Origin of the sequence: Nocardioides sp. IC4_145, from assembly GCF_011250565.1 — a bacterium.
In the GTDB taxonomy this organism is placed as follows: domain Bacteria; phylum Actinomycetota; class Actinomycetes; order Propionibacteriales; family Nocardioidaceae; genus Nocardioides.
In genome coordinates this window covers 1-90155 of sequence record NZ_JAANMS010000011.1, presented here as the reverse complement: position 1 = coordinate 90155, position 90155 = coordinate 1, and the positions used below count along the sequence as shown (strand labels likewise).

At 69.5% G+C, this 90155-nt stretch carries 84 protein-coding genes; 56 read left to right on the top strand and 28 right to left on the bottom strand.

Annotated features, from left to right (window positions below; all coding sequences use genetic code 11):
* Window positions 1-77 precede the first annotated feature (77 nt).
* The 5 genes from G6553_RS07415 to G6553_RS07395 all read right to left on the bottom strand — a co-directional run bounded on the left by G6553_RS07415 (window position 78) and on the right by G6553_RS07395 (window position 4534).
* On the bottom strand, window positions 78-1001 hold the full coding sequence (locus G6553_RS07415; RefSeq protein WP_207619472.1) for a helix-turn-helix domain-containing protein: 924 nt from the start codon (window positions 999-1001) through the stop codon (window positions 78-80).
* A 14-nt stretch (window positions 1002-1015) separates the two neighbouring features.
* A complete protein-coding gene (locus G6553_RS07410; protein ID WP_166190600.1) occupies window positions 1016-1729 on the bottom strand; it encodes a hypothetical protein in 714 nt (237 codons plus the stop codon).
* 297 nt (window positions 1730-2026) lie between these two features.
* Window positions 2027-2434, bottom strand: coding sequence for a hypothetical protein (locus G6553_RS07405; protein ID WP_166190598.1), 408 nt, complete (start codon window positions 2432-2434; stop codon window positions 2027-2029).
* Between the two features lie 398 nt (window positions 2435-2832).
* Window positions 2833-4122, bottom strand: coding sequence for an ATP-binding protein (locus G6553_RS07400; RefSeq protein ID WP_166190596.1), 1290 nt, complete (start codon window positions 4120-4122; stop codon window positions 2833-2835).
* A 67-nt stretch (window positions 4123-4189) separates the two neighbouring features.
* On the bottom strand, window positions 4190-4534 hold the full coding sequence (locus G6553_RS07395; protein ID WP_166190594.1) for a hypothetical protein: 345 nt from the start codon (window positions 4532-4534) through the stop codon (window positions 4190-4192).
* Window positions 4535-4873: 339 nt separating this feature from the next.
* Here G6553_RS07395 and G6553_RS21665 point away from each other — a divergent pair, with 339 nt between their 5' ends.
* The 13 genes from G6553_RS21665 (at window position 4874) to G6553_RS07330 (ending at window position 17315) form a co-directional block, all read left to right on the top strand.
* Complete coding sequence (locus G6553_RS21665) at window positions 4874-5326, top strand: helix-turn-helix transcriptional regulator (RefSeq protein WP_166190592.1); 453 nt, start codon at window positions 4874-4876, stop codon at window positions 5324-5326.
* A 334-nt stretch (window positions 5327-5660) separates the two neighbouring features.
* Entirely contained in the window at window positions 5661-6341 is a 681-nt protein-coding gene (locus tag G6553_RS07385; protein ID WP_242680102.1) for an SAF domain-containing protein, read from the top strand.
* A gap of 3 nt (window positions 6342-6344) precedes the next feature.
* A complete protein-coding gene (locus G6553_RS07380; protein ID WP_166190590.1) occupies window positions 6345-7184 on the top strand; it encodes a ParA family protein in 840 nt (279 codons plus the stop codon).
* Complete coding sequence (locus G6553_RS07375) at window positions 7181-8860, top strand: CpaF/VirB11 family protein (protein ID WP_166190588.1); 1680 nt, start codon at window positions 7181-7183, stop codon at window positions 8858-8860. The genes G6553_RS07380 and G6553_RS07375 overlap by 4 nt, the downstream gene beginning before the upstream one ends.
* 5 nt (window positions 8861-8865) lie before the next feature.
* Window positions 8866-9798, top strand: a complete 933-nt coding sequence (locus tag G6553_RS07370; RefSeq protein ID WP_166190586.1) for a type II secretion system F family protein — start codon at window positions 8866-8868, stop codon at window positions 9796-9798.
* Window positions 9795-10709, top strand: coding sequence for a type II secretion system F family protein (locus tag G6553_RS07365; RefSeq protein WP_166190585.1), 915 nt, complete (start codon window positions 9795-9797; stop codon window positions 10707-10709). The genes G6553_RS07370 and G6553_RS07365 overlap by 4 nt, the downstream gene beginning before the upstream one ends.
* Before the next feature lie 76 nt (window positions 10710-10785).
* Complete coding sequence (locus tag G6553_RS07360; protein ID WP_166190583.1) at window positions 10786-10989, top strand: hypothetical protein; 204 nt, start codon at window positions 10786-10788, stop codon at window positions 10987-10989.
* A gap of 62 nt (window positions 10990-11051) precedes the next feature.
* On the top strand, window positions 11052-11402 hold the full coding sequence (locus tag G6553_RS07355) for a pilus assembly protein (protein WP_307833543.1): 351 nt from the start codon (window positions 11052-11054) through the stop codon (window positions 11400-11402).
* Between the two features lie 47 nt (window positions 11403-11449).
* Window positions 11450-11848: a TadE/TadG family type IV pilus assembly protein gene (locus G6553_RS07350; protein WP_207619471.1), complete on the top strand. Its 399-nt coding sequence runs from the start codon at window positions 11450-11452 to the stop codon at window positions 11846-11848.
* Complete coding sequence (locus G6553_RS07345) at window positions 11845-12297, top strand: pilus assembly protein TadG-related protein (protein ID WP_166190578.1); 453 nt, start codon at window positions 11845-11847, stop codon at window positions 12295-12297. The genes G6553_RS07350 and G6553_RS07345 overlap by 4 nt, the downstream gene beginning before the upstream one ends.
* Complete coding sequence (locus tag G6553_RS07340; protein WP_166190576.1) at window positions 12294-15548, top strand: LysM peptidoglycan-binding domain-containing protein; 3255 nt, start codon at window positions 12294-12296, stop codon at window positions 15546-15548. The genes G6553_RS07345 and G6553_RS07340 overlap by 4 nt, the downstream gene beginning before the upstream one ends.
* A gap of 295 nt (window positions 15549-15843) precedes the next feature.
* Window positions 15844-16416 (top strand): hypothetical protein, encoded by a 573-nt coding sequence (locus G6553_RS20645; protein ID WP_207619470.1) that lies wholly within the window; start codon window positions 15844-15846, stop codon window positions 16414-16416.
* 17 nt (window positions 16417-16433) lie between these two features.
* Entirely contained in the window at window positions 16434-17315 is an 882-nt protein-coding gene (locus G6553_RS07330; protein WP_166190574.1) for a hypothetical protein, read from the top strand.
* 915 nt (window positions 17316-18230) lie between these two features.
* Here G6553_RS07330 and G6553_RS07325 read toward each other — a convergent pair.
* From G6553_RS07325 to G6553_RS07305, 5 genes are all read right to left on the bottom strand, one after another.
* Window positions 18231-18503 carry a hypothetical protein gene (locus tag G6553_RS07325; RefSeq protein WP_166190572.1) on the bottom strand — a complete coding sequence of 91 codons (273 nt, stop codon included), beginning with the start codon at window positions 18501-18503 and terminating at the stop codon, window positions 18231-18233.
* Window positions 18500-18940 carry a MerR family transcriptional regulator gene (locus G6553_RS07320; protein ID WP_166190571.1) on the bottom strand — a complete coding sequence of 147 codons (441 nt, stop codon included), beginning with the start codon at window positions 18938-18940 and terminating at the stop codon, window positions 18500-18502. The genes G6553_RS07325 and G6553_RS07320 overlap by 4 nt, the downstream gene beginning before the upstream one ends.
* Window positions 18937-19302, bottom strand: a complete 366-nt coding sequence (locus G6553_RS07315) for a hypothetical protein (RefSeq protein ID WP_166190569.1) — start codon at window positions 19300-19302, stop codon at window positions 18937-18939. Before G6553_RS07315 ends, G6553_RS07320 begins: the two co-directional genes overlap by 4 nt.
* Before the next feature lie 174 nt (window positions 19303-19476).
* The gene (locus tag G6553_RS07310) at window positions 19477-20340 is read right to left on the bottom strand and encodes a bile acid:sodium symporter (RefSeq protein WP_347565567.1); all 864 of its coding nucleotides are present in this window, start codon (window positions 20338-20340) and stop codon (window positions 19477-19479) included.
* Between the two features lie 68 nt (window positions 20341-20408).
* On the bottom strand, window positions 20409-20840 hold the full coding sequence (locus G6553_RS07305; RefSeq protein WP_166190568.1) for a MerR family transcriptional regulator: 432 nt from the start codon (window positions 20838-20840) through the stop codon (window positions 20409-20411).
* Between the two features lie 368 nt (window positions 20841-21208).
* On the opposite strand from G6553_RS07305, the gene G6553_RS07300 reads away from it, so the two are divergent.
* The 17 genes from G6553_RS07300 (at window position 21209) to G6553_RS07220 (ending at window position 39641) form a co-directional block, all read left to right on the top strand.
* The gene (locus G6553_RS07300) at window positions 21209-22162 is read left to right on the top strand and encodes a hypothetical protein (protein WP_166190566.1); all 954 of its coding nucleotides are present in this window, start codon (window positions 21209-21211) and stop codon (window positions 22160-22162) included.
* Between the two features lie 61 nt (window positions 22163-22223).
* Complete coding sequence (locus tag G6553_RS07295; RefSeq protein ID WP_166190565.1) at window positions 22224-22445, top strand: hypothetical protein; 222 nt, start codon at window positions 22224-22226, stop codon at window positions 22443-22445.
* Window positions 22442-23290: a hypothetical protein gene (locus G6553_RS07290; protein WP_166190564.1), complete on the top strand. Its 849-nt coding sequence runs from the start codon at window positions 22442-22444 to the stop codon at window positions 23288-23290. The genes G6553_RS07295 and G6553_RS07290 overlap by 4 nt, the downstream gene beginning before the upstream one ends.
* A gap of 38 nt (window positions 23291-23328) precedes the next feature.
* The gene (locus G6553_RS07285) at window positions 23329-23622 is read left to right on the top strand and encodes a hypothetical protein (RefSeq protein WP_166190562.1); all 294 of its coding nucleotides are present in this window, start codon (window positions 23329-23331) and stop codon (window positions 23620-23622) included.
* A complete protein-coding gene (locus G6553_RS07280; RefSeq protein ID WP_166190561.1) occupies window positions 23622-24515 on the top strand; it encodes a hypothetical protein in 894 nt (297 codons plus the stop codon). The genes G6553_RS07285 and G6553_RS07280 overlap by 1 nt, the downstream gene beginning before the upstream one ends.
* Window position 24516: 1 nt before the next feature.
* On the top strand, window positions 24517-25314 hold the full coding sequence (locus G6553_RS07275; RefSeq protein WP_166190559.1) for a hypothetical protein: 798 nt from the start codon (window positions 24517-24519) through the stop codon (window positions 25312-25314).
* Complete coding sequence (locus G6553_RS22080) at window positions 25311-27305, top strand: type IV secretion system protein (protein ID WP_166190558.1); 1995 nt, start codon at window positions 25311-25313, stop codon at window positions 27303-27305. The genes G6553_RS07275 and G6553_RS22080 overlap by 4 nt, the downstream gene beginning before the upstream one ends.
* 64 nt (window positions 27306-27369) lie before the next feature.
* Complete coding sequence (locus G6553_RS07265; RefSeq protein WP_166190556.1) at window positions 27370-28875, top strand: SCO6880 family protein; 1506 nt, start codon at window positions 27370-27372, stop codon at window positions 28873-28875.
* Window positions 28875-30413, top strand: a complete 1539-nt coding sequence (locus G6553_RS07260; RefSeq protein WP_166190554.1) for an ATP-binding protein — start codon at window positions 28875-28877, stop codon at window positions 30411-30413. Before G6553_RS07265 ends, G6553_RS07260 begins: the two co-directional genes overlap by 1 nt.
* Window positions 30414-30435: 22 nt before the next feature.
* Window positions 30436-33552 (top strand): peptidoglycan DD-metalloendopeptidase family protein, encoded by a 3117-nt coding sequence (locus G6553_RS07255; protein ID WP_166190552.1) that lies wholly within the window; start codon window positions 30436-30438, stop codon window positions 33550-33552.
* A gap of 76 nt (window positions 33553-33628) precedes the next feature.
* Complete coding sequence (locus tag G6553_RS07250) at window positions 33629-34237, top strand: hypothetical protein (protein ID WP_166190551.1); 609 nt, start codon at window positions 33629-33631, stop codon at window positions 34235-34237.
* Window positions 34238-34239: 2 nt separating this feature from the next.
* Window positions 34240-35730, top strand: a complete 1491-nt coding sequence (locus G6553_RS07245; protein ID WP_166190549.1) for a TraM recognition domain-containing protein — start codon at window positions 34240-34242, stop codon at window positions 35728-35730.
* Window positions 35727-36425: a hypothetical protein gene (locus tag G6553_RS07240; protein ID WP_347565566.1), complete on the top strand. Its 699-nt coding sequence runs from the start codon at window positions 35727-35729 to the stop codon at window positions 36423-36425. Before G6553_RS07245 ends, G6553_RS07240 begins: the two co-directional genes overlap by 4 nt.
* A gap of 17 nt (window positions 36426-36442) precedes the next feature.
* On the top strand, window positions 36443-36790 hold the full coding sequence (locus G6553_RS07235) for a hypothetical protein (protein WP_166190547.1): 348 nt from the start codon (window positions 36443-36445) through the stop codon (window positions 36788-36790).
* A gap of 147 nt (window positions 36791-36937) precedes the next feature.
* Window positions 36938-37762 carry a M48 family metalloprotease gene (locus G6553_RS07230; protein WP_166190545.1) on the top strand — a complete coding sequence of 275 codons (825 nt, stop codon included), beginning with the start codon at window positions 36938-36940 and terminating at the stop codon, window positions 37760-37762.
* A 76-nt stretch (window positions 37763-37838) separates the two neighbouring features.
* Complete coding sequence (locus G6553_RS07225) at window positions 37839-38618, top strand: YfbU family protein (RefSeq protein WP_166190543.1); 780 nt, start codon at window positions 37839-37841, stop codon at window positions 38616-38618.
* Window positions 38619-38738: 120 nt separating this feature from the next.
* Window positions 38739-39641 carry an Abi family protein gene (locus tag G6553_RS07220; protein ID WP_347565565.1) on the top strand — a complete coding sequence of 301 codons (903 nt, stop codon included), beginning with the start codon at window positions 38739-38741 and terminating at the stop codon, window positions 39639-39641.
* Between the two features lie 62 nt (window positions 39642-39703).
* Here the strand turns inward: G6553_RS07220 and G6553_RS07215 are convergent, their stop codons facing one another.
* The 4 genes from G6553_RS07215 to mobF all read right to left on the bottom strand — a co-directional run bounded on the left by G6553_RS07215 (window position 39704) and on the right by mobF (window position 52379).
* Window positions 39704-42934: a type I restriction endonuclease gene (locus G6553_RS07215; protein WP_166190539.1), complete on the bottom strand. Its 3231-nt coding sequence runs from the start codon at window positions 42932-42934 to the stop codon at window positions 39704-39706.
* A 5-nt stretch (window positions 42935-42939) separates the two neighbouring features.
* Window positions 42940-44295 (bottom strand): restriction endonuclease subunit S, encoded by a 1356-nt coding sequence (locus tag G6553_RS07210; RefSeq protein WP_166190537.1) that lies wholly within the window; start codon window positions 44293-44295, stop codon window positions 42940-42942.
* Window positions 44292-46277 (bottom strand): class I SAM-dependent DNA methyltransferase, encoded by a 1986-nt coding sequence (locus G6553_RS07205; protein ID WP_347565568.1) that lies wholly within the window; start codon window positions 46275-46277, stop codon window positions 44292-44294. Before G6553_RS07205 ends, G6553_RS07210 begins: the two co-directional genes overlap by 4 nt.
* Window positions 46278-46481: 204 nt before the next feature.
* A complete protein-coding gene (gene mobF, locus G6553_RS07200; RefSeq protein ID WP_166190533.1) occupies window positions 46482-52379 on the bottom strand; it encodes a MobF family relaxase in 5898 nt (1965 codons plus the stop codon).
* Between the two features lie 369 nt (window positions 52380-52748).
* On the opposite strand from mobF, the gene G6553_RS07195 reads away from it, so the two are divergent.
* The 3 genes from G6553_RS07195 to G6553_RS07185 all read left to right on the top strand — a co-directional run bounded on the left by G6553_RS07195 (window position 52749) and on the right by G6553_RS07185 (window position 54138).
* Complete coding sequence (locus G6553_RS07195; protein ID WP_207619469.1) at window positions 52749-53090, top strand: hypothetical protein; 342 nt, start codon at window positions 52749-52751, stop codon at window positions 53088-53090.
* Entirely contained in the window at window positions 53071-53592 is a 522-nt protein-coding gene (locus G6553_RS07190; RefSeq protein ID WP_166190532.1) for a hypothetical protein, read from the top strand. The genes G6553_RS07195 and G6553_RS07190 overlap by 20 nt, the downstream gene beginning before the upstream one ends.
* A 72-nt stretch (window positions 53593-53664) precedes the next feature.
* Window positions 53665-54138 carry a hypothetical protein gene (locus tag G6553_RS07185; protein WP_166190530.1) on the top strand — a complete coding sequence of 158 codons (474 nt, stop codon included), beginning with the start codon at window positions 53665-53667 and terminating at the stop codon, window positions 54136-54138.
* Here G6553_RS07185 and G6553_RS07180 read toward each other — a convergent pair.
* On the bottom strand, window positions 54131-55258 hold the full coding sequence (locus G6553_RS07180; RefSeq protein WP_166190528.1) for a restriction endonuclease: 1128 nt from the start codon (window positions 55256-55258) through the stop codon (window positions 54131-54133). The genes G6553_RS07185 and G6553_RS07180 overlap by 8 nt on opposite strands.
* Before the next feature lie 174 nt (window positions 55259-55432).
* On the opposite strand from G6553_RS07180, the gene G6553_RS07175 reads away from it, so the two are divergent.
* From G6553_RS07175 to G6553_RS07140, 9 genes are all read left to right on the top strand, one after another.
* Window positions 55433-55822, top strand: a complete 390-nt coding sequence (locus G6553_RS07175) for a single-stranded DNA-binding protein (protein ID WP_166190526.1) — start codon at window positions 55433-55435, stop codon at window positions 55820-55822.
* Between the two features lie 14 nt (window positions 55823-55836).
* Window positions 55837-56865, top strand: coding sequence for a DUF4192 domain-containing protein (locus G6553_RS07170; RefSeq protein WP_166190525.1), 1029 nt, complete (start codon window positions 55837-55839; stop codon window positions 56863-56865).
* Between the two features lie 14 nt (window positions 56866-56879).
* Window positions 56880-57035 (top strand): hypothetical protein, encoded by a 156-nt coding sequence (locus G6553_RS07165; protein ID WP_166190523.1) that lies wholly within the window; start codon window positions 56880-56882, stop codon window positions 57033-57035.
* The gene (locus G6553_RS21040; protein ID WP_242680101.1) at window positions 57032-57385 is read left to right on the top strand and encodes a hypothetical protein; all 354 of its coding nucleotides are present in this window, start codon (window positions 57032-57034) and stop codon (window positions 57383-57385) included. Before G6553_RS07165 ends, G6553_RS21040 begins: the two co-directional genes overlap by 4 nt.
* Complete coding sequence (locus tag G6553_RS21035; protein ID WP_347565564.1) at window positions 57366-57794, top strand: DNA-processing protein DprA; 429 nt, start codon at window positions 57366-57368, stop codon at window positions 57792-57794. The genes G6553_RS21040 and G6553_RS21035 overlap by 20 nt, the downstream gene beginning before the upstream one ends.
* Window positions 57795-58368: 574 nt before the next feature.
* On the top strand, window positions 58369-59028 hold the full coding sequence (locus G6553_RS07155; protein WP_166190521.1) for a thioredoxin domain-containing protein: 660 nt from the start codon (window positions 58369-58371) through the stop codon (window positions 59026-59028).
* A gap of 221 nt (window positions 59029-59249) precedes the next feature.
* Window positions 59250-59804: a vitamin K epoxide reductase family protein gene (locus G6553_RS07150; protein WP_242680100.1), complete on the top strand. Its 555-nt coding sequence runs from the start codon at window positions 59250-59252 to the stop codon at window positions 59802-59804.
* Window positions 59805-59817: 13 nt separating this feature from the next.
* Window positions 59818-60603: a cytochrome c biogenesis protein CcdA gene (locus tag G6553_RS07145; RefSeq protein WP_166190615.1), complete on the top strand. Its 786-nt coding sequence runs from the start codon at window positions 59818-59820 to the stop codon at window positions 60601-60603.
* Between the two features lie 56 nt (window positions 60604-60659).
* Complete coding sequence (locus G6553_RS07140; protein ID WP_166190517.1) at window positions 60660-61193, top strand: TlpA disulfide reductase family protein; 534 nt, start codon at window positions 60660-60662, stop codon at window positions 61191-61193.
* Between the two features lie 301 nt (window positions 61194-61494).
* On the opposite strand, the gene G6553_RS07135 is transcribed toward G6553_RS07140, so the two are convergent.
* The 6 genes from G6553_RS07135 to G6553_RS07110 all read right to left on the bottom strand — a co-directional run bounded on the left by G6553_RS07135 (window position 61495) and on the right by G6553_RS07110 (window position 68611).
* The gene (locus tag G6553_RS07135) at window positions 61495-62478 is read right to left on the bottom strand and encodes a M56 family metallopeptidase (RefSeq protein WP_166190516.1); all 984 of its coding nucleotides are present in this window, start codon (window positions 62476-62478) and stop codon (window positions 61495-61497) included.
* On the bottom strand, window positions 62475-62840 hold the full coding sequence (locus tag G6553_RS07130; RefSeq protein WP_166190514.1) for a BlaI/MecI/CopY family transcriptional regulator: 366 nt from the start codon (window positions 62838-62840) through the stop codon (window positions 62475-62477). Before G6553_RS07130 ends, G6553_RS07135 begins: the two co-directional genes overlap by 4 nt.
* Entirely contained in the window at window positions 62837-64993 is a 2157-nt protein-coding gene (locus G6553_RS07125) for a cytochrome c oxidase assembly protein (RefSeq protein ID WP_166190513.1), read from the bottom strand. The genes G6553_RS07130 and G6553_RS07125 overlap by 4 nt, the downstream gene beginning before the upstream one ends.
* Entirely contained in the window at window positions 64990-65700 is a 711-nt protein-coding gene (locus G6553_RS07120) for a copper resistance CopC family protein (protein WP_166190511.1), read from the bottom strand. Before G6553_RS07120 ends, G6553_RS07125 begins: the two co-directional genes overlap by 4 nt.
* 230 nt (window positions 65701-65930) lie before the next feature.
* The gene (ccsB, locus tag G6553_RS07115) at window positions 65931-66878 is read right to left on the bottom strand and encodes a c-type cytochrome biogenesis protein CcsB (protein WP_166190509.1); all 948 of its coding nucleotides are present in this window, start codon (window positions 66876-66878) and stop codon (window positions 65931-65933) included.
* The gene (locus tag G6553_RS07110; RefSeq protein ID WP_207619468.1) at window positions 66878-68611 is read right to left on the bottom strand and encodes a cytochrome c biogenesis protein ResB; all 1734 of its coding nucleotides are present in this window, start codon (window positions 68609-68611) and stop codon (window positions 66878-66880) included. The genes ccsB and G6553_RS07110 overlap by 1 nt, the downstream gene beginning before the upstream one ends.
* A 29-nt stretch (window positions 68612-68640) precedes the next feature.
* On the opposite strand from G6553_RS07110, the gene lnt reads away from it, so the two are divergent.
* Window positions 68641-70446, top strand: coding sequence for an apolipoprotein N-acyltransferase (lnt, locus tag G6553_RS07105; RefSeq protein ID WP_347565563.1), 1806 nt, complete (start codon window positions 68641-68643; stop codon window positions 70444-70446).
* Window positions 70447-70812: 366 nt separating this feature from the next.
* Here the strand turns inward: lnt and G6553_RS21660 are convergent, their stop codons facing one another.
* Window positions 70813-71286 (bottom strand): DUF3093 domain-containing protein, encoded by a 474-nt coding sequence (locus tag G6553_RS21660; protein ID WP_166190506.1) that lies wholly within the window; start codon window positions 71284-71286, stop codon window positions 70813-70815.
* Window positions 71287-71417: 131 nt separating this feature from the next.
* On the bottom strand, window positions 71418-72320 hold the full coding sequence (locus tag G6553_RS07095) for a hypothetical protein (protein ID WP_166190505.1): 903 nt from the start codon (window positions 72318-72320) through the stop codon (window positions 71418-71420).
* Between the two features lie 451 nt (window positions 72321-72771).
* Here G6553_RS07095 and G6553_RS07090 point away from each other — a divergent pair, with 451 nt between their 5' ends.
* A complete protein-coding gene (locus G6553_RS07090) occupies window positions 72772-73260 on the top strand; it encodes a hypothetical protein (RefSeq protein WP_166190503.1) in 489 nt (162 codons plus the stop codon).
* 113 nt (window positions 73261-73373) lie between these two features.
* Window positions 73374-74741: a hypothetical protein gene (locus G6553_RS07085; RefSeq protein WP_166190501.1), complete on the top strand. Its 1368-nt coding sequence runs from the start codon at window positions 73374-73376 to the stop codon at window positions 74739-74741.
* Window positions 74742-74821: 80 nt separating this feature from the next.
* On the opposite strand, the gene G6553_RS07080 is transcribed toward G6553_RS07085, so the two are convergent.
* The 4 genes from G6553_RS07080 to G6553_RS07065 form a co-directional block, all read right to left on the bottom strand.
* Entirely contained in the window at window positions 74822-75499 is a 678-nt protein-coding gene (locus G6553_RS07080; RefSeq protein WP_166190499.1) for an isoprenylcysteine carboxylmethyltransferase family protein, read from the bottom strand.
* A gap of 164 nt (window positions 75500-75663) precedes the next feature.
* On the bottom strand, window positions 75664-76677 hold the full coding sequence (locus G6553_RS07075; protein ID WP_242680104.1) for a cation diffusion facilitator family transporter: 1014 nt from the start codon (window positions 76675-76677) through the stop codon (window positions 75664-75666).
* Entirely contained in the window at window positions 76674-77528 is an 855-nt protein-coding gene (locus tag G6553_RS07070; RefSeq protein WP_347565561.1) for a cation transporter, read from the bottom strand. The genes G6553_RS07075 and G6553_RS07070 overlap by 4 nt, the downstream gene beginning before the upstream one ends.
* Window positions 77525-77908 carry a metalloregulator ArsR/SmtB family transcription factor gene (locus tag G6553_RS07065; RefSeq protein ID WP_166190497.1) on the bottom strand — a complete coding sequence of 128 codons (384 nt, stop codon included), beginning with the start codon at window positions 77906-77908 and terminating at the stop codon, window positions 77525-77527. The genes G6553_RS07070 and G6553_RS07065 overlap by 4 nt, the downstream gene beginning before the upstream one ends.
* 901 nt (window positions 77909-78809) lie before the next feature.
* Between G6553_RS07065 and G6553_RS07060 the strand changes: the two genes are divergently transcribed.
* The 10 genes from G6553_RS07060 to G6553_RS07015 all read left to right on the top strand — a co-directional run bounded on the left by G6553_RS07060 (window position 78810) and on the right by G6553_RS07015 (window position 88662).
* A complete protein-coding gene (locus tag G6553_RS07060) occupies window positions 78810-80186 on the top strand; it encodes an IS110 family transposase (protein WP_347565560.1) in 1377 nt (458 codons plus the stop codon).
* 268 nt (window positions 80187-80454) lie between these two features.
* Window positions 80455-81108: a hypothetical protein gene (locus G6553_RS07055; RefSeq protein WP_166190495.1), complete on the top strand. Its 654-nt coding sequence runs from the start codon at window positions 80455-80457 to the stop codon at window positions 81106-81108.
* Between the two features lie 107 nt (window positions 81109-81215).
* On the top strand, window positions 81216-81962 hold the full coding sequence (locus tag G6553_RS07050) for a DUF305 domain-containing protein (protein ID WP_166190493.1): 747 nt from the start codon (window positions 81216-81218) through the stop codon (window positions 81960-81962).
* 451 nt (window positions 81963-82413) lie between these two features.
* Window positions 82414-83403 (top strand): hypothetical protein, encoded by a 990-nt coding sequence (locus tag G6553_RS07045; RefSeq protein ID WP_166190483.1) that lies wholly within the window; start codon window positions 82414-82416, stop codon window positions 83401-83403.
* A 668-nt stretch (window positions 83404-84071) separates the two neighbouring features.
* The gene (locus G6553_RS07040; RefSeq protein WP_166190491.1) at window positions 84072-84476 is read left to right on the top strand and encodes a four-helix bundle copper-binding protein; all 405 of its coding nucleotides are present in this window, start codon (window positions 84072-84074) and stop codon (window positions 84474-84476) included.
* 108 nt (window positions 84477-84584) lie between these two features.
* Window positions 84585-85580, top strand: coding sequence for a potassium channel family protein (locus tag G6553_RS07035; RefSeq protein WP_166190490.1), 996 nt, complete (start codon window positions 84585-84587; stop codon window positions 85578-85580).
* A 105-nt stretch (window positions 85581-85685) separates the two neighbouring features.
* A complete protein-coding gene (locus G6553_RS07030) occupies window positions 85686-86507 on the top strand; it encodes a DUF4396 domain-containing protein (RefSeq protein WP_242680096.1) in 822 nt (273 codons plus the stop codon).
* Complete coding sequence (locus tag G6553_RS21655; RefSeq protein WP_166190488.1) at window positions 86456-86881, top strand: metalloregulator ArsR/SmtB family transcription factor; 426 nt, start codon at window positions 86456-86458, stop codon at window positions 86879-86881. The genes G6553_RS07030 and G6553_RS21655 overlap by 52 nt, the downstream gene beginning before the upstream one ends.
* A gap of 128 nt (window positions 86882-87009) precedes the next feature.
* Window positions 87010-87738, top strand: a complete 729-nt coding sequence (locus G6553_RS07020; RefSeq protein ID WP_347565559.1) for a DUF305 domain-containing protein — start codon at window positions 87010-87012, stop codon at window positions 87736-87738.
* A 552-nt stretch (window positions 87739-88290) separates the two neighbouring features.
* Window positions 88291-88662 carry a hypothetical protein gene (locus G6553_RS07015; protein WP_166190486.1) on the top strand — a complete coding sequence of 124 codons (372 nt, stop codon included), beginning with the start codon at window positions 88291-88293 and terminating at the stop codon, window positions 88660-88662.
* A gap of 71 nt (window positions 88663-88733) precedes the next feature.
* On the opposite strand, the gene G6553_RS07010 is transcribed toward G6553_RS07015, so the two are convergent.
* On the bottom strand, window positions 88734-89069 hold the full coding sequence (locus G6553_RS07010) for a hypothetical protein (protein WP_166190485.1): 336 nt from the start codon (window positions 89067-89069) through the stop codon (window positions 88734-88736).
* Between the two features lie 174 nt (window positions 89070-89243).
* On the opposite strand from G6553_RS07010, the gene G6553_RS07005 reads away from it, so the two are divergent.
* Window positions 89244-90155: IS1380 family transposase (locus G6553_RS07005; RefSeq protein ID WP_166190602.1), on the top strand; the 912-nt coding region annotated here is incomplete at its 3' end.

Genomic DNA, 90155 nt, shown 5'->3' with positions numbered 1-90155 from the left:
CTGCGGTGATGCCGCCGGCGGTGAACGCGGCGATGGCAGCGGCGGCCAGGCCGACGAGGGCCTTCAGCGGGCGACCCTCAGCTGCGGACGCTCGCCGGAGACGGGGACCGCGCGTTCCTGGGCCTGGGCGCCGGGGAGCGGTAGCGAGCCTCGGGGATCTGCTCGTCGACGTCGGCCGGGCGGGTGCTGGCAGCGGCCGGCTCCTCGGGGAGTTCGGCTGCGATCTTCGCGGCGAGGTCGCGCAGCGGCGGGGTCTTCTCGATCCGCCGGGTGGCATGGAGCACGGTCGTGTGGTCGCGTTCGAAGTGCCGCGCGATCGTCGGCAGGCTGTGCCCGTGGATGCGGGCCGCGGTCATGGCCACCGCTCGGGCGTCGGCGGCCGTCCGGGTTCGATCGGCGCACAGGAGGACCTCGGGTGTGGTGCCGAAGGCCTCGGCGGCCGCCACGACGGCGTGCTCGACCGGGCCATCGGGCTCGAAGGTCGACGCGGGCTGGTCCTGGTGGAGGCTGACGACGCTGGCCTCGGGGCGGGGGAGTTGGGCGGTGTAGCGGTCGTTGACGTGCTTGGTGACCCGGGCCGCGGCGACGGCCAGCCGGGGGCGTTCGGCGGTGCGGCGCACGGCGTGGATCACCGAGCCGTGGTCCTTGTTGAAGTGCTCGGCGATCGCCGGCAGGGATAGGCCGACCTCGCGGGCGGCGGTCATGGCCACGGCGCGGGCGTCGCTGACCGGGCGGCTGCGCTCGGCGCTCAGGATCGCCTCCGGCGTGGTGCCGAACATCGGCGCGGCGGCGTTGATGGCCAGCTCGCACACCGCTGCCGGGCCGGTTGCCGGCGCCGCCGGCAGGGTCTGGTCGACCTGGACGGCGAGGACGGCCACCAGCGACCGCAGCTGGTCGGCGTCCATCGGCGCGACCAGATCGGCGACCTGGTCATGCTGCCCGCGGCCGGCGGCATCGAGGATGAGGCCAGCCAGCTGGCGGCCGCCCTGATCGAGGTCCATGCCCGTCCTCCTGCCTACCGCGCCGGCGACCCGACGGCCGGGGACGCCTGGCGAGGCACCTGGGCGCGACCCTGTTCGGCCATCCGCCGGCGGGCATTGTCGGTGATGTCACTGGCGATCCCGGCCGACTGCCGGGCGTTGGCCGCGGCGTGGTCGACGACGTTCTCGAGCAGGCGCACGTCCTCGTCCGCGCGGCCGAGCTCCTTGCCGGCGGTCGCGATGCTCCGCTCGAGGGTGACCGGCTCCAGCAGCGATGCCGGCGTTGCCTGGCGCGCCGCGGCGCGGGCGCTCTCGACGTGCCGAACCGCGGCGCGCGCAACTGGCTTGCCGAGGATGACCATCTCGCTGACCACCGCGATTCTCGGTCTAAGGTCAGCCAGATCGGCGACGACCGCGAAATCGAGCCCGTCGGCAGCGGAGAGCAGATCTCCCAGCGCAGCAAGAGCTTGGACGGCAAGGTCCAGATGGCCGTAGACACCGTGGATGAGGTGCTTGGCATCTTCACACCGCGTCTGCAGCCTGTCCAGGTGCTCGCCGGCTGCCTCGAGGTAGTAGTCGCCACGGTCACTGAAGCGGGCCCTGGCCGAGTCGAGCTCAGCGTCATCCAGAACCAGGAGCGCGGAGTTGATCGTGGTATGCAGCTCGTCGACGACCCGGCGGGCGCGTCCCACGGTCTGCTCGGCCATGAAGACTGCGTCTGCGGCTTGTAGAGCGATGTCGGTGGTCATGTCGGCTCACCGCCTCCCGTGTCGGACGGGGGCGTACTGCTCGACGGGAGCAGGACCTCACGGAGGCGGTCGAGCGCTGCCCGGGCCTGCTCGAGGTGGTTGCGGGCCTCCTGAACCGGGTCACCGTCGGCCGCGGCGGAGGGAGAATCGGTGGGCGTGCTCACGGGCAGCTCCTTGGTTGACCGGGGTCATGTCTCAGTCACCAAAGGAAGGCTGACCCGCTCGGGCGATCACCGACGCGAAGAAATCTCGCGGGCCTCAGGCACCGCGGTTCATCGACGGCCGAGGACCATCAGGTCAGGGCTGGTCCCAAGGCATCGACTCCTGCCCCTCGTCGACGCCCTGGCTGATGATGTGCGCGGTGGCGTTGCGGGCGGCGTTCAGTTGCTTGTGGAGGTCGACCGCGAGTCCGCGGGCCTCCTCCAGGTGGAGACGCGCGACGCCGATCGCCATGGCTGGGTCGGATTCGTCGGTCATCGAGTCCATGCTGAGCACCTGGTCGGCCAATGCCTGCTCGAGCGTGCTGGACAGCTGCGAGAACACCTGGGGCAGCGCGGCCGCGAGGTCGGCGAACTCCGCCAGCTCGTCGGAGGTCTGGGCCGGGTTCTGGTCGTGCACCCACATCGTGGCGCGGTTGAAGCTGTAGACGTGTTCGCGGGCTGCCGTCGCGTGCCGGCTCGCCTCGAGCTGGTCGTTGTCGTCCACCAGGTTGCCCCTTCCTGCCGAGAGGTCTCGCTGGCCTGAGTCTCGCGGATCTCGCCGGGGTACGCGCGGCCGCCGGCGGCGGGCTGTGGATAAGTGCAGGGGTGCCCTCCGGGGCCTCCGGGTGGGAGACTGATCAGCCATGGACGACCAGGCGGCCTTGATCGTAAGACGAGTCGCTCTGGCGGTGGCCGTTTGATACAACGCTCCGGCCGACGTCGGGGCCTAGCGCCGACTCGCCGCCGGTGGGGGAGTGGAACGCCTATAGCGCACCGCAGTTGGAGGCCGGCGACGTCGACGAGCTGCTCGATGACCTCGCCGACGTCGCGCCCCCCGATGCCGCTGTGCGAGGGCGTCGCCGAGCTCGAGGCGGTCCTACGTCGGCAGGGTCGCCGCGAGCTCTAACGCCGCGGCGCGTCGTGGCCGCCGTCGGAGGCGGGCGGGAGTTCGCGCCGTCGGCGGCCGGCACCGAGACTGCCGGGTGCCGGGTCGGCGGCCGACGGTGCTCCGGTGGCCAGGATCTCGCGGATGTAGCGGTCGAAGCCGGGCATAGTGAACCGGAGCTCGCCGCGACTGGCGGGCTCGATGATGCCCTTGTCGATCAGGCGCTCACGCGGAACGCCCAGGGCCTGCGTGGGCCGGCCGAGCGCCGCGGCGATCTCTGCCCGCGTCACCGTGGGCGTGCCGGCCTGCGCCATCACGGACATGATCTGCTTCTCCAGCTCGGTCGCGGCCGCCCACCGGGCGGCGTACATGGAGGTCAGCTGGTCGTCGGCCAGCGGCAGGCCGGCCCGCACCTGGTCGACGTCGAGCACGTCACTGGTTCCTGAGGGCTTGGCCACCTCCCACGTCGCGTGGGCGAGGACCTGCAGCAGGTACGGGAATCCTTGGGCCTCGGCCGCGATCGCCTGCAGCGCGGCGGGTGTCCAGGTCACGCCCAGCTCTGAGGCCGGCTCGGCCACGGCGGCGACCGCGGCGGCGGGCTCGAGTCGGGGAAGCGTGAGGAAGGTGCTGCGCTCCCCGAAGGTGGCTGCGTTGACCAGGACTCCCGGAGTCGAGGGCAGGCCGGCGCCGATGATGGCGAGGGGGTTGTCCTCGCGCCGTCCAGCCAGGTTCTGCATCGCGTTGAGCAGGACCGCGAGGTCATCGCGGGTGGCCGCGTGCAGCTCGTCGACGAAGACCACGAGTCCGGCGCCACCGCGTGCGCGGATTTGGGAGCTGGTCTCGTGCAGGAGGTCCTCCATCGCCGAGATCTGGGCACCTCGTGGAGGTGCCTCAGCCCCGGAGCGGTCGGCGGCCGCGGTCGCGCTCACCTTCACCCCGCTCGGCAGCCCGAACTCCAGAGCGATGCTCTCCAGGCGGAGCTTCCAGGTGCCCTTTTCAGCTCGGGGGAGGATGTCCGCGGTCTCGATGGCCTTTCCGACACGGCTCACCAGGTCGGGCAGGAACGGCGCGTTGCGGCGGCAGGCCACCCATCCGGTGATGAATCCGTGGGCCTCGGCGTCGCGCTGGGCCTCGCGCAGCAGGGAGGTCTTGCCGACCCCGCGCGGGCCTAGGAACACCAGGAGCGGGCCGCCCATCTCGCCGTAGGCGCCGATCCGGCTCAGGTAGCCTTTGATCCTGTCCTGCTGCTGTTCCCTCCCGGCCAGGACCCGCGGCAGTTCGCCCGGTGCGTAGGGGTTGGGCAGCATCAGAGGTCTCCCATACATTCTGTTACACAGCGGGCTTGTGTAACGAAGTGTATGCCGTCGATCCGGATCAGCGCCCGACGTCGAAGCTGCGTGGCCCAGGCGTGCTGGCAGCGCCTGGCGTGCGCGCTCCGAGTCGACGACGGGCGGCATCGTCGGGGCTCTCGCCCGCGGATCCGACCTCCTCGACGCCGCGGCCAGGTCGATCGGCGTGCAGCCGGATCGTCTCGCTCAGGCATTCGGCTAGGTCCTCGACATCGGCCTCCAGGACCCACTCGAGGATGTCGGCGATGCCCCCTGACGAGCCGTCACACTCGGCCACCAGGGCCTCGGCGAGACGATCGAGGGCGGCGTCTCCGCGGGCGGTGAAGCTGACGACACCGGGGACCGGGTTCTCGGCTGGGGGAATGTTCATGGTCCACCCCGCTTTCTGGTCACCTAGGTGCGAAGGAGGTTGGTAAGCGATCAGCCTGATCTGCGACCAGGAGAATCCGCCGGCTATCGCGCGGGAGAACTCACGGCCCTGTGCGGGGCTTGCGCCGGGCGGCCAGCGGGGGCAAGGCCACCGAGGGTGACACCGAGGCTGGGCGCGATTTCGTGCCCAAGGTCATTCGCCGAGCGGCGAGGAGTGTCCGCGTGGCCAGCGGCGCACTCACTGAGAGACGGACGGGCTCGGCGGTCCCACGTCGTCGGTCCGGGGCGACCCAGACTGACCGATCCCGCAGGGGAACGGTACCGCTAGTGTTCGTCGGCGATGGCCTCCGGAATCGACCCCAACGCGTTGAGGGCTGCTCGCGAGGAAGCGCGGTTGACTCAGCATGAGTTGGCGCGCTTGGTGGGAGCGGCTGGAGGTGAGCGCATCTCTCGCTGGGAGTTGGGCACGTCATCTCCGCGCCCCGACTTCTTGGTGAGACTCGCCAAGGCCCTCGACATCCCGACGCTTCGGCTGATCCAGATCGACGGTGAGGTCCCCGACCTCAGGGCGTTGCGCCTGCAGGCAGGGCTCACCGCGCAGAAGCTCGCGATGGCCGTGAAGGTAGCCGTCCCGACCTACTACGCCTGGGAGCAGGGGCGCTGGGCCCGACTCCCTGCACCTGAGTCGCTTGAAGCGCTCGCCCGCGCTTACGGGGTGGCCGTCGATGCGGTGGTCGCGGCTTTCCGTGAGTCCCAGCGACAGCGCCAGCGGGGCGGAGACGCTTCGGCCTGAGGAGACCTTCGGCAGCCGCACGGCGTCGCAAGTGCGCAACTGCAGCCGGGTTTGGACGCTATCCCCAGGCGAGAAACTGATTCCGGAAGAAACGGACGATTTGTGGTCCCATGGACTCCGGTCATTCGGAGGCGTTGACGCTAATTCCATCGGGGGAATGAGCTGAACCCTTCCGGTCAGGACTGGGCGATGTCATCTCGGAATCGGTCACCTGTGGAAACCGAGCCGTTCGATAGAAATGCACTAGTGTGTGAGTATCGAGTTGGGCTCGTGGTGATCGCCGAGGGCCCGTCTTGACACGTAGGTGATCGAGACACGAGAGGACTCGGGATCCATGTCGCTGAACACCGCTCAAAGTGCGTCGGGCGAGGCGCCCTCCACCAGTCGCCCTGCGCCTAATCTCAACAACAGTCCACGGCTCAAGCGGCGCCGCAGGCCGTGGGTTTTCGCACTTTGTGCTGCCCTCGTCGCCGCCGGCGCCCTGGGAACCGCGTTCGCGTTCACCTCGGTCAACGACACCCAAGAGGTCCTGGTCGTCAGCCGTGACATCAAGCGCGGCGAGACCATCGAGGCCGGGGACCTCTCGGTGGTGCGGGTGAGCGTCGACCCAGCGCTGACCCCGGTCGCCGGGAGTCAGAAGGGCGAGCTCGAGGGCAGCCGCGCCGCCGTCGACCTGTGGGTCGGCACCCTGCTCACGGAGGAGGCCGTCACCGACAGCTTGGTGCCGGGGGAGGGGGAGTCCCTGGTGGGCATCAGCCTCACCCCGGCGCAGATGCCGTCCGTGCCGCTCTACTCCGGTGACTCGGTCCGGATCGTCACCACGCCCGGCGACCAGGGCGAGATCACCGACAAGGACCCGGTCACCGTCGAGGCAGTCGTCGTTGGTGTTAGCCGGGTCGAGGAGACAGGCGAAACCGTCGCCGACGTCGCGGTGCCCGAGGCCCATGCCGCCGACCTGGCCGCCCGCGCTGCCACCGGACGGGTAGCGCTCGTCCTGGACGCTCGGGAGCGCTGAGGCATGGCGCTGATCGCCCTGGCCTCCGCGAGCGGTTCGCCCGGCGTCTCCACCACGGCGCTCGGGCTCACCCTCAACTGGCACCGACCGGTGCTCCTGGTCGACGCCGACCCGACCGGCTCCTCCTCGTTGTTCGCCGGCTTCTTCCACGGCACCCAGGAGCCGACCGGCGGACTGATCAACCTCGCCCTCTCCCTGCGCGAGGGAACGCTGGCCGAGGCCCTACCGCGCGAGACCCTGCTGCTGGACCCCGAGGCCCCGGCCGAGCGCGCGGCGTGGTTCCTGCCCGGCATCCGGGCCCACGAGCAGGCCCCCAGCCTGCTGCCCCTGTGGGAGCCGCTCACCGAGCAGCTGCGTGCGCTGGAGCGCAACGGCCAGGACGTCATCGTCGACGCCGGCCGGCTCGGCCTCGCCGGCTGGCCCCAGCCGCTCATCGCCGCCTCCGACCTCACCCTGCTCGTCACCCGCAGCTCGCTGCCGGCCCTGGCCGGCGCCGCCAGCTGGGCCAAGACCCTGCGGGCACAGTTCGCCGGCGTCGGTGGCCTGTCTCGGCTCGGGGTCCTCCTCGTCGACGAGGAGCGACGTTGGCCCGCGATCCCCACCGGCGCCCAAGTCCGGCCCTACAGCGCCCGGCACATCGCCAAGGCCCTGCAGATCCCCGTCGTCGCCTCCGTGGAATGGGAGCCCGAGGTGGCCGAGGTCTACTCCCACGGCGCCCGCAAGCGCCGCAAGTTCGAGTCCTCCGGGCTGTTGCGCGGCTACCGGGCCAGCGCCGCGGCCATCCAGTCCATTCTCCGCGCCAACCAGGCCGCCCTCGCTCCCACGAACGGAGGCCACGCATGAACACAAACGGACACCACCCCGACACCAACGGTCGCGACCCGCTGCGCGCCGACGAGTGGCTTGAGGCCCGTCACGCCGCGAACCGGGAGCAGACCTCGCCCTTCGCCCGCGGCCGCAGCACCAACGGCACCCCGCCGCCCCCGCCGCCGGTCGTCGAGGACCACGACCCGACCTCCCTGCCGATCTTCGCCGGCGCCTGGACCAGCGAGCAGGAGCTTCCGGGCCGCGCTCGCTCGGAGTTCAGCCTGCGCCCGCTCGTGGCGCCCGCACCCGAAGAGCACCACCACAACGTCCCCGGCGCGGACGGCCGGGTCGAGCTGGACTGGGAGCTGATCGCGCAGTACCGCGCGGAGATCTCCTCGCGACTGACCGCCCGGCTCGACAAGGAAGGTGGCCGGGTCACCGACGAGGACCGCGAGCAGATGGGCCTCGACGTCATCGAGGAGCTCATCAAGTCCGAGGCCGAGACACTGGTCTCCACCGGCCGGCCCCCATGGACCAAGGACCAGGAGAAGGCGCTCAAGTCCGCCCTCCACGCCGCCCTGTTCGGTCTGGGCCGCCTGCAGCCCCTGGTCGAGCGCGAGGACGTCGAGAACATCATCGTCATCGCCCGCGGCCCCGAATGCGCCGTGTGGCTGGAGCTGGTCGACGGCACCCTGGTCGAGGCCGACCCGATCGCCGACTCCGAGGACGAGCTGCGCGAGTTCCTCGCCGACCTCGGCGCCAGGCAGAACCGGCCTTTCACCGAGGCCCGCCCGCACCTGGACCTCCGGCTGCCCGGGGGAGCGCGGCTCGCTGCCGGCTCCTGGGTGATGGCTTACACCTCGGTCGTGATCCGCCGCCACGGCATGCGGGAGGTGTCGATGGACGAGATGGTCTACGACCGCAAGGCCTGCACCGCGGTCCTGGCCGACTTCCTCGCCGCCTGCGTGCGGGCCGGCAAGAGCATCGTCGTCTCCGGCGTCCAGGGCTCGGGCAAGACCACCTGGGTCCGCGCCCTGTGCTCGTGCATCCCGCCGTGGGAGATGATCGGCACCTTCGAGACCGAGTTCGAGCTGCACCTGCACGAGCTGGTCGACCGGCACAAGATCGTCCACGCGTGGGAGCACCGCCCCGGATCCGGCGAGGTCGGCATCGACGGTCGCCAGGCCGGTGAGTTCAGCCTCGAGGAGGCCATCCACCACTCCTTCCGGTTCAACCTCGCCCGCCAGATCGTCGGTGAGGTCCGCGGCCCGGAGGTCTGGAACATGCTCAAGGCCATGGAGTCCGGCCCGGGCTCGATCAGCACCACCCACGCCCGCAGCGCCGAGCACACCATCGAGAAGCTCGTCTCCTGCGCCATGGAGAAGGGCCCGCAGGTCACCCGCGAGCTGGCGATCAGCAAGCTGGCCGCGGCGATCGACATCGTGATGTACCTGCGCTCCGAGGTCGTCCCCAACGGCGACGGCACCTTCCGCAAGCAGCGCTGGGTCGAGGAGGTCCTGGTCGTGCAGCCGAGCATCGACGCGGCCCGCGGGTACGCCACCACCCCGATCTTCGCGCCCAACCAGCTCGGCCAGGCCGTCGCGACCGGGAAGCTCGACAACTTCCTCGCCCAGGAGCTGGCACGCCACGGATTCGACCTCGAGGCGTACAAGGCCGAGTCCCAGGCCAACCCGGGGGTGGCCACCTCATGAGCCCAATGTCATCGGGGTTCCTGCCCGCCGTGTTCGGCGCCCTCATCGTCATCGGCCTGATCGGCATGGTCTACGCGAAGATCCCGGCGCCGCCCAAGCCGCCGAAGCCAGCCCGGACCACCACCCCGTTCGGACGGCTCGGCAGCTGGTTCGTCCGTCTCGACCGTCGCACCCGAATGCTCATGATCGGCGGCGCCGTGGCCGGCCTCCTGGTCGCGCTGGTGACCGGCTGGGTGATCGCCATCGTCCTCGTCCCGGCCGCGATCGTTGGCATCCCGCTCCTGCTCACACCGCCGCCGGCCGCCGCGAGCATCGAGAAGCTCGAAGCGCTCGAGGAGTGGACCCGATCCCTGTCCGGCAAGCTGACCGCCGGGCAGTCCCTGCGCTCGGCGCTCATCAAGTCGCTGCAGTCGACACCGGAACCCATCGAGCGCGAGGTCGGGCTGATGGTCTCCCGGCTGTGGAACAACACCTCCTCCACCGAGGACGTCCTGCGCGCCTTCGCCGAGGACCTCAACGACTCCACCGGCGACGTCGTGGCCAGCCAACTGATCCTGGCCGCCAGCGGCCGCGGACAGGCCGGACTGTCGAAGGCACTGGACGCCCTCGCCGAGACCGTCGCCGCCGACGTCCGCGCCCGACGCCAGATCGCCGCCGACCAGGCCAAGCCCCGCACCACCGCCCGCACCGTCACCGTCATCACCCTCGGTGTGCTCGGCATCCTCGCCTTCACCGGCGACTACATCGAGCCCTACGGCACCCCATTGGGCCAGGTCGTCCTCGCCGTCCTGCTCACCGCGTACGTGGCCACCCTGCTCTGGATGCGCCGGATGGCCGTTGCCAAGCCGCTCCCGCGGTTCCTCGACCTCCAGGCCCGCAACGCCCACCGCGCCGCCCAGCGCACAGCGCACAGCGAGAAGGAAGGAGCACTGGCATGACCGGCCTGCAGCTCGCGCTCGCCAGCGGCACCCTACTCGGACTGGCCCTCGCCCTGCTCGTGTGGCGCCTCGCGCCCTCCGACCCCGACCTGGTCGACGCGCTGGATCGGCTCTCGCCCGACCCCGTCGTGCCCCGCCGCGGCGCCCCAGGCGTCGACGAGGCCGGCACCGACACCGGCTCGGCCGTCGACCGGATCGGCCTGTGGGCGATGAAGAACCTTCCGGGCGGCGCGTGGGTACACACGCCCCACAAGGACCTGGCCATCCTGCAGATCAGTGAGACCCGGTTCTACGGCGAGAAAGTCGTCTGGGCCCTGCTCGGCCTCATCATGCCGCCGCTTCTGGCCACCTTCTTCTCGCTGATCGGGCTGCCGCTGCCGTTCGCGATCCCCACGCTCGGGTCGCTGGCCCTGGCTGCCCTGTTCTGGTTCATGCCCAACTACAACGCCACCGACGACGCCAAGAAGGCCCGCATCGAGTTCAACCGGGCCCTCGGCGCCTACATCGACATGGTCGCCACCGGTGTCCGCGACGGATCCAGCGGCCAGCAGGCGCTGCGTTCGGCGGCCGAGGTCGGCGACAAGTGGGTGTTCAAGCGGATCGAGAGCGAGCTGCGCCGCGCCCGATACATGACCCGCGCACCGTGGGACTCCCTGCACAGCCTGGCCGACGAGCTCGGCGTCCCCGAGCTCGACGACCTCGCCGACATCATGCAGCAGTCCGGCCAGGACGGAGCCCAGATCTACAACAACCTCCGGGCCCGCGCCGCGGCGCTTCGCTCGGCGATGCTCAGCGCCGAGCTCGGCAAGGCCAACGCGGCCTCCGAGCGCATGTACATCCCGGCCAGCCTGCTCGGCATCGTCTTCATGGCGATCCTCGTCACCCCGTCGATGCTCCGCTTCGCCACCTGACCGACCTAACACCGACCCCTCGCACCCGGGTCACCCCAGACCGCAACCGAAACCAAACCAGGAAGGAAGAACCCCGATGTTGAAGCTCTTCATCGCCCTCCAGATGGCGGCTCTGACCGTGCTCGCATCCCTCGAGGACCGCGCGACCAGGCAGCGCGACGAGCGCGGCTCGGTCACCATTCAGGAAGTGCTCTGGGCGGTGGCAGCCATCGCGATCGTGGCCATCGTCGTCGCAGCCATCAAGGCCTTCGTGACCAGCGAGTCCGGCAAGATCAAGTAGTCAGGACCGGCTCCGTCATGTTCGCCAGCTCTCAGCGCCGCAGCCGGGACGAGCGCGGGTCAGTGACCATCCAGATGGTCTTCCTGATGCCCGCGCTGTTCCTGCTGATGTTCCTCGGCCTCCAGGGAGCCCTGTACTACCACGCGAAGCAGGTAGCGCTCGCGGCCGCGCAAGAGGGCGCCCGCGAGGCAGGCAGCGAGACCGGAACCCGCGAGTCCGGTGTCGCCACGGCGAACACCTTCCTCCACGATGCCGGCGGATCCGACGTGATGACCTCCACCAGTGTTTCCGGATCCCGGACCACCACAACGGCAACGATCATCGTCACCGGCAAGTCGCTGAGCGTGATCCCCGGCTGGCAGGTGACCGTCAGGCAGAGCGCCAGCGTCCCGGTCGAAAGGCTGACCGAATGACCTGGCGAGTTCATGATTCCCGACGCCGCCGGGACGAGCGCGGATCCGTGGCCATCGAGGCCGCGATCGGCGTCCCGGCCTTCGGCCTGTTCATCGCGATGATCATCCTCGGCGGACGCGTCGAGATCGCCAAGCAGTCCGTCGAGGCCGCCGCCTACGAGGCAGCTCGGGCAGCGTCCATCGAGCGGACCCAGAGCGAGGCGATCAGCTCCGGCAAGTCCGCGGCCAACAGCAGCCTGAACGACCAGGGCCTGCAGTGCGCGACCACCAGCGTGACGGTCAACGCCGCGGCGTTCAACGCCCCGCTGGGCACCACCGCCCAGGTGACCGCCACGGTGACCTGCAAGGTTGACGTCGCCGACCTGGCCATCCCCGGTCTGCCTGGCACCAGGACGATCACCGCGACCGCCAGCAGCCCCGTCGACGCATACCGGGAGCGCCGATGATCAGCCACCTGCGCCGCCTCCTCGGAACGCGTCGTGCGCGCGATGAGCGCGGCTCCATCAGCGTCTGGTTCGCCACCGCGTCCTTCGCGATGATTGTCCTCGTCGGGATGGCCGTCGACCTCGGCGGCAAGGTCCACACCCAGCAGCAGGCCCGCAGCGCCGCTGCCCAGGCCGCTCGCACCGGCGCCCAGGAGGTCCAGGGCTCGACCGCGGTGCGCGGCGAGGACCTCCGGGTCGACATCAACGCCGCCAAGGCCGCCGCCCAGGACTACCTCCACGCCGCCGGCGTGGAAGGGACCGCGCGCGTCGTCAACGGCGACACCCTGATCGTCACCACCACCGACACCTACACCAGCAAGTTCCTCGGGATCATCGGCCTGGACTCCATGCAGGTCACCGGGGAGGCGTCCGCGCGGCTCATCCGCGCCGAAGGAGGCATCGAACGATGACCACGCCCCACCCCACCATCGGCCAGCGACTCACCGGCCTCGCCGCCTCGCTCGCCGTGCTGGGCATCGTCCTCGGCCTGCCCGCCCTCTTCCTCGCGATCGGCGCCAGCCCGATCCCCGACCAGATGCCCACCCTGGACAGCGTCAAGAACGCGCTCCTGGCGCCCGACGACGGCACGCTCGTCCTCGGCCTGTTCAAGGTGATCGGCTGGGTCGCGTGGGCCTTCATGGCTCTCAGCCTCGTCGTGGAGGCCATCGCAGCGCTCCGCAAGGTCCAGGCACCCCAACTGCCCGGCCTGGGCAAGCCCCAGGCCGCAGCGCGCGGCCTCATCGGCCTGGCCGCGCTGCTGTTCATCGCCGCCCCCATCGCGGCGCAGGCGACCACGATCAGCTCGGCCGCCGCCGCCCCGGCGACGGTGGGGCACGTCACCGCCGGCGCCGACCACGCTGCGCAGGCACCCGCCCGCCAGGACGTCAAGGCTGAGACGACGCAGGAGCGCCAGGGACCCAAGACCGTCGACCACGCAGTGAAGCCGGGGGAGAGCCTCTGGTCGATCGCCGAGGACCACTTCGGCGACGGAGCCCGCTACAAGGAGATCGCTGAGCTCAACCGCGACCTGCTCGGCACCCAGCCGAGCTTCCTCGAGCCCGGATGGGTGCTCAAGCTGCCGGCGCCCGCCGATGCAGCACCGGCTCACGGCTACACCGTGCAGCCCAACGACACCCTCAGCGACATCGCGCAGGACAAGCTCGGCGACGCCGACCGGTGGCCGGAGATCTACAAGGCCTCCACGGCTATCACCCAGCCCGGCGGAGTCCAGCTGACCGACCCCGACGTGATCGACGTGGGCTGGAAGCTCAACATCCCCGGCGCCGAGACGCCGACCGACGACCGGCAGGACCAGCCGCAGCCGCGCGAGGACAAGCCGCAGACGCCAGCAGAGCCCAGGGACGAGCAGCCGCCGGTGGACCCGCCGGCCGAGGAGACCCCGCCGGTCGCCGAAGAGACCCCGGCGCCGGAGACCGTCGCACCCGAGGTCCCCCGGGCCGAGGAGCCGGCGGCACCGGCCGCCGACGTCGACCAGGTCGACGACACCGACGACTCGATCCTCGAGGCACCCTGGGTCCTCGCCGGTCTCACCGGCGGGGGCGTCCTGCTGTCCGGAGCCCTGCTCATGGCCCTGCGGTCGCGCCGGCGCTCCGCATTCCGGAACCGGCCGCCCGGCCGCGCTATCGCCGCCCCGCCGCCCGAGCTCGCGCCGGTGGAGATGACCCTGAACGCGACCGGCACAGCCGCGGCCGCCACCGTGGAGTTCGCCGACGAGGCCCTGCGCCGCCTCGCGGCCGCGGTCGGAGCCCAGGGCACCACGATGCCGCCGCTCGCCGCGGTGGAGCTCGCGCACGGCAAGCTGACGCTGCACCTCAGCGCTCCGGCCGCCGTCCCCGCTCCCTGGGTGGGCAGCCCCGACCAGACCCACTGGCACGTCACCACCGACACCGCGTTCGAGGACCTCGGCCCCGACACCGGCAACGTCGAACCGCCCTACCCGCTGCTGGCGACCATCGGCATGAGCGACACCGGCGAGACCTGGCTACTGAACTGCGAGGAGCTCTCCACTCTGACCATCAGCGGCGACCCCACCTACGGCCGCGACTTCGCCCGCCACCTCGCCGCCCAGCTGGCCGTCAACCCGTGGTCGCGCCGCGTCCAGGTCGACTGCATCGGCGTGGCCGAGGAGACCGTCGCCATGGACGATCGGATCACCTACTACCCGACCGGCGCGGCCGGCACGCCCGCAACCGCGGAGATCCTCGACGCGGCGATGACCACCGTCGAGCGGGCGAAGCGACACGACACCGACGTGTCCACGGCCCGCACCGGCAGCGTCGACGACGACACCTGGCCCGCGCGGATGCTCCTGCTGGACGCCGCGGCCGGAGACCCCGCAGACCTCGAGCAGCTGCTGCAGCTGGTCAACGACCACGTCGGCCAGTCCGCGACCTCCATCGTGGTCGCCGGCGAGCGCCCCAACACCCCCGGCGCCCTGCTGCACATGACCAACACCGGCCGCGTCATCCTCGAGCACGCCGGCCTCAACCTGATCGCAGTCGGGCTCACCAGTGACGAGGCCCGCGGCTGCGCCCTGGTCTACGCGCAGAGTGAGATCCCGGAGTACGTCGACACCCCGGTGGACGAGACCGCCACCGACGGCTGGGAGGCCTACACCGACTCCTCCGGAGCCCTGCGCCGCGAGTACACCCTGCCGCGCAACACCCCCGAGGATGCTGTCGACGAGCCGATGTCCTCCCTGCTCGAGGGCGAGGACGAGGAGTACATCCGCGAGAGCGCCATCGTGCAGGAGGACCTCGAGGCCCTGGCCCCCAAGGTCCCCGCCCACGTCCGCGCCGAGGTCGAGGAGAAGGACCCCACCCTCGACCAGGACATTGCCGACTGGTTCTCGACCGACTGCGACCGTCCGCGGCTCACCCTGCTCGGCCCGGTCACCGCGCGCACCCACGGCAAGGCGCTGGCCAAGCGCAAGCCGTACTTCACCGAGCTGCTGGCCTTCCTCGCCCTGCACCGCAAGCACGGCGCCACCCGCGAGCAGATCCGCGAGGCGTTCTCGATCTCCGACGGCAAGGTGCGCGACTACACCAACATCGTGCGCGACTGGCTCGGCACGAACCCCCGCACCGGCGAGGACCACCTGCCCTACGCAGACAAGGCACCGGCGGCCAAGCTCACCGGGGTCAACGTCTACCAAGTCGACGACGGCCTGCTCGTCGACCTCGACCTGTTCCTCCGGCTCCGCAAGCGCGGCCAGGCCCGCGGCGGCGCCGAAGGTGTCGCCGACCTGTGCACCGCGCTCGAGCTCGTCGGAGAGACCCAGCCGTTCAGCCAGCTGCGCGAGGAAGGGTGGGCCTGGCTCGCCAACGAGCCCGACCGCGTCGACCTCATGGCGGGCGGCTGGATCGCCGACGCCGCCCTCATCGTCGTCACCGAGGCCCTCGCCGCCGGCGACCTGGTCAAGGCCCGCTCCGCGGCCTACGTCGCCAACCGGGCCGACCCCGACGGCGAGAGCACCCGCCTGTGCCTGGCCCACGTCATGAAGGCCGAGGGCGACCAGCTCGAGGCCGACCGGATCCTGCGCGAGGAGATCTGCAACCGGTCCGACGACGGCGACGCGCCCATGGAACTGTCGGAGCGCACGAAGACAATCATCCGTACGCACGGCTGGCTCGCGAGCTGACTCGGGGAAGGGAGCACCAGCACATGGCAACGTTCGACCAGGAGCTCAGCGGCCGCTACGCCGCGGCCGGCGCCGACCACGCAGACCTCGACGCCCGCCGTATCGCCCGGGCCGTGTTCGTGCGCGACACCATCCGAACCCTCTACAACGCCGACAAGAAGTTCGGGGTTCGACCCGGCCGACAACGGCTCGCTCGCCGAGCTCGTCGACGCCGCCGAAGAACACCTCGAGCACATCGCCAACGACGTCAACCAGCGATCCGTCATGGCCCGCCCACCACAGGAGGAGACACCGCATGAGGAAGTACCACTCCGCACTCGGGGGAGTGGCCCTCGCCCTCGCCCTCGCCCTGGCTCTCACGGGCTGCGGCGGCGACGACAACGAGCCCACGGTCCAGGAGACCCCGAGCCAGTCCTCATCACCGACGACGCCCACCGCCTCGCCGACTCCGAAGACAGATGAGGAGAAGGCGGCCGAACAGCTGACGAAGTACCTCGAGGCGCGCGACGACTTCTACCGTGCCGTCACGATCGGCTTCAAGCGCCTCAACCCGGTGGCAACGGGGGACGAGTTCCTCAAGATCCAAGAAGCTGTTGTCACCCTCAAGCGGTACGACATCAAGGTCACGGGGGAGTACGTGCACACGCTCGCCGAGCCGCGCCGCCGATCGGACTCGATGATCCTCATCATCGACTGTGAGGATCGAACGGACGTCGTGGAGCGCAACAAGGACGGCAAGAAGATCAAGCACACCGATCCGAACGGTGACCCGCTGCGCAACCCTGTTCCGATTGAGTACACGGTCGTTCGTGACAAGGGCGCGTGGAAGGTCTCCAACTCCGACGTCAAGTGGGATCAGTCATGCTGAGGCGCATACTCGCGCTCGTGCTGGCGGTTCCCGCGGCGTTCGTTGTCGTCGTCTTGACCGCCACGAGCGCGAGCGCGGACTGCCAGGAGATCTACAACCCGGAGACGGGTCAGTTCGAGCTCGACTGCTCGGACGGGGGCGGTGACCCAAGCGGTGGCGGTGGGGACCCTGGTGGGGGCTCTTCCACCTGCAACTACAACGGTCGGGAGATTCCGTGCACGGGCCCCGGTGGTTCGGTGTGGAGCAGCCTGCACGAGTGCTGGATCGGTCCTTCTGTTGAGGAGCTGGGCGAGAATCTCGTTCCGCCGGATGGGCAGACGAAAGAAGACGGCGCCTGGCACGTCTGCTACTTCCCGCCGCCCGGGTCCTCCTGGGAGTACACGTGGGTGCAGACGGGTGAAGTCGGCATCGATCCGGTAGTGCTCGCTAACCGAGCGATCGCCTCAATGGACTTGGACCCCATCAAGATCGGCATCGTCCCTGAGTCAGGTCCGAACCGGGCCGGCCTCGTCGGGCTGCCGGTGTGGATGTGGGTCGACAGCCCGACCGACGACACGTTCGGCCCGATCACTGCATCGGCCAGCGAGGGGTCGGTGTCGGTCAGTGCCACCGCCAGCGTCTCCAGCATCGTGTGGGACATGGGTGACGGGACGAAGGTGACCTGCACCGGCAAGGGCACACCGTACGCCGATCACTACGGCAAGCAGGACTCGCCGACCTGCGGGCACCGGTACGCGAAGATGTCGACGGACCAGCCCGACGGCGCCTACCAGGTCACTGCCACGAGCCACTGGGTTGTCGAGTGGACCGGTGGCGGCCAGTCCGGAACCATCGAGTTCGACCTGACCACCGACCCGCTGCCGATCCGCATCGGCGAGGCCCAGGTGCTGACCCAGTGACGGGCAAGGCCATGGAGAACGTCTGGGCTCGCCTCACCGAGCTCCCAAGCATCCCGCCGCGGATAGGTCTGTTCGCGGGGCTTGCCGAGTGGCTCAAGCGGGGAATCGACCCGCGGCCGCGGATGTACGACATGGCGCCAACCTGGCGGGCGTTCCAGGCCGGCCTGCTCCAGCCCGGGAACCCGATCCAGTACCCCAGGCTGACCGGGTGGGCTCTCGACGTTGGCCAGGGCCGCGACGTCCGCATCATCGACGCGCCAGAGGGTGAGTTCGTCGCCGAGCCGCCGGTGGTCGTGGAGGGCGAGTTCGTTGACGACCACCCGGCCGAGTGGATCGCACGTCTGGCCCGCGAGGAGAGGCGATCGTGGCCGTGGGGGAGCAGGGGCCGGGCGGCTTCTCGACCTTCGCTGAGTGGAGCGCCACCTGGCACCTGGGCATCGTTTCGGTCGCGACCTACATGAGCCCACGCGGCGTCGGCGTCACCCCCTAGCTCCCCGTCAGCAACAGGTCCCCGTCCTCGAGCAAGGACGGGGACCTGTTCTCGTTTCTCCGGGCGGATCGAGGCGGGACGGCTCGGGAGATAGCCGGCCGGGTGGGGTGCCCGATCCAAGGGGAAAGCCCCAGGCGTCTCGGGTCACCTGGGGCTCTGGCGCCAAGTAGAGCACGCCCCGTCGCGGGGCGGCAGAAGAACCGGAAACTTCGCCGCGGCGCCGCCGGGGGTGGGCGCTCACCTGCTCGATCGCGGCCGCGACAGTGCCCGGTAGGCGCAGCTCGACCGGGCATTTCGGGTGTCGAGATGCAGCGAAGATTGGCAGCAGCTCAGCGGGCAGAGTTGTCGAACCGGGCCTGATCACATGGACTCGTCAAAGTAGGGATTGCAGATCGAGCGATGCGGTGCGCTGTGGCTCGCGAGGCTCAGGAGTCGGTGCCCCTGGTGGTCAGCTCGAGGTCAACCGGACCGGGCGGCGTGGGTCCGCAGGTCGCCGCGCGGCTGCGGCGCCGCTGGGTCAAGTAAGCGAGCGCTGCGCCGGCGGCGACGACTACACCGAAGACGGCCCCAGCGAACACGAATGTGGCGACCGTTGCGGCGGCACCGGCGATACCGAGCACTGCGAGGATCGGTGCGGCACAGCACACGGCGCAGGCTGCGGCGCCGGCGCCAAACAGGTGGCGGTCCTTGAAGTTCACGCGGTGCTCGTTTCGGGTCGGGTCGTGATCTGGACGAAGGGGATGGGACAGCAGTCGGATTCGGCGCACTGGATGAGGTCGTCGCAGCCGGCGTCGCGGGCGGCGAGCAGGCTGGCCCTGATGACCTGGAGGTCTGCGATCTTCTGTTCGACCTCGGCCAGCTTCGCCTCCGTTCTCGCTTGCAGCCCCGACGGCTGGCGGCCGTGGTGGTGACGGCCGGCTTCTAGGAGTTCGGCGACCTCCTCCAGGGTGAAGCCGAGGTTCTGAGCGGCCTTGATCACCCGGAGCGTTGTGACGGTGGTTTCTGGATAGAGCCGGTGCCCTCCGGGGCTGCGGTCGGGTTCGGCAATGATGCCGCGGCGCTCGTAGTAGCGCAGCGTCTCGACGTTGACGCCGACGGCTTCGGCGACCTGTCCGGCCCGTAGGGCGCCTGTCATGCGGGGTCTCCGGTCCGGGTCTTGGCGCGCGTGGTGAGCGCGGCGAGGACCTCCTGGTGAGCGGGGGCGGTTCCGATGCTCAGCGTGACTTTGCCGCCGGCGATGGCGAGGTCGAAGTCGAAGAACGAGCAGCAGCCAGTCTCCTTCACCGCCAGCGCGGCCGCTCGGCTCGCTGCCTGCGCGTCGGGCCGGAGTGAGAACCGGGTCCGGGTTGCCGACTCCTCAATCACGTCGAGAACGTCGGTGGCGAAGAGGTCGTCGAACTCCTGGCGGCGCAGTGGTTGCTCGACGGTGGGAAGGGTGCAGGCCGCGGCGACCCAGTTGTCGTCCTCGATGGTCAGGTTCGCTGTCTCGGTGGTCATGTCTACGACGGTAAACCCGGACCTAGGTACGGAATGCAAGCCTGACTTCTTGGCTTGTCTATCTCGTTGAAGACGTGGCGGGATCTGGGTTTCGGATCAGGTGCGGGACGAGGCGGATGTAGGCCAACATCCCGATGAGCTCGACCAGAGTCTGGGTGACCACGATGGCCGGTGTCACGGCGTACGCCGCGGGCAGCGCCAGAGCGAGGGGACGACCAGAGAGTTGCGGGTGGCGCCGCTGAACACCAACGCGCGGGACTGGCCGACGTCGAGGCGCGCAAGGCGGGCGGCCGCGAGCCCGAGGCCGCCCATGACGACCAGGAATCCGGCGTAGATCGGGACTACGGCCGCGATGTCCCCAAACCGACCCTCGAGCTTGGGCACCTGGCTGCCGACCACGACGAACAGCGTCGCGGCCATGAGGGGCACCATGGCTGCGGTCATGGCCGAGGTGATCGCTTCACCGGCACGATGGCGACCGGCGAGCGCCTCGGTCGCCCACGCGAGCCCCAAGGGCAACGCGATTAGGATCCCGAATGCTTCGAGGAACGGGCCGACCTCGACGATGTCGGCCAGGTCGGAGCCGACGAACATCAGGAGCAGGAGCGGCAGTGCTGCCATCTGCGCGAGCATCAGCAACGGGGACGCGGCGACCAGTCGCTGGCTGTCGCCGCCAGCGAGGCCAGAGAACACGATGACGTAGTCGATGCATGGGGTGAGCAGTGTCAGGAGCACCCCCAGCAGCACCGCGCGCTCCAGCGATACGACCGAGGTCATGGCGGCTACCACGAGCGGCACGATCACGAAGTTCAGTACCAGCACGGTGGTCAGGAAGCGGGTGTCACGGAACGCGGCGGCAACCCTGGTGAACGGCACCTGCAAGAACGTCGCGTAGAGCAGCGCCCCGAGCACGGGGTAGATCGCCACCTCGAGCGGGTGGGACAGCTCCGACCAGGCGAGGCCGGCCGCGGCGCCGCCGGCCAGGCCGCCGAGGTAGATCGTGATCTGGTGGCGCTCGAGGGCTTCGACGGCAGACACGTAGGAGGACCTCTCGGTGGGCGTGGTCGGATGGCCCGGGCTGGCCAGGCGATGGAGGAGTTGAGCGGCTAAGGGCGGGGCGGCTCGCCGGCCGCGCGAAGGAACCCGCACTCCGGATCGCAGGGAGCAGACCGGTCGGGCAGCGCGTCGAGCTGGTCGAGCGAGTCCACCAGGACTCTGGCGAAGGCCTGAAGCTCTGCGATCTGCTCACGGACCTCGTCGAGCCGCGTTGCGATCTTCGGGCGGAGTTGCGACCTGACCTCGGTGCAATGGGCTCGCGCGCGCAATGAGAGCAGGTCCCCGATCTCATCCAGCGGCAGCCCGACGTGCTTCGCGGCGCGAATGAAGGTCAGTCGATCCAGAGCGTCGTCATCGAAGAGCCGGTATCCCGACTCGGAGCGCTGGGCTTGAAGCAGACCCGCTGACTCATAGAACCGCACCGTCGTCGCTGGCACCGCTCCCGCCGCGGCGAGCTGCGACACCCGGTACTGACCTGTCATGAGCCCAACGTAAACCTTTGACCTGACTGCAAGGTCAAGGCGCTGGGCCACGTGGCGATGCGATGCCCTACGCGACTTGGGCGGTGCTGCCCCGATCTGCGTCGACGGCCCCAAGCGATTGTCGACTCGCTCAGTAGAGCTTGACCTTGACAGCGAGTTGTCAAGATTCCCTGCATCTCGACATCGGGGCTGCGCAAGGGGTCGGCCAGAAACTTCTTCAACTTTCGGGGGGACGCACTCTGACCTGCGCAAACGCGCGTCCCCCCTCAGCGTCCCCCTCGAGATCAGGGAATTGGGGGGACGGATGCGGGGACGCCCGCTCGCGACCTTTCTGCCGTGCACAGCCACGGACGAAAGGAGCGAGTGCGATGAGTGTGGGCGACCAGCTCGGCCTCGACGACAACAGCGAACTGCTCGACCAGGCCCGCCAGAAGTGGCCGGCCTGGGTGGCCACCGATCCGCGCATCGGCGTGGTCGACAACTTCGACGACCTGCGCTCCTGGTTGCCGACGGTGGACCACGAAGAATCCGACCAGGTCCTCCTGGCGCTGGCCATGCTGGCCGCGCCCGACGGGGGTGACGACATCGCGGCTGCGGCCGCGCTCGCCAAGTGCCTGCTGCCCGGCGCCTGCCGGCTCGCTGGCTGGCTGAGCACCCTTCCGCCGCGCGAGGTCTTCCGCGACGGCCAGCCGGTCATGGCGGGCACCTGGTCGGCGGTCGAGCGGGTCGACGAGCTGGTGGCCTCGCAGCTGTGGATCGAGGTCCGCACGTTCAAGTGGCGCCGGCTCCGGAAGGTCGCGGCCAACATCTTGATCAACACCCGCGTCGGCGTGCTCCGCGAGGTCGGCGACTTCTTCTACGTCTCCCGGGCCGACCGCACCTGGGCGAACACGACTCTCGTCGAGTCGTTCTCGGCCGGCGACCTGACGAGCGCCGACGGCGGCGCCGGCTACTCGGCCGAGATGCCGACCGAGCGGGTCACCGGCGCGCTGTTCCACCGCCCGGAGATCCTCGCCGACGCCGGACCCGAGCAGGAAGAGCCCACGGCCACCGAGGAGCTCCTGGAGCTGCTCGCGTGGGCGTGCGACCACGAGGTCATCAGCCCCGCCGACCGGTACCTGCTGCTGTGCTTGGTCGAGGAGGCCGACCGGGTCGAGACCCGGCGTCTGGCGCGCGGCTACGGCGGCCTGCTCAGCAACGAGGTCTCCAGCCGGGTCGCGCCCCGCATCGGGGTCTCGGAGGCAACCGTCCGACGCCACGGCTCGCGCACCGTCCGCGCCCTCGCCGCGGCCGCCCCCAGGAAGTTCGGCCATGACGAATAAGCCCGGAAGTGATCGCTCGAACCGCCCCGCAACTCATAGGCGACTGGAGGTGGTGAAGCCCATGACAAACACCCAGGACGCCGGCGAGAGCCGGACGCCGGACCAGATCGCGGAGCTGTTCGCGATCGCCGGCCGCGAGATCGAGGCGATCGAGCAGCTGACCGGCTGCGTCGCCCAGCTGCACGAGGTGCAGGCCGCCAAGGCACAGCTGGCCAGCCTGACCCCGGCCGCGGTCCGCGCCGCGCTCGAGTTCCGCCGCGGCGGCCTCGGGGAGGCCCAGTGAGCACCCAGACCTCGAGCCGCCCGGTCGGCGTCGACGAGCTCAAGCGGGCCTGGAACGCGGTGAGCGCCGGCGAGTTCCGGACCGGCCCCGGCGCCGGCAAGGGCCCCCGCGGCCGCGGCACCGCCGCCGCGGACGACTGGACCCCGGCCGACGGCGAGCACACCATCGCCGTGATCGGATGCGCCGGGTCGGTCGGGGCCAGCACCGTCGCCCTGGCCGCCGGCCTGGCCGCAGCCAGCCCGGTCCGGGTCATCGAGTGCTGCTCGGTCACCGCATCCGGTCTCGCCGCGGCCAGCACCGCCGAGCTCGGCCTGCACCCGACCGACTGGCGCCAGGGCAAGCGCGACCACGTCCTGCTCGAGCGGGCCAGCGAGGTCCTCGCCGGCGTCGATGAGGTCCCGCTGCCCACCGAGGCCGAGCACGAGACCCAGCTGACGATCCTCGACGTCGGCTGGGAGGCCGGCCAGCTGCTGGCCACCGACTGCTGGCTCGCCGAGGCCGTCCGCACCGCCGACCAGGTCGTCCTGGTCACCACCGCGACCGTCCCCGGGATGCGCCGCGCCGGTGTCGTCGTGGACCTCCTCGCCGGCCACTGGCAGCCCGGGCAGATCACCCTCGCCGTCCGCGGCCCGCGCCGCAAGAAGTGGCCCCGCGGCCTCGAGCACGCCGGCGGCCCCGCAGTACGTCGCGCCCTGGACGCGGACCGGTGCGTGGAGATCCCCGAGGACCGCGACCTCGCGGTCAACGGCGTGGACTCCCGGCCCGTCCCGGCCCCCCTGATCTCGGCAGCACGTCAGCTGCTCGAGCCCCAACACCTGTCCACCGACACCAGCGAAAGCGCCTGACCCGCCCGGGTCAGCAACCCCAGAAAGGAAGTCCACCCATGGACGTCATGACCGCAATCCTCCCAATGGCCGCCCAGGTCTGCCCGAAGGCGCCCCCGGGTGCCGTCGGCCCCACCAACGAGATCACCAGCTACGTGCTGTGGGGCGTCGTCGTCCTGTTCGGTCTCGGCATCATCATCGCGATCGGCGCGATCATCGCCGGCCGGGTGTTCTCCCTGCCGCACGCCTCCAAGGTCGGCGTGATCTCGGTGGTGGTCGTGTTCGCCTGCGCGATCGCCTACCTGGTGCTGCCCGGGATGCTCAACGGGATCCTCGGCAAGGGCTGCATCTGATGCGGCGCGCAGCCACGAAGAAGGCAGAAGGCACCAGCGAGTGGAGCCGGCGCCGGCTGCTCGGCATCCTGGCCGCCGCCGTCGCCGTGGCTGTGCTCCTGCTCGGCGGCCTCGTCTACGCGGTCTACCTGGCGATCGCCGGCATCGGTGACGAGGCCAGCGCGAAGACAGGCGTGGCCACCGGGGAGACCGAGCGCTCGACGGTGGCCGGCGGTGCCGCGCATCGCGACGAGATCGCGGCCGAGCCGATGCTGACCGTGCCCGAAAGCGCGGCCTTCCCGACTCAGAGCACTGGGACCACCGGCGCCAAGGCCCCGGAGATCAAGATCCCGACCGGGACCGGCGTCAACGGGCCCGCGTTCGTGATGACCGGGTTCCCGCGGACCCCGGAGGGCGCGATCGGCCAGCTGGCCCAGATCGACCTCGCGGTGCTGCAGTCGATGAGCCTGAGCACCGCCGAGGAGGTCTACAACGCCTGGGCGCTGCCCGGTGGGGTCCGGGCGGAGGACTGGTGGCTCACCGCCAGCGTCCGCGCGTTCCTCTCCAGCACCGGGATGGGCGAGGTCAAGGACCCCAGCGCCTCGGTGTCGCTGGAGCCCGCCGCCGCGCTCGTCAAGGGCACCGACGGCCCCGACTGGGCCACGGTCTGCGTGCTGATGAAGGTCAGCGCCACCTACAAGTCCGAAGGCCAGATCGCCTTCGCGCACTGCGAGCGCATGCACTGGGTCGGCGGTCGCTGGATGGTCGCCCCCGGCGCCCCGCCGGCACCCGCGCCCGCGACCTGGCCCGGCACCCAGCTGGCACACGAGGCCGGCTGGCGCACCTGGTCCACCGACCACACCACCGAACCCACCAACCCCGGCGACGACGGACACCACGAAGGGGAGCACTGAGATGAGCAACCGCATGAACGACTCGATGGGGGAGTCCCGCACCACCCTGCTGCGCGTGGGCGTCCTGGTGGTGATCGCCGCACTGGTGGCGACCGTCGTCTGGCTCGGAGCGCGCGGCCGGACCGACGACAGCGGCGGCACTGACAAGACCAGCGGCGACTCCTCGAGCCAGACCGGGCAGCAGGGGCAGAACGTCTCGGTCGACCAGGTCGCCCCGGAGACCGCCCCCGCGGACGGCGTGGTGATCCCGACCGGCGCCGAGGTGGCCGACGGCTACCCGACCCGGTTCCCCCAAACCGACCTGGGCGCGGTCGCGCTGCAGGTCGAGGTCGCCAAGGCGCAGGTCGGGTTCGACTACGACCAGGCCGCCGCCGTCGCCGGCCTGTACGCCAACCCCGAGGACAAGGCCGTCTTCGAGCAGCGAGCCCGCGACGCCGTCGCACTGCGCCGCCAGCAGGCCGGCGTCCCGAAGGAGGGTGACGTCTCCCCGCCCGCGTCGTACGCCGTGACGCCGATCGCCTACACCCTCGAGGAGCTCGACACCGGCTACTACGCGGTGAACCTGCTCAGCTACGTCACCCTCACCACCGCCAACGGCAAGGTCAGCGACGGGCTCTACGCCGGCACCCAGCTGATGCTGTGGATCGAGGTCGACGGCGTGAGCGACTGGCGCCTGGTCCAGGGCAGCGATGAGGACATCGAGCACCTGGTCTCCACCGGCCAGCCCAAGGCGGTCGCGCCCGGCACCCCGGAGTACAAGCAGGCCGGCTGGATCCCGATCAACGGAGCCCCCCAGTGACCGCCGGCGACCTCTTCCACCGGCTGACCCGGCTCGGCATCGGCGCCCTGGCGGTCCTGGTCCTCACCACGCTCCTCGGGGCGGCCATGGCCATCAAGCCGCCCGCCACGGCCGCGGCCGAGCCGCCGGCCGCCACGGCGCACGTCGCCACGGTCGAGATCGCCGGCCAGCTGCCGGCCCGCAACGTCAAGATAGGCTGCCCCGGCCCCGACGCGCTGTGCGACCTCGGCGGTGACGCCGTCGACTGCGCCAAGGACCCGATCGACTGCGGCAAGGACGCAGCCGGCGAGGTCAAGGACGGCGCCGGCAACCTGATTAACGGCGCGGGCGACGTCCTCGACGGCGCGACCGGGCTGCTCCCGGACGGCTGCGGCATCCTCGACGCGATCTGCGACGGCGGGTTGCCCGGACTCCCGGGCCTGCCCGGAGTCCCCGGGATCCCCGGCATTCCTGGACTCCCGAACGTCGGCGACCTGTTCGGTGGCGGCATCCCCGGCCTGGGCGACATCCCCAACCCGTTCGAGGCGATCGGGGACGTAATCGCCAAGGCCGCGGCCGATGCCTGGACCGGGGCCATGCTCGCGGTCTGGAACTCCGGCCTGTTCGTGCTGCGCATCGTGCTCACGTTCAGCGAGCTGTTCTTGACCCCCGACCTGCGGGCCGACGGACCGGGTAAGGGCGTCTACGCCTTCACGCTCTGGTTCGCGCTCGCCCTGGTGGTCATCTTGGCGATGATTCAGCTCGGTGCTGCCGCCTTCAAGCGCGAAGGGAAGGGGCTCGCGCGGGCGTTCATCGGCGCCGGTCAGTTCGTCTTGGTCTGCGCCTGCTGGTTCGGCTACTGCGTGATGATCGTCGCCGCGTGCGGCGCCATCACCAAGGCGCTGATGAAGTCGCTGCTCAAGGTGCAGACCTGGCCCGACTGGGACCCCTTGGGCGGCCTCGGGATCGACGACATCACCGATGCCGGTGTGGCCACCGCGCTCGCCTTCCTCGGCATCTTCCTGTGGCTGGCCGCGATCGGGCACGTCCTGGTCTACCTGGCCCGCGCGGCGTCGCTGCTGGTGTTGACCGCCACCGGCCCGCTGTCGGCGGCCGGGCTGGTCTTCGACTTCACCCGCTCCTGGTTCTGGAAGTCGCTGCGGTGGTTCCACGCCGCGGCGTTCACCCCGGTGCTGATGGTGATGGTGTTGGGCATCGGCGTGCAGTTCGCCAACGGAGTGGCAGCGCACCTCGCCGACGACACCGCCAAGGCGTTCGGCACCGCCCTGCCGGCGGTGATGACGATCCTGATCAGCGTCGTGGCGCCGCTGGCGCTGTTCAAGCTTCTGGCCTTCGTCGACCCCGGCACCCCCAGCGGGGCGTCGTTCCGGCAGGGCATGGCCATCCAGGGCGGCCTCCAGGGCCTGCTCAGCGGTGGCGGTGCCGGCGGCGGCTCCGCGGCCGCGTCGACCGCCGACGGCAACGGCCGCTCCTCGGGTGAGCAGAGCGCCGAGGCCTCGACCGGCGACCGGTTCAACAAGTCCACCCAGGGCGTGCTTGGCAGCTTCGGCCCGGTCGGGCAGGCGCTGTCGACCGGCATGGGCTGGATCAACTCCGCCGGCGCCAAGGCCACCTCCCTGATGTCGGACGAGGCCAACCAGGCCGGTGTCGGGCAGAGCACCTACGGCCCCGATTTCAGCGGCATGGGTGGCCGCCAGTCCGGTGGCCAGTCGGGTGGCCGGTCCGGCGACCAGAGCAGCGGCACGCACCCCGGCTTTCACCACAACGGCGACGGCGACCCGCTGCCGAACCCGCCCATGCCGCCGGCACCTCCGACTCCGCCGACGCTGCCCACCGGTGGCGCACCGGGCAGCGGCTCGGGTGGCGGCCAGAGCGGGTCCGGAGGAGCCGCAGCTACGCCCAAGACTCCCGCCGCCGGTGGCGGGGGAGCGGCCGGCGGCGCCGGCGGGGCTGGTGCGGCCGCCGGCGGGATCCCACCGGTGGCGGTGTAGCCGATGCGCCCCGCGACCTGCCCGCAGCCGCGATCGACCTCTACTGACCCGGAAGGAAGCGACGATGACCATCTACGTCGACTACCAGCGCGACCGCATCGGCTGGTTCTTCGGCCTCTCCGGAGGCCAGCTGATGTTCCTGGCGCTGGCCAGCCTGCCGGCGTTCTGGGCGATCAGTCGCGGAGCGTGGTTCTCCGCGTTCCTGTTCGCGCTGGTCTGGCTGTTCCTGCTGGGCATCACCGTCATCCCGGTCCGGGGCCGCTCGGCCACCGGCTGGGTGTTCGCCTCGAGCATGTACGCCGTCGGCGGGCTGCTCGGCTGGACCTCCTTCCGAGCCAAGGCGGCCCAGGGGCGCGCTGAGGACCTCGACACCCCCGACCTTCCCGGGGTGCTGCAGGGCATCAAGATCCACGACGGCCCGCCGCACGGCTCGCAGCTGCAGCGCGGGGGAGTGATCCACGACGACGCCACGAAGACCTGGGCGGTCACCGCCGCGGTCGTCCACCCCGGCATCGGCATGAAGGACACCGAGGAGCGCAGCCGCTACGGCGAGGCCCTGGCCGGGCTGCTCGACGTCGCCGGCCGCACCGAGAAGATCGACGAGATCCTGTTCATGATCCGCACCGTCCCCGAGGACGGTGCCGAGCGCGAGTTGTGGGTCACCAAGCACCGCCGCGGCAACGCGCCGGAGCTGTCCGAGGTCGTCAACAGCGACCTCGCGGTGGGCCTCACCCAGGCGTCGGTGCGCACCGAGCAGTTCGTCACGATCGTCGTCCCGGAGACCCGGATCGCCCGGTCGGCCAAGGAGTCCGGTGGCGGGTTCGAGGGCCGATGCCGCGAGCTCTACCTGCTCATGGCCGAGATCGAGGCCCAGCTGCGCGGCCCGATGGGCATGACGTCGGTCCGCTGGCTCACCTCACCGGAACTCGCCCTGGCGTCCCGGACCGGGTTCGCCCCCGGCGACCGCGCCAGCATCGTCGAGGCCCTCGCCATGCGGGAGATGGACCCGAACGTGAAGGCCGACGTGCCTTGGGCGCTGGCTGGCCCCTCGGGCGCCGACGCGACGGTGCGGCACTACAGCCACGACGCGTGGAACTCGATCAGCGCCACCATCAAGCTCCCGACCCGCGGCGTCGCGATGGGCGCACTCGCGCCGATCCTCACTCCCAGCGAGTCGGGGGAGCGGCGCTCGTTCGTTGTCGCCTTCCCGATCGTGTCCCAGTCCAAGGCCGACCGGCAGTCCGGCAACGCCGAGTGGGCCGCGGACCTGGCCGAGGGCATGAACGAGAAGCTCGGCCGCAAGACCCGTGCCAAGCAGCGGGACGAGGCCCACAAGGCCCGCGGCCTGGACGCCAAGCTGGCCCGCGGCAACGCGCTGGTCCGGCCTTACGCGGTCTGCACCGTCACGGTTCCCAAGACGCTGCGCATCACCGAGTTCGGCCGCCGCCTGGACGCCTCGATCCGTCGCGCCGGGTTCGCGCCGCTGCGACTCGACCTCGCCCAGGACGTCGGCTTCGCCGCCTCAACCATCCCCGTCGGGATGAGCCTGACCCGGAGCGGAGACGCCTGATGCCCGCCACCACCCGGCGGAACCGTGGCAGCGGCCGCGACATGGCCGCCCTGCTGTCGGACTTCGGCCACGACCTGCCCACGATCCCCACGCTCGCCCCGGAGGCCAAGGAGCCCCGGATCTTCAAGTACGCCCCGCGCCGCGGGGCCGCGCGCCGCGGCCGCGGCTGGGCGCCCGCCACGGCGCCGGCGCAGGCCTGGCGGATGACCAGCGACCAGGCGCCGGTGTTCTGGCCGTTCGTGTCCGCGCCGGCCCTGCCTCCGACCGGGGCGCAGATGGGCGTCGACCAGCTCTCCGGCGGCTCGTTCTACTGCGACCCGTTCGGGTGGGTGCTGCGCGACGACGTGTCGGCGACCAACCCCAACATCTTCCAGTTCGCCAAGCCGGGCACCGGCAAGTCCGGCACCACCAAGGCGTTCTGCACCCGGATGATGCCCTTCGGCTACCGCACCCTGGTACTGGGTGACCCCAAGGACGAGTACGAGTCACTGTGCCGCGCGCTCGGCGTCGAGCCGTTCGTCATCGCCCCCGGCCTCTGGGCACGAATCAACCCGCTGGCCATGGGCCCGCTCGGCCACAACTGGGAGAAGCTCTCGGCCGAGGAAGCCCAACGGCGCGCCACCATCATCTTCAAGCGCTGGCTGGTCCTGATCCGCGGCCTCGTCGGCAGCATGAAGCTCGACGACCAGCGCCGAGTGCCGTTCGGTCCCGACGAGTCCGACGTCGTCCGGAACGCGCTGGCGATCCTCACCGGCTACGCCGCCGACAACACGGTGCTGCAGGAGACGACCATCCCGCGGCTGTGGGACCTGCTCCGCAACCCCACCGAAGAGCTCGTCCGCGCCTGCGAGTACGCGAACCCCCGCGTATTCCTTGACGAGACCCGGCTGCTGCGCAACGCGCTCGGCGAGCTGGTCACCGGCACCCTGGCCGGCCTCTTCGACGACTTCACCAACATCGAAGTCGACTGGCGCGCCCCGATCCAGTCGTTCAGCCTCTCCCGGCTCGACGGCCTGGGCGACGAAGCCGTGGGCATCGCGCTGCTGTGCATGAACTCCTGGGGCCGCGGCCTGCGGGAGATCGCCGAACCCGGCGACCTCCGCATCGTCGTGCGCGACGAGGTCTGGAAGCAGATGCGTCTCGGAACCGCCGCGGTGGCCAGCTTCGACGCCGACCTGCGGCTCTCTCGCGGCATGGCCGGCAAGGGCGGCGACATCCAGTTCTGCAACCTCCACAAGCCCTCCGACCTACTGTCCGTCGGCGACGCCGACTCCCAGGCCGCGATGATCGCCAAGGACCTCCTCGAGCTGGCCGACATCAAGATCCTCGGCGCCCAGAAGCCCCGCGTCGCCCGCGAGCTCGACTCCATGCTCGGGCTCGGCCCGATCGCCCAGGACCTCGTCTCCGGGTGGGCAATGCAGGACAAGGGTCGCGCGCTGTGGTGCATCGGTGACGCCACCTACAAGGTCCAGACGGTGCTCCACCCGCTGGAGAAGAAGCTCTACTACACCAACGAGGCCATCGAGGCCGCCGCCTGAGGGCGCTCTGGACTGACCTGTCGTGAAGAAGCTGCTGCTCGCCGGACTGCCGGTCCTGATCATCTTCATGGGCCTGCCGCTGCTGGTCTCCCTGATGATGGTCATGAGCACGACCGCGGCCGCGGAGTGCCGCACCCAGACCAACCAGACCGCCCCCACCGAGCTCGGCGACCTCGGCGTCATCGATGGGCCCGTCGGCGGCCCAGTCAAGGGCAAGGTCACCCTGGCGCAGGCCAACATCCCGCGCCGGTCCGGCCTGGACGGCTTCCGCGCGTCCATGCCCAAGGTCCTCTCGACCAACCCCGACTTCGTCACCCTCAACGAGGCGAGCGGGCGGAGCCTGGCACAGATCGAGGCCGCCGCCCCCGGCTACGGCGCGTTTCGGGTCTCCGACCACACCGGCGACAACAACTCCATGGGCAACGTCGTGCTCTGGAAGCGCGACACCTGGTCCAAGGCCAACGGCGGCCGGGTCACCCTCGTCGTCTCTGACAACGCCTACTACCAGGGCCGGGCGGTCACCTGGGACCGGTTCGCCACGTGGGTGATCCTCGAGCGCGCCGACGGCGCCGTGGTCTCGGTCATCTCCACCCACCACATGACCAACCCGCACAAGTACCCCCGGCAGCACGGGAACCCGCCGCTGACCCGGCCCCAGCAGTACGGCGCCGGCATGGACATCCTGCTGCAGCTGCGCAACTCGCTCGCCGCCCACGGCCCTGTGCTCATCGGCGGCGACATGAACACCCACGCCTCCTACACCGACCTGCCGTGGGCGGCGGCCGCGAAGATGAAGGCCGCCGGCTACGGCTGGCACAATCACGCGGTCGACTTCGTCTTCTTCCCCCAGCACCAGGGCGTGCGCCTCGAGCGGGGATGGTCCGGAATGATGGTCTCCGACCACCACTGGATCTCCGCCCGCCTCTCCATGAACGGCGTCGGCCCCGAGAGCGCGCGCACAACCGCGGCCACCAGCGATGGCGTGGTGAACGCCGCCCACACCACGAGGACGGCGGCTGAGCCGCCATCCGGGGACGTGCTCGCCCAGCTGATGCGGCTGCGGTTCGCCTCCAGCTACCCGACGATGACCGCCGAGCAAGCCCGCAACGCGATCACCATCGCCCGGGTCGCCCGCGACCTCCAGGTGCCTCGCCGCGGGCTGCAGATAGCGATCGCCACCGCGATCCAGGAGTCCAAGCTGGTCAACCTCACCGGCGGCGACCGCGACTCCGGCGGCCTGTTTCAGCAGCGCCCCTCGACCGGCTGGGGCAGCCGCGCCGAGGTCACCAACCCGGTCCTCGCGGCGCGGGCCTTCTTCGGTGAAGCCCAGCACACCGGCAACCCCGGACTGCTCGACATCCCGGGCTGGCAGAAGATGCCGCTGACCCAGGCGGCCCAGGCCGTGCAGCGCTCCGGCTACCCCGATGCCTACGCCCAGTGGGAGGACGTCGCCGGCGACATCACCGATCTGCTCGGCGGCGACCTTCCCGACCTTCCCGACGGCTCGGCCACGAACGTGGCCAACTGCCAGGGCGAGACCGTCAACCCGGTCACCGTCGGCACCCTCAACCTGCTCGGCGCCGGCCACACCGACAAGGCGGGGGAGCGGCCCGGCTACGACACCTGGGACAAGCGACTGCCCGGGGCCGTGCGCACGATCGAGAAGGCAGGCGTCACGATCGCCGGCCTCCAGGAGGTGCACGGCCCGCAGGCCAAGGCGCTGGAGAACGAATACGCGGCCAAGTGGGGGATCTACCCGGCCAGCGGGAAGGCGCAGAACCGGGTTATCTGGGACCGCAACGAGTGGAAGCAGACCGACGGCCGCCTCGTCGACATTCCCTACTTCGGCGGCAAGGACGTCGGCATGCCCCTGGTGCAGCTGACGTCGACGACCACCGGCCAGGTCATCTGGGTGTGGAGCATCCACAACCCGGCCGATACCCACGGGAACGCCGCCGGGCACCGCAAGGAGGCGCTGCGCCGCCAGCTGGCCACCATGACCGAGCTCGCCGGCACCGGGATCCCGGCGGTGATCCTGGGCGACTTCAACGACGGCAAGGACGGCAACAACTCCTCTCACTGCGCGCTCACCCCCGAGCTCACCAACGCCTTCGGTGGATCGGCAGAGCCCTGCAAGAAGCCCAAGCAGGACGCGCCGATCGACCACATCTACGGCGCCGACCTCACCTGGGCCAGCGCCGAGGTCGACAACAGCACGCAGGCCAGCAAGCTCGCCGACCACCCGCTTGTGGTCGCCACCACCGCCGGCAGCAGCGCGGGCTGCGCGGTGGCGCAGGCGACCAGCTACAACCTCGGCCCGGTCAAGCCGCAGCTGACGCAGCTGGTCAACATCCTCGGCCCGATGTTCGACATCAAGACCGTCGGCGGCTACCGCGAGAGCGCCACCGACCCCAACGGCCACCCGGCCGGGCTCGCGGCCGACTTCATGGTGCCGCTCACGCCCGCCGGCAAGGCCCAGGGGGACGCGCTCGTGGCGTACGCGCAGGCCCACGCGCGCGCGCTCGGGATCGACTACATCATCTGGTACCAGCGCATCTGGTCGGTCGCGCGGGCCGACGAGGGCTGGCGGCGGATGGAGGACCGGGGCTCGGCCACCGCGAACCACATGGACCACCCGCACATCAACGTGCTGCCCGACGCCAAGGTCACCCCGATCGGTCTCGAGGGCGCGTCCTGCGACGAGGTGGTCTACCCGGTTCCCGCGCAGTACATCGGCACCGACAACCACAACTGGCACGAGACCGGGCCCTACTGGTCCAACTGGCACACCGGAACCGACTTTCCCGCGCCCTGCGGCACGACCGTCTACGCCGCCCACGCCGGCACCATCGAGATCGACACCAGCCAGGGCTGGACCGGCCCGCAGCTGGTCAAGGTCACCAACGGCGCCGGCTCGCTGACCACCTGGTACGCGCACATGCAGAGCGTCAGCGTCAGCCGCGGCCAGACCGTCGCCGCCGGCGAGCCGATCGGCCAGGTCGGCAAGGAAGGCAACGTCTCCGGGTGCCACCTCCACTTCGAGGTCCACCTCACGAACGGCTCGATCTACGGACCCGACAACGTCGACCCCTCGACCTGGCTGGCTGAGAACGCCTCGAACCCGACCCGCTCCGTCTGATCGCTGCCGGACGCTCCCGGCACATAGGTGACCAGCCAGAACTTCGACCACCCACGATTCCTGGAGGTGGAATCCAATGCAGCGAGAGCGACGACGCGACCCGTACCCCTGGACCTGGGAGATCCCTGTAGCCGTCGCCCTGGCGACGCTGTTCGTCATCGTCATCGGCATCCAGCTCGGCCGATCGGTCGCGAACCTGCTCGCCGGAGCCGGGTGGACCTGGCCGGACGCCAACGCCGGCGCGTTCCCCTCACCGATCGGGACCGCCTTCTGGACCAGCCTCCCCGGCGTGCTCAGCGGCCACGCCGACGCCGGACTACCCACACCCACCCCCGACGACCTTGCTGGCCGCGGTCTGATGTGGGCCAGCCTCGCGCTCACCAAGGCCGCCCTGCTGACCGCCACGATCTGGGTCGGCGTGTGGGCCTACCAGCGCTGGGGCCCGGGACGCATGCGCGGCATGGCCACCGCCGGAGAGGCCGAGAAACTGCTGGGCGTCACCCGGCTGCGCGAGGTCGCCGGCATTGTCCGGCCCGACCTCTACGGCAAGCACACCACCGCCACGACGGCACCCGTCCAGCGCGCCGCCGGCGACCTCACCGAACGAGCCGGGCCGCAGCTCGGCCACGGGCTCAGCCCGTGGCTCCAGTACGGCTGCCGCACGCATCGATCGGCGGGGGAGTAGCGATGAAGCTGAGGTTCAACCCGCTGGGCGTGGGCTGGCGCATCGGCGACGCACACGAGCCGCGCGGCGGCGAGCTGTGGGTCCCGTGGGACCGCACCGCCGGCGTGATCGGACCGCAGGGCTCCGGCAAGACCCTCGACCTGCTCACCCCGGCTCTGCTCGGCGCCCCGGGCGCTGCCCTGGTGACCCTGACGAAGGTCGAGGACCTGCTACTCAGCCTCACCGAACGCTCCCGCGACGACCGGCCGTGCGTGGTCCTCGACCCGTTCGGCCTGGCCGAGGGCATCTGGGGGCATGGGGTCGACGAGCTGATCTGGGACCCGATCGCCGGCTGCGTGGACCCCAAGGTCGCCGAGCGGCGAGCCAAGGCCTTCACCGCCGGCACCGTCAAGGGTGCGATCACCGGCGGCACCGGGGACGATGCCGCCCGGTTCTACGCCGCGGAGTCGGCGAAGGTGCTGCAGGGCTACTTCCACGCCGCGGCCCTGACCGGGAAGACCCTCGAGGACGTCCTGCAGTGGGTCGCGAACCCGACGGCCGCTACCCAGCCGATGGAGATCCTGCGCCGGCACCCGCACGCCGAGCCGTTCTGGCACGGCCTGCTGCACGGGGCGCTCAACGGTGACGACCGCACCGCCGGCAACACCGTCACCACCGTGCAGCAGGCGGTGTCGCTGTTCTTCCAGGCCGACATCCGCCGCCGCTGCGTCCCCAGTCCCGGGCACCCGGCCACCGACCTGGCCGACGTGATCCGCCGCCGCGGGACCATCTACCTGCTGGGCCGCGAAGACCCCTACGCCTCGGCCAGCCCGCTCATGACTGCGGTGGCCGAACACGTCCTAGACACCGGGTCGCTGCTGGCCAACAACTCCCCGTGGGGTGGCCGGCTGTGTCCGCCCCTGGTCTCGGTGCTCGACGAGCTGCCGTCGACCGCGCCGCTGCCGACCCTGCGGACCCGTATGGCCAACGAGCGTGCCCTGGGGCTGTCGTTCATCTGGGCCGCCCAGACCCGGCCCCAGCTGACGAGCATCTTCGGCGAGCACGAGGCCCGGGCGCTGCTCGGCCTCACCAACACCCTGGTGATGTTCGGCGGATCCAAGGACGTCGCGTTCAACCAGGAGATCTCCGACCTGCTCGGAACCGTCCGCATCGGCCGGGTCACCCACTCCACCGGCGGGTTCAACGGTGGCAGCCGCAACTTCTCCGGCGACGACATCCCGATCATGCGGCCCGAGGAGGTCCGCCAGCTACCCGAGCGGCGAGCCCTGGTGATCGCTGAGAACGGCAAGCCGATCATCGCGGCGCTCCACCGCTGCGTGGAGGGCACGGCCGGCGAGAACCTGCTGGCCGACCAGCGCGCCCTGCGGGCGCGGTTGACCAACGACCGCCGCATGATCATCACCCCCGAAGCCCGGGCGACCGCTGCCCTCGTCGAGGCCCGCCGCCTCGGCTTCGTCGACGACGAGACCGACTCGACAAGGAGTGAGCTGTGACCACCGAACAGGCCCGCCGGGCAGCACCCACCCCGATGGTCTACGCGTTCCCCGTTCCGGGAAAGCACGTCCGGCTGGCTTACCGCGAGCTCCACATCGCCATCAACGGCACCGAGGAGCAGAAGAAGGCCCTGGGTAACCATGCCCTGCTGCCACGGCCGTGGGAGCCGGCCACGTGCCTGGACCCCGAGCTGCGCCACCAGCTGTGGGAGTGGCTCGAGGACGTCGTGATCTGGCTCAACCGCGAGTACACCTGGGACGTCTTCGGACTGATTCCCAGCTGCTGGCCCCTACACCCGCACCTGGTCCACGAAATCGCGGTCCTGGCCGACCAGCGCCGCCGCGCCGGACTCGCGATGACCAGCGACGCCCTCGAGGAGTGGCACCGCTACTGCCTGCCGGCATTCACTGACCGCATGCGCAACCGGCTGCGCTCCCACTGCGACGACGAACACAAAAGCTGGCCGGCCAGGCCGCGGCACAACGAGCACCTCGGCGAGGCCAGTACCCAGCGCCGTGAGAACGCCTTCGCCCACGACGTCGACGCGCTGCCCGTCAACCGGCGGGCCTACGACCAGCCCGAGCCGACTGGTCGACCACGCCTAGTCGAGGTCGACCTGGACACCGGCGAGATCAAGGAAGACCCGCTCGGTGCGCAGCCGCGCACCCGAACTGAGAAGGGACCGCGCGAATGACAGAGGCGACGATGCAGATGAAGGAGCGATCGCAGGCCATTGGTCGCGCACAGCGCGCTCTCAAGGCCCTCGGCGAGCACCCGCGCTCGAGCAAGAAGGAGCTCGGGCACGCGCGCGAGCACCTCAACGCCTGCTACTCCCACGGCTCCGGCAGGTACGCGTGGAGCGCCGTGGCGCAGGTCGAGGCGATGGCCGAGCGCCGCTACGGCGTCCCCAGCGCCGAGGAGCACCGCCAGTTGGTCGACGCGGCCGGCGACATCGAGCAGCCTGCGACAGCCGCCCGGGGCCGCGAGGCGGAGGACCGTGCCATCGCGCCGGCGACGTCGGCGCCCGATGTGGGACTCGCTCCCACCGCGTCGAGATGACGCCGAAGGCCCCGCTCGATGCGCGAATCGGGCTCAGAACGCCGCTGAGCGACCGGAAACCGGGTCTGATGGGCACCGCGGCGCGGCCGCGTTGTGTCAGAGCGATTCTGAGCGATCCCGTCACCGCGGCCGTCAAGGCATAACGCCGTGTCCGACCCGGCGGCCAACGTGCTCCTCATCGTCGTGGCGATCGCCTACCTGGGCGGCGCAGCCGTGGTGGTCGCGGCGCTGGCCAAGGTCCTGGCCACCTGGTGGCAGGGCTGGCGTGCCCGCCTTGTCGCCGAGCCGGTCGACCAGGCACTGCAACAGCGGGCCGCCGCGGCGATGGCGGCCGTCGCTGAGCGCGCGAAGGTGGCAGCGCCCGCCACGGACGTCGTCGCGATCCTCGGTGCGCCCACCGGCGGCGACGACCGAGGCGTGGGTGTCGGCGGGCTGGCCGTGACCCGCTTCCGCGCAGGACACCCGGCCACCGTGGTGTTCGCGCAGGTCGCACTCACCGGGCTCAGCTGCGCCGCGGTGGAGAGCCTGGCTGCGCACGAGCTCGCCCACGTCCTCCGACGTGATCGGACATCGGCCGCGGCGCGCTACGCGTGGGTGCTCGGCTACCTGGTGCTCGTGCTCGCCGGCGCCGGCCTCACCGTCACCGCGGTCGTGGCCGCGCCGCAGCTGGCCGGTCCGGCGATGGTGGCCACGATGACTGCCGCCGTGGCGTTCCTCGGCCTGCGCGTCGCCTTCGATCGCCGGGAGGAGATCGCGGCCGATCTGTTCGCCATCAGCCTGACGCGCGACCTGGACGCCGCAGCCGAACTGATGCGGTTCTACGAGGACAGCGTCGTTCGACGACTGCCCGATGGTGTGCTCGACCGAGCGTGGGCGCGCCTTGAGCGGCGCTGGTTCGCCAGCCACCCCGAGCCGCAGGCGAGGCTCGCCGCCATGCACCGCCACTTGGCCAGCGAGGCAACCGGCAGTTGACGCCGAAAACTCGATCCTCGCACGCATTGTATGACGGTGCTACGCTCAGCGTCATACAGTCTTACGGGAGGTCGAGATGGCTGTTCTGAACATTCGCGTGGACGACCGGGTCCGCGACCAGCTCAAGGAGATGGCGGACGACGAGGGAGTGACCCTCAGCGAGTTCGTCCGGGACCTGCTCATGGAGGCCGTCGTGCCCGTCTACGACGAGGAGCAGGTGCGGCGGCGCAGCGAGGAGCCCGCCCCGGAGAGCATGAGGCTTGTCGACCGTCAGGTCCTCTCTCTGCTGCACAGGATCCTCGCGCGGGTCCTGCCCGAGGACGCGAACGACGTCGACGGCGACCGCGAGTACCAGCTGATGCGTGCACAGATCCTGGAGGACGGCTTCACCGGGGAGTACTCCTACGAGGTGGCCGGGTTCCGGACCGAGCTGTCGCGACGCGACTGCAAGCGGGTGATCGACATCCTGCAGATGTTCCGGATGCTGACCTACAGCATCGATCACCTGGCGAAGGAGGGCACGCCGGTCGACGAGGAGCTGGCCCGCGCCCTGGAGTTCCGGGGCTTCGACTTCAATGATTCACTCGAGGGGCACATGGCCGACTACGTCGAGTTCCAAATGCGCGAGCCCGAGCGGTGGACCGAGCTGCGCGACCAGGTCGCGCGTGCCGATGGGGGCAACTCGCACTGGCCGATGCTCGACACCTACCTGAGGATGCTGGCGGAGTACCGACGGATCATGGACGGCCGCGAGCGCCGCGGGGGGCTGGACCGGCACGACTACCTGCTCTCGGCCGAGGAGCTGCAGCAGATCCGCGACGCACGGGTGCACCCGTCGCGACGCTCGGAGGACTGATCAAGATGACCTGCGAGCAGCCGAGTGGTGGTAGCCTTGCGCCATCACGACCGGTTCCGCCTACTTCGGTAGGCCCAGGGCCGGTCTTCACTTTTCCGGACGGCCGCCATGCACGGTGACGTGAAGGCGTTCCGCACCTACGAGGAGCAGGTCGACCTGCTCGCCGGCAGAGGCATGGTCATCGGAGACCGCGTCAAGGCGGTCGCGACGCTGCGACGAGTCAACTACTACCGGCTCAGCGGCTACTGGTACCCCTTCAGGCAGCAGGCCAGCGGGACCCGGGTCGACGACTTCTACCCGGGAACCAAGCTCGATGACGTTGTCGCGCTCTACGAGTTCGACGCACGGCTGAGGGCAGCCACATTCTCGGTACTCGCCCCAATCGAGCTGGCGCTGCGGGCCCTGCTCGGCCACGAGCTCGGCAGCGTCGATCCGTGCGCTCACCTCGAACAAGACCACCTCGGTCCCACAGCCCGCAGCGGCAACCAATACGACCAGTGGCTCGCCGGCTACCACGACGAGCTCGCCAGGTCGCGCGAGGACTTCGTCGCCCATCACCACAAAAAGTACGGCGGACGCCTCCCGGTCTGGGCAGCCGTCGAGGTCCTCGATTGGGGCGGGTTGTCCTACCTCTACGGCTTCGCTCCCCGGCAGGTCCAGGACGCTGTCGCCGACGCGTGTGGTCTGCGCGCACCGCAGCTCGCGAGCTGGCTGAAGGCGCTCAACCTGGTGCGCAACACCTGCGCCCACCATGGGCGGCTGTTCAATCGGGTTCACACGATCACGCCGAGGCTGCCCAAGGTCGGCGTGCACGCCGACCTCGATGCGGTGTCGACCGACTGGTCTCGCACGTTCGGGCAGCTGACGCTGGTCCAGTTCCTGCTCGACCGTCTACAGCTTGGGCGGACCGCCCTGCTTCCGGCTGTCTTCAAGAGCTACCCGACGACCGTGCAGGCCGTGCCGATCGCCCACACCGGTGCTCATGCCGACTGGCAGGGCTCGAGCACTCTCTGGTCGAACTGACCCGCTCGGCCCATCACGTGAGCCACAAGGCCCCGCAGCATCCGCCGAAGATCTCCACGTCGTCATTGCAGCCGCCCGCGCTTGTCCGAGGCATCGGCGTCGTCGGAATCCGCCTCGTCAGACGTCCGCATGCGGCGGGACTGGTAGAGGTAGCTGCCGATGAGCCGAATCAGCTCGTCGGCGCGCTCGTTCTCCCCGGTCAGCGCGCCGGTGAGCTTGCCGAACGCGCCCTCGTTCAGTACAGCGGCGTCGGTGAGTGTCTCCCGAAGATCCGGCGAGGCCAGGAACTGATCGACTGCGTTGTGGTCGATCTGGTCGGCGATGCGGGGGTCCTCCTCGGCCATGCCGGCCGCGGCAACCACGAAGCCCTCGATCTGCGGGTCGGCGAACTCAGCCCCGAAAAGGGCGTTGATACGGGCGACCACGTCGGATAGCAGCGCCTGCTGCGGATCCTGGCGCGACACCCCCGACCCGACCCCGGAAATGCCTCCCAGCGCCGGCGTGTCGTGGTCCCCGGACAAAGCGATATCGGATTTCCCCTGGTCGATCTGCCGCACGCGGCGCAGTTCGAGGCCGGACACATCGACGTCCCCGGACCCGTCACCATCAACTACCAGCAGCCTCGTGAGCTGCCGCAGGAACTCGGCCAGCTTCTCCAGGTCGCTGGTGCCGTAGTCGACGACCTGAGACATGAAGTCGTACAGGCGCACGTAGGAGCCACAGTCCTTGCGGAACGTCCGCAGCTCGTCGAGCGCTTGGGTGTCCTGGCGCTCAAGCGCATCTGCCCAGCGGGTGGCGAACTCGTCGCGTGCCGGCGTCACTGCTGCCGCGAGCGCGGCGTGGGACTGCTTCGGCACCCACCATGCCGCCGCGTAGCGCTCGACGTCGGCGGGCACGTAGATTCGCGCCTGAGCCAGCTTCGTGGCCAGCCGGTGGACCAGGTTCGGGTCCGTTGCGGTCTCGACATGCGCCTCGAGATAGTAGGTCAGGAATGCCTCGCGGATCTCCTCGGGATCGTTGACAAAGTCCAGCACGAACGTGCGGTCCTTCACCTCTCCCGAGGGTGCGCGGTAGGTGCGGTTCAGCCGCGACAGCGTCTGCACCGCGTGCACGTCGGGGAGCCGCTTGTCGACATACATGGCGCACAGCAGCGGCTGGTCGAAGCCGGTCTGGAACTTGTCGGCAACCAGCATCAGCCGGTACTCCGGCCGGCGGAACTCCCGAGCAAGGTCCGAACCGAGCCCGGGGTTCATCGATGCCTCGGTGGCGTCGACCAGGCCGTACTCCTCGTCGCTGATCTTGTCCGAGAACGCCACGATCGTCTGGTAGCCGTAGCGCTTCTGGGCCAAGTACCTGTCGGTCTCCAGCTTGTACCGCACGGCTGCCTGCCTGGAGTCGGTCACGACCATCGCCTTGGCGTGACCGTCCAGCAGGTGCGCGACGTTGGCCCGGAAGTGCTCGACGATGATCTCCACTTTCTGCCCCACGTTGGTCGGGTGCAGGTTGGCAAACCGCATGATTTTGCGCGTTGCGACCTTCGGGTCCACAAGCCGGTCGTCCTCGTCGCTCGTGATCCCGGTGACGACGCCGTCCTGGCCGCGTTGCTCGATCTCGAAGGCAGTCTTGTAGGTCTGGTAGCCGCGTAGCACGTCAAGGATGAAGCCCTCCTCGATCGCCTGCCGCATCGGGTAAACGTCGAAGGAGACGGGCTTGCCCTCGTCGTTCTCGCGACCAAACAGCATCTTCGTCTTCGTCTTGGGCGTGGCGGTGAACGCGAGCAGTGAGACGTTCCGCGCGCCAGCCCGGGCCGCGGTCTCGGCCGCGATCTGCTCCTCGCGCGTGAGGTCGGCCTCGACCAGCTCGTTGACGACGTCCTGGGAGTCGAGCTCCTCGTCGGTCGTGAGCTGGCCACCCTCGGTGAGCACCTTCTTCAGGTCTGCGGCGGTCTTGCCGGACTGAGAAGTGTGCGCCTCGTCAATGATTACCGCGAAGCTCCTGTCGCCCAGCGTCGTCTCCAGCAGGCCCTTCACGTACGGGAACGTCTGGATGGTCACGACGATGATCAGTGTCGACCCGGTCAGTGCGTCGAGCAGCGCCCTGGACTTCGAGCCGCCCGAACGGCGCACGGCCGCGGAGTCGATGACCGCGACGGTGCCGACGGTGTCATCGACCTGCTCGACCGCCTGCTGCAGCTGAGCATCCAACACGCGTCGGTCGGAGACGATGAGGATCTTGTCGAAGACCTTGGTGTTGGCCTCATCGTGCAGCCGGGCTAGCCGGTGCGCCGTCCACGCAATCGTGTTCGTCTTGCCCGACCCCGCTGAGTGCTCGATCAGGTAGCGCCGGCCGGGGCCTTCCACTGTGATCGTGTCGACGAGTTTCTTGACCGCGCGCCACTGGTGGTAGCGCGGGAACATCAGCGTCGTGGACCGCTTGATCCGCCCCGTCGCGGGGTCCTCCTCGGCCTCCGTCTTGAGGAACATCTGCGAGCCGAGGATGGCCAGCCAGTTGTCGCGCCGTAGAACCTGCTCCCAGAGGTACGACGTCGCAGCGCCATTCGGGTTGGCGGGATTGCCGGCAGCGCCGGTGTCCTCCTGCCCGCGGTTGAAGGGCAGGAAGTGCGTCCCTTCTCCCGCCAGCTTCGTCGTCATGTGGATCTGGTCGTCGTCGACGGCGAAGTGCACCAGCGCGCGCGTGCCAAAGCCCAGCAGCGGCTGGCCGGCCGGGTTGCGGTCGTTGCGGTACTGACTGACCGCCGTGCGCCACTCCTGCTTGAAGAACGACTTCAGCTCGATCGTCGCGACAGGCAGGCCGTTGACGAACAGGACCAGGTCGATCGAGCGCGAATCGCCGCGCTTCGGCGAGAAGTGCACCTGCCTGACCACCCGCAGGCGCACCTTGTCGTAGGCGGCGGTGACGTCGCGGTTGAGTGTGGTGGCCGGCTTGAACTGGCACATGCGCAAGTGCGCGGTAGCTCCGCGAGTGTGAGAGAACTTCCGACGGAGCACGTTCAGCGTGCCGCCACCCGAGCTCATCGGCGTGTCCAGGCGAGACACCAGCGAGTCCAGCAACGCCTCGCGGTCAGCAGCCTCCGCACTGGTGCCGACCCGGACGACCTTGGTGTACTCGTCAGGCTGCGTCTCAGAGAGCCACCAGTGCACGTCCTCTGGCCAGAGCGCACGCTCGACGTCGTAGCCGGTGTCGGTCTCGCTGTACTCCCAGCCGTGAGCGGCGAGGTACTCGGCGATCTCGGTCTCGAACGCCTCCTCGCGCGTACCGTCCGGTGCTGCCATCTTTCTCAGCTCGCCTTCCGTGCTGTCCGTACGTCGATCTGCCCGGTCACCGCTGCCGTGATCAGCGCCGAGCGCCGCTCCCTGGCGAGGGCGATGTGCTCCTGGGGCTTGGAGATGAGGGCGTCGATCTGCGTGGTCTGCTCGTTGATATGCGCGACGATGTCCCGCTGCTCATCCATCGGAGGGATCGGGATCGGCAGGTTGTCCAGATCGTTCTGCTTGATCCTTCGGTCGAATGTCGTGTTGGACCGGGTGTACAGCCGGTACTGATCGAAGTACGGGGCAGAACGGAGCACAGCGTTGAGGTACCAGGGGTCGAGCACGTCCGCGATTTCGAAGACCCGATAGTCCGGGCTCACGGCTCCGCGCTTGTCGGAAACTCCGATCGCACCGCCAATGAGCCACATCGGATTCACGACGAGATCGTTCGGACGAGCGACGAAGTACCGAGGGATCGAAGCGTCTGAGGCGTTCTGCTGAACCGCCATCGTCGACCGATCAATCAGATGCCCCTTGACGGTCAGCGACAACATCAACTCAGTGCCCGCGACATTGCGCTCTTCCCGGGGCAGACAGACCGTCTTGAACCGCTCCATGCCCCAGGTGTGTGGCGCTCTCACGAGCCACGGTTCGACGGCCAGCGAACTCCCCCATCGTGTGACGTCGTGCTCGCCAGATTCCTCGCCCCGAAGGCCAGTTAGCGTCGTGGTGGTGATGACCGCAAGCCGGCGCTCCTCGAGGTGGCGGATCAGTTCCTCCTGCTTGGCCACGAGCGCGTCGATCTGGGCCGTCTCGTGATCCAGAAATTCGGCGATGGCGCGCTGTTCGTCGGGCGATGGAAGCGGGATCGTGACCTTGTTGAGATCGGTACTCCTGATCCCGACGCGGGTGACGCCGGCCGCGGTGACGCCCCACTGACGCGCAATGGGTTCGGAGTCGAGTGTCCAGTAGAGGAACTTGGGAACGACCTTCTTCGTGTGGGGCCGGATGATCGCGAGGTGGTAACCGCAGATGAGGTCGTCGGCCTCGTACTCGACGAAGGCAGGTACGCCGATGTCGTCGGCGGTCTCGGAGTCCTTGGTGATGAGGGTGTCTCCGACCCGGATGCGGAACTTCCTGATCTGCTCCCGGGTCGCGGTGGCTGCCATAAAGTCGAGCGAGTCGACAATCGAGTCGTTCTTGTAGACGTCCACGTAGTTGCAGAGCCGGACCGAAGGCTGCCCCTCGACCGAGTGCTTGTCGACGTTGCTCGTCCATGCATCTGCGACCTCGAAGAGTCGAGCCCCGGTCCAACCCGCCGGAATGTCCCCAAGCCACTTGTGAACGCGCTCGGCGACGGCATCTGCGACTACGACGCTCACGACTCCACCTCGCGCAGAAGGGTCATGATCTCGCCGACGACTCGCTCGAGGTCCGCGTCGATCTCTTCGAGCGGCCGGGGCGGCTCGTAGGCGTAGAAGTGCCGTGCAAACGGGATCTCGTAGCCGGTCTTGGTCTTGTCCCAATCGATCCAGGCGTCGTCGACGTGAGGCTTCACCTCGGCATCGAAGTACGCCTGCACGGTCTCCTCGAGCGCCTCGTGCGTCTTGGGGTAGCCACCCCAGCCGAACGGGACGTTCTCTGTGTCGCGCAAGGCCGGGTCAGGCTCGATCTCGCCCTTGTTCTTGCCCGACGTGCTTCGGCAGTAGTCGGCTGTCTCGTCGTGGACGCCGATCGTCTGCCACAGGGTCTTGCGCTGCGCGGCTGTCAGGCTGACACCGTGGTCACGTAGATGGATGCCGATGTCCTTGTTGAACTTCTCGCGGTTGAGGTAGACCGCGTCGCCGAAGGACTCGAGTGCTTCATGCAGACCGTCGATCTTGCCGAGCGTCTTTTGCTCCGCGACGGCGCTGATCGTCTCCGAGGTGCACTCGAAGCGCAGCTGGAGCGGGCGCTCCACGGTGACGTTCCAGTACGCGAAGTCACGGTTGCCGAACACCTTCACCGGGACCTCAGCCCCACCGCCCGCATTCTCCAGACCGGCGAATGCCCGAACGATGTCCTTGCGGTCCTTCTCGGAGATCTCCACACGCTTGGAGCCGATCGACTTCCGCAGCTTCGAGCCCAGCCCGGTGGCGTCGATCAGCTGGACGGTGCCCTTGCGCTCTGCGGGCTTGGAGTTCGACAGGATCCACAGGTAGGTGGCGATACCGGTGTTGTAGAACATATCGTTCGGCAGCGCGACGATCGCCTCGACCAGGTCGTTCTCGAGCATGTGCCCGCGGATCTCCGAGGGGCCGGAGCCAGCGCCGCCGTTGAACAGCGGCGAGCCGTTGAGGACGATGCCGGCTTTGCCGCCGCGGCCGGTCTCGTCGACGTCACGCATCTTGGATGCGACGTGCAGCAGGAACAGCATCGCGGCGTCGCCGACAGCCGGCAGCCCCGGAGCGAACCGGCCCTGACCGCCACGTGCGTGCTCGTTCTTCACCTCGGACTCGACGGCCTTCCAGTCGGTCCCGAACGGTGGGTTGGAGAGCACGTAGTCGAAGCGCCGGTCCTCGAACCTGTCGACGACTAGCGTGTCGCCCTGGCGGACGTTCGACGGGTCCTGACCCTTGATGAGCAGGTCGGCCTTGCAGATGGCGTAGGTGCGCGGGTTGATCTCCTGCCCGAACAGCGCGGTCGATGCGTCCGGGTTGAGGCCGTGCAGGTGCTCGTCGGCGACGGTGAGCATGCCGCCAGTGCCGACGGTCGGGTCGTAGATCGACCGAACGGTGCCGCGATCGCGCAGCGCCTCGGTGTCCTCGGCGTAGACCAGGTCCACCAGGAGCCGCACGACGTCGCGCGGCGTGTAGAACTGCCCGGCTCCGTCGTTGGCGGACTCCGCGAACCGGTAGATAAGGTTCTCGAACAGGTCGCCCATGTCGGCGTTGGAGACCTCGTCGGGCGACAGGTCGATCCGCTCGAAGTGGCGAGTGACCTGCGCGAGCCGGTCGCGTGAGTCGAGCGTGCGGATCACGTTCTCGAAGTCGAAGGACTTGAAGACATCGAGGTTGGCCGAGAAGCCGCCGACGTAATCGATGAGGTTCTCTGCCAGGTTGTCTGGATCCTGTAGGGCCTTCTCCAGTGTGAAGTCGCTGGTCGTCCAGAACGAGAGCCCGGCGGAGTCCTCCGTGCGCGTCCTTATCTTCAGGTGGGTTCGCCGCTGCTGTTCTCCCTGGTACTGCGCGACGATCTCCGCCATCGCCTCGCGGTGCGGGCCCATGACGCACTCCAATCGGCGCAGGACCGTGAAGGGCAGGATCACCGAGCCGTACTCTGCCTCGGCGTACGGACCCCGGAGGGTGTCGGCAACACTCCACACGAAGCTGGACAGGACGGACACGGCAGGGGGTTCTCCGGATTCTCAGACGCCAGGGCGTGCCACCTGAGCCACCGGCAGAGGCGGTTCACACGACACGTGGGACCACCCTAGTGACGACGGCCGACGGAGATAGGCGACTCGAGAGAACGGGCCGAACCGGTGCCTGAGTTGCCCAGTGCGGAGGGCCGCTCAGGGCGGACGCTGTCAGCGGCGCGGAGTGCCGCGCCGCGGCGGCCGCGGACGGTTGACGTCCTCCCGGTCGCGCGCTGCTCCCTGCGACGCGGTCGGCGCCGGCGTGTCCTCGCTGCCGTCGATCATGAGCTCGAGACGGGAGACGATCCGGTAGCGCAGATGGCGGGCGGGGCTGTCACCCAGCGGCTTCTCGGTGACGATCGCACGGGTGGCGGCACCGACGTCGTGCCCCTGCTCGTGGGCCTGCTGCAGCATCGCCGCGGTGGCCGGCCAGTCGCCCTGCTCGAGCAGGCGCGGGTCGAGCTCGCGGGCCAGCGGCGCCCACCGCTCGGCGGGCGTCTTGTCGGCCGCGGCCGCCAGACGAGCGCGGACGCCGCTGCTCTTGTGCAGCTCGGCCAGAGCAGCCTTCCGCGGGTCAGCATCCCAGCTCTTGACCGCGTCGCGCAGGTCGCGGCGGGCCTGGAGCTGGGACAGCTGCAGCCGTGCCCGCACCTGGTTGACACCCGGCTCCCAAGCCCGGCTGGGACGGGCCGAGAGGATCCGCATGGCCGCCACCCGCGCCTGCTCGGGCGCGAGGTTGTCGAGCCGCTCGGCGAGGAGCTGGTCGCCGAGGGCCCGGAAGGCGGGCTGCCCGCTGGCCACCGCGGCGGTGAGCGCGGCCGGACCGCGCTGGGCCAGCAGGTCGGCCGGGTCGAGGCCGTCGGGGAACCGGGCGAAGCCGGGGTCCATGCCGTGCGGCGTGAGCATCCAGAAGTCGCGCTCGGCAGCGACCTGGCCAGCCAGGTCGGCGTCGGTGGCCACGATCGGGTCGCGGCCCACGGCGGCCAGCTGGGCGGCCTGCTCGTCGGTCAGGGACGTGCCGAGAGGGGCCACGCCGAGGTAAAGGCCGGCGCTGGCGATCGTGACGGCGACGGCGTCCATCGGGCCCTCGACGATCACCGGGACGGCACCCTCGGCGAGCAGCTCGTCGACGACGCCGAACAGCTGCGCGCCCTTGTGGAACAGCGGGGTGTCGGCGGTGTTGAGGTACTTCGGTCCGGCCTTGTCGGCGTCGTTGAGGTCGGGGCGCCGCCGGCCGACGAAGCCGAGGACCTCGCCCTGGTGGATCACCGGGAACATCACACGGTCACGGAACCGGTCGATGAAGCGTCCGGTGCTGGCCTCGGTGGCGACGCCGGCGGCCAGCATCTCCGCGTCGCTGACACCGCGGCCGCGGAGGTGGTCGACCAGGTTGGTCCACCCCGCCGGCGCCTGACCGGGGCGGAACCGCGCGTCGCCGGCGAGGTCGACCCCGAACCGGCCGATGAGGTAGTCGCGGCCCCACGAGTCGGTGAACCGGGCCTCGAGGAAGGCCTGGGTGAGCTCGTTGATCTCGACCATGCGCTCACGCGTGACGGGGGAGGAGTGCCACTCCTCAGCCCGCTGGTACATGAGCCGGATGTCGGCCTCGGTGGGCTCCAGCCGGGTGCCGCCGAGGTCGCGGAGGTAGGCGGCCAGCGTGAGGTCGGGTTCGACGTACTGGTCCTCGTCGACGTCGACGACCAGGTCCTCCTCGAGCGCGTCGACCAGGTGCTCGTCGACCACGTCGACGGGCGGCTCGAGGTCCTCGGCCAGTGGCCAGGGCGCGTCGTCGGGGTGGTCGACGAACGCCACGGGGTCGGCCTCGACGCCCTCCCACAGGTCGGCGGGCGGCTCGTCGAAGTGAACCTCGTGCGCGTGCTCGTCGGGGGCGGTCTCCATCGCGATCGAGGTCCGCCAGACCAGCGCCTGGCACTCGTCGACGCCTTCCCAGCCGTCGCTGGGCATCGCTCGGCCGGCGCCCAGCAGGGCCTCGAGCTGCCAGCCGCGCTGCAGGCCGTGGTCGACGTTGGAGACCAGCGCCGGCCACCAGGTGCTGGCCTGGATGCTCGCGGCACGCTCGGGACCGAAGAGGTCCGCGAGCCGCGGCGCCCAGTCGGTGGTGACGCTTTCGCCGTGGGAGCCGTCGCCGATCTGCGCGGCGACTGCCGGCGTGAGCTGGCGGGCCATGCGCCACCAGATCGCGGCCGCGGCGTGCTCGTCGGGGAGCGGGCCGGCCGGGTGGTCGGCGGCAGTGGCGGTGCGCAGCAGCTGGTGGGCGGTGACGCCGGCGCGCGACATCGCGGCCAGCCGCTCTGCCAGGAGCGGGGTGAACTCGTCGTCGCGGACCTGCGGGGCCAGCGTGTAGAGCAGCTGGCGCCATTCCTTGAGCGCCGGCGTGTGGTCTCCGATCACGGCCCGGTTGAGGCGACGCTGGTAGGTGGAGGAGGCCTTCTGCAGCTGCGGAGCCCCGGTCGGTCGCCGGTCGTCGATGGGGACCTGCATGGCTGCGCGCCAGACCTCCACGTCGGCCACCGTGGCGGCCTCGGGACGGATGCCGTTCTGCGCCCACACCGGCAGCGAGGACTGCTCGGTGGCGCGGGTGTGGACCTGCTCGGCGAGCTGCTCGACCAGGTGCGCGCGCTGGGAGAGGTAGGCCCCCCAGTGCGGGTCCTCGGCCAGGCGGGCCGGGATCCCGGGCATCCACGGCAGCGGCCCGGCACCGGCGTTGCGCAGGCCGGAGGCGTCCAGGCGCCAATCGAGGACCGCTGCCCGGTCGCGCGCGCTCTCCAGCTCGCGGTCGCCGGCCGCGGCACGGAGCGCTTCGACGGGGTTCTCCCCGGTGGCGCCGAGCAGGAGCAGGTGGGCGCGCAGGGTGGGCCAGGCGGCCTCGTCCGACAGCCCGGGCGCTAGGGTCTCGACGGCGGTGTCCAGCGCGTCGTCCAGGTTGACCGTGGTGCCGTCGGCGCCGGTGATGGTCTCGTGGCGCAGCAGGTCCTCGGCGGCGACGTAGAGGGTGTCGAGGTAGCGCTGGGCGGCCTCGCCCAGCCGGGTGGCCGGGTCGGCCTGCTCGCGGATCAGGCTGGTGGCGGACCGCTGGGCGTCGTCGAGGGCCAGCATCGACTCGAGGATGTCGGTGGGGGTGAGCGGCCGAACCAGCGTCGGGTGGATCACCGAGTGCGGGTCGCCGTCGCCCACGACCTCGAGGTAGACGTGGTTGGCGTGCGCGCCGCGGGTCATCATCGTGTAGAGCTGCTGGCGCGACTCGGCGCCGGTGGCCAGGCCGTGCATCGTGTCGGCAGTGACGCCTTGGGCGGTGTGCACGGTGCACGCGTAGCCGAGCTCGGCGGAGCGGGCGACGTAGTCGGCGGGCAGGCGCACGGTGCGGCCGTGCTGGGTGTGCTGGACGGTCAGGTCGCCGCCGTCGTGGATCTCCAGGACGGTCCAGCGGTCGCCGTTCTTCACCCAGTCGGTGGCTGAGGTGCGCAGCCGGCGGTCGTTCTCGCGGGTGATGATCAGCTCGCCGATCGAGGCCTCGTTGCCGTCGGCGAGCCGGCGGACCGGGCCACTGGCGGCGACGTCGGTGGGGTCGATCCCCTCGAGGCGGTGGGCGCGGGCCTGCTGGTTCAGCTCGCTGACCAGGTCGCGGGTGGGGGCGAGCATGATCGAGTCGAGCCCGGCGGCGCGGTCGGCCTGCCAGGCGGCGAAGACGTCCTCGGTCATGGTGGCCAGGTCGCCGACGTGGACCCGGTCGCGGTCGAGGTAGAAGCCGAGCGCCTCGGTCTTGCCCTCGCGCAGCGCGAGCGAGGCGGCGCCCTCGGCGGGGTCCTTGAACCGGACGAGCTCGGTGAGCTGCAGCGCACCGTGGGTGGCGCGGATGTCGCGGAGCACGCCGCCGGCGCCGATCGCGGAGAGCTGCTGGTCGTCGCCGATCAGCCGGACGCTGCCGCCGCGCTCGAGGATGTAGGAGACCGCCGCGTCCAGCGAGAGGGTGTCGGCCATGCCGGCCTCGTCGATGACAACGAGGGTGGAGGAGTCGATGCCGGCGACCCAGTCCGGCATCGCGGCGCCGGTCTCGCGGGCCTGCTCGAGGGAGTGGGTGAGCTTGGCCAGGGTGTCGGTCTGGGTGTCGATCTGGGAGCGCAGGGCGTCTGCGGCCGCGGCTGAGGGGGCCAGGCCGATGATGGTTCCGCCGCCGTCAGCCCAGGCGCTGGCCAGGGCTCGCACCGCGGTGGTCTTGCCCGATCCGGCCGGCGCGATCGCCAGCTGGAGCCGGGCGCCGGAGGTGGCCATCTCTCGGACCAGGGAGGCCTGTCCGGCGTTGAGGGTGATGCCGTTGGCGGTCGACTCCAGCAGGGCCAGGTCGACCGACGCGGCCTCGACGGCGTACCCGTCGTGGCGGCCGGCGGCGTCGACCAGGCGCTGCTCGGCGGCCAGCACCTTGCTCGAGGTGAACAGGTCGGCCCCGGCCTGGGTGTAGACCGAGGAGCCGTCGGCGCGGCGCAGCTCGGCCGGTTCGCTGATGGTGTCCCAGGGGCGGGCCATGCTCACCGAGTGGTCGTCGAGGACCTCGCTGACGAGCAGGTCGACGACCTGGGAGACCTGGTTGGTGGGCACGTTGGCGGCCCGGACCTGCCGCTGGACCTCGGCGTAGACGTGCCAGTACTGCCAGGTGGACCGGCTGCCCTCCATCGTCGCCACGATGCGGTCGGTGGTCTTGGCGAACCAGGCTGAGTCGGCCAGTGAGCGGGCGGCGCCCTTGGGGTTGAGGGCGCCGTGGACCATCTGCTTGACCCGCTGCGGGGTGCCCAGCACCTCGACGGCCTCGCGGTGCCAGGCATCGCGCTGCTCGGCCAGCGAGCGCGGCTCGTGCTTGGCCTCGCGGGTCTCCAGCGTCGCCTGCTGGGACAGCTGGATGGTCTCGACCGGGGTCGGGGGACGGCCGTGGGTGGCCTGGAACGCGGCCGCGAGGACCTTGCGGCGGTCCTCGACGTTGAGCCGGCGCTTGGAGAAGCGGCGGTTGAGCTCGGGGTCGACGCCGACGATCTCGCGGATCGGCCGCTTGCGGGCGTCCTCGTTCGGGCGCTCGGCGAACTGGACGCCGAGGGCGTCGACCAGGTGCCGCTCGAGCGCGGTGTTGTAGGTCTCCGAGGCCGAGACGACCGCCTTGTGCAGCGGTCGCCCGTCGATGGCCAGCCACTTGCCGTCGAGGGTCTGGACCTTGTTCGCCACGGCCACGTGGGTGTGCAGGTCGGGGTCGCCGGCGCGGGAGTCGCGGTGGGTGAACGCGGTGGCGATCAGGCCGCGGACGTCGACCTGGCGCACGCCGTTGGTGCCCTGGCGGGTGAACAGTGCCTTGGACTCGATGAAGTCCAGGGCGTCCTTGATCGCCGCTTGGTGGGCCCGCTCGATCACCGCGGCGGTCTTGGGGTCGGAGATCGCCCACAGCACCGAGACGCTCTTGACCGGGGAGAAGGTCAGGTCGTAGCCGGCCACGGCGTTGGTCTTCGGGCGGGAGTGCTTGGCGATCGTGGCGGCGAGCTCGCGGGCGTCGGCCGGGTCGCGGACGTGCTCGGCACGGAAGAACTCTGCGGCCACCTCGGTGCGGATCTTGGCCCGGTCGGCCGCGGGGACCGGCCAGTCGCCGGGCAGGCCGGCGGCCTCGTTGAGGGCTGCGATGCGCTTGGCGACCTCGATCCGGAACGGTGAGACGTCGTTGTCGTAGACCTTGTACGGGGTGCCGAGGCGGACCGCGGTCTTGTAGTCGGCTCCGGTCGGGCGGCCGGCCTCGTCGCGGCCGATGCGCAGGTCCAGCTCCTTGGTCCGCTGGGTGGCCAGGGGGTGGTGTCCGGAGCCGAACAGGCTCTGCATGTGGTCGGCGGTGACGATGTCGCCGGCGTCGAGTCCTTCGATGCCCTCCATGCCCGATCCGAGCCACACGCCGGGGGTCTCGCCCTTCTCGGTGTAGTAGCTCGCCAGCCCGGTGTGGCCCTTGTCGGTGGCGTCCATCGCTGCGACCTGGCGGGTCAGGTAGTCGTACCCCGACCCGGCCGTCAGCTTGCGGAGGCTCATCGTCACGGTCACCTACGTGCGTGCGCGCGCGGCAGGCGATCACTTTCGGTCGGATTTCTGATGTGTTCTTTCTATTCGGCGAACCGAGAATGCAAGAGGTGTGTGGCACTTGGTCGGTCGCGCAAATCTGGGGGGACGCTGAGGGGTGCCGGTGACGGCTGGGGCGTCGGGTTCGGATCGGGCTGGCTGGCTGGCTGGGCAGATTCGGCTGGGGCCGTGGAGGAGCGGATTGCGAAGGTTTCTGCGGTTCGGTGATCGCTCGGGGACCGGGAAGTGTCCTAGGTGACTGTGAGAGTCCATGTCGACACGAGTGAGGACCGGATGAGTCAGCGGACGATCAAACAGCAGGCGCGGCGTACGGCACGGGAGATGGCCGAGAAGCGGCGCAGGGAGCGCGAGGGGCGAGAGCGCCGGGTGATCGACCTGGCCGAGCAGGTCATGGTCGCCATCGGTGAGCGCGACGCGGCAGTGGCCGAGACCGAGAAGCGCGCCGGTGCTGCGCTGCGGGAGTTGACCGAGCGCGAGGGCCTGTCCCTGAGTGAGGCCGTCGAGTCGTGCGGTGACACGGTGAGCGTCCGGGAGGCCACGCGGCTGCGGCGGCTCGCCAGTGAGCCCATGGCCGAGGACGGTGGCGGCGAGCAGGGCGGCGACGGCACGGCCGGGCTCGTGGCTACCGAGAGCGGGGGAGCGGGTGCCGGTTCGGCGGCTTGATGACGCCGGCCTCGCGGCGGTCGCGGCAGCGATCGCCGATCCGGCGGTGCTCACGCGGTACCGGGCGAAGGTCGCCACGGTGCCCGGCACTATGTGCCTGTGGTGGACCGGCGCCGTGGCCGGTCGGTCCGAGGGTGAACGTGAACGCACAGACGGCGGCGGGCATGGCCGGTTCTGGTACGCGCCGGTGCGGGTGATCATCGCCCACCGGTTCGCGTACGCGGTCATGCACGGCGTGGACGCGCCCGCGAAGGCGCGGCTGCTCGGGCACCGCTGTCACAACTCGCTGTGCCAGCGGATCGCATCCGATCACGTCGTGGTGTCGAGCGCGGCGCAGAACCGGCGTGAGCGGGCGGTGCTGCGACGGCTGCCGTACAGCCCGTTGGCCGGCCGCGCGGGCCGTGTCGGCGGGCGCGGGAACCGCGCGACCTGGCGCGTGAGGACTCCCAGCTCGTGGCCGACGACCTTGCGCGGCTCCAGGAACTGCTGGGGGAGCAACTGACCCTGTGGTGACCAGCCGGACGCAGAAGGCCGCCCGCACCGTCGATGGTTCGGGCGGCCTTGGGTTGTTCCGGTGACGAGCCAGACCACGATCCCGGTCGGGATCTACTGGAAACCCGGCGTGTGGGACCTCGCCCGATCGGCCTACATCGCCGACCTTGACACCGACGTCGACTCACCCGGCTCGTTCGTCGGATGGCTCGCCCAGGCGCTCGAGTTCCACGCCAAGCGCTCACCACAGCAGCGGGCGGAGCTCGCGGCCGCCGGCCAGAACCATCCCGCCCTGGTCAGCGTGACCCGCAAGAGCTCCAACAGGAAGCATGACCTGCCCGCCTCGACCATCGAGGCGGTCGAGGACGCACTCGTGGCCGACCGTCAGGAGCTCGGCCGGATGCTCGCCCGCTCGACGTTCGCCCAGGAGGCAGTCATCGCCGCGGCCGAGGAGGCCCGCCGCGGGCTCGGCCGAGAGCTGCCCCCGCCACCGCAGAAGCTCAGCAACCGCCCTCCGCGCCTGCCACGCCGGCAGCCGGCGGCCAGGCTCATTTGAGCTGTATGCGGAGCACGGCTGCTGCTTGCTGGAGGGTCTTCTCGGCCTCGGACAGGGTGCGCTCTTTGCGCCGCCTCTTGTAGAGAGGGTTATCACTGTCCCTGAGTTGCTCGAGGCCATGCAGCATCAGTTCCGACGCTCGTTGGCGCTCGACGAGCTGCTTCGCGCCGCGGCGCTTCCGATCGCTGATGGGCACCTTAGTCGCGTCCTCGATCTGCTGCGACCAGCGGATGGCGCGGTTCTGCCGCGACTCGAAGGTCAGTGCCCCGAACGTAGTCCGCTGGTCGGGCACCGGAGATCTCGGCGCCATGCCGCGCGCCGCGTCATTGACGGCGACGACGAGCCCCTCCGGCGTGAACTGAAAGAGCGCAACCCCGAGCCGGTCCGCCTCAAGAATCGCCGCGGTGGTGTAGCTCGAGGCGTAGAAAATCCGAGTCCGGAAGCCGTGGGCCGCCCCGATTAGTCGCTGAATGTCTGGCCGGCCCGTGGAGCCCTCGTGATACTTGACCTGCGCGGCAGCGTCTTGCGCAACGACGTCGAGTCCTGCGTCGGCTCCGCGTGGCGTGACCGTCGCGCCGCTGAACCCGAGATCGGCCATGTGCGCAGCCGCCAGCAGCTCGGCGTCTTGCCAGGTCATGACGGAGCGCCCCCATCGCCACGCGCCGGTGGATCCGGGCGGGGGAGCCGTAGCAGCCCCGGGATCGGCCGATGCCGACGGCGGCGGGGGAGGCGCCTCGGTGGTGGGTCCCGAACGCGAGCTGGCCCCGCCGGTCATCTGCAACGCGCGGAGGTCTGGTTCCTGAAGCAGCAGGGTGAGGCACAGCCCGCGTGGGTCGGAGACGTCGACCGACTGGCCGATCAGACGCTTCTTCCCCAGCGCGATGGTGAAGGGGCGATCGATGGCTCGGGTCGACCTGCCGATCATGGAGAGCGTCAGAAGCCTGCAGTCGGTGGCCACGACGAGCGCTGGTGCCATGCCCGTGCTGATCGCCACCCACTCCGCACGTTCGTGCGGCCGGAGTTCTGCGAATAGGCGGTCGGCAACCTTCTCCAGTTGGCGACGCGCCCCGCGGTCGCCGGCAAGCGTTGCGGTGCGGTGATCGTTGCTCAAGCGGTCCACGCCGCGATCCTGCCCGGACGGTCCGATGCGTGCCGTCGGAAACAGTGATCAGGTCGACGTCCGCGTCGCCGAGGTCGTGCAGGAAATCTTCCCAGACCTGATCGCTGCACGGAACCGATCGGACCTAGGTGACTGCGGGAGCGATTGCCTTTCGCTGTCACCTAGGAGGAAGTCATGTCCACCACCGGCACCTTCGCCGGCAACCTGGCCGAGGCGCCAGAGCTGCTCCACACCCGCGAGAACAAGCCGTTCGTCAGCCGCCGGGTCCTGGCCAACCGCCGGACCCAGAACGACCAGGGGGAGTGGGTCAACGACGAACCCACCGCCCTCAACGTCAAGCTCTCCGGCTCGGCCGCCACCCACGTGCACGACAGCTGCGGATCCGGCGACCCGATCTTCGTCCATGGCCTCGAGCGCACCGAGGCCTGGGCTGACAAGGAGACCGGCGAGAAGCGCACCAAGGACGTCGTGATCGTCGACAACCGCTTCGGCGAGGTCTGCCTGTCGCTCAAGTACGTCTCCGCGCGCATCGAGCGCGCCCCCCACGCGGCCCAGGCCGGCTGAGGAGGTTCGCTCTGATGGATCTCGTCGTACAGTCCCCGGACGAGCTGCTGGCCGCGGTGCCGCACGTCCTCGGCTTCAAGCCGGAGGAGTCGATCGTGCTCGTGCCCTTCCGGCCCGGGCTGCCCATCACTCGCGTCGACCTGCCGAAGACGGCCGTAGACCGTGAGGACGTGTGGGAGGCCCTCAGCGGCCCGTACGGCCGCCACGCCCGCCCCGGAGCCCGGCTGGCGATCCTCTGCTTCACCGAGGACCGTCGCAGCGCCGAGCTGGCCAGCCAGCATCTGTCCAACCGGCTCGAGACCCTGGGCATCAGCACCCACATCCGGCTGTGGGCCGACGGCGAGCGGTGGCGTGAGTTCAACACCGGCCAGACCGGGCTGCAGACCCAGGCGACCGCCGAGCTGATCGCGGCCGCCACCGTCCTGACCGGCGCCGCCCAGCCGGCGGCCAGTCGCGCCTCGCTGGCCGCCTCCATGGTCGGTGACCGGGAGCCGATCGCCCAGCTGCTCCCCGCGGCCCGGGCCGCGGCCGCGGACAGCACTCCCGCCCTCGAGCGGGACTGGGCACTGGACCGGCTCGAGCAGTTCCACGCCGACGGCAATCGGCTCTCCGACGTCGACGGCGCACGGATGCTGGTGGCCCTGGAGACGATCAGCACCCGCGACGCGCTCTGGGAGGACATGAGCCGCGAGAACCGCACCTCCCACATGGCCCTGTGGAACGACCTCACCCGCCGCGCTCCTGACGAGGTCCGCGCGGCGCCGGCCTCCATGCACGGCTTCGCCAGCTGGCTGCACGGTGACGGGGCGAAGGCCTGGTGCGCCCTCGACCAGGTGCCCGCCGACCGGCCTTACCCCATGGCCGTCATCGCCTCCTCGGCGCTGCAGAACGGCATCCACCCCCGCGAGTGGGAGCGGTACCAGACCCAGATGCGTGGCCTCGCCGCCCAGCTGGACGAGTCCTTCGTCCCGAAGCCACCCGGCCAGCAGCGCGACATTCCGGGCACGCAGCCCATCACCGACCGTCCGGCCCCGGGCCGCTGAGGAGGACCACCGCGATGGACCACGACGACGACACCCCGGTGCAGCACAGCACCACCGACCGGCAGCTGCGGCGCCTGGTCGTACCCGAGCCCGCGGCCTACGCGGCCGACGAGCGCCTCGACGTCATCCACGAACCCGACCTCGACCTGCTGTGGGGAGGCCCGGAATGAGCACCCCGCACGCCGACGTCGACGATCGTCTGGCCCGCGTCAAGCTGAGCAGCGTCATCGAGCTCGGCGACCTGCGCGTCACCGGCTTGGTCAGCGAGCTCGGTGCCAGGAAGGTCCTCGACTACCTCGAGGCCGCTGGCGAGGTGGAGAACCACTGGGGCTTTACGATCGGCCACGAGTTCGCCCGCGTCGATCCCGGCAAGGTCCTCGAGCAGGCCGCCGGCCGCGGCATCCGGTTCGTCATCCCCGGCGATACCGAGTGGCCGACCAGCTCGCGGGGCTGCGTGCCGCCGGCGCACTGCACGACCGCGGCGGCGAACCCGTCGGACTGTGGGGCAGGGGAGGGCTGACCTCCACCAGCTCGCAGCCAACGCCGTGGCCGTAGTGGGGGCGCGCGCCGCGACGGACTACGGGACGCATTGGGCCACCGAGCTAGGCCGGGACCTCGCGGCCATGGGCCACCCTGTCGTCAGCGGATCGCTACGGCGTCAATCAGGCCGCCCACCGCGGCGCCCTCCTCGGGGGCGGCCGGACCATCGCCGTGATGCCGTGCGGGGTCGACCGGCCTACCCGGCCGCGCACGCCCAGCTGCTCGAGGCGCTCGTCGATCGCGGCCTCGTCGTGACCGAAGCGCCACCCGGAACCGCGCTCACCCGCACCCGGTTCCGCGCGACGAACCGGATCGTCGCCGGCCCGTCCGATGGCACGGTGGTCGTCGAACGAGCCTCCCGCAGCGGCCCCCTACCCACCGCGCGGTAGATCGACGCCTTGCACCGGCCCGTCATGGGCGTTCCCGGTCCCGTCACTAGCGCCGCCTCGACCGGCGTCAACCAGCTGATCCGAATGAGCAAGGCCGGCCCGGTCATCAAGGCGCAGGAAGTCAGCGCCGACCCTACGACCCCCATCTGCTCGACCGCGGCCGCCGCCCAGATGTGCGATGACACCGGTGGGGTGGCCGACGTGTTGGCGGTCCACAGGCCCATCTCGAGCGCGTCCAGAAGCGAGGTCGATGCGCAGGCACTTAGACAGCTGCCAGCCTACGACGCGGCGGGAGGCGACGTACTCGCCCCTCGTGGCGCGACGGCGCACGACGCGGCCCTCGGACTGGTTCGTGCTCGGCCTCGTGACGCTGGTAGGCGACCACGGCAAGCACCGGATGGTGGTGTTGAGCGGCTCAAGCCCCGGTCGGTTGTGTGTCCAGGGTCCGGGTTGGCCGTGGCGGCGGCAACCTCGACGGCGGAGTCGCGGCCGGTGCGGGTGTGCCCTCGATTGTCGGTGCCCTGGAGACGTCACTACTATGTTGCGTAGTAATCGCCGGAGGAGTCGAGGTTTGATGCGTACGCAGACGAAGGTCGCGGCTGTCGCCGCCCTGGCCCTGGTCGTCTTGATGATTGCGGTCTTCGTCGTAGCGCAGCAGCGCGGAAGCGAAGGTCCTCAACCGGTCAGCAGTCCGGAGGAGCGCAGTGCGGTCGTCCGCGAGGACAGCCGAATACTCGGCGAAGAGGGTGCCAGCGGGACGACCTTCGTGGAGTTCCTGGACTTTGAATGCGAGGCGTGCGGCGCCGCCTTCCCCATCGTGGAGGAGCTTCGGGAGGAGTACGCCGGCGAAGTGACCTTCGTGGTGCGCTACTTCCCGCTGCCTGGTCACTTCAACGCCGAACGCGCCGCCCGTGCCGTGGAGGCCGCCGCACGCCAGGGCGAGTTCGAGGCGATGTACAAGAAGATGTACGAGACCCAGTCCTCGTGGGGCGAGGCTCAAGAGCCGCACGACGACCTTTTCCGCAGCTTTGCCGAGGACCTGAGCCTCGACATGGCGCAGTTCGACGCCGACTACGTCTCCAAGGAGGTGGCCGAGCGAGTGCAGCGTGACGTTGACGATGGGCTGGCGCTGGGCGTTCAGGGAACGCCGACGTTCTACATCGACGGTCAGCTTTTCCAGCCGCAGAGCGTCGAGGACTTCGACACCGCGCTGAAGGAGGCGATCGAGAAGTGACCGATGGCCGCCCGGGTCGCAGTTCGGGACTCGGATCGCGGCACCGCGGTGCCTGGCCGGCTACTGCCGCGGGCGCCGCACCGCGGAAGCGCTCGTCGCTTTTGGCCGCTGAACGGCCAGGTCCACCTTCGAACGCTCCTGCGGCCGCCGGACCGGCCTCGGCTGGCGAGCGAGTCGACGTGCGCCGAGCATTCGACGATCGGCGCCTAGCGTGGGGGCTGTTGGTCGGCGCTCTGGTTGGCCTGATCGCCTCCGCGGTGCTGCTCATCGAGCGGCTGCGCTTGGCTGAGGATCCGACCTACGTTCCGTCTTGCAGTCTCAATCCGGTGCTGAGTTGCGGCTCGGTGATGGCCTCGGATCAGGCATCGTTGTTCGGCTTCCCTAATCCATTACTTGGCGTTGGCCTGTTCCCGGTGGTGGTGACCACCGCGGTCGTCTTGCTGACGGCGGCACGGCTGCCGCGCTGGTATTGGCTGGGACTGCAGCTGGGGGTGACGGCGGCACTGGCGCTGGTGGGGTGGTTGGCCTTCCAAAGTCTGTACCGCATCGGCGCCCTGTGTCCGTACTGCATGGCCGTGTGGGCGGTGGTGGTGCCGATGTTCTGGTATCTGACGTTGCGCAATGCCGAGGCCGGTGTCTTTGGCGCTCGGCTGGCGCGGAGCCGGGGGCTGCAGACGGTCCAGGCATGGCACGCCCCCATCTTGCTGCTGGCCTACCTGGGGGTGCTTGCACTGATCGGGGTGCGGTTCTGGTCGTATTGGTCGACGTTGGTGTGACGGGCGGGTGACGATGGACCTCGGCGGCGCGCAAGGCGCCATCCTCGACGGCTCGATGTTGGTCGCGTTGCCGGTCGCGTTGGCGGCGGGCTTGTTGTCGTTCTTCACGCCGTGCTCCTTGCCGCTTGTGCCGGGCTACCTCTCTTATGTGGCCGGGATGGCGGGCGCTGAGTCGGAGGTGACGCGCGAGCTGCGCGGAGGCCGTCCGGCACGTCGGTGGCGCACGGTGACCGGCGCCGGCTTGTTCGTGCTGGGGTTCGCGGTCGTCTTCACCAGCTACGGGTTGGCGCTGGGCTCGATCGGCGCGCAGTTGGCGACAAATGAGACCGTCATCTGGCGCGTGTCTGGTGCATTGACCATTGCACTTGGGGTGCTGTTCGCCGGAGTTGCTGGTCGGCTTCCGCTGTTGGGTCGCACGGTCCGGCCTCGTCTGCTACCCCGAGCCGGTCTGTGGGGTGCACCAGTGTTGGGCGCGGCCTTCGGTGTCGGCTGGACCCCGTGCGTGGGACCGGCTTTGGCGGCGGTGTTGACATTGGCGACCACCTCGGCGACCGCTTCGAGAGGCGCGGTCCTGTCGTTGGTCTACGCCTTCGGTCTGGGGGTGCCGTTCCTGGTGGCGGCGGTGTCCTTGACGCGGTCGATGCGGCTGTTCCGCTGGGTCGGAGCGCACTCGATGTGGGTCACTCGGGGTGGTGGACTGCTGTTGATTGGGGTCGGGGTGTTGCAGGCGAGTGGGGTTTGGTCGGAGCTGGTCGCCCAGTTGCAAACGGTCGTCGCCGGTTGGCAGGCGCCGTTGTGAGCGCCTCCCGTGCGCGTACCAGACGGATCCTTGCCGGGGCGCTGGGCTGCGCGTTGGTGATCCTCCTGGCGCTGGTCACGTTCTGGCCTGATCGGGTCCCCGAGGGAGATTCGAGTCTCGAGGGTGGTGTCGTCCAGGTCTACGACGCGCAGGACCGCGTCGAGTTGGCGCCGTTCTCGGTCCGTACGCTCGACGGCGCCCAGCTTGACGGTGACGACCTGGTCGGAACGATCACCGTCGTCAACGTGTGGGGGTCGTGGTGTGGTCCGTGCCGGGCGGAGGCGCCGGACTTGGTAGCGGTCGCATCGGCGGCGCGCGAGCGGGTGAGGTTTTTGGGCATCAACGTGCGGGACAGCCCAGATGCGGCTCGCGCGTTCGAGCGGAAGTTCAAGGTGCCCTACGACAGCGTGCATCCCGACGACAGCGGCGAGGTAATCCTGGCGTTCAGTGGGACCCTCACCGCAGCCGCCGTGCCGACGACCGTCGTGTTGGACGCTCGAGGCGCAGTAGCCGCTCGGGTGATTGGACAGGTGGACCGGTCCACGCTGGAAGGTCTCATCGAAGAGGTCTCAGCTACCTCGGCACGCTAACGAGCACGTCCGGTCGTCGGACGGTCCCGCGACGTCAGACCCGCGGGTCGGGGGCCCGCCACGTAGCCCCCGCCGGATGGTCCGGACTGCCACGTCTCTGCGGACATTCGTCGGGCGTGATTCGGTCGCTGTCGAGCCCGATATGGACACGCCTGCTTCCTGGCCCCCGAGGTGGATGCGCGTACGGACCCGCGTGGGCAGGTCGGTTGTCGGCAGCGGCGGCGGCGTGGCGTGGCGGTTCGACGACGGGGACGGGTGTCGGACGGCGGAGCCGGGCGGGCCGGCCGGCCCGGGCCGATCGTCAGGAGGGTTCGACCGCTAGCGGAGCGATGGCGCAGCACTCGCGTGCGGCGGCCTCGATGGCGGGGGCCAACGCGATCGAGACCGGTAGGGACAGCACGGCGAGCGCTGCTACCGCAACGATCGAACCTTGACCTGCTCGGCGGCGCGGGACCGGCGCGGTGAGTCGTCGGACCCGCTGGACTGCGGCGGTGTCGCTGGCTCCTAACGCGACCTCGGGTCGCGTACCTGTCCCCAGCGCGACGAGCGCCTGAGCGAGGGTGCGGCGCTCGGGCGCGGTGGTGGCGGCGTCATCGGCGGCCATCTCCACAAGCACCGTGATCTCGCGGTGAGCGGCGCTGAATAGTGCAACGCGGGGGAAGGTGGTTCGCAGGGCGTCTGCGCAGGCTAGAGCGAGGTCGTGCCGTGCGCGCAAGTGACGGCGCTCATGGCCCAGGACCAGGCGTCGTTCGCCGTCGGTGAGCAGTGCCAACGCCGCGGTCGAGAGCACGACAGTGCCGTGACGGCCGGGATGGCCGGCGATACCGGGCAAGCAGTAGGCCATCGGCTCGGCGTGCTCGATGATGGTGAAGCCTTCGGGGTGTCGGTGACCGACCAGCGCCAATGTCTTGCGTTGGGCGCGGCGGGCTCGGCCGGCTCGGTGGATCCGCCAGGTGACGGCCAGGGCGAGTTTGGCCGCGAGGAACCCGACGACGGTGAGAGCAGCAACGCCCGGCCACGGGCCCATCGGAGTCTCGTAGTGCTCAATCACTGTCAGCGTGTGGGCGCCGAACATGCCAGCGACGGCATGTCGCAGGGGCAAGAACGGAAGGGCCAGAGCTATGGCGACTAACAAGCTGGCCAGCACGACGGAGAACGACAGCGCCTGCCAGGCCAGGATCCCGCAGCGGGGCGAGCGGTTGATCCAGGTCCACCGGCGCAGGGCCTGGGCGCCGCCGCTGCCGGCAGCAACTACGTAGGCCGTCAGGAGCAGCGCGGCGGTCATGACGGTTCCTCCGGTCGCTCGCGCAACGCGGCGCGTAGTTCCGCAACTTCGCCGGGGTTGAGTGTCTCGACGAAGCGCAGCAGCGTGGCGCTGCGGTCGGTGCTGTCGGCCAGCACCTGCCCGAGCAGCGCGGCGGTGTGTTCTTCGCGTGTCGAGCTGGCTGCATAGAGGTAGGCCCGGCCCTGCTTCTCGCGGCGAACCAGGCCTTTGGAGTGCAGATTGTCCATGACGGTCATTACCGTGGTGTAGGCCAGGGTGCGTTCCTGAACGAGGTCTTCGAGCACTTCGCGGACGGAAGCCGGACGGTTCCATGACCACAGGCGCTGCATCACTGCCGCCTCGAGTTGTCCGAGCTGTCTCATGCGTCGCTGTCCTTCGTCGATGTGTCGCCGCTGCTTGTCATGGTAGGCGTTGACGACTGTTGGCCCGCGGTGGAGAGCCGGCGCAGGTAGTCGTTGTACTGCGCCAGTTGTCGTCCGTTCTCGCGGTCTTCGTGCCGGTCGAATCGCCGCCGCTCGCGCCGATCGGCGCGAACCCACGAAACCAGGAGCGCGATCGCCATCACCGCCAGGGGGTACTCGCCCATGCCCCACCCGATGGACGCGCCGAGGTGTTGGTCGCCGGCCAGCGTGTCGCCCCAGCCTCGTCCGAGGGCTGCGAACCAGTCTTCGGCCAGGATGCGACTGCTGGACATGAGCGTGACCGAGAACAAGGCGTGGAACCCGAAGGTGATCATGACCAACAGCGCCCGCAAGGGGTACGGAGGCCGTCGCAGGCCGGGATCGTCGCCGACGATCACCTCGGCGAACAGGTAGCCCGACACCATGAAGTGCACCGTCATCAACACGTGGGCGGTGTGCGCCTCCAACGATGTTTCGAACAGCGAGGAGTAGTAGAACGCGACCATGCCAACGACGAACAGCGCCGAGGCCACCACGGGATGGCCAAGCAGCTGTGCCGGCAGGGAGTGGACCAGTTGCAGCAGCCATTCCCGTGGGCCGCGCGATCCGTCGGTTCGGCGGCGCAGCGCGCGCAACGCCAGCGTCACTGGTGTTCCCAGCACCAGGAACGTCGGCACCGCCGTGGCGATGGTCATGTGCTGGACCATGTGCATGCTGAACAACACGCGCCCATAGGTGTTCGGCGCGCCGTTGGTTGCCCAGATGAACAACAACCAGCCGGTGATCCAGGAGGCTGTGCGCAGCCTGGACCAAGCCACGCCCCGTCTGCGCAGCCGGCGCACGCCAATGAGATACCAGGCGATCGCCGCGATCGCGATCGGCAAGAACAGGGTGTCCAAACTCCAACGGGTGAACCAGCCCGCCGCGTCAAGGGCCGGCGGCATGGCCTTACCGAGCATGGACTGTGCGGTCGTGAGGGGTTCCTGGCCGCCCGCTGGGGCTGGAGGTGCGGTACGGCTCAAGGCGACGCCGATACCGGCGGCGCCCGCCAGCACGACGAGTTCGACGGCGACCAATCGCGCGAAGACGCCGCCGACGTCCTTCCCGGACCCGCCCGTGCCGCCCGTGCCGCCCGCGCCGCCCGCGCCGCTGGTGTTCGTCTCGTGGTCGTTCCCGTCGAGCCGGTCGATGATGCGACGGCGGTGCCACCATCCGGCCGCGGCGAGGCACGCTACGGCGGCCGCCTTGACGGCCAGCAGCGCGCCGTACGTCGACCACACCGCGTCCACGCTGGGTAGGCGAAGCCAGGCGCCAGCGATTCCCGAAGCGCTGACAAGCACCAGGCACCAGCCGGCTAGCACCGAGTATCGTCGAACGACCGCCGCCAAGCTCGGTCCCGACTGCCGCCGGATGAACGCTAGACCTACGAGTCCGCCGAACCACACGCTGACGCCAACCAGGTGCACCATCTGGAGGTTCACCGTGTCGTTGTGGTTGAGCGTGCCGGCCGCGTGCCCGGTCAGCGCGATAGGCCACAACGCCACGACGGAGGTCGCGGCGACGAGCCCGAGGGTGGCGGTGCGCTGGAGGAGGGCTGAGCCCACCGCGACCACCGCGGTCAGCGCCGCGCCCCACAGCAGGTACTGGCCCAGCTCATAGGAGCGAGCGAAGAACATGACCTCGCTCCAGAAGCCGGACTGGCGCGGAGTGGTGCCTGAGGCGTCGGCATAGACCAGGGCGAGAAGCGCGCCATCGGCGACGACCCAAGCGGTCGCGCAAAGTTGTGCGAACAGCACCAGCCGCCGGCGAAGCCCATCCACCTTCTTCTCGTCGTCGCGCGGCTGCGCCGGGGGCACACAGGTTGCAGCCAGCACCAAGGCGCCGACCGCACACATCGCAACCAGGTCGCGCAGCACTTGAACAGTCGGCAGGGCCACCCTGGCGGCGACCCCGGAATCGGGCAGGCCAGGCACACCCAGGGGCGCCAGGCCGCCGGACAGCCCGGCGGCCAGTAAGGTCACCGCAACCGTCCAGGCCAACAGCGCGGCGAGCAAGACGGGGGCGCGGCGTCGCGCGAACCTTCGTTCGACGCTGCGCGCGGCGGGAGTGGTCACAGGTTCTTCCGGCGGGCCAGGCGGACCGCCGCCAGCACTGCCAGCACCAGCAGGACCGCCAGCGTTCCGCCTGCCAAGAGCACCGCGGCCCAAGGCGTGCCAGTGGATCGCGACGAACTGTCGGTGGCACCGGGAGCAGACGTCGACTCCTTGCCGCTCCCGGTGGACGTGGTGGGTGTGCTTGACGATTCCGCGGCGGCAGGCGCCTCGCCGGCAGGAGTGCTGGGGGTCTCGCGGGGTTTGTCGCTGGGCTTGTTGCTGGGCCGGTCACCGGGCTCGTCACGGGCGGAGGTTTCGGTGGCCGCGACCGTCAGGGTGCTCTGCCCTGTCACCGGGTGTCCATCGCGCGAGACCACTCGGTAGACCACGGTCCACTCCTGGGCCTGGTCTGCTGCGCCGGCGAGAGAGTCCGGAACTTTCGCGACCAGCGTGCTGGTGTTGGAGCCGCGCTGCAACTCCGCGCGCACCGCGCCCTCGCCGTTGACGCGCACGGCAACGGTGCTCAGGTCCGGTGTCATCTGCTCGGAGAACACCAGGGTGATGGTCGATGGGGGGTGTGGCACTCGGGCGCCATCGGCAGGGTCGATGGAGATTAGCGCGGTGTGGGCGGCCGCCGGCGCCGATCCGCCGAGGAGAACAGCGCCGGTCAGCACGGCGCCGGCCAGCGGCCACAGCGCCTGGCGGTGCTCGGCCAGCCAGCGCGGCACCGCTGCGGCTGCCCTCGCAGTTGCCCTGCCGACTACCAGCGCACCCCGCGAGCTGCGGGCTGGATCAGCAGCGCGGCTCTCGGCTACCCGGTGCTCGGCGACGCGCGTCGTCGGGGGTAGAAGGGTCATCGCCGGCCCCGCGCGATCCAGTACATCGCGACAGCCGTGGCGACGAGCGTGAAGAGGCCGATGACCACGGTGGAGAAGGTTTGGGAGGTAGGGCTCATGTCTCAGACCCCTGCGTAGGAGTGCAGGCCGGGGATCCACATGTTGACTCCGAAGAAGTTGAATAGGAACGCTGCGAAGCCCGCGAGGGCCAGGTAGCCACTGCGACGGCGCCACTTCGCCGTAGACAGGGCGTGCAGATGGGCTGCGTAGAACACCCAGGTGATGAAGGCCCAGGTCTCCTTGGGATCCCAGCCCCAGTAGCGTCCCCAGGCGTTCTCGGCCCATACGGCTCCGGCGATGACCGCGAACGTCCAGATCGGGAACGCCACCAGGTGCACGGTGCTGGCGAACTCGGCGAGGGAGTCCTGCGCGTGCGCATCGCTGGCGTCGACTTCCGCGGACCGTCGGCGCCAGTTGCTGTCGCGAACGAGCTGGGCGACCGTGGTGACCGCGCCCACACAGAACAGGGCCCCGGCAACGATGGCAGCCGCGACATGGACGACCAGCCACCGCGATTTCAGCACGGGAACGAGTTCATCAACGGGCGTGTACAACGAGGTCACCGAGACGCCGAGAAGGATGAGGATCAACGCGACCACCCAGGCCGCCACCTGCATGACCGCGCGCCGGCGCAGACTGCTCACCAGGACCACAGCGACGGTCGCTGACCCAGTGAGTCCGAACTCGTACATGTTGCCCCAGGGCACCCGCTGAGCGGCGAACCCTCGGCAGACCACGGCTGCGACTAACACGCCGGTCGCGAACGCGAGGATTACAGTTGCTGTTCGCTCCACCCGAGCGGCGTGAGGTGAGCCTGTTGGCGCCCCGAGGCTGTGTTGAGCGGTTAGCGGGAGCTCGGGGTGCGCGGCCGCCCCGGTCGGTTTGAGGGCGGGCCGGTGGCGGGCCAGGGCGCTGGAAACGGCGAACGCGACGAGAGCGATCCCGAATGCGGCGAGGGCCGCGGTGACCAGGGCGTCGGAGAGTCGTGCAAGGTCCGCGGCGGAGATCATCAAACTGGGTCCTTCGTGGATGGTGTTGCGGGGATGACGCTGGAGGTGGCTGCGGCGACGATCGCGTCGAGCTCTTCGGCGGGTACGGGCCGGCGTGCCAGCGATCGGGCCGCGACCTCGATGGTGACCGCGTCGATCCGGCGCACCCACAGCCGTCGGCGCGCCACACCCAGCGAGAGTGTGAGGCCGGACAGAAGGAGCACGGCAGCGACTAGAGCGACTCCCTTGCCGGGGTCTCGGGCTACCTGGAAGTTGGCGAACCGTGACAACCCCTCGAATGTCACCGATCCGAGCCCGTGCGGCAGCTCGGCAGTCTGTCCCGGAGCCAGCGAGACCCGCCAGACGTCACCGTCGCTGTCACGGACCTTCTCGAGGTCGTCGACATCGAGGCTGAACACCGACTGAGAGGCGCCGTCGTCGAGGCCGAGGTCGCCGGTGAAGGCGGTTAGTTGGACGCGGGGGTTCACTGCGTTGGGGTAAGCCGAGGTGTCCAATCCTTCGGCGCCGCGGACCGCAGTGGGCAAGAACAAGCCCTGAAGCGCCAATGATTCGGGGCGGGCGTCGGGAACCTTGATGACGCCGTCGGAGGTGAAGTTCTGGTCCATCGGCAAGAAGATGGTCGGTCCCGACATCGCCACGTTGCCCTCGCCGTCGCGCACCGTCAGCTCTGGGGCGTAGCCGTGACCGGTGAGGAAGAACTTCGTGCCGTTGACATTGAGGGGTTGGTTGGGCCGGATCGCGAAGGTGCCCTCGCCCGATCTCGCGCTGCGGTAGGCCACGCTCGCCTCGAAGTCGCGTGGCTCCCCGAAGCGAGGGCCGGCGGTCTCGAAGGAGGCATCGAACTTCTCCAGGGTGAAGTCCAGCGGTTCCAGGTCTGCGATAGCGGCCCAGGGCGCTGGAGTCAGGGCATCGTAGGAGGAAGCGACGTTGGTGAAGGTGGCGCCCTCGACGACGGCGACGCGGCCCTCGTAGCCGAACAGGCGTCCGCCGGCGACCCCGACCAAGAGCACCAATAAGGACAGGTGGAAGCCGAGGTTGCCGAGTTCGCGAATGTGGCCCTTCTCCGCGCGGATCTCGCCGTCGCCGGCCGCGACGCGGAAGCGTCGGGCGCGCAGCGCGTCGGAAGCAGCGTTCAACGCCAGGTCGGCGTCGGCGACCTGAACCGTTCGGTAAGGGGTCTCACGAGAAAGGCGCCGCGGGGCAGCGGGTGGGGCGGCGCGGTACTCGTGCCACAGCTCGAGGCAGCGCGGCAGCACGCAGCCGATCATCGAGACCAGCAACAAGACGTAGATGGCAGCGAACCACGGCGCGCTGTAGACCTCGAACAGCCACAGGCGGTCCAGCCACGGGGCCAGGTCGGGATGATCGCGAAAGTACTGCGGAACGGCCGCCGGGTCGCTGGCCACCCCCCGCTGGGGGAGCAGGGAGCCAGGGATCGCGCAGAGCGCCAGCAGGATCAGCAGCACCACGGCCGTGCGCATCGCAGTCAACCGCCGCCAGCTCCATCGCAGCCACGCCACGAGCTCCCCGGACGATCCGTGCGGCTCGGCGGCCGTAGTTGCCGCGCGACCAGCATGAGAGCCTGCGGTTCCGCTCCGGCTCGCCGGCTCGCCGGGTCGATCAGGAACACCAGCGTCGCCGCCGTTGGCTCGACCGGTTTCGTCCTTAGTCGCGTCGGCGCCGCTGCTCGGACGGTTCAGCGGGTATGCGCCTTCCTCACCCATCAGCGACATACTATCTGTCCTAGTAGGAAGGCGAAGGGGTGGGATCGGAGGCGGGTGGCAAGGCGGCGCCACGGGCGCTTGGGCCCGGATGGTGGCTCGGGTTGCGACCCAGTTCGGGCGGTCAGCCCCGGGCCGGAGCGGCGGCACGGGGGTGGTGCGGAGGTGCGGCGTCCTGGTCTCAGGACGCGTCCTTGTCGGGCACTGTCTGCGTGGGCGTGGCTGCGATCGGCGGTGCCCTGACCGCCTGCGCGTTCCCGCCGTGGTCAGTACCTGTCTTAGCCCCTGTTGGTGTCGCTCTGCTCTTCTGGGCGTGCCGGGGCCGGGGGACTTGGTTCGGCGCGGCGACGGGGGCGGTCTTTGGCGTGGTGTTCTTCGGGATCACGCTGTGGTGGTTGGCTGCGTCGGTCGCTCTGGGTGCGTGGATTGCGCTGACTGCGCTGCAGGCCGGCTGGCTTGGGCTGGCTGGCGCGGGAATCACGCTTGTTGGGCGTTTGCCGGGTGCGCCGATGTGGATGGCGTGCGTGTGGACGGCAATCGAATTGGCACGGTCAACTCAACCGTGGGGTGGGATGCCGTGGGCTCGGTTGGGCTACACGGCTGTGGACACGCCGTGGCAGTCAGCGTTGAGCGTGCTGGGTGTGAGCGCGACGGGGACTCTGATCGCGCTGATGGGCGCTCTTGCGGCAGCCGGCTTGGCCGCAGCCGTTGCGACGTGCCGTATTCTCGTCCACGGGCCGTCGGCTGCCACTGCCCGGGCGTTCCGCCGGGCGTGCGCGTGGCGGGCAAGAAGCTGCAGCCCCCAGGTGCGCCGCAAGTCCGCCTTGTTGGCCGCCGCCCTTGGCATGGCCGCGGCGACGGCGACGGCGATCGTCGCGACGGCCGGGGGTGTCGCGGCACCGCCGCCGGCTGCCTTGGACTTGACTGTCGGGATCGTGCAAGGCGGAGTCCCCGGCACTGGCACCGAGGTCGCTGCGCACCATCGTGAGGTCACGGCTCGTCATCTCTCGCAGACGCGGAAACTCATGAGTGCCCCCGCCAGCCGGTCGGCCCGGGCGTCCGCGCTCGACCTGCTCGTGTGGCCGGAGAATGCGACCGCGGTCGACCCAGTCCGGGACCGCACGGCGAGGGAGAGCCTCGTCGCTGCGTCCCGGCTAGCCGGCGCACCGCTGCTGGCCGGCTCGATCGTCGACGGCGCCCGCGCCGATCAGGCGGCAAACCAGGCGATCGCGTGGACGCCCGACGGGCCAACGGCGCGGTACACCAAACAGCACCTGGTGCCCTTCGGCGAGTATGTGCCCTTCCGGTCTCTGGCCAGTCGCATCTCAGCACGGGTGGCGGACATCCCGCGCGACATGCAACCGGGCCCATCGCCCGAACCGATGTCAATCGGCGCTACCAGGATCGCCCTCGCCCTGTGCTTCGACGTCGCTTATGACGAGGTCCTTCGCGACCAGGTGGGGCGAGGAGCGGAGCTGGCCGTGGTGCAAACCAGCAACGCCATGTTCCTCGGTACGGTGCAACCCGAGCAGCAGTGGGCAATCACACGCGCGCGGGCAGTGGAGGTGGGCCGCGCGGTGGTCGTGGCTTCCATCAACGGGATTTCTGGAGTCATCGGTCCCGATGGCGCTGTGGTGGAGCGTTTGCCGGCCGTCGACGCCCAGGCTGCAGTGGTGAGCGTGCCAACGGCCGCTGCGACCACCTGGGCGGTCCGGCTCGGCCCCTGGCCTTCGCGATTCGTGCTGACAGCGGCACTCTTCGCGCTCCTCTCGGCCTCATGTCGGGTGCGGCCTCGACGCCGAACGCCGGCTCAGCGGCCCACGTCGGCCCCCGTCCCCAGGTCGTAATAGACCGCTATGGCCCCGTCGCCGGAGCCCGCGGACCGCCCTCAAGGCGCGCGAGCCGGCGCGGCCCTCCCGACAAGTGTCGCAGCGCGACGGCGGCGCGAGACTCGACCTGGCGCAGTACGACGTGCCGCACGTCGCAGGTGACGAACTCACGCGCTAGGGTCGCGCGAGGCGCCAGTTCGTAGGGCACGGACGGTCCTGGGCCTCGGATCTGACCTCACGCTTCCCGTTGACGTCCCACGATGTCCGCCCGCCGTCCGCCGCTGTTAGCTCACCTCGCCGATGCCCAGCCGCGTCGGGCCGGGATGCAGACTTCGGCCGGTCGGCGGTGGTCGTGTGTCCTGACGCCGCGCACCTCGCTGCCGCTTAAGAGCGGCTACGCCCGGACGTGATCGCCAAGGCGAGCCGACCCGGGCGGCGGCTGCTGATCAACCAGTACGGAGTGGGGTCCTGTGGATCCTTGATGTCGACGCGGACTGCGCGGGCCAGGTACGGGCGCAGCAACAGGTGGGCGCGGGGGTCGGCGTCCTGTCCGGCCTGCAGCCGCGTTGCGTCACGATCAAGGGCCGTGACCGCGCCTAGCAGGTCAACGTCGATGTGCGCCCGGCCGGCCCGCAGCACACCGGCGTCCACGGCGACCACTGCAGAGCCCCACGCCAGGAGCGGGCCCACGATCGCTGCGACAAGCGCGCCGGTGGCCACCCAGAGCACCACCGGAGGGACAGCTACGGCAAGCGCGAGCCAGAAGGTACCCAACATGGACCAGACGAAGAACCACCAATGGATCGGCAGATGAAGTCGCTCCCGGTAGGGCCCCGTTCTGCCCTCGTCGCCGGTCACCACCGCCCGCTTCGACCGCCCGCCTCGACCGCGCGTCCGCTCCCCGGCGGGCGTTCTCGAGCCGTCAAACCAGTGGTCGGCCCCACCCGCACTGAGGCCAGGACTGTGTGCGCTGCCGCGCGATCTCGTCATCAGTACGTCGTTACGTGGACGTGGTCATAATGGTTGGCCGTGACCGACCCACGGTCTTCCATGCCGCGCCATCCCTCGCTGGTTCGCTGCACCGACCAGATGTTTCGGGCGTGGATGACATAAGAGACGCCGAGGCGTCCGGCGTTCTCTCGCACGAATCGAGCTACCTCCCAGCCCCGAGTGCCGCTGACCATGATGTCGACGGCGATTCCCTGGGCGTGCTCGCCGTCGCTTCGCAGTGTTCCGTAGGTGGCGATCTCAGGGAATGCGGCACAGACGGCAGCGTGAACTGCCTTGATGTTGGTGCTGACGCCGGCGGGCACAGAGGTGCCATTTGAGCACGTGCCAGCCTCCTGGGCCTCGAGGTCGGGCTCGTCTTGCTGCAAGTAGCCGGCGGTGACCCACAGCGCGCGGTCATCGATGACTATCTCCTGGCGCCCGAACAAGGCGCGGCCGGTGACAAGCACGCTTTCGCCGAGCTCGAGCAAGCCGATCTGTGTTGCGGTCTTGCCGGGCGCGTCCCACAGATTGAGGTCGGCGCCCGCCCAAAGCGTCGTGTCGGCGCCACGAACAGCAGCGCGGGTGGCGTCATGCGAGAGGAGCCGATCGACCTTGTTGGGCTTGCGTTCGAGTCGCGATGCCGAGCGCGAAACGATCTGAGGGCGTTGCTCAGCGGCTGGCCAAGACCCATCGGTCGTGTCGCGGGCTGTAGCGGTGGCTTCGGCCCTGGCTTCGGCGGCAGGTCCCGCGGTGGTTGCGGCCGAGCCGTCGCTTCGGGAGCTGTCGGCGGCACTCAGGGTGCCAACCGCGACGGCGGTAACGGTGAGGCTGGCGGCCAACGGTGCGAAGACGCGGCGCACCCTCGAGGGGGAATCCTGGCGCTTGTGGCGGCCCTGGGTCACGGCCGGTCCTTCCCAACGATCGATGCTCTGTCGCCGCCCGCGTCGCATCGGTGGTGGCGCGTAGCGGCGTTCGGCGTGTGAGATCTCGGCCTTCGGGGGCGCGGCGAGCCAACGCTCAGGCTGAACTGATTCATACGTGTCTCCTGCGGTACACCGGTCACCCAGGCCGCGATCGATGCTCCCGCGCTCGGAAGTGAACGAGCAAGGTCAAGGGCCGGGCGGTCGAAGTGAACTGTTGCGCAGTCGCGAGCCCCGGATTGGCCCCGGCAGCCTGCCCGCCTTCGGCTACTACTATCATACCTAGTACGTACACCGTGGGTGCCATCGCCGTAATAGCCCGCAGCGGTCGCGTTCGCGTACGGGCAGCTGGCGAGCCATGGCGGCTGAGGAAGGTGCGGTTGTCCGGGCGAAGTCTCGATTGTTGACAAGTACTCGTCGAACAGGGGACCCGATGAACCAGCAGCGGCTGTTCGCCCACCCAGCGGGACCAGCGCTCGCGTTGGGCTTGGCGCTAGCGCTGGCGGTTGCCGGATGCTCCAACGACACGGACGCCGAAGGCCCGCGCGCGCCGGCCAGCGCTTCAGGCAAGACGCCGAGCGAGGCTCCGGCCGATCGCTCAGCCGGGTCACCGAGCGGTCCGTCCGGCTCCACCGGCGCGGGCGCCGAGGCCGAGGAGGCCGAACAGTCCCTCCACATCACGGTGTCCGGCGAGACCATCACACCGAACGGCGCTACTGTCGACCTTGAGGTCGATGAGCCGCTGACGATTCGGTTCACCGCCGACCGCGCCGGGGAACTTCATGTCCATTCCCGCCCAGAGCAGGTGCTGTCGTTCAAGACCGGCAACTCCACCGCCGAGCTGGTCATCGAACATCCCGGCGCCGCGGACATTGAAGAGCACGACACCGGCGTTGTCATCGCGCAGCTCGAGGTTCGCTAGATGCTGCAAGCTCACGGACTCGGCGGCCCGTCGGACCTTCCGATCCCGGCCAACCTTGCAATCGCTGGCGGCAGCGCCGCGCTGACCATCTCCTTCATCGTCTTGCTTCTTGCATGGCGCCGACCGCGCTACGCCAACCCGCTCGCCTCATCCACTTCACCCGGGATGCAGGCCGCCGACTCAGCCGATGGCTCAACCGCTGGTTCGGTTTCCGGCCAGGATGTTGGCTGCCTGCTGAGCCGGTCGCCCACAGCAGCCGCGAGACCTCGATCGGACCAGCGCGGGTCGCGGCCGATGCGGGCATTCGGGTGCCCGCCGCCCTAGCGGCGCTTGTGGATTCGCGCGGGTTCGCGGTCGCCCTCCGCGCTGTCGGACTGGTGTTCTTCGGCTACGTGTCGTGGGCGGCGATCGCCGGCCCCGACTCACTGACCAATCCGACCTTCGGCGTCGTCTTCGTGCTGCTCTGGGTTGGCATCGTGCCCGCATCTGTGTTCTTTGGGCCGTTCTACCGAGCGGTGAGCCCGGTACGAACCATGCACCTGTTGCTGCACCGGTCCATTCACGGTCGCGATGCGCCTGCCGACCGCGGGGTGGCCGGCGGGTTGCCCAGATGGGTGGGGTACTGGCCCGCCGCGGTGGGCCTGCTCGCGTTCGTGTGGCTCGAGCTCGTTCACCCCGATGCCAACTACCTCGGCACCATCCGGCTGTGGTTTGCCTTCTACCTCGTTTTCGTGCTCATGGGCGGTGTCTTATTCGGCACGAGGTGGGTTGCGCGTGCGGATCCGTTCGAGGTGTATTCGTCCCTGGTCGGCCGCCTCTCGATATGGGGCCGCCGCTCGGACGGCACGTTGGTGCTTGCCTCACCGCTGCGGAACCTTGCCAGCCTGCGTGGCGAGCCTGGTCTGGTCGCAGTAGTCGCCGTCCTGCTCGGCTCGACTGCGTTCGACAGTTTTCGGGAGTGGAACTTCTGGCTGCGGTTCAGTCAGTCCACCGACGCCAACATGGTGCTGATCAACACCGCAGTGCTGATGGGGTTGTGCTTCGTGGTCGGCGCCACGTTCACGGCCGCCACGGCCGCGACCGGTGTCGTTCCCAGCGCCCGTCGCTGGGAGCTGCCTGGGGTGTTCGCTCACTCGGTGGTGCCGATCATCGTCGGCTACATGGTCGCCCATTACCTGACTCTGTTCGTCGAGTTTGGGCAGCAGACCCTGGTGCAACTCTCCGATCCGATGGGCACGAGCGCGAACCTACTCGGCACCGCCGACGGTGAAGTGAACTACTGGTTGTCCAATCACCCGTCGTTCCTGGCGACGACTAAGGTGCTCGCGATCGTCACCGGGCACGTCCTCGGCGTTATTGCCGCCCACGACCGTGCGTTGGCCGTTCTGCCCAGGAGGCACCACGTGACGGGACAGTTGGCCCTGCTGGTGGTGATGGTGTTGTACACGTTCAGCGGTCTGTACCTGCTCTTCGGCGCCTAAGGACTCAGCAGCGACCGCCACGATCCCTACTGCTCGAAACCGCGCGTTTGCGGGTGATCTCCGAAGGTCCATTCCGATCGTCAGTTGGTCGCCGCTGCCTCCGGCGGGCCCGCAGAAGCGTCGGCGCCAGGACGGATCCTGCCCACACCGGGAATGAATCTCCCGACGCGCGCGGCGTATCCGGCGTAGGAGCCCTCGTGAGCGCAGTGGACCGAGAAGAGATACGGCTCTTCGACGACTCTCACCTGCAGCTGGAGGGCGACCAGGAGCAACGCGAAACCTGTCAGCGACACCAGGTTTGGCGTCATCGCGGTCAGACCGGCGCCGGTAAACGCCATCGCGGTGAAGATTGGGTTGCGCACGATCGCGAAGGCGCCGGTGGTCACCAGTGCGGTCCGCTCGGACTCATCGACGCCGATCCGCCAGCTCTCACCCATGTGACCTTGCACCACTAGCGTCGCGACTACTCCCAGGGCCGCGACTACAGCGCCGGCCACGAACACCGTGCGATGCTCCAGTACTGCGATCGGGTCGAGGCCCCCCAGCGCCGCCATCGGGCCAGCTACGCCCGCGACCATGGCTACGATGAAGCCGACACCGGCGAGCCATTCCGCACTACCGACGCGGCCCGAGATTCCGCGGAACCCTCCGTCTCCGGTGGCCCGGCGTTGTAGCAGCGTGCGGCCCACGAACGCGGTGGCTAGATAGAGCGCGTAGATGAGCGCCGCGACGGTCGGCCAGAAAACTTGCTCGGACATGAGTAGCCCCTTTCGGGTTTGTTCCGAGATTAATCAGGTCGGTGGGTCGGACAGAGGGCGATCGGGGGCTCGAAGAGGCACGGATCCGGCCGGCGCGCGAGTCGAAACGTCGGTCAGGGCACGGCTTTCATCCGTGCCATTGGTGGGCCAGATTGGCCGGCCAGCTAGGCGTGGGCATGGGGCTCGTGGTCGGCGTGGGTGGCGGCCTCGAACTGGATGGTTGAGTGCTCGACGTCGAACTCATCGGCCATGCACGTCTGGATGTCGTCGAGCATGGAGGCTAGGTGTCCGTCGTGGAAGCAGGAGTCGTCGACCACGACGTGTGCGGTGAAGACCGGCAAGGCGGTCGCGACCTGGGTGGCGTGCAGGTCGTGCACGTCGTGCACATGCGGTAGCGAGGTCAGCCGCGTCCGCACCAGCGTGAGGTCGAGGTCCTTGGGCGTTGACTCCAACAGCACGTCAACGGTCTCGCGCAGCAACCGAATCGTGCGCGGGATGATGAGTACGCCGATGAGCAGCGAAGCGACGGCGTCGGCGCGCATCCATCCTGTGGTCGCGATGACTGCTGCGGCGACCAGGACAGCTACAGACCCCAGGGCGTCGTTGACGACCTCGAGGAAGGCGGCGCGCATGTTCAGGTTGTCGGCCCGTGCGGACGCCAGGATGGCTAGGCCGACGAGGTTGCCGACCAGGCCGACTGCACCGAAGACCACCATCGCACCCGAGGTGACCTCCGGCGGTGAGAACAACCGCTGGACGCCTTCGACGAGCACGTATACACCTACCGCCAAAAGCACTGCTGCTTGGGCAGCTGCCCCGAGGACCTCCGCGCGTCGGTACCCCCACGTCCGCTCCGGAGTAGCGGGGCGTCGTGCCAGGATCGCGGCGACCAGGCCGAGGGTCAGGCCGACGACGTCGGTGAGCATGTGAGCGGCATCGGCCAGCAGCGCGAGGCTGCCGGAGATGACGGCGCCGACCACCTCAACCACCAGGACGGTGACGGTGATGGACAGCACCGTCACGAGCCGGCCCCGATGATCGATTAGGCCTGATGCGTCATGAGAGTGACCATTCCCGCGAGCCGTGCCGTGAACAGTGCCGTGCTCTGCGTCGGGTTCTGCGGACCACCGTGCGGACTTGCCCCTAGCACCCCGCGCTTTGCCACTCGCGCGCATCATGATCCACACCCGCAACCGGCGCTGCGGCCATCGGCTTGTTCGGTGGTCGGCTCGGTGGCGGGCTTGACGTGGGCGGTCAGGGGGAGGGTTGCTCGTTCAGCGGCCTCGGGCGTCGAGGCGGTGGGTGCGCAGCATGCGTCCGTGCACCTTTCGTCGCATCCGGTGGCGCGGCTCGACCCAATGACGGCCTCGGGCCCGCAGCCGCAGTTCTCGCCCCGCCATGCTTCGAGTCCTTCGCGTAAGGCCACGGCCGCGATGACCAAGCCCGCGATGGGGTCGGCCCACGACCAGCCCAGCGTCGCGTTCAGCACCAGCCCGACCAGCAGCACCGCCGACAGGTAAGTACACAGCAGCGTCTGGGTCGAGTCCGCGACGACAGTCGAGGATGACAACGCCCGGCCGGTTCGCCGCTGCGCGAACGACAGGAACGGCATCACCGCGAGCGAGACGGCGGCCAGAACGATGCCGACCGTGGAGGTATCCGGGTCGCTGCGGGTGGCCAGCGCCCGCACCGACTCGAACGTGACGTATGCGGCGAGCGCGAAGAACGAGACCGCCATCGCCCGCAGTGCCTGTCGTTCGCGTGATTCGGGCACGGCGTGCCGGAACTGCCACAGGATGACAAGGCCGGAGGAGACTTCGACGACCGAGTCCAGACCGAAACCGACCAGGGCGACAGACCCGGCGGCCAGCCCTGCCGCGATCGCGATGACCGCCTCGACGAGGTTGTAGGCCACCGCCGCGCCCGCCAGCAGCTGGGCACGACGTCCGAGCCGGGCCCTGTCAGCCTGCGGCAGGGCCCCCGGCTGCGCTTCGGCTGCCGATCCATTGCGGCGGACTGCGGTGCTCACTGCTCGTCCTTGAGGGTCTCGGTGCCGTAGTTGGGGCACAGCGCGACGGCGTCGCCTGTGAGGTCAAGCAACCTCTCTGCAGCCGACCAAACCTCCAGTAGGGACTCGGGGTGCGTCAGTGAGAAGAGCGAGGCGCGGCCCTGCGGTCGCGAGGTCACCAGGCCGCACTCTTTGAGGCACGAGAGGTGCTTGGAGACCGTCGACTGTGCAAGGCCAACGTGGGCGGTGAGATCAGTGACCCGGTGCTCACCCAACGCGAGATGTCGAAGGATCAGCAGTCGGGACGGGTCACTGAAGCCGTGGAAGAGGGCCGCGGCAGCTAGCAGTCCGCGTGACTCGACCGAGTCGGCAGTGACCTCGTCATGCTGTGACATCGTCATGAAGCGATGCTATCGATGGACTTAGGTACAGGGCAACTGGGCCATGTTTGGAGCGCTCGGTCGTGATTTCCTTGGCCGCAGCGGCGGGGCCAGAGCGCGCCTCCCCCCACTAGATTCTGTGATCAATCGACCCGGCCCTTCGCCGGCGACCGGCGCGCGGACCTTCCAGTCTGGGCTCGATTCAATTGACAGGAGGAGGAATGGTTGCACTTGAGCACCTGTGCTTGCTGACGCCGCCTGCACCCCCTGCGCAAGAGGAAGGGAGCGGGTCGCAGGCGTCCAACTCCGAAGTGCTACCAGGTTCGTCTAGCGCGGGGTGCTGGCCCACGCCGTGGTGGAACCCTGAGCTCGTCAGCAAGTGATCGGCGTTGTCTGACGCAGGCCGGCCTCGACCGCCGCCTACGGGCTACGCGAGGGGCCTGCGGATCGAAACCGTCACCTGAACCGGGACGACCTATCACCGCCGTCGCCGACAGACCGCCCTCGGCGCCGACCTGGTCAAGTAAGAGTCGATCGTGCTTACAGCCGCCACAAGGCGGCCTAACCGGAGCTGTCACCCGTTCGGCCCCGGCGACCTCCTGCCCGTCGAGGACGACGACCACCTGGTCGACCGCGCCGCAGCGGGCGCCGCCTTCAAGGTCGTCCGTCGCGTGGAGGTCCTGTGCGGCAGGCCCGTCCGTACCGGCTTCAGATCTGAGTGGGCGGCGCGCGTGGCGGGTGTTCGAAGCGCCGGTGACGTCAATCGGGCGGCTTTTATCCATCCCCGGCACCTTCGACCGATCTCGTCCCGGATCCGCTCACTCCAGCCGAAATGCGCTGACCTAGGCAGACCCGCATCGCGGCTGCTTGTTCCATTGACGGCAGGACTGGTGCCTGGCAAGGCTCGGTCCAGGCGCCCGGGATGTCGCTCTCATTGCGGCTGCCCACGCTGGTCGTGTGGCTCTCATTTGGCCTGCGCATCCCGGGCGTCGCCAGGGTCAGGAGAGGCTCTAGAGGGGTTTGCCCAGCTCGAAGCAGCGTTGCCCTCCCGGCTCGACAACCACAGCGGGTTCGAGCATCGGAGGAAGGCGTGAATGCATCGACAGCAGCATCGTCAGCAGTAGGGCGGGTTGTGATCGGGATGGACCCGCACAAGCGTTCAGCGACGATCGAGGTGATGACCGCCGACGAGACCATCGTCGGTCGTGGCCGCTTCGCCACCGACGGGGACGGCTATGGCGAGATGTGTCGCTACGCCGGCCAGTGGCCCGAGCGGGTGTGGGCAATCGAGGGCTGTGCCGGGATCGGCAAGCACATCGCGGTCCGACTCCTGGCCAACGGTGAAGAGGTCCTCGACGTCCCGCCCAAGCTGTCCGCCCGTGCCCGCGTCTTCGCCACCGGCCAAGGCCGTAAGACCGACGCCACCGACGCCCACTCCGTCGCGCTCGTCGGCACCAGGATGTCCGGGCTGCGGCCGGTGGTCACCGACGAACAACTCGAGGTGCTGCGTCTGCTGGTCGACCGGCGTCGCTCGCTGGGCGAGGAGCACACCCGCAAGACCTGTCAGCTGCACGGGTTGCTGCTCGAGCTGATCCCTGGCGGAGCCAAGCGGGACCTGTCCGCGGCCCAGGCGAAGGCGCTGCTGGCCAAGATTCGACCGCGTGACGTCGTGGGCAAGACCCGTCGCCGGGTTGCCGCGGAGCTGATCGCGGACCTGGAGCGGATCTACGCCCGGAAGAAGGAAGCGAACAAGGAGCTCACCGCGCTGGTCACCGCGACCGGAACCAGTTTGTTGGACCTGCACGGCATTGGACCCACCGGTGCCGCCCGGTTGCTAGTCGAGGTCGGCGACATCACTCGGTTCCCGTCCAAGGCGCACTTCGCATCCTGGAACGGCACCGCACCCCTGGACGCCTCCTCCGGCGACCAGGTCCGGCATCGGCTGTCACGCAAAGGCAACCGACAGATCAACCGGGTCCTGCACACCATGGCCCGCGTACAGCTCCGCAACCCCACCGAGGGCCGGGCCTACTACGACCGCAAGAAGGCCGACGGGAAAGCGCCGATGGAAGCCCTGCGGTGCGTGAAGCGTCGACTGTCCGACATCGTCTTTCGGACGATGCTCAATGACGCCGTCCGCACCACCGAGCCGCCGACGAGGACGGGCCCGGGAGGACAACGGGGAAACGACTCTGACTCCAGCGCGGCCGGCTCACATCCCCACACCAGCTCTTCGGACAAGTCACTTCCCGGACCCGCCGAACAACACCCTAGAACCCCGCTCCCGACTGCGTCTTGACACAGAGAGGTGCCAGATCCGGATGGTTGCGCTGAGTCACTAGTGGAGAGAAGACGTCGAACGTGACGAATACGCAAGCGTCGAAGTCCCCTTCCCGGCATTGAACAAGGCGGCCGAGTCTCATTGTGCTGCTCGGAGTTGAACTCGCCGTCGAATAGGTGTGCCGCAGCGTCTCCATCACCAGAGCTGGCACCTCTGACGCCGGCAGGAGAGCCCGGGCGTGTCTCTGTATGGCGTCGCGGGAGGCTAGGCAACTAGCTGATCGCGGTTGAACGTCGTCCTGACGGTCGTGAAGGCGCTGGCTAAACTGGCGGTGATGTTCGACCGCAGCGTCCGCTCACGCCGCCCCGGGGCTCGAGTCCTCGCGGGTCGGTGGCTGGTCGTGCTCGCGGCATTCGCAGGACTGTTCGCGATGCACGGCCTCTCCGACCACGGTGTCGGCATGTCGCCGGTGGGCGGTGCGGGAGCCGCCCACGCCCATCACGGCGCCATCTCAGCTGTCGATGGGGCTTTCGGGGCCGACGTGGAACACACGGGCCGCTCACCCGTCGCGGACCAGCTGCAACAGGGTCGTTCCTGTAACGGCACGTGCACGTCGGGCGGTACAGCCGCTAGCAGGACCAGTGCCGACCACAGCGCCGCTGAGGCTGCCGGCCTCGATCCGGGCCTCGACGCGGGCCAGGGCCAGAGCGGACATGGCGGTGGCGCGTCGGGTTTTGGCCACGGCATGGACCTGATGGGTCTGTGCCTGGCGGTCCTCGTCGCAGCCGCGCTGACCGTACTAGGGGTCCGCCGGGGCTCGTGGCGCATCTCGGCTCGCGCGCTCGCGGCCGCTGTCGCCAGTGCCGGCGGAATTCTCGCCGCCACCAGCCGCGTCCTGGATCCGCCCGATCTGCATCGACTCTCCATCGCCAGGTGCTGAGCGCCATGGCGCCGCCCGTCCAAGCGTCAAGGACCTCGTAGTTCTGGCGTGCTTTCGGCGGTGCTGAGTCCCGCTCACTTCCAGCGCCCAGCTTCACAGGAGAGACCATGACGTTCACCCATGCACAGACCCACGCGCCCACCACCCAGATCCGCAGGGGGCGGGCGGTGCGCCGCGGCGCGACCGCTCTTTCAGCACTTGCCCTGTCCGTGACCCTGGCCGCCTGCGGCGACAAGGCGCAGACCGCCGACCCGTCGGTCGCGGACCCCTCGGCGACCCAGACCGCGTCGAACGGCGAGGTCTTCAATCGCGCCGACGTCGACTTCGCCACCAAGATGATTCCCCACCACGCCCAGGCGGTCGAGATGGCCCTGATGGCCCAGGCCCGCGACCTGTCACCAGAGGTGGCGCAGCTGGCTGACGACATCCGCGACGCCCAAGTCCCCGAGGTCGAGACCATGACCGACTGGCTCACCGCCTGGGACCAGGAGATCCCCGAGACCTCGCTCGACCACGCGAACGCCGGCCACGACTGGTCGCAAGACTCCGAGGCGACCGAGGGCGACGAGCACTCCGGTCACGAGATGTCTGGCGACGCCTCCGATGACTCCTCGGGCATGTCGTCGATGCCGGGGATGATGTCGGCCGAGGACATGAACGCCCTCAAGGCGGCCTCGGACGAAGAGTTCGAGGACATGTGGCTCGAGATGATGATTGAGCATCACACCGGTGCCATCGAGATGGCCCAGGCCGAGCAGGAGAGCGGCCTGTACCCCGACGCCATAGCGCTCGCCGAGACCATCGAGGCCGACCAGGAGCGCGAGATCGCTGTGATGGAGGAGCTCCTCAGCTGAGCCGCGCCCGTCCCGGCGGACGCGACTTTCCTACGGGCACCGGCCCCAACGGTCCTGCGTGGTGTGTTGCGGCGGAGGACGCACCAGGTGCGTCTGTCCAGGCATGCGCCCCACGAGCGGGGCGGGCCGGCCGTTTCCCTTCGCACCAGTGGCTGCGTGCAGGCGCGTGGCTGCGGCGGCCGGCCCGACCCTTCACCTGCACGCCCGCGCGTGCCGAGCACAGAACAGGTCAGACGCCATGAACGACCGCAACACCCCCACATCGCCCAGCCCGAGCAACCCAAGCAACCCGAGCAGCCCTGGCGGCCCTGGCGGCCCTGGCGGCCCTGGCGGCCCTGGCGGCCCTGGCGGCCCTGGCGGCCCAGTCGGTCCCGGCATGCCAGCCGGTTCGGGTGGCGATGCTGGCTCGACCGGCGCATCCCACCCCGGCGCCCCGAGGCATCGCGGAGCCGTGCTCATCGCTGCTGCCGGCCTGGCTCTACTCATCGCCCTCGTCGTGTTCGCCGTCACCACCGACGACACGTCGACCTCGGACGTGACGGGCCGAGCTGCTGGCAAGCATGGTCAGCATGCCGTCGGCGACGATGGACCGCTGCTCATCGGGCACATCCACGGCATCGCGCCCACCGGTGACGGCGGCGCATTGATTGGCGCGCACTACGGAGTCTTCGCGGTGGACACCGACGGGAACGTCGTCGAGCACGGCGAGCGGCGTTCCGACACGATGGGCCTCACCGACGTCAACAACCGCGACGAGACCGGGTCGGGCGCCGAGTCGGACGTCGAGTCGGGTACCTACCTGGCTTCTGGACACCCGAACGCCGACGAAACCGACAAGCCCATCTATGCCGGGCTCCTCACGTCTACGGACGGCGGCGCCACCTGGGAGGAGACCGCGTTGACCGGGGAGGTCGACTTCCATGCGCTCGACCACGAGCAAGGGCGCACGTGGGGCATCGACTCGGTCACCGGACGCATCCTGACCGCGACCAGCCATCGGGAATGGGACACCGTCGACGCCGGCGATCTCGGCCCACTCCTGGACGTTGCCGCGGACCCGACTCGACCGTCACGTGCAGTGGTGACGAATGCGCGCGGTGAGGCGTACGCCATCCGGCGGAACGCGCCAAGCGGACGCGTCTTCACCCGCCTGCCCAGCGCACCGTCGTTGGCATGGCTCGACTGGCCCGCCGGTGACGTCCTGGCTGGCCTCAGCCCTAGCGGCACCGCCTACGTCTCGACCGATGCTGGCCGGAACTGGATTGAGGTGGGCACCGTTCCCGGAGTTCCCTCAGCGCTGGCTGTCACCGCGGATGGCAACCGCTCGGCTGAGGACGGCGGTGGTGCAGCTGGTCAGCACTGGTGGGTCGCCACCGACGCTGGGCTCTACGCCGCGAAGGATGGGGCGTCGTTCGGGAACGTGTTCGCGTTTCGCGAGTGATGGCTCGTGAACGCAGCGAAGAGGCGCTCGGTGTCGACGCTGTGGTCAGGGGGCCTGGGTAGGCCCAGACACGGGTGAAGCAGATGGTGTCGGCGATCCACTCCGCGGGGTCGCCTGCGCGTTCTCAGTCGGCGCCTCCGTGGACGTAGAGGGCATCATCGACCCACACGCCGGTCCCTGGGTGGTCCGGTGCTTCCGCGGGTTTGCGGCAGCACCGGTCCACGACTCGTGCTCGTCGTAGACCCGTCCTTCAGCGGCCATGAGTGGCCCCGGCGGGTGCCTCGACAGGCCATGCGCCGCTGTTGGGCTGAGGTGCGTCGGGCAGGGCGGCCCGAGTGCCGGTAGTGGGGTCGAGTCGTCCGCCGTAGGCGATGGTTTGCCGTAGTCGTTGACCTGTCCGCCGGCGGCGCCGCCGGGGGTGGTGTCGGCCAGCTGGAGCCCGGTCCAGAACGAGCGCCATCCACCGAGCTGGCCGCTGCGGCGGAGGCCTCCGACGTGCTGATCGGCGAAGAGACGCGGCGCATGCTCCGTCGCTCGGCGCCGGCCAAAGTGAAAATCCGTGCGGGTATGCGGGTATCCGTGTTGGTCATGGGTACCCCGCAAGTGACCGTGGCGGTGTGTCTCGGGTCGCCACCGGGGCGGCTCGACCGTCGTGGCAGGAGGATCAAATGAAGCACCAGGAAATGCTGCAGACCTACCCCGGCGAGGTCGGGACGATCGATCAGGAGAAGCTCGCCGCGTGCATCGCTGCGTGCTTTGAGTGCGCCCAGGTGTGCACCGCGTGCGCTGACGCCTGCCTGGCCGAGGACATGGTCGCGGAGCTACGCGCCTGCATCCGCACCAACCTCGACTGTGCCGACGTCTGCGCTTCCACCGGCGCCATCTTGTCGCGGCAGACCGGCGGCGACGCGAACATCGTCCGCACCATTCTCGAGGCGTGCGCGGCCGCGTGCAAGGCGTGCGGCGACGAGTGCGCCGATCACGCGGAGAAGCACGAGCACTGCGCGGTATGCGCTGAGGCGTGCCGCCGCTGCGAAGAGGCGTGCCGCGAGCTCCTCGCCGCGCTGGGCTGACCCCCTGTCCTACCCCGGGCCTGACGGGTGCAGCGGCTCGCCGTTCCGTATGACCGGCGAGCCGCTGCTCCACGCCGGACCGACAGCCTGCTCTACCGAAGGACCGCCTTGCCCGACATCGTGTTCATCGTTGCCGGCGCGATCCTCGTCGCGCTGGTCTTCTTCGACGCGCTCGCCACCACGCTGGCTGTCTCCAGCGGTGCCGGCCCGGTGACCACCGGTGTCCTCGGTGCCGCATGGCGTGTCGCACTGCGGCTGCACCGCCAGGACAAGAAGGGCGGCCTGCTGACCTTCTCCGGACCGGTGATGCTCATCGTCACCGTGCTGACCTGGGTCGCCCTCCTGTGGGCGGGATGGACGCTTCTCTTCTACGGTTCCGATGCGGTCGAGACGGCGTCGAAGGCGCGTCCCGCAGGGTTCGGCGACGTCGTCTACTTCGCGGGGTTCACCATCTTCACCCTCGGCACGGGGGACTTTGTGGCGTCGACCCCGGCTTGGCGGATCGTAATGGCCGCGGCGACGTTCTCGGGGCTGTTCCTCATCACCTTGGCCATCACCTACCTGCTTTCCGTGCTCTCCGCGGTCGTCGCCCGCCGTGTCCTCGCACAACAAATCCACGGGCTCGGGGACACGCCGTCGGAGATCCTGAAGAAGGGCTGGACCGGGGACGGGTTCGACAGCATGTTCCAGCAGCAGCTGGTTTCGCTGTCCTCCTCGGTGGCAGGCTCGGCCGAGCAGCATCTCGCGTACCCCGTGCTGCACTACTTCCACTCCTCGAGCCGCGACCTCGCCGCGCCGGTAGCCATCGCGCACTTGGACGAGGCGCTGACCGTCATCGAGACCCTCGAGACGCACCAGCGTCCACAGCCGGCGGCCGTCGACCCGTTGCGGTCCTCCATCGGCCGCTACCTGAGCACAGCGTCGAGCACCACGTGGGCGCCCAAGATCGGCGCCCCGGCGCCGCCTGAGATCAGCGAAGCCATTGAGGCCGGCATACCGGTCAACGACACCGCCGTGCGCCGGGCCGCCGAGGAGCACAGCGAACGCCGGACCCACCTGCACCGCCTCGTCGCCAGCGACGGCTGGTCCTGGCAAGGCGCCTAGTAGCACCCGGTGTGTAGGGACGAGATTCGAGCAACGCCGCCAGGCAGCGAGACCCACGGCACCATCCGTAGCAGAGCCCGGAACGACGGGAAGCGAGACGAAACCATGCAACATCACCACGCAGAGCACCACGCAAAGCACGACGACACGACGCCCGCCGACCACGGCGACCAGAGCGACCACGGCGACCACGGCGACGCTGGCGGGCGGGCGATGGCCGCCAGCGCCACCCTCCACTGCCTGTCTGGTTGCGCAGTGGGAGAGATCAGCGGCCTCATGATCGGCACCGCCATCGGACTCAGCACCGGCTGGACCATCGCGCTGGCGGTCACTCTGGCATTCTTCTTCGGCTACCTGCTCTCCACGCTCCCGCTGGTGAAGGCCGGACTCGGCCTGGGAGCCGCGCTGAGCGTCGTCTTCGCCGCCGACACCCTCTCCATCGCGGTGATGGAGATCGTCGACAACGCTGTGATGGCGCTCATCCCCAACGCCATGGACGCCGGACTGGTGAACTGGCTTTTCTGGGTCGGCATGGCCATCGCGCTCACCGTCGCCTTCTTCGCCGCCTACCCGGTCAACCGCTTCCTCCTTCAGCGCGGGAAGGGCCACGCGCTGACGCACCAGTACCACCACGGCAGCGGCGGTGAGGTCACCGGCGCACGCCGCTACATTCCGACCTTCCCCACCTCGACCCTCGTCGCGGTCATCGCGGCGTTCATGCTGGGCGGACTCATCGTCTCCCTTGCTGCCGGAACCGGAGGCAGCGGAGGCGGGCATGCGGCGCCCGACCTCCACACGTCGACAGCCCACGCGGGCGTGCCGCTCGCAACCCCTGCAACGGCGTCGGACCCACATCCGCTCACCCGTACGGTTGCATGGGTAACCGCTGTGCCGGGGACCGGCTCGTCGTGGCTGACCAACCCCTGAGCTCCGACCACCGGCACCCCGTCGACCCTGAACGCGTCGCCCGAGCCCGTGCCCGTATCCCCACCAGCGAAGAAGGGGACCGGCTGACCAGCGTCCTCTCTCTGATGGCCGACCCGACCCGCGCCCGCCTGCTGTACGCCCTCGACGTCGTCGACGAACTGTGTGTGGGCGATCTCGCCCTCGCGTTGTCCGTCAGCGAGGACGCCGTCTCGTATGGGCTCCGGGTGCTGCGCACCGCCGGACTGGTCAAACGACGCAAAGAAGGACGAGTCGTCTACTACCAGCTCGCCGACGGATTCCCCGAACCGCTGCGCGAACACTGCCTGCGCCAGCTGATCGAGATGTCACGCGCCTCCGTCGACGAGGACATCTAGCGAACGACCGGCGGCCAAGGCGCCACACAGCCGCCTGCGATTCCGGCAGCCACCCCTACATCGAAGGCCCGCGGCTCCACCCCGCCCTGTCGAACCCGTCACCCAGCACCTACGAGAGGCACAAACCCGTGAGAAACGCGCCGCACCACGCCAACGACCAGCACCACGACAACCACAGCGACCCCGATAACAGCAGTGACAATGGCGGTCGTGACAAGGAGATGGAGAAGAAGCACGAACTGCGCATGTACCTGAAGTTCGCCGCCATGATCGCGACGTCGGCGGCGGTGATGTTCGTGCTGATGTACAGCAGCGTCTACGACATCGGACACGTCCACTACAGCCAAGAACGCCTCTACATGGCACTCACCTCCACCGGGGCAATGGCGCTGGTGATGCTCGCGTACATGGCCACGATGATGTACAAGAACCGTGCCTTGAACGTCGTCGTCGTGGTGGCGGCCCTGGTCGTCGGCCTCGGTGCCTTCTACGCCTCCCGCACGCAGCTGTTCATCGACGACGAGAAGTACATGAAGGCGATGGTCCCGCACCACTCCATCGCCATCCTCACCAGCGAACGCGCCGACATCGACGACGTGCGCGTCCGCGAGCTGGCCAACCAGATCATCGAGGCCCAGCGCAGGGAGATCAAGGAGATGGAGTGGCTCCTGAAGGATATCGAGGAGAACGGCCTCGCGACCACCGACGCTGAGGCACAGGAGCGGCCTGTCCCCGAGTTCAAGGGGAGCGTGACCGGCCCTGTGGGCGCAGACGAGTACTCGGTCACCGCCGCACTGATTTCGATGCTCGGGCTGTCCGAGCAGGAATCCGCAGTAGGGGCGGCGCACCACCGGTGAGGAGGTCAGCGGCGAAAGGACGCACCGGTCGGGGGCGGTGGATGTGGACGGTTTCGCTCCTGTGCTCGCGCTCGCAGCACTCCCGGCAGTAGGCGACTTCGCTGGCGGCCCGCCTCAGAACTGCTGCCCGTCGTCTCCGAGCGTGCCTTCAGCTCGGCGCTGCACCTGGCTGCTCGGGACAGTCCTCGCCGTCGTAGGGCTCGAGCTTGTGCCTATCGCCCTCAAGGGCATCCCGGCGTGGGTGCCGATCGTCCGTGTTCGTCCTCGGCTCTGCCCCGGAGAGAGCCCTCAGCAGTTACGGCGGTTTTCGCCAGCGCGTACCTTGCATGGGGCTGTTGTGGTGGCGAGCCTTCTCGCTTGCCGTTACGTTCTCGGAAGCGTCATGGGCCGGGACGGGGTACGCCGCGCAGTTGAGCGCGTCACGGGCGTCGTGCTCATCAGACTCGGCATCAGAGTCGCGGTCGTCGAGCACTGACGTCCGCTTCTCGGCAGATCCGCTCAGTCGACCCGAATTGCGTTGGATTCGGCTTGTGTCGGGCTAGCGTCAGACCGATGGACCTGCCCGCTCACGCCAGGCACCACGAAGTCGAGGGACCGGAGTGCCGCATCACGCGACTACCAGTCGGATACGCCGAGGGCGTTCTTCGGCTCTCGTTCATGGTTCATGCCCCTAACGCCAGGAGCGACGCCGAGCGCTCTCGGCAGCGCAGCCGCATCAACGTGAGAACTGTGGAACAGCAAGAGCTGCACTTCCTGAGCGGCACAGGCACCTACGAAGATGATGGTTTGTCCATCGTCGACATGAACTTCGGGCGCCCAGCCGACGACCCGAACGGAACCTACGGAGCGCTCGCCATTTCGTACGACACGGGACAGCCGACACCCACCACGGAACTAGTGGACCTAGCGCCTCTCGGTACCTAGAGCCGGAGACGCTGACGACCGCCGACGCGTCTGACGCGTCCCGCTCATTCGGCCCGGACTGCGGTCGCCGGTCAGTTGTAGTTGTTCGCGAGCCACCCGAACAGCAGCACTGCGCCAAGAAGAACCTCGCCAGCCAGAGCGCCGACTGCTCCGGCGAGCAGCCCTTGCACTCTCTCTCGCATGCGTTGTCGCGATAGGTACACGAGCCCCGCGATGACGGCTACCAGCCAGGCCCCAAAGAGCGCGGCAGCCACTGCGAGCGCCAACCCACTGGTCAGATTGATTGTCACGACCCCGAGCAGGAAAAGCGTGCCGTTCGCGGCCAGGACGAGGTTTCGTGCTGACCGGTAGGTCGCGGGCCGCTCGTCGCTCAGCGTCCGCCAGTCGACTCTTCGGGGGTCGCTCACAAGTTTGAGCCTAGGACTCGACCCGAGGTTCCGGAGACACTTAGCCCGGATCCACCGATGATCGACGGTCGTCCAGTGGCGTGAGCGTGCCGTAACGGACGGATGCCCTTGCGGGCTTGAAGAATGGGACTTCTCTACGGTTCCACTCGACGAAGCACGAAGGGCATCCGACAGATGCAACTTTCTCACACCACTGGGGCGACGTCGGCGGTGTTCGATGACCCGAATCTGCTGTCGTCGGCGGGGCTGGTTCCGGTGGTGGCGCTGGCGGAATCGGCGGGGCTCGGATCGCTGGCACAAGACCGTCTGTCGGTGCCGACCGACAAGGGCGCGAACGCGGGGTTGAAGGTGACCTCACTGGTCGCCGGGATGGTGGCCGGCGCCGACAGCATCGACGACATGGCGCTGCTGCGACACGGTGGCATGAGCCGGGTCTTCGCCCGCGCATACGCGCCCTCGACCCTGGGGTCGTTTCTGCGGGCGTTCACCTTCGGTCACGTCCGCCAGCTCGACGCGGTGGCCTCCCGGTTCCTGGTCGCGCTCGCGGACCAGGCACCGCTCCTGGGGCAGCCTTCACCGGAGTCCGAGCATGTTCTGGTCGACGTCGACGACACCGTCATCGAGGTCCACGGCTATGCCAAACAAGGTGCCGGGTTCGGCTACTCCGGCGTCCGTGGGCTCAACGCCCTCCTGGCGACAGTGACGACCCCCAACGCCGCACCGGTGGTGGTCGCCCAACGGCTGCGGAAGGGCTCGTGCGGCTCCCCACGCGGCGCGAAACGCCTGGTCGCCGACGCGCTGAAGACCACCGCCGCGCTGACGGACGCAACGCCGCTGGTCCGGGCCGATTCGGCGTTCTACGGGCGTGGCCTGGTCGGCGCCGCGGTCCGGGCCGGTGCCGACGTCTCGGTCACCGTCCGGATGGACAAGGCCGTCAAGGCCGCCATCGCCGCGATCGCCGCGATCGACGACGACGCGTGGACCACCATCGAGTACACCGACGCCATTTTCGACGAGGCCACCGGATCCTGGGTCTCCCGCGCCGAGGTCGCCGAGGTGCCGTTCACCGCGTTCTCCGCCCAGAAG

What these genes read in the sequence shown, in the direction of transcription:
- G6553_RS07085 (WP_166190501.1), top strand. Translation starts at nt 73,374, where the DNA reads ATGGCGCCGACCGCGCTACGCCAACCCGCTCGCCTCATCCACTTCACC.
- ccsB (WP_166190509.1), bottom strand. Translation starts at nt 66,878, where the DNA reads ATGATCTCCGCCGCGGACCTTGCACGACTCTCCGACGCCCTGGTCACC.
- G6553_RS07050 (WP_166190493.1), top strand. Translation starts at nt 81,216, where the DNA reads ATGACGTTCACCCATGCACAGACCCACGCGCCCACCACCCAGATCCGC.
- G6553_RS07170 (WP_166190525.1), top strand. Translation starts at nt 55,837, where the DNA reads ATGGATCTCGTCGTACAGTCCCCGGACGAGCTGCTGGCCGCGGTGCCG.
- G6553_RS07215 (WP_166190539.1), bottom strand. Translation starts at nt 42,934, where the DNA reads ATGGCAGCACCGGACGGTACGCGCGAGGAGGCGTTCGAGACCGAGATC.
- G6553_RS07225 (WP_166190543.1), top strand. Translation starts at nt 37,839, where the DNA reads ATGGCTGTTCTGAACATTCGCGTGGACGACCGGGTCCGCGACCAGCTC.
- G6553_RS07315 (WP_166190569.1), bottom strand. Translation starts at nt 19,302, where the DNA reads ATGACCACCGAGACAGCGAACCTGACCATCGAGGACGACAACTGGGTC.
- G6553_RS07135 (WP_166190516.1), bottom strand. Translation starts at nt 62,478, where the DNA reads ATGACCGCCGCGCTGCTCCTGACGGCCTACGTAGTTGCTGCCGGCAGC.
- G6553_RS07090 (WP_166190503.1), top strand. Translation starts at nt 72,772, where the DNA reads ATGAACCAGCAGCGGCTGTTCGCCCACCCAGCGGGACCAGCGCTCGCG.
- G6553_RS07400 (WP_166190596.1), bottom strand. Translation starts at nt 4,122, where the DNA reads ATGCTGCCCAACCCCTACGCACCGGGCGAACTGCCGCGGGTCCTGGCC.
- G6553_RS07175 (WP_166190526.1), top strand. Translation starts at nt 55,433, where the DNA reads ATGTCCACCACCGGCACCTTCGCCGGCAACCTGGCCGAGGCGCCAGAG.
- G6553_RS07155 (WP_166190521.1), top strand. Translation starts at nt 58,369, where the DNA reads ATGCGTACGCAGACGAAGGTCGCGGCTGTCGCCGCCCTGGCCCTGGTC.
- G6553_RS07370 (WP_166190586.1), top strand. Translation starts at nt 8,866, where the DNA reads ATGTCATCGGGGTTCCTGCCCGCCGTGTTCGGCGCCCTCATCGTCATC.
- G6553_RS07285 (WP_166190562.1), top strand. Translation starts at nt 23,329, where the DNA reads ATGGACGTCATGACCGCAATCCTCCCAATGGCCGCCCAGGTCTGCCCG.
- G6553_RS07260 (WP_166190554.1), top strand. Translation starts at nt 28,875, where the DNA reads ATGCCCGCCACCACCCGGCGGAACCGTGGCAGCGGCCGCGACATGGCC.
- G6553_RS07080 (WP_166190499.1), bottom strand. Translation starts at nt 75,499, where the DNA reads ATGTCCGAGCAAGTTTTCTGGCCGACCGTCGCGGCGCTCATCTACGCG.
- G6553_RS07250 (WP_166190551.1), top strand. Translation starts at nt 33,629, where the DNA reads ATGCAGCGAGAGCGACGACGCGACCCGTACCCCTGGACCTGGGAGATC.
- G6553_RS07280 (WP_166190561.1), top strand. Translation starts at nt 23,622, where the DNA reads ATGCGGCGCGCAGCCACGAAGAAGGCAGAAGGCACCAGCGAGTGGAGC.
- G6553_RS07385 (WP_242680102.1), top strand. Translation starts at nt 5,661, where the DNA reads ATGTCGCTGAACACCGCTCAAAGTGCGTCGGGCGAGGCGCCCTCCACC.
- G6553_RS07300 (WP_166190566.1), top strand. Translation starts at nt 21,209, where the DNA reads ATGAGTGTGGGCGACCAGCTCGGCCTCGACGACAACAGCGAACTGCTC.
- G6553_RS07365 (WP_166190585.1), top strand. Translation starts at nt 9,795, where the DNA reads ATGACCGGCCTGCAGCTCGCGCTCGCCAGCGGCACCCTACTCGGACTG.
- G6553_RS07345 (WP_166190578.1), top strand. Translation starts at nt 11,845, where the DNA reads ATGATCAGCCACCTGCGCCGCCTCCTCGGAACGCGTCGTGCGCGCGAT.
- G6553_RS07060 (WP_347565560.1), top strand. Translation starts at nt 78,810, where the DNA reads ATGTCGCTCTCATTGCGGCTGCCCACGCTGGTCGTGTGGCTCTCATTT.
- G6553_RS07410 (WP_166190600.1), bottom strand. Translation starts at nt 1,729, where the DNA reads ATGACCACCGACATCGCTCTACAAGCCGCAGACGCAGTCTTCATGGCC.
- G6553_RS07360 (WP_166190583.1), top strand. Translation starts at nt 10,786, where the DNA reads ATGTTGAAGCTCTTCATCGCCCTCCAGATGGCGGCTCTGACCGTGCTC.
- G6553_RS07320 (WP_166190571.1), bottom strand. Translation starts at nt 18,940, where the DNA reads ATGACAGGCGCCCTACGGGCCGGACAGGTCGCCGAAGCCGTCGGCGTC.
- G6553_RS07015 (WP_166190486.1), top strand. Translation starts at nt 88,291, where the DNA reads ATGGACCTGCCCGCTCACGCCAGGCACCACGAAGTCGAGGGACCGGAG.
- G6553_RS21655 (WP_166190488.1), top strand. Translation starts at nt 86,456, where the DNA reads ATGGGTAACCGCTGTGCCGGGGACCGGCTCGTCGTGGCTGACCAACCC.
- G6553_RS07195 (WP_207619469.1), top strand. Translation starts at nt 52,749, where the DNA reads ATGGCCGAGAAGCGGCGCAGGGAGCGCGAGGGGCGAGAGCGCCGGGTG.
- G6553_RS07030 (WP_242680096.1), top strand. Translation starts at nt 85,686, where the DNA reads ATGCAACATCACCACGCAGAGCACCACGCAAAGCACGACGACACGACG.
- G6553_RS07165 (WP_166190523.1), top strand. Translation starts at nt 56,880, where the DNA reads ATGGACCACGACGACGACACCCCGGTGCAGCACAGCACCACCGACCGG.
- G6553_RS07340 (WP_166190576.1), top strand. Translation starts at nt 12,294, where the DNA reads ATGACCACGCCCCACCCCACCATCGGCCAGCGACTCACCGGCCTCGCC.
- G6553_RS07395 (WP_166190594.1), bottom strand. Translation starts at nt 4,534, where the DNA reads ATGAACATTCCCCCAGCCGAGAACCCGGTCCCCGGTGTCGTCAGCTTC.
- G6553_RS21040 (WP_242680101.1), top strand. Translation starts at nt 57,032, where the DNA reads ATGAGCACCCCGCACGCCGACGTCGACGATCGTCTGGCCCGCGTCAAG.
- G6553_RS07145 (WP_166190615.1), top strand. Translation starts at nt 59,818, where the DNA reads ATGGACCTCGGCGGCGCGCAAGGCGCCATCCTCGACGGCTCGATGTTG.
- G6553_RS07275 (WP_166190559.1), top strand. Translation starts at nt 24,517, where the DNA reads ATGAGCAACCGCATGAACGACTCGATGGGGGAGTCCCGCACCACCCTG.
- G6553_RS07265 (WP_166190556.1), top strand. Translation starts at nt 27,370, where the DNA reads ATGACCATCTACGTCGACTACCAGCGCGACCGCATCGGCTGGTTCTTC.
- G6553_RS07130 (WP_166190514.1), bottom strand. Translation starts at nt 62,840, where the DNA reads ATGAGACAGCTCGGACAACTCGAGGCGGCAGTGATGCAGCGCCTGTGG.
- G6553_RS07235 (WP_166190547.1), top strand. Translation starts at nt 36,443, where the DNA reads ATGAAGGAGCGATCGCAGGCCATTGGTCGCGCACAGCGCGCTCTCAAG.
- G6553_RS07040 (WP_166190491.1), top strand. Translation starts at nt 84,072, where the DNA reads ATGAAGCACCAGGAAATGCTGCAGACCTACCCCGGCGAGGTCGGGACG.
- G6553_RS07110 (WP_207619468.1), bottom strand. Translation starts at nt 68,611, where the DNA reads ATGTCGCTGATGGGTGAGGAAGGCGCATACCCGCTGAACCGTCCGAGC.
- mobF (WP_166190533.1), bottom strand. Translation starts at nt 52,379, where the DNA reads ATGAGCCTCCGCAAGCTGACGGCCGGGTCGGGGTACGACTACCTGACC.
- G6553_RS07380 (WP_166190590.1), top strand. Translation starts at nt 6,345, where the DNA reads ATGGCGCTGATCGCCCTGGCCTCCGCGAGCGGTTCGCCCGGCGTCTCC.
- G6553_RS07295 (WP_166190565.1), top strand. Translation starts at nt 22,224, where the DNA reads ATGACAAACACCCAGGACGCCGGCGAGAGCCGGACGCCGGACCAGATC.
- G6553_RS07305 (WP_166190568.1), bottom strand. Translation starts at nt 20,840, where the DNA reads ATGACAGGTCAGTACCGGGTGTCGCAGCTCGCCGCGGCGGGAGCGGTG.
- G6553_RS20645 (WP_207619470.1), top strand. Translation starts at nt 15,844, where the DNA reads ATGAGGAAGTACCACTCCGCACTCGGGGGAGTGGCCCTCGCCCTCGCC.
- G6553_RS07065 (WP_166190497.1), bottom strand. Translation starts at nt 77,908, where the DNA reads ATGACGATGTCACAGCATGACGAGGTCACTGCCGACTCGGTCGAGTCA.
- G6553_RS21665 (WP_166190592.1), top strand. Translation starts at nt 4,874, where the DNA reads ATGGCCTCCGGAATCGACCCCAACGCGTTGAGGGCTGCTCGCGAGGAA.
- G6553_RS07075 (WP_242680104.1), bottom strand. Translation starts at nt 76,677, where the DNA reads ATGATGCGCGCGAGTGGCAAAGCGCGGGGTGCTAGGGGCAAGTCCGCA.
- G6553_RS07375 (WP_166190588.1), top strand. Translation starts at nt 7,181, where the DNA reads ATGAACACAAACGGACACCACCCCGACACCAACGGTCGCGACCCGCTG.
- G6553_RS07415 (WP_207619472.1), bottom strand. Translation starts at nt 1,001, where the DNA reads ATGGACCTCGATCAGGGCGGCCGCCAGCTGGCTGGCCTCATCCTCGAT.
- G6553_RS07245 (WP_166190549.1), top strand. Translation starts at nt 34,240, where the DNA reads ATGAAGCTGAGGTTCAACCCGCTGGGCGTGGGCTGGCGCATCGGCGAC.